Origin of the sequence: Pseudomonas sp. IT-P260 (assembly GCF_949768395.1) — a bacterium.
Taxonomy (GTDB): Bacteria; Pseudomonadota; Gammaproteobacteria; order Pseudomonadales; family Pseudomonadaceae; genus Aquipseudomonas; species Aquipseudomonas parakoreensis.
On record NZ_CATKPO010000001.1, the window covers coordinates 1 to 115343 of the forward strand.

Annotated in this window: 92 protein-coding genes, 1 other RNA gene and 2 pseudogenes (1 of these 95 running past the window's edge); 40 read left to right on the plus strand and 55 right to left on the minus strand. The window is 60.9% G+C overall.

The features are described from left to right. Window positions 1-1310, minus strand: a pseudogene (locus ACM6HV_RS00005) (type IV secretion protein Rhs); the annotation flags it as partial. Window positions 1311-1556: 246 nt separating this feature from the next. On the opposite strand from ACM6HV_RS00005, the gene ACM6HV_RS00010 reads away from it, so the two are divergent. Next, the gene (locus tag ACM6HV_RS00010; protein ID WP_108182142.1) at window positions 1557-2252 is read left to right on the plus strand and encodes an HAD-IA family hydrolase; all 696 of its coding nucleotides are present in this window, start codon (window positions 1557-1559) and stop codon (window positions 2250-2252) included. Between the two features lie 79 nt (window positions 2253-2331). Here the strand turns inward: ACM6HV_RS00010 and ACM6HV_RS00015 are convergent, their stop codons facing one another. Then, window positions 2332-3078 (minus strand): 3-oxoacyl-ACP reductase family protein, encoded by a 747-nt coding sequence (locus ACM6HV_RS00015; protein WP_047292979.1) that lies wholly within the window; start codon window positions 3076-3078, stop codon window positions 2332-2334. Window positions 3079-3204: 126 nt separating this feature from the next. On the opposite strand from ACM6HV_RS00015, the gene ACM6HV_RS00020 reads away from it, so the two are divergent. Next, window positions 3205-4131, plus strand: coding sequence for a LysR family transcriptional regulator (locus tag ACM6HV_RS00020; protein WP_414902776.1), 927 nt, complete (start codon window positions 3205-3207; stop codon window positions 4129-4131). Window positions 4132-4247: 116 nt separating this feature from the next. Here the strand turns inward: ACM6HV_RS00020 and ACM6HV_RS00025 are convergent, their stop codons facing one another. The 3 genes from ACM6HV_RS00025 to ACM6HV_RS00035 form a co-directional block, all read right to left on the minus strand. Then, window positions 4248-4976 carry an aspartate/glutamate racemase family protein gene (locus ACM6HV_RS00025; protein ID WP_041067608.1) on the minus strand — a complete coding sequence of 243 codons (729 nt, stop codon included), beginning with the start codon at window positions 4974-4976 and terminating at the stop codon, window positions 4248-4250. 54 nt (window positions 4977-5030) lie between these two features. Next, window positions 5031-6569 (minus strand): NCS1 family nucleobase:cation symporter-1, encoded by a 1539-nt coding sequence (locus ACM6HV_RS00030; protein WP_414902778.1) that lies wholly within the window; start codon window positions 6567-6569, stop codon window positions 5031-5033. A 579-nt stretch (window positions 6570-7148) separates the two neighbouring features. After that, window positions 7149-7883: a phosphoadenylyl-sulfate reductase gene (locus ACM6HV_RS00035; RefSeq protein WP_145593249.1), complete on the minus strand. Its 735-nt coding sequence runs from the start codon at window positions 7881-7883 to the stop codon at window positions 7149-7151. A 163-nt stretch (window positions 7884-8046) separates the two neighbouring features. Here ACM6HV_RS00035 and thrH point away from each other — a divergent pair, with 163 nt between their 5' ends. Further along, on the plus strand, window positions 8047-8664 hold the full coding sequence (thrH, locus tag ACM6HV_RS00040; protein ID WP_145593250.1) for a bifunctional phosphoserine phosphatase/homoserine phosphotransferase ThrH: 618 nt from the start codon (window positions 8047-8049) through the stop codon (window positions 8662-8664). 94 nt (window positions 8665-8758) lie between these two features. Here the strand turns inward: thrH and pabB are convergent, their stop codons facing one another. From pabB to ACM6HV_RS00060, 4 genes are all read right to left on the minus strand, one after another. Next, window positions 8759-10102, minus strand: a complete 1344-nt coding sequence (pabB, locus tag ACM6HV_RS00045; RefSeq protein ID WP_414902779.1) for an aminodeoxychorismate synthase component I — start codon at window positions 10100-10102, stop codon at window positions 8759-8761. Between the two features lie 213 nt (window positions 10103-10315). Continuing rightward, window positions 10316-11302: an alpha-L-glutamate ligase-like protein gene (locus ACM6HV_RS00050; protein WP_414902781.1), complete on the minus strand. Its 987-nt coding sequence runs from the start codon at window positions 11300-11302 to the stop codon at window positions 10316-10318. Then, on the minus strand, window positions 11302-12837 hold the full coding sequence (locus tag ACM6HV_RS00055; RefSeq protein ID WP_041067624.1) for an inactive transglutaminase family protein: 1536 nt from the start codon (window positions 12835-12837) through the stop codon (window positions 11302-11304). The genes ACM6HV_RS00050 and ACM6HV_RS00055 overlap by 1 nt, the downstream gene beginning before the upstream one ends. A 5-nt stretch (window positions 12838-12842) precedes the next feature. Next, the gene (locus tag ACM6HV_RS00060; protein ID WP_025110318.1) at window positions 12843-13379 is read right to left on the minus strand and encodes an ATP-dependent zinc protease; all 537 of its coding nucleotides are present in this window, start codon (window positions 13377-13379) and stop codon (window positions 12843-12845) included. A 357-nt stretch (window positions 13380-13736) separates the two neighbouring features. On the opposite strand from ACM6HV_RS00060, the gene ACM6HV_RS00065 reads away from it, so the two are divergent. The 6 genes and pseudogenes from ACM6HV_RS00065 to prpD all read left to right on the plus strand — a co-directional run bounded on the left by ACM6HV_RS00065 (window position 13737) and on the right by prpD (window position 22336). After that, the gene (locus ACM6HV_RS00065; RefSeq protein ID WP_414903034.1) at window positions 13737-14459 is read left to right on the plus strand and encodes a GntR family transcriptional regulator; all 723 of its coding nucleotides are present in this window, start codon (window positions 13737-13739) and stop codon (window positions 14457-14459) included. Beyond that, window positions 14456-15346 (plus strand): methylisocitrate lyase, encoded by an 891-nt coding sequence (gene prpB / locus ACM6HV_RS00070; RefSeq protein WP_041067638.1) that lies wholly within the window; start codon window positions 14456-14458, stop codon window positions 15344-15346. Before ACM6HV_RS00065 ends, prpB begins: the two co-directional genes overlap by 4 nt. Before the next feature lie 146 nt (window positions 15347-15492). Then, window positions 15493-16620, plus strand: coding sequence for a 2-methylcitrate synthase (gene prpC / locus ACM6HV_RS00075; protein WP_198760313.1), 1128 nt, complete (start codon window positions 15493-15495; stop codon window positions 16618-16620). A gap of 198 nt (window positions 16621-16818) precedes the next feature. Then, the gene (acnD, locus tag ACM6HV_RS00080; RefSeq protein WP_414902783.1) at window positions 16819-19413 is read left to right on the plus strand and encodes a Fe/S-dependent 2-methylisocitrate dehydratase AcnD; all 2595 of its coding nucleotides are present in this window, start codon (window positions 16819-16821) and stop codon (window positions 19411-19413) included. A gap of 54 nt (window positions 19414-19467) precedes the next feature. After that, window positions 19468-20670, plus strand: a complete 1203-nt coding sequence (gene prpF, locus ACM6HV_RS00085) for a 2-methylaconitate cis-trans isomerase PrpF (protein WP_414902785.1) — start codon at window positions 19468-19470, stop codon at window positions 20668-20670. Window positions 20671-20852: 182 nt separating this feature from the next. Next, a pseudogene (gene prpD / locus ACM6HV_RS00090) lies at window positions 20853-22336 on the plus strand (2-methylcitrate dehydratase). A 104-nt stretch (window positions 22337-22440) separates the two neighbouring features. Here the strand turns inward: prpD and ACM6HV_RS00095 are convergent. Beyond that, complete coding sequence (locus ACM6HV_RS00095) at window positions 22441-23259, minus strand: pyruvate, water dikinase regulatory protein (protein WP_007960912.1); 819 nt, start codon at window positions 23257-23259, stop codon at window positions 22441-22443. Window positions 23260-23433: 174 nt separating this feature from the next. Between ACM6HV_RS00095 and ppsA the strand changes: the two genes are divergently transcribed. The 8 genes from ppsA to ACM6HV_RS00135 all read left to right on the plus strand — a co-directional run bounded on the left by ppsA (window position 23434) and on the right by ACM6HV_RS00135 (window position 31720). Then, window positions 23434-25809 carry a phosphoenolpyruvate synthase gene (ppsA, locus tag ACM6HV_RS00100; protein ID WP_041067660.1) on the plus strand — a complete coding sequence of 792 codons (2376 nt, stop codon included), beginning with the start codon at window positions 23434-23436 and terminating at the stop codon, window positions 25807-25809. A gap of 211 nt (window positions 25810-26020) precedes the next feature. After that, a complete protein-coding gene (locus ACM6HV_RS00105; RefSeq protein ID WP_414902788.1) occupies window positions 26021-27010 on the plus strand; it encodes an alpha/beta fold hydrolase in 990 nt (329 codons plus the stop codon). Window positions 27011-27236: 226 nt separating this feature from the next. After that, window positions 27237-27728 (plus strand): ribonuclease E activity regulator RraA, encoded by a 492-nt coding sequence (gene rraA / locus ACM6HV_RS00110; RefSeq protein WP_041067666.1) that lies wholly within the window; start codon window positions 27237-27239, stop codon window positions 27726-27728. A gap of 22 nt (window positions 27729-27750) precedes the next feature. Beyond that, on the plus strand, window positions 27751-28746 hold the full coding sequence (locus tag ACM6HV_RS00115) for a zinc transporter ZntB (protein WP_121184492.1): 996 nt from the start codon (window positions 27751-27753) through the stop codon (window positions 28744-28746). Between the two features lie 63 nt (window positions 28747-28809). Next, entirely contained in the window at window positions 28810-29058 is a 249-nt protein-coding gene (locus ACM6HV_RS00120; protein WP_003223293.1) for a hypothetical protein, read from the plus strand. A 2-nt stretch (window positions 29059-29060) separates the two neighbouring features. After that, window positions 29061-29885 carry a mechanosensitive ion channel family protein gene (locus tag ACM6HV_RS00125; RefSeq protein ID WP_007916401.1) on the plus strand — a complete coding sequence of 275 codons (825 nt, stop codon included), beginning with the start codon at window positions 29061-29063 and terminating at the stop codon, window positions 29883-29885. An 87-nt stretch (window positions 29886-29972) separates the two neighbouring features. Beyond that, window positions 29973-30563, plus strand: a complete 591-nt coding sequence (gene sigX / locus ACM6HV_RS00130) for an RNA polymerase sigma factor SigX (RefSeq protein WP_011333251.1) — start codon at window positions 29973-29975, stop codon at window positions 30561-30563. A gap of 107 nt (window positions 30564-30670) precedes the next feature. Next, window positions 30671-31720: an OmpA family protein gene (locus tag ACM6HV_RS00135; RefSeq protein ID WP_027613290.1), complete on the plus strand. Its 1050-nt coding sequence runs from the start codon at window positions 30671-30673 to the stop codon at window positions 31718-31720. 96 nt (window positions 31721-31816) lie between these two features. On the opposite strand, the gene cobA is transcribed toward ACM6HV_RS00135, so the two are convergent. The 8 genes from cobA to ACM6HV_RS00175 form a co-directional block, all read right to left on the minus strand. Next, complete coding sequence (gene cobA / locus ACM6HV_RS00140; RefSeq protein ID WP_414902792.1) at window positions 31817-32584, minus strand: uroporphyrinogen-III C-methyltransferase; 768 nt, start codon at window positions 32582-32584, stop codon at window positions 31817-31819. Between the two features lie 11 nt (window positions 32585-32595). Next, window positions 32596-35310 (minus strand): molybdopterin-dependent oxidoreductase, encoded by a 2715-nt coding sequence (locus tag ACM6HV_RS00145; protein WP_414902794.1) that lies wholly within the window; start codon window positions 35308-35310, stop codon window positions 32596-32598. Next, window positions 35310-35627: a nitrite reductase small subunit NirD gene (gene nirD / locus ACM6HV_RS00150; RefSeq protein WP_414902795.1), complete on the minus strand. Its 318-nt coding sequence runs from the start codon at window positions 35625-35627 to the stop codon at window positions 35310-35312. Before nirD ends, ACM6HV_RS00145 begins: the two co-directional genes overlap by 1 nt. Then, a complete protein-coding gene (nirB, locus tag ACM6HV_RS00155) occupies window positions 35624-38077 on the minus strand; it encodes a nitrite reductase large subunit NirB (RefSeq protein ID WP_239779017.1) in 2454 nt (817 codons plus the stop codon). Before nirB ends, nirD begins: the two co-directional genes overlap by 4 nt. Window positions 38078-38496: 419 nt before the next feature. After that, on the minus strand, window positions 38497-40167 hold the full coding sequence (locus ACM6HV_RS00160) for a protein kinase domain-containing protein (protein WP_414902797.1): 1671 nt from the start codon (window positions 40165-40167) through the stop codon (window positions 38497-38499). 7 nt (window positions 40168-40174) lie between these two features. Further along, entirely contained in the window at window positions 40175-41386 is a 1212-nt protein-coding gene (locus ACM6HV_RS00165; protein ID WP_414902799.1) for a nitrate/nitrite transporter, read from the minus strand. Between the two features lie 234 nt (window positions 41387-41620). Then, window positions 41621-42196 carry an ANTAR domain-containing response regulator gene (locus tag ACM6HV_RS00170; RefSeq protein WP_047293011.1) on the minus strand — a complete coding sequence of 192 codons (576 nt, stop codon included), beginning with the start codon at window positions 42194-42196 and terminating at the stop codon, window positions 41621-41623. 15 nt (window positions 42197-42211) lie between these two features. Continuing rightward, the gene (locus tag ACM6HV_RS00175) at window positions 42212-43423 is read right to left on the minus strand and encodes a CmpA/NrtA family ABC transporter substrate-binding protein (RefSeq protein WP_414902802.1); all 1212 of its coding nucleotides are present in this window, start codon (window positions 43421-43423) and stop codon (window positions 42212-42214) included. A gap of 223 nt (window positions 43424-43646) precedes the next feature. Here ACM6HV_RS00175 and ACM6HV_RS00180 point away from each other — a divergent pair, with 223 nt between their 5' ends. Next, entirely contained in the window at window positions 43647-44669 is a 1023-nt protein-coding gene (locus ACM6HV_RS00180; RefSeq protein ID WP_414902804.1) for a quinone-dependent dihydroorotate dehydrogenase, read from the plus strand. 248 nt (window positions 44670-44917) lie between these two features. Here the strand turns inward: ACM6HV_RS00180 and rmf are convergent, their stop codons facing one another. Further along, the gene (rmf, locus tag ACM6HV_RS00185) at window positions 44918-45133 is read right to left on the minus strand and encodes a ribosome modulation factor (RefSeq protein WP_003223300.1); all 216 of its coding nucleotides are present in this window, start codon (window positions 45131-45133) and stop codon (window positions 44918-44920) included. A 531-nt stretch (window positions 45134-45664) separates the two neighbouring features. On the opposite strand from rmf, the gene rlmKL reads away from it, so the two are divergent. Both rlmKL and ACM6HV_RS00195 read left to right on the plus strand, forming a co-directional pair. Next, window positions 45665-47935: a bifunctional 23S rRNA (guanine(2069)-N(7))-methyltransferase RlmK/23S rRNA (guanine(2445)-N(2))-methyltransferase RlmL gene (gene rlmKL, locus ACM6HV_RS00190; RefSeq protein WP_145593264.1), complete on the plus strand. Its 2271-nt coding sequence runs from the start codon at window positions 45665-45667 to the stop codon at window positions 47933-47935. Between the two features lie 147 nt (window positions 47936-48082). After that, window positions 48083-50470: a diguanylate cyclase gene (locus tag ACM6HV_RS00195; RefSeq protein WP_414902807.1), complete on the plus strand. Its 2388-nt coding sequence runs from the start codon at window positions 48083-48085 to the stop codon at window positions 50468-50470. 158 nt (window positions 50471-50628) lie between these two features. Here the strand turns inward: ACM6HV_RS00195 and dacB are convergent, their stop codons facing one another. Beyond that, window positions 50629-52089 (minus strand): D-alanyl-D-alanine carboxypeptidase/D-alanyl-D-alanine-endopeptidase, encoded by a 1461-nt coding sequence (dacB, locus tag ACM6HV_RS00200; RefSeq protein WP_414902809.1) that lies wholly within the window; start codon window positions 52087-52089, stop codon window positions 50629-50631. Window positions 52090-52324: 235 nt separating this feature from the next. Between dacB and ACM6HV_RS00205 the strand changes: the two genes are divergently transcribed. Then, window positions 52325-52669 (plus strand): YggL family protein, encoded by a 345-nt coding sequence (locus tag ACM6HV_RS00205; protein ID WP_003223308.1) that lies wholly within the window; start codon window positions 52325-52327, stop codon window positions 52667-52669. Window positions 52670-52800: 131 nt separating this feature from the next. On the opposite strand, the gene ACM6HV_RS00210 is transcribed toward ACM6HV_RS00205, so the two are convergent. Continuing rightward, entirely contained in the window at window positions 52801-53991 is a 1191-nt protein-coding gene (locus ACM6HV_RS00210; protein WP_414902812.1) for a benzoate/H(+) symporter BenE family transporter, read from the minus strand. Between the two features lie 357 nt (window positions 53992-54348). Here ACM6HV_RS00210 and ACM6HV_RS00215 point away from each other — a divergent pair, with 357 nt between their 5' ends. Next, window positions 54349-55113: a GntR family transcriptional regulator gene (locus ACM6HV_RS00215; protein ID WP_007961054.1), complete on the plus strand. Its 765-nt coding sequence runs from the start codon at window positions 54349-54351 to the stop codon at window positions 55111-55113. A gap of 147 nt (window positions 55114-55260) precedes the next feature. Here the strand turns inward: ACM6HV_RS00215 and guaD are convergent, their stop codons facing one another. The 4 genes from guaD to xdhA form a co-directional block, all read right to left on the minus strand. Continuing rightward, the gene (gene guaD, locus ACM6HV_RS00220; protein WP_131670046.1) at window positions 55261-56565 is read right to left on the minus strand and encodes a guanine deaminase; all 1305 of its coding nucleotides are present in this window, start codon (window positions 56563-56565) and stop codon (window positions 55261-55263) included. Between the two features lie 13 nt (window positions 56566-56578). After that, window positions 56579-57436 carry a xanthine dehydrogenase accessory protein XdhC gene (xdhC, locus tag ACM6HV_RS00225; RefSeq protein ID WP_414902814.1) on the minus strand — a complete coding sequence of 286 codons (858 nt, stop codon included), beginning with the start codon at window positions 57434-57436 and terminating at the stop codon, window positions 56579-56581. 117 nt (window positions 57437-57553) lie between these two features. After that, on the minus strand, window positions 57554-59953 hold the full coding sequence (xdhB, locus tag ACM6HV_RS00230; protein ID WP_414902816.1) for a xanthine dehydrogenase molybdopterin binding subunit: 2400 nt from the start codon (window positions 59951-59953) through the stop codon (window positions 57554-57556). Beyond that, entirely contained in the window at window positions 59946-61400 is a 1455-nt protein-coding gene (gene xdhA / locus ACM6HV_RS00235) for a xanthine dehydrogenase small subunit (protein WP_414902818.1), read from the minus strand. The genes xdhB and xdhA overlap by 8 nt, the downstream gene beginning before the upstream one ends. A 267-nt stretch (window positions 61401-61667) precedes the next feature. Between xdhA and ACM6HV_RS00240 the strand changes: the two genes are divergently transcribed. From ACM6HV_RS00240 to ACM6HV_RS00270, 7 genes are all read left to right on the plus strand, one after another. Beyond that, window positions 61668-62327: a GntR family transcriptional regulator gene (locus tag ACM6HV_RS00240; RefSeq protein WP_041067784.1), complete on the plus strand. Its 660-nt coding sequence runs from the start codon at window positions 61668-61670 to the stop codon at window positions 62325-62327. Window positions 62328-62329: 2 nt separating this feature from the next. Next, window positions 62330-65818, plus strand: a complete 3489-nt coding sequence (smc, locus tag ACM6HV_RS00245; RefSeq protein WP_414902821.1) for a chromosome segregation protein SMC — start codon at window positions 62330-62332, stop codon at window positions 65816-65818. Window positions 65819-66077: 259 nt separating this feature from the next. Beyond that, a complete protein-coding gene (gene zipA / locus ACM6HV_RS00250) occupies window positions 66078-66941 on the plus strand; it encodes a cell division protein ZipA (RefSeq protein WP_414902823.1) in 864 nt (287 codons plus the stop codon). 147 nt (window positions 66942-67088) lie between these two features. Next, entirely contained in the window at window positions 67089-69446 is a 2358-nt protein-coding gene (gene ligA, locus ACM6HV_RS00255) for an NAD-dependent DNA ligase LigA (protein ID WP_414902825.1), read from the plus strand. 171 nt (window positions 69447-69617) lie between these two features. Beyond that, the gene (locus ACM6HV_RS00260; RefSeq protein ID WP_414902827.1) at window positions 69618-70781 is read left to right on the plus strand and encodes a putative zinc-binding metallopeptidase; all 1164 of its coding nucleotides are present in this window, start codon (window positions 69618-69620) and stop codon (window positions 70779-70781) included. Window positions 70782-70928: 147 nt separating this feature from the next. After that, window positions 70929-71025, plus strand: an RNA gene (gene ffs / locus ACM6HV_RS00265) — signal recognition particle sRNA small type. Window positions 71026-71255: 230 nt separating this feature from the next. Further along, on the plus strand, window positions 71256-73205 hold the full coding sequence (locus tag ACM6HV_RS00270) for a hypothetical protein (RefSeq protein WP_414902829.1): 1950 nt from the start codon (window positions 71256-71258) through the stop codon (window positions 73203-73205). A 38-nt stretch (window positions 73206-73243) separates the two neighbouring features. Here the strand turns inward: ACM6HV_RS00270 and ACM6HV_RS00275 are convergent, their stop codons facing one another. Continuing rightward, window positions 73244-73993 (minus strand): substrate-binding periplasmic protein, encoded by a 750-nt coding sequence (locus ACM6HV_RS00275; RefSeq protein WP_108182173.1) that lies wholly within the window; start codon window positions 73991-73993, stop codon window positions 73244-73246. A 143-nt stretch (window positions 73994-74136) separates the two neighbouring features. Here ACM6HV_RS00275 and dnaX point away from each other — a divergent pair, with 143 nt between their 5' ends. The 5 genes from dnaX to ACM6HV_RS00300 all read left to right on the plus strand — a co-directional run bounded on the left by dnaX (window position 74137) and on the right by ACM6HV_RS00300 (window position 79918). Next, window positions 74137-76203: a DNA polymerase III subunit gamma/tau gene (gene dnaX / locus ACM6HV_RS00280; protein WP_414902831.1), complete on the plus strand. Its 2067-nt coding sequence runs from the start codon at window positions 74137-74139 to the stop codon at window positions 76201-76203. Between the two features lie 67 nt (window positions 76204-76270). Continuing rightward, window positions 76271-76609 (plus strand): YbaB/EbfC family nucleoid-associated protein, encoded by a 339-nt coding sequence (locus ACM6HV_RS00285; protein WP_003223337.1) that lies wholly within the window; start codon window positions 76271-76273, stop codon window positions 76607-76609. Window positions 76610-76872: 263 nt separating this feature from the next. After that, window positions 76873-77907 carry an NADP-dependent oxidoreductase gene (locus ACM6HV_RS00290; protein ID WP_086794902.1) on the plus strand — a complete coding sequence of 345 codons (1035 nt, stop codon included), beginning with the start codon at window positions 76873-76875 and terminating at the stop codon, window positions 77905-77907. A 66-nt stretch (window positions 77908-77973) separates the two neighbouring features. After that, window positions 77974-78576 (plus strand): recombination mediator RecR, encoded by a 603-nt coding sequence (recR, locus tag ACM6HV_RS00295; protein ID WP_007965550.1) that lies wholly within the window; start codon window positions 77974-77976, stop codon window positions 78574-78576. 193 nt (window positions 78577-78769) lie between these two features. Continuing rightward, entirely contained in the window at window positions 78770-79918 is a 1149-nt protein-coding gene (locus ACM6HV_RS00300) for an acyl-CoA dehydrogenase family protein (protein WP_414902834.1), read from the plus strand. 109 nt (window positions 79919-80027) lie between these two features. On the opposite strand, the gene ACM6HV_RS00305 is transcribed toward ACM6HV_RS00300, so the two are convergent. The 11 genes from ACM6HV_RS00305 to ACM6HV_RS00355 form a co-directional block, all read right to left on the minus strand. After that, window positions 80028-80576, minus strand: a complete 549-nt coding sequence (locus ACM6HV_RS00305; RefSeq protein WP_003223345.1) for an adenine phosphoribosyltransferase — start codon at window positions 80574-80576, stop codon at window positions 80028-80030. Between the two features lie 78 nt (window positions 80577-80654). Then, a complete protein-coding gene (gene fnr, locus ACM6HV_RS00310; RefSeq protein WP_025110355.1) occupies window positions 80655-81389 on the minus strand; it encodes a fumarate/nitrate reduction transcriptional regulator Fnr in 735 nt (244 codons plus the stop codon). 159 nt (window positions 81390-81548) lie between these two features. Next, window positions 81549-82931: an oxygen-independent coproporphyrinogen III oxidase gene (gene hemN, locus ACM6HV_RS00315; protein ID WP_041067816.1), complete on the minus strand. Its 1383-nt coding sequence runs from the start codon at window positions 82929-82931 to the stop codon at window positions 81549-81551. Window positions 82932-83126: 195 nt separating this feature from the next. Next, a complete protein-coding gene (locus tag ACM6HV_RS00320) occupies window positions 83127-83810 on the minus strand; it encodes a sulfite exporter TauE/SafE family protein (protein WP_414902837.1) in 684 nt (227 codons plus the stop codon). Further along, on the minus strand, window positions 83803-84015 hold the full coding sequence (ccoS, locus tag ACM6HV_RS00325) for a cbb3-type cytochrome oxidase assembly protein CcoS (RefSeq protein WP_007965536.1): 213 nt from the start codon (window positions 84013-84015) through the stop codon (window positions 83803-83805). Before ccoS ends, ACM6HV_RS00320 begins: the two co-directional genes overlap by 8 nt. Window positions 84016-84037: 22 nt before the next feature. Continuing rightward, a complete protein-coding gene (locus ACM6HV_RS00330; RefSeq protein ID WP_414902840.1) occupies window positions 84038-86488 on the minus strand; it encodes a heavy metal translocating P-type ATPase in 2451 nt (816 codons plus the stop codon). Between the two features lie 136 nt (window positions 86489-86624). After that, window positions 86625-87164 (minus strand): FixH family protein, encoded by a 540-nt coding sequence (locus ACM6HV_RS00335; protein ID WP_414902842.1) that lies wholly within the window; start codon window positions 87162-87164, stop codon window positions 86625-86627. A gap of 11 nt (window positions 87165-87175) precedes the next feature. Further along, window positions 87176-88591 carry a cytochrome c oxidase accessory protein CcoG gene (gene ccoG / locus ACM6HV_RS00340; RefSeq protein ID WP_108182178.1) on the minus strand — a complete coding sequence of 472 codons (1416 nt, stop codon included), beginning with the start codon at window positions 88589-88591 and terminating at the stop codon, window positions 87176-87178. 222 nt (window positions 88592-88813) lie between these two features. Next, window positions 88814-89224: a type II toxin-antitoxin system VapC family toxin gene (locus ACM6HV_RS00345; RefSeq protein ID WP_414902844.1), complete on the minus strand. Its 411-nt coding sequence runs from the start codon at window positions 89222-89224 to the stop codon at window positions 88814-88816. Beyond that, window positions 89224-89478, minus strand: coding sequence for a type II toxin-antitoxin system Phd/YefM family antitoxin (locus ACM6HV_RS00350; RefSeq protein ID WP_047599120.1), 255 nt, complete (start codon window positions 89476-89478; stop codon window positions 89224-89226). Before ACM6HV_RS00350 ends, ACM6HV_RS00345 begins: the two co-directional genes overlap by 1 nt. 174 nt (window positions 89479-89652) lie before the next feature. Beyond that, a complete protein-coding gene (locus ACM6HV_RS00355) occupies window positions 89653-89853 on the minus strand; it encodes a hypothetical protein (RefSeq protein ID WP_414902846.1) in 201 nt (66 codons plus the stop codon). A gap of 252 nt (window positions 89854-90105) precedes the next feature. Between ACM6HV_RS00355 and ACM6HV_RS00360 the strand changes: the two genes are divergently transcribed. Further along, window positions 90106-91110 (plus strand): metallophosphoesterase family protein, encoded by a 1005-nt coding sequence (locus tag ACM6HV_RS00360; RefSeq protein WP_414902848.1) that lies wholly within the window; start codon window positions 90106-90108, stop codon window positions 91108-91110. A gap of 54 nt (window positions 91111-91164) precedes the next feature. Here ACM6HV_RS00360 and ccoP (ACM6HV_RS00365) read toward each other — a convergent pair whose 3' ends face one another. The 8 genes from ccoP (ACM6HV_RS00365) to ccoN (ACM6HV_RS00400) form a co-directional block, all read right to left on the minus strand. Further along, window positions 91165-92148: a cytochrome-c oxidase, cbb3-type subunit III gene (ccoP, locus tag ACM6HV_RS00365; protein ID WP_041067842.1), complete on the minus strand. Its 984-nt coding sequence runs from the start codon at window positions 92146-92148 to the stop codon at window positions 91165-91167. Then, the gene (locus tag ACM6HV_RS00370; RefSeq protein ID WP_003175465.1) at window positions 92145-92330 is read right to left on the minus strand and encodes a CcoQ/FixQ family Cbb3-type cytochrome c oxidase assembly chaperone; all 186 of its coding nucleotides are present in this window, start codon (window positions 92328-92330) and stop codon (window positions 92145-92147) included. The genes ccoP (ACM6HV_RS00365) and ACM6HV_RS00370 overlap by 4 nt, the downstream gene beginning before the upstream one ends. Before the next feature lie 6 nt (window positions 92331-92336). After that, on the minus strand, window positions 92337-92945 hold the full coding sequence (ccoO, locus tag ACM6HV_RS00375; protein ID WP_041067866.1) for a cytochrome-c oxidase, cbb3-type subunit II: 609 nt from the start codon (window positions 92943-92945) through the stop codon (window positions 92337-92339). Then, window positions 92945-94387 (minus strand): cytochrome-c oxidase, cbb3-type subunit I, encoded by a 1443-nt coding sequence (gene ccoN, locus ACM6HV_RS00380; protein ID WP_047293093.1) that lies wholly within the window; start codon window positions 94385-94387, stop codon window positions 92945-92947. The genes ccoO (ACM6HV_RS00375) and ccoN (ACM6HV_RS00380) overlap by 1 nt, the downstream gene beginning before the upstream one ends. A gap of 482 nt (window positions 94388-94869) precedes the next feature. Continuing rightward, window positions 94870-95823, minus strand: a complete 954-nt coding sequence (ccoP, locus tag ACM6HV_RS00385; RefSeq protein WP_414902852.1) for a cytochrome-c oxidase, cbb3-type subunit III — start codon at window positions 95821-95823, stop codon at window positions 94870-94872. Next, window positions 95820-96017 (minus strand): cbb3-type cytochrome oxidase subunit 3, encoded by a 198-nt coding sequence (locus tag ACM6HV_RS00390; RefSeq protein WP_041067875.1) that lies wholly within the window; start codon window positions 96015-96017, stop codon window positions 95820-95822. The genes ccoP (ACM6HV_RS00385) and ACM6HV_RS00390 overlap by 4 nt, the downstream gene beginning before the upstream one ends. A gap of 3 nt (window positions 96018-96020) precedes the next feature. Then, the gene (gene ccoO / locus ACM6HV_RS00395) at window positions 96021-96629 is read right to left on the minus strand and encodes a cytochrome-c oxidase, cbb3-type subunit II (RefSeq protein WP_003223389.1); all 609 of its coding nucleotides are present in this window, start codon (window positions 96627-96629) and stop codon (window positions 96021-96023) included. Window positions 96630-96639: 10 nt separating this feature from the next. Continuing rightward, complete coding sequence (ccoN, locus tag ACM6HV_RS00400; RefSeq protein WP_041067879.1) at window positions 96640-98064, minus strand: cytochrome-c oxidase, cbb3-type subunit I; 1425 nt, start codon at window positions 98062-98064, stop codon at window positions 96640-96642. A 94-nt stretch (window positions 98065-98158) separates the two neighbouring features. Between ccoN (ACM6HV_RS00400) and ACM6HV_RS00405 the strand changes: the two genes are divergently transcribed. Then, window positions 98159-98836, plus strand: coding sequence for an alpha/beta family hydrolase (locus ACM6HV_RS00405; protein WP_414902855.1), 678 nt, complete (start codon window positions 98159-98161; stop codon window positions 98834-98836). A 655-nt stretch (window positions 98837-99491) separates the two neighbouring features. On the opposite strand, the gene ACM6HV_RS00410 is transcribed toward ACM6HV_RS00405, so the two are convergent. Next, window positions 99492-100004, minus strand: coding sequence for a hypothetical protein (locus ACM6HV_RS00410; RefSeq protein ID WP_414902857.1), 513 nt, complete (start codon window positions 100002-100004; stop codon window positions 99492-99494). A 295-nt stretch (window positions 100005-100299) separates the two neighbouring features. Here ACM6HV_RS00410 and ACM6HV_RS00415 point away from each other — a divergent pair, with 295 nt between their 5' ends. Beyond that, window positions 100300-100533: a DUF6124 family protein gene (locus ACM6HV_RS00415; protein ID WP_414903036.1), complete on the plus strand. Its 234-nt coding sequence runs from the start codon at window positions 100300-100302 to the stop codon at window positions 100531-100533. A gap of 769 nt (window positions 100534-101302) precedes the next feature. Here the strand turns inward: ACM6HV_RS00415 and ACM6HV_RS00420 are convergent. The 3 genes from ACM6HV_RS00420 to inhA all read right to left on the minus strand — a co-directional run bounded on the left by ACM6HV_RS00420 (window position 101303) and on the right by inhA (window position 104655). After that, window positions 101303-102868 carry a methyl-accepting chemotaxis protein gene (locus ACM6HV_RS00420; protein WP_003223402.1) on the minus strand — a complete coding sequence of 522 codons (1566 nt, stop codon included), beginning with the start codon at window positions 102866-102868 and terminating at the stop codon, window positions 101303-101305. Window positions 102869-102970: 102 nt separating this feature from the next. Continuing rightward, window positions 102971-103762 carry a type II CAAX prenyl endopeptidase Rce1 family protein gene (locus ACM6HV_RS00425; RefSeq protein ID WP_414902859.1) on the minus strand — a complete coding sequence of 264 codons (792 nt, stop codon included), beginning with the start codon at window positions 103760-103762 and terminating at the stop codon, window positions 102971-102973. Between the two features lie 206 nt (window positions 103763-103968). Next, window positions 103969-104655 carry an isonitrile hydratase gene (gene inhA / locus ACM6HV_RS00430; protein ID WP_414902861.1) on the minus strand — a complete coding sequence of 229 codons (687 nt, stop codon included), beginning with the start codon at window positions 104653-104655 and terminating at the stop codon, window positions 103969-103971. Between the two features lie 88 nt (window positions 104656-104743). Between inhA and ACM6HV_RS00435 the strand changes: the two genes are divergently transcribed. Then, a complete protein-coding gene (locus ACM6HV_RS00435; RefSeq protein ID WP_414902863.1) occupies window positions 104744-105727 on the plus strand; it encodes a GlxA family transcriptional regulator in 984 nt (327 codons plus the stop codon). On the opposite strand, the gene ACM6HV_RS00440 is transcribed toward ACM6HV_RS00435, so the two are convergent. The 5 genes from ACM6HV_RS00440 to ACM6HV_RS00460 all read right to left on the minus strand — a co-directional run bounded on the left by ACM6HV_RS00440 (window position 105696) and on the right by ACM6HV_RS00460 (window position 111796). Next, a complete protein-coding gene (locus tag ACM6HV_RS00440) occupies window positions 105696-106589 on the minus strand; it encodes an alpha/beta fold hydrolase (RefSeq protein ID WP_414902865.1) in 894 nt (297 codons plus the stop codon). The genes ACM6HV_RS00435 and ACM6HV_RS00440 overlap by 32 nt on opposite strands. 171 nt (window positions 106590-106760) lie before the next feature. After that, window positions 106761-107150: a hypothetical protein gene (locus ACM6HV_RS00445; RefSeq protein ID WP_145596352.1), complete on the minus strand. Its 390-nt coding sequence runs from the start codon at window positions 107148-107150 to the stop codon at window positions 106761-106763. Between the two features lie 391 nt (window positions 107151-107541). Beyond that, the gene (locus ACM6HV_RS00450; RefSeq protein WP_414902868.1) at window positions 107542-109368 is read right to left on the minus strand and encodes a glycoside hydrolase family 15 protein; all 1827 of its coding nucleotides are present in this window, start codon (window positions 109366-109368) and stop codon (window positions 107542-107544) included. Continuing rightward, on the minus strand, window positions 109361-110161 hold the full coding sequence (locus ACM6HV_RS00455; protein ID WP_145596355.1) for a glucose 1-dehydrogenase: 801 nt from the start codon (window positions 110159-110161) through the stop codon (window positions 109361-109363). The genes ACM6HV_RS00450 and ACM6HV_RS00455 overlap by 8 nt, the downstream gene beginning before the upstream one ends. 87 nt (window positions 110162-110248) lie before the next feature. Beyond that, complete coding sequence (locus tag ACM6HV_RS00460; protein ID WP_414902870.1) at window positions 110249-111796, minus strand: family 2 encapsulin nanocompartment cargo protein terpene cyclase; 1548 nt, start codon at window positions 111794-111796, stop codon at window positions 110249-110251. 335 nt (window positions 111797-112131) lie between these two features. Here ACM6HV_RS00460 and ACM6HV_RS00465 point away from each other — a divergent pair, with 335 nt between their 5' ends. Then, window positions 112132-113331, plus strand: a complete 1200-nt coding sequence (locus ACM6HV_RS00465) for an MFS transporter (protein WP_414902872.1) — start codon at window positions 112132-112134, stop codon at window positions 113329-113331. Between the two features lie 156 nt (window positions 113332-113487). Here ACM6HV_RS00465 and ACM6HV_RS00470 read toward each other — a convergent pair whose 3' ends face one another. After that, window positions 113488-114621: a cupin-like domain-containing protein gene (locus ACM6HV_RS00470; RefSeq protein ID WP_414902874.1), complete on the minus strand. Its 1134-nt coding sequence runs from the start codon at window positions 114619-114621 to the stop codon at window positions 113488-113490. A gap of 132 nt (window positions 114622-114753) precedes the next feature. Here ACM6HV_RS00470 and ACM6HV_RS00475 point away from each other — a divergent pair, with 132 nt between their 5' ends. Further along, on the plus strand, window positions 114754-115343 hold the 5' portion of the coding sequence (locus ACM6HV_RS00475; protein ID WP_414902876.1) for a thioesterase II family protein. 145 nt of this gene lie beyond the right edge of the window; the window shows 590 of its 735 coding nt (coding positions 1-590); the start codon lies at window positions 114754-114756; the stop codon falls past the right edge of the window.

A 115343-nucleotide genomic window follows, 5' to 3' on the forward strand; every position in this document is an offset into this window, starting at 1 on the left:
GCGCTGTCGCCGTTGGGGTTTTTCGCTTGATCGGGATTGTCGTCGTGGGGTTCGTGACGCTCCATCCGGGTGGTGTTCCGCGACTTTTCCCGCGCCATCGGCGCCGGATTCGGCACACTCAGCACGACCGAGTCGGCCTTGCGAATGTTCAGAGGGATCGCTGGTGTCGGCTTCAAAGACACATTGCGTGCATTGACCATCAATGGCTTCAACGCGCCCGCATGCTTGTTCAGATCCGCAAGGGAAGTCAGTTCGCTCAGGCGCAAGGCCGATGCGGCCAGCCATTGCCGCGCCCGGGGCGACTTGATCTTGCTCAGCACCTTGCTGCTCAGTCGCACGGGCACGCCAACGCCGCCGCAAACGCGCATCAGCAAAAAGCTGATCAACAACTCGAACCGGACTTCTGCCACCACTTCCGCCAGGTACTGCGGCGGCAGCATCTTCAACCAACTGCTAAACGCGGCCAGATGGATAAACAGCAACGGCTCGTCACTGAGGATCAGCAAGCCATTGGCGATGGCCTCGCCGGAGGCGTCGAGCAGCGCTTGCAACTCGACATCGCTCAAGTACTGCAGCAGTTTTTCGCTGTTGGCCTGCAGGTCGGCGAGCAGGCCAAACAGTTGTTTAACGTCACCCCAAATGTCGTGCAGGGTTTTCTCGAAACTGCGCCAGTCAGTCTGTTGCAACTGCTGGTAACGATCAGCGAAACCGGCGCCGGAAAACTCCGTCCACAGCGGCTGAAACCCGTGCCACTCCTGACGAAGCCAGACCACCAACCCATCCAGAATCTCTTCATAGGAGGCGTACAGCGCTTGGATATGGTCGGTGGAAACATCAGGAAAGAAGGTGATGCGATAACGCTGGCCCCGGTCGCAGTCGCTGACTTCCAGAATGCCGCTCGGGCCGATGGTATGGCGCAGTGGTTCACCGAAACTCAATACCCCGTCGACCTCGCCGATTATTGGCTCGAGCATCACCGGCGTATCGCCGATCGGTACGAAGCGCGCCGCCTCGAACAGGTGCACCAGGGTCAACGGGCCGCTCGCGGGGCACATGACCACCGAGGTCTGGATCGGCTGGCGGGATTTGACTGGAGCGCTGAGGTGCACGTCGTCGCCGACCTTGAACACCTGCTCGACGTCCAGCGCCGTCCCGGTCCAGAACTGCTCGGCCCAGGCCTCGTAGTTGTTCAGGCACAGGCGGAACTCGCGGATCAGCGTTTCGAAGTCCGGGTGTTGCGGGTTCAGGGCGGCAACCACCAGCAGGCCGATGCTGTTGTTCAGGGCCAGGAGCCGATCGGTTTGGAACATTCGCAAGCACTCGCGCACGTGAAAGAGGTGCGCGGACTTTGCGGGGGATCAAAGTGGAAAGAAGTCGGGAAAGTAGGCGTTATCTGTAGGGCTTTTCGCTAAACATCAGCGAGTCATTCCACGGCCGGTAAACATTGCCCGTTGCTCAATGTCCGCTGGCCTCGCTATGCTGCTGAACCCATTAATCAGATCCAAGCAGCGGCGCCAGCTGGGCCGCCCGGGATGTTTTTGATAACGGATCCGATGATGAATGCACCGATGAAGACGTTTGGCCCGATCAAGGCCGTGATTTTCGACATGGACGGTTTGCTGCTGGACACCGAAGGCATCTACACCGAGGTCACCTCGCTCATTGCCGAGCGCTATGGGCGGACCTTCGACTGGAGCGTTAAACAGAACATCATCGGTCGCGGCGCCAATGACTTGGCGAACTACGTGGTGCAGGCGTTGGATCTGCCGATCAGCGCTGAAGAGTTTCTGGTGATCCGCGAGCCGCTGATGCGTGAACGCTTTCCCAGGGCCCAGGCGATGCCGGGCGCGGAGGAGCTGATTCGCCACCTCAAGGCACACAACATTCCGATCGCCGTGGGCACCAGTTCGTCGCGGCAGTCGTTCGGCCAGAAAACCACCTTGCACCGCGACTGGTTTGCGCTGTTCGACTTCATTGTCACGGCGGACGACCCGGAAGTCGGCGCAGCCAAGCCGGCGCCGGACATCTTCCTCACTGCGGCCCGGCGTCTGGGTGTCGCGCCTGAGGATTGCCTGGTGTTCGAGGATTCGCCGTTTGGCGTGACCGCGGCGAAAGCGGCGGGGATGACGGCCATCGCGATTCCCGACGCGGCCATGGCTGATGAAAAATACGCTCACGCCGACGGGATTCTGCGCACGCTTAAGGCGTTCACCCCGAGTGCCTGCGGTTTGCCAGCGCTGGAGTGGGCTTGATCTGTCAGTAAAGCGCTCATAAAAAACGCCGTTCTCTGTAAAGAGGTGCGGCGTTTTTTGTACCCGGGATTCAGCGCAATCAGGCGCCGAAACCACCGTCGATGGTCAGGCTGGCACCGGTGATGTAACCGGCTTCCGGGCCCACCAGATAGGCGACGAAACCGGCGATTTCATCGGCAGTGCCGTAACGGCCCACCGCCATCAGCGGGATCAGGCTTTCAGCGAAATCACCGTGCGCGGGGTTCATGTCGGTGTCGACCGGGCCGGGTTGCACGTTGTTGATGGTGATGCCGCGCGGGCCGAGGTCGCGGGCCAGGCCTTTGGTCAGACCGACCAATGCTGATTTGCTCATCGCGTACACACCGCCACCGCCGAAGGGCATGCGGTCGGCGTTGGTACTGCCGATGTTGACGATGCGCGAGCCTTCGCCCATGTGCTTGGCGGCTTCCTGAGACGCGATGAACACGCTGCGTACGTTGATCGCCAGCGTCTGGTCGAAGTCTTCCAGTTTGAAGTCTTCCAGCGGCGCGATGGCCAGGACGCCGGCGTTGTTCACCAGAATATCCAGGCGGCCAAAGGCGTCGACGGTGGCGCTGACGGCGTTGCGGATAGCGCCTTCGTCGGCGCTGTCGGCCTTGATCGCCAACGCTTTGCCGCCGTTGGCGGTGATGCTGTTTTGCAATTCTTCGGCCTTGGCGGTGGAGCTGACGTAGGTGAATGCGACAGCGGCGCCTTCGGCGGCCAGACGTTTGACGATGGCGGCGCCGATACCACGGGAACCGCCTTGAATCAGAGCGACTTTGCCGCTGAGGTGTTGAGTGGTCATGTTCGATCTCCAGAAAATTCAAGGCGGGGTGCCTTGTTGTTGGAGCCGAGTATCGGCCTCGCATCGACAACCGTGTAGACCATGATTGCTATAGTCTGTGTAAACCAGAAGTTTATAGTGGCGATCATGGAAACTTTCAGCAGTATCGAATGCTTCGTGCGCAGCGCCGAAGTCGGCAGCTTTGCCGAGGCCGCCCGGCGCTTGAGCCTGACCCCGGCCGCCGTCGGCAAGAGTGTGGCGAAGCTCGAGGTGCGGCTCGGTGTACGGCTGTTCCAGCGTAGTACACGCAGCCTGACCCTGACCGAGGCCGGCAAGCTGTTTTTGAGTCAGGTCAGTGGCAGTCTGACGACGATTCAGAATGCGGTGGCCAATCTGTCGAGTGTGGAAGGACTGCCGGCGGGGACGTTGAAAGTCAGCATGGGCACGGTATTCGGGCGTTTGTACATCGTGCCGTTGCTGCAAGAGTTTTTACGTCGGTTTCCGGCGATCAACCCGGACTGGCATTTTGATAACCGTCAGGTCGACTTGATTGGGCAGGGATTCGATGCGGCGATTGGTGGCGGATTTGAATTGCCCCAAGGCGTGGTCGCGCGCAAGTTGACACCCGCACATCGCGTGTTGGTGGCGTCTGCTGACTATCTGCAAAAGCACGAAGCTGTTGCAGAGCCGGATGATCTGCAGCGTCACGATGGCATCCTGATCCGTTCGCCGCAAACCGGTCGGGTGCGCTCCTGGCAGTTGATCAGCAGCGGCAGTCAGCTCTGTCAGCCCTTGACCCTGAAGACGCGAATGACCATGAGCGACTCCGAAGCCGCCTGCGCCACGGCAGCGCAGGGGCTGGGGATCGCGCTGGTCAGCATGCCGTTTGCCGTGAGGTATCTGGAGGCTGGCACATTGCAGCGCGTGCTGCCGGACTGGTACATCGATGACGGCAACATTTCGATCTACTACGCCGAGCACAAATTGTTGCCAGGCAAGACTCGGGCGTTTGTCGATTTTGTGATTGAGCAGTTTGCTCAGAAGGGGTTGGCGCAGCGGTTCAGTGCTGTTTGAGGACGGGTTGGGACCGAGTTGACCTTTTCGCGAGCAGGCTCGCTCCCACAGGGGATTTTTGAACGCCACAGATCCAATGTGGGAGCGAGCCTGCTCGCGAAGAACGATAACGCGGTCTAACGGGCAAACCGCTCCGCCCAGCCAATGATCTGCTTCGGCCGCGGCGTCGCATAAGTCCGCACTTTGGACGTCGACAACCCCAGCCGCACCAGCGATTCAGCAATGGTCACCGCCGCCGTCACGCCATCCACCACCGGTACCCCGGTACGGCGGCGGATCTGTTCATCCAGCCCGGCCATGCCGCCGCAACCCAGGCAAATCACTTCGGCCTTGTCCTGGGTGACTGCCAGTTCCGCCTGTTGCACGATGGCTTCCAGCGCCCGTTGTGGCTCGTGCTCCAGTTCCAGAACCGCCAGACCGCTGGCCCGCACCGAGGCACAGCGATCCCACAAGCCGGACAGTTTCAGCCGATCCTCGATCAGCGGCACAGTGCGATCCAGCGTCGTGACCACCGAATAGGCGTGGCCGAGAAACATCGCGGTACTGGCAGCGGCGTCGGTGATGTCCACCACCGGCACGTTGAGCAGTTCCTGCAAACCTTCGCGACCGTGTTCGCCGTAACCCGCCTGAATGACCGCGTCGAAAGGCTGGTCGTAGGACATCACCCGATCCATCACGGCGATGGCCGCCAGATAACTTTCGAAATTGCCTTCCACCGAGTCGGCGCCGAAGAACGGCGTCAAGCCGACGATTTCCGTGCCGGGAGACGCGACCGTCTGCGCCGAGCGGGCGATGGCCTGGGTGATGGATTCGGTGGTGTTGACGTTGACCACAAGAATACGCATGAGAAGTCCTTATTGCGGGCAGTTCAGCGGCCCGAAGTCCGGGCCGCGAGGAAATTAATGGCTGACGTTATCGACGGCGATGGATTCGCCGCTGACGTCGGCGTAGTGCGGCTGACGCTTGGCGATGATCAGGTAGAGCAGGGCGGCGATGCCGGCACCCACCAGCCAGGAGAACGGCGAAATGCTGTGGAAACCCGGGACCAGCGCCAGGACGATGGCAATCAGCGCCGCAGGAATGAACGCCGCCACCGCGCGTAAATTCACCCCGCGGCTGTAGTAATAGGCACCGTCGGGATCTTCGCTGTACAACTGCGGGACGTGGATCCGGCCTTTGCGGATCAGCCAGTAGTCGACCATGATCACGCCGTACAACGGGCCGAGCAGGGCGCCGAGGCCTGAGAGGAAATACACGATTACCAGTGGGCTGTTGTAGAGGTTCCACGGCAGGATCAGCACGGCGATGGTCGCGCTGATCAGCCCGGCGCGGCGGAAAGTCAGGTATTTCGGCGCCAGGTTGCTCAGTACGAAGGCGGGGGCGACGAAGTTGGCCATGATGTTCACCGCCACGGTGACGATCAGGAACGCCAGGCAACCGAGGACCAGAAAGAACGTGTTGGGGATCGAGGCGATGATTTCGGTCGGGCTTTCGATGACCCGCCCGTTGATCTGAAATTGCGCACCGCAGAGCAGGACGGTGATGGCAGCGAACACCAGAATATTGACCGGCAGGCCCCAGAAATTGCCGACCTTGATGGTCTTGCGGCATGGCGAGGAGCGGGCGAAGTCGCAGAAATTGAGGATCAGCGTGCCGTAGATCGCCAGCCACAGGGCGCCACCGGCAAAGATATTGCGCCACATCTCGCCACCGGTCAGCGGGTCGCGGATCGACCAGGCAATGGTCGCGTTGGCCTGGGTGTACATCCACGCAGCGAGCGCGGCAACGGTCAGCAGAATCACCGGCCCGGCAAAGGCTTCGTAACGGCGGACCATTTCCATGCCATAGGCGAGGATCGCCAGTTGCACGAACCAGATCACCACGAAGCACACCCAGCCCAGCGTTGACAGACCGAGGATCGAGTTGTGGTCGTAGTCGGCGAAACCGGGGTGAATCGCCGTCAGCAGCACGCGAAATACCACCGACGCCAGATACGTCTGAATACCGAACCAGGCGATGGCGATCACCGCGCGAATCAACGCCGGAATCTGCGCGCCGTGAATGCCGAAACTGATCCGGCTGATCACCGGAAACGGCACCCCGGTTTTCTGCCCCATGTAGCCGGACAGGTTCATGAAGAAGTACACCAGCGCCGCACCGATCCCCAGTGACAGCAGAATCTGCCAGCCGCCCAGGCCCAACGCATACAGGCCGATGGCGAACGAGTAGTTGGCGATGTTGTGCACATCGTTGGTCCACAGGGCGAAGATGCTGTACTTGCCCCAGCGCCGCCCTTCGGCCCGGGTCGGTGCGAGGTCGCTGTTGTGCAGGCGTGGGCTCAGTTGTAGCGGGGCGGCCAGACCCGCGTCGGGCGATGGTTGGTCGAGTGCAGAGGCAGGCAGATTCAACGCGATGTTGTTGGAGAGACTTGTACGCATTCCGGCAGGCTCCTGATGGGCGGGGCCGCGATGACTGTGCATGAGCTCAGGGCTCGACAAATCTTCGTCGCGGCCAGCAGACATCACTGGTTACGGGGCATCTGCAGCCTGTACGGGATAGGGCGCTTCAGGCTTGCGGATCGAAAGTGTGGATAGATGTTTTGCAGTTTTGTATACAAAACATGTATGCACTAAAGCCAGATCTGTGCCAGTCAGCGATCTATGGAGCGCTGCGGTCATTTCGAAAAGTTATCGATGAGCGCTAAGTGGTTGAAAATATTTGGTTATAAATTGACCGATTGAACAGTTATTTATTTTTTGCGGGGGATTTTGCGGAGGTGGCAAGACAAAGGCGCTTTGCCAAGGGATGTAACTTTTCAGGGCGTGAAAACAAAAAGTGCACACATAAATGGCACCGATGGTGACATTCGTGTGTACACATTTCTCAGGTCGCGCAGGTGCAAAATGTGGGAGCGAGCCTGCTCGCGAATGCGTTGGATCAGTCAACGAGGATATCGACTGAGACTACGTATTCGCGAGCAGGCTCGCTCCCACAGGGAATGTCACTGGATTTGGAGATCAGGCCTTGCTGATGATATTCCCCGCATGCAGCCCGCACTCTTTCTGCGTGGCTTCTTCCCACCACCAGCGGCCTTCGCGTTCGTGCTGGTTCGGCAGGACCGGTCGGGTGCAGGGTTCGCAGCCGATGCTGATGAAGCCGCGCTCATGCAGGCTGTTGTAGGGCAGCTCGAGCATGCGGATGTAGCCCCAGATCTCTTCGCTGGTCATTTGCGCCAGCGGGTTGAATTTGTACAGGGTGCGTTCCGGGGTGGAGAACGCGGTGTCGATTTCCAGCACCGCCACGGCGCTGCGGGTGCCCGGGCTCTGGTCGCGGCGCTGGCCGGTGGCCCAGGCTTTGACGCCAGACAGTTTGCGGCGCAGCGGCTCGATCTTGCGAATGCCGCAGCATTCGCCATGACCGTCCTTGTAGAAACTGAACAGGCCTTTTTCCTTCACGAACGGTTCGAGTTTCGTGTAGTCCGGTGAGATCAGTTCGATGTCGATCTTGTAGTGCTCGCGCACCTGATCGATGAAGCGATAGGTTTCCGGATGCAGGCGGCCGGTGTCGAGGCTGAACACCTTGACGTTCTTGTTCAGCTTCCAGGCCATGTCCACCAGCACCACATCCTCGGCGCCACTGAAAGAGATCCACAGTTCATCACCGAACTCGGCGAACGCGAGTTTCAGGATGTCCTGGGCGGATTTGTTGGCATAGGTCGTGGCGAGTTCCACGACATCGAACGTTGGGCTCATCAGGGCGGCTTCCTACAGGTCGGTGGCGCTGGGCGCTCTATATGGCGGCGATGGTAACAAAAAGCGGCGGAGTAAGGGGCGCCCGCTGCGTTGCGCGGTCGCGGGGGAGTCGCTAGAGTTCGGGCTCGCTCGACTCAATAATCACTACAAACGGGAGTGTCTTGTGGAAATTGCTTGCCTGGATCTTGAAGGGGTACTGGTACCGGAAATCTGGATCGCCTTCGCCGAAAAAACCGGAATCGAATCCCTCAAGGCCACGACCCGGGACATTCCCGATTACGACGTGCTGATGAAGCAGCGTCTGCGCATCCTCGACGAGCACGGCCTGAAACTCTCGGACATTCAGGAAGTGATCGCCACCCTCAAGCCGCTGGATGGCGCGGTGGAGTTCGTTGACTGGCTGCGCGAGCGCTTCCAGGTGGTGATTCTCTCGGACACCTTTTACGAATTCTCCCAGCCGCTGATGCGCCAACTGGGCTTCCCGACCTTGCTCTGCCACCGTCTGATCACTGACGACAGTGGGCGGGTGACCAGCTATCAACTGCGTCAGAAAGACCCCAAGCGTCAGTCGGTGCTGGCATTCAAGAGCCTGTACTACCGAGTGATTGCGGCGGGCGATTCGTATAACGACACGAGCATGCTCGGCGAGGCGGACGCGGGGATTCTGTTCCATGCGCCGGACAACGTGATTCGCGAGTTCCCGCAGTTCCCGGCGGTGCATACGTTTGCCGAGTTGAAGCAGGAATTCCTCAAGGCTTCTAACAGAGCGTTGAGTTTGTAGTCGTCTGGAAGGGCGCCTTCGCGAGCAGGCTCGCTCCCACAGGGAAATGCATTCCTAATGTGGGAGCGAGCCTGCTCGCGAAGCTTTTAAGCTTTTAAAGGTTCTGCAGGGTTTCGAGGAGGATTCGGACCTTGGTAATCGACTCCTGATACTCCGCCTGCCAATCCGAATCCGCCACGATCCCGCCGCCCCCCCAGCAACATACCTGCCCATCCTTGACCAACAGACTGCGAATCGCGATGGAGCTGTCCATCTCGCCGCGTACGTCCAGGTACAGCAGCGAGCCGCAATACAGCCCGCGTCGCGTCGGTTCCAGTTCGTCGATGATCTGCATCGCGCGGATCTTCGGCGCGCCGGTGATCGAGCCGCCGGGGAAACTGCCGGCGATCAGGTCGAGTGCGTCGCGGTCATCCGCCAGTTCCCCGGTCACGCTGCTGACCAGGTGATGCACGTTCGGATAGCTTTCCAGGCTGAACAGCTCCGGTACCCGCACCGAGCCGATGCGGCAGGTGCGGCCGAGGTCGTTGCGCAGCAGGTCGACGATCATCAGGTTTTCCGCGCGATCCTTGGGGCTGGCCAGCAGTTCGGCGGCGTTGGCCGCGTCTTCGGCAGGCGTCAGGCCGCGCGGGCGAGTGCCTTTGATCGGGCGGGTTTCCACCTGGCGTTGGCTGACTTTGACGAAGCGCTCTGGCGACAGGCTCAACACCGCGTCGCCGTCGGGCAGGCTCTGGAAACCGGAAAACGGTGTCGGGCAAGCCTCGCGCAACGCGCAGTAGGCCAGCCATGGATCGCCTTGACAGGTTGCGCGGAAACGCTGGGCGAAGTTGACCTGATAGCAGTCGCCGGCCTGGATGTATTGATGAATGCGCTCCAGCGCCCGGCGATAATCGTCCGGCGAAAGATCGGCAGTCATCGGCGTGTGCAGCTTGAACGGCGTGAGCGGCGCTGAGGTCGGTTGGCTGAATAGCGCAATCAGCCGTTGCCGCTCGCTGTCGGCCAGTGACGGGTGAAACACCAATTGACTGGTGGCGGTCTGGTGATCGCTGATCAGCGCCCAGTCGTACAGGCCAAACCGCGCGTCGGGCAGTTGCAGATCGTCCTGGGCCAGACTCGGCAGATTCTCCAGATGTCGGCCGAAGTCGTAGCTCAGATAGCCGATCAGGCCGCCGGCGAAAGGCAGGTCATATTCGGCAGGCAGTTGCGCTTCGCCCAGGCGAGTCAGATTATCCCGCAGGCGTTGCAGGAATACGTCGCCGCTTTCATCGGGCAACACCGCCAGTTGTGCCAGCGGCCAGGCGCTGAGCAGGTCATAACGGCCACGGTCGGCACTCGGCCGGCCGCTGTCGAGCAGCACCGCACCGGGCGCATGGCGGATGGCCGCGAAATAGTCGGCGGGGTTGGCACGGTAGGGCAGCGGGTGTACGGAACAGGTCAACATGGGCGGGGCAGATCGGCCATCGAGGCGGGGTGGGGATTGTAGTCCTCTGCGGGAATTGCTCCTAGAGGGGATGTCGGGGATTGGCAGGTTGGGGGCCGCGTTGAAACCTGCGGTGACCGGCAGTCTGCCTTCGCGAGCAGGCTCGCTCCCACATTGGAACGCATTTTCCTGTGGGAGCGAGCCTGCTCGCGAAGGCGGCGACTCGGTACTGGATCAGCCCTCGACCGCCGGACTATGCCCAAACATTTTCTGAGTAAACGCCACCCGCTCTTCAACCGATTCGGTCACGCCACGCGCCTTCAGCTCCTCCAGATGCGCCTCGACCGCATGCGTACGCTGGGTCAGCCCGCAATCGTTGGCTATCTGGATATTCAGCCCCGGCCGCGCATTCAGCTCCAGAATCAGCGGGCCTTTTTCCTGGTCCAGCACCATGTCCACACCGATGTAGCCCAGGCCGCAGAGTTCATAACAGCCGGCGGCGAGTTTCATGAAACCGTCCCAGTAGGGCAGTTGCACACCATCCACCGCGTTGGTGGTGTCGGGGTGTTTGTTGATGATGTTGTTCAGCCAGGTGCCGCGCAGGGTCAGGCCGGTGGCGAGATCGACACCGACGCCGATGGCGCCCTGGTGCAGGTTGGCCTTGCCGCCGGACTGACGGGTTGGCAGGCGCAGCATGGCCATCACCGGGTAGCCCATCAACACGATGATGCGGATGTCCGGCACGCCTTCGTAGCTGATGCTCTTGAAGATCTGATCCGGGGTCACCCGGTATTCGATCAGTGCACGGTCGCGGTGACCGCCCAGCGAATACAGGCCGGTGAGAATGCTCGAGATGTGGTGCTCGAGCTCTTCGTGGGCAAGGATCTTGCCCGAGACCGTGCGATAGCGGCCTTCGAAGCGGTCGGCGATGACGATGATGCCGTCACCGCCCGCACCTTGAGCCGGCTTGATCACGAAATCGTTGCGCCCGCCGATGATCGCGTCGAGCTTGTCGATTTCCTTCTCCGTGGAGATCACGCCATACAGCTCCGGCACATGAATGCCGGCCTCGATCGCGCGCTCCTTGGTGATGATCTTGTCATCGACGATCGGGTACAGGCTGCGCTTGTTGTATTTGAGCACGTAGTCGGCGTTACGCCGATTGATGCCCATGATGCCCCGCGCCTCCAGAGCCTTCCAGGTCTTCCAGAAACCGAACATCAGGCGTCAGCCTTCTTCAGGAAAGCCTTGAAGCGCACCAGTTCGGTCAGGCGGTAACCGCGATAGCGACCCATCGCCAGCATGAAACCGACCAGAATCAGCAGGATCGCCGGGAAGGTAAACACGAAGTACACCAGCTCCGGCACAGTCATGATCAAGTGCGCCAGGGACGCCGCGAACAGGGTGCCGATCGCTACTTTCATGGCATGGCTGGCGCCGCGTTCTTCCCAGGTGATCGACAGGCGTTCGATGGTCATGGTCAGAATCACCATCGGGAACAGCGCCACCGACAAGCCACGCTCCAGCCCCAGCTTGTGGCTGAACAGGCTGATGGCGGCAATCAGCACCACCACGAAGGTCAACACCACCGACAGACGCGGCAGCATCTGCAGCTTCAGGTGTTCCAGGTACGACCGTAAGGACAGGCCCAGCGCAGTAATAACGGTAAACAACAGGATGCCGAAGCCCAGTTGCGTTTCGCGGAAGGCCAGGGCGATCAGCACCGGGGTAAAGGTGCCGAGGGTCTGCAGGCCGATCAGGTTGCGCAGGATCAGGATCACCAGCACGCCGATCGGGATCATCACCATGATCATGAACGTCTGCTGGGTCTGCAGCGGCAGGCCGTACAACGAGTATTCGAGAAAGTTGGCGTCGGTGTTTTCGTCGGTCAGCTTGGCCAGACGAATCGCGTTCATCTCGCTGTTGTTCAGGCTGAAGGTCACGTTGGCTTTCTTCGCGCCGTCGACGGTGATCAGGTTTTCATCACCGGTCCACCACAGCAGACGGTCGGTCGGCAGGCCTTGCTCGCCGGTTTCCGGGTTGAAGTACAGCCAGTCGTTGCCATTGAAGCTGCGCAGCCACAGTTCCGGGGTTTGCGGCTGGTCGGCGACGAGGCGGATGGTGTGGACTTTCTCCACCGGCACGTGGGCGATCGACAGCAGCAGTTCGACGATCTTCGCCTTGTGCGGCGTTGACGGGTCGCCGGCCAGCAGCAGTTTGACGTTGTCGTCGTTGACGTTGTTGACGCGTTTGATCGCTTCGCCGATGAAGGTTTCGACGTCAGCCGAGTGCTGGCGGATCGGCGCGAGCAGGGCTTCGGCGGCGATTTTTTCCGGGCCTTCGATGGCGATGCTGTCGCGGAAGGTCGGGCCTTTGATCTTGGATTTTTCTGCGGTGTAACGCTTGGTCAGCACCAGCCGGTAATACAGGGTCTGATTGCCCTTGGCCCGGCGTGCCGACCAGGTGACCTTGCGGTTGCCGTCGACGCGGTTGACCGCTACGCCGTAATTATTGGAGATAAAGCTTTCGTTGAGGCTGACGTAATCGCGGCTCAGCGGCGGCACGAACATCTGGACTTTCACCGGATCCTTGGTGCTGGCGACGAACTCGACTTTGGCGTCGATGTTCCACAGGTCGTCGGTAGCATCTTCGGTCACCGGGATGCCGAGCACGAAAATCTGATAGGCCGTAACCGAAACGCCCAGGAGCACCAGAATGGTGATCAGGATTTTCAGGTGGAAGGTTAGAGAACGCATGGAAATTACTCGGCGGTATGAGCGGCGATGGTGCAGGCGGGTTTGCCGGCAGCGTATTTAAGACTGGGGTCGACCAGCGCGTCGAAGCGTTTCAGCGCTTCGGAGCCGATCAAAAGCGGGTATTGGAACGCACTACGGTCGGTCAGGTTCACTTCGATGCTGCGCAGCGCCGTGCCCATGCAGATATCCAGCTCGATCACCGGACGCGCGGTGTACTTCTTGCCTTCTTCCGGGTCGTAGTCGCCGGCGCGGCGCTTGATCTTGCTGACCCGGGCCAGCGGCCGTTCGATCGGGTGCGAATGCGCAGCGTCGATCGCCAGGTAGAAACGCACCCAGGACTCGCCGTTGCGTTTGAAGCGTTTGATGTCGCGGGCACTCAGCGAGGCAGTTTTGGCGCCGGTGTCGAGTTTGGCCGCGACTTGCAGATTGATGCCGTCAAGCGATGCATATTCGTTGAGGCCGTACACGGTTTTTTCCCCCGCCGCGGCGAGGCCGGGCAGGCAAAACAGCGCAAAAAATGTGGGGAAGGGCTTGAGTCTCATAAATCCTGGTGCGCAGCGTTCCGTTTTCGGTTCAGGTTCCTGGCAAAACTTGCGCAAGCGCCTGCGTGTGCCTATCAGCTTTTTATGACAAGCCGTACAAATGGCCAGCAAATGCGGGCGGCATTCTAGCACGGTGGTTTTATGGCGCCAGCGCTGGGGCCGGTCTATAAAAGATCAAAAGATCGCAGCCTGCGGCAGCTCCTACAAAGGATTCGCGTACATCCTGTAGGAGCTGCCGAAGGCTGCGATCTTTTCGGTTTATTAGACGATTGTCGACAATGTGGATTTATCCTTTGACTGGCGCCGGCTAATTGGCTAGTTTTTGCCGCATTGGATTTGAGGGTGTCGACAATCATGCTGGATCAACTCGATCCCCCGGTCATCAGCGGCGACGATTCCGAGACGCTCTCGGAAAACGTCTTCCGGCGCATCCAGGCGGCCATCGTCAAAGGTGAGATCGCCCCCGGCAGCAAGATCTCCGAGCCGGAGCTGGCGCGCACCTACGGCATCAGTCGCGGGCCGCTGCGCGAGGCCATTCATCGGCTCGAAGGCCAACGCCTGCTGGTGCGCGTACCGCATGTCGGCGCGCGAGTGGTGTCGCTCAGCCATGCCGAATTGCTCGAACTCTACGAAATCCGCGAATCCCTTGAAGGCATGGCCTGTCGGCTGGCGGCCGAGCGCATGAGCGTCGAAGACATCAACGAACTGCGCCGGGTGCTGGAAACCCACGAGCGCGACGCGGCGTTTCAGGCCGGCGTCGGCTATTACCAGCAGGAAGGCGATTTCGACTTTCACTATCGAATCATTCAGGGCAGCGGCAATCGCACCCTGACCCAGATGCTCTGCGGCGAGTTGTATCAACTGGTGCGCATGTATCGCATCCAGTTTTCCACCACGCCCAACCGGCCACGTCAGGCCTTTGCCGAACACCACCGGATTCTCGATGCCATCGCCGACCGTGACGGCGAGCTCGCGGAATTGTTGATGCGCCGCCACATCGGCGCCTCGAAACGCAACATCGCCCGTCATTACCAGGACGGCGCCGACAATAAGACAGCCACTGAACGAGGTGAGTCATGAGTTCCAAGCAGAACACTCCAGGCCAGCGCTTCCGCGATGCGGTCGCCAGCGAGCATCCATTGCAGGTGGTCGGCGCGATCAACGCCAACCACGCGCTGCTGGCCAAGCGTGCCGGTTTCAAGGCGATCTACCTGTCCGGTGGCGGGGTGGCCGCAGGCTCGCTTGGCGTGCCGGACCTGGGCATCACCGGCCTGGATGACGTGCTGACTGACGTGCGGCGCATCACCGACGTCTGCGACCTGCCACTGCTGGTGGACGTCGACACCGGTTTCGGCGCCTCGGCGTTCAACGTGGCGCGCACCGTGAAGTCGATGATCAAGTTCGGCGCGGCGGCGATTCACATCGAAGACCAGGTCGGCGCCAAGCGCTGCGGCCACCGTCCGAACAAGGAAATCGTCACCCAGCAGGAAATGGTCGACCGCATCAAGGCCGCCGTCGATGCCCGTACCGACGACAGCTTTGTGATCATGGCGCGCACTGACGCGCTGGCGGTTGAAGGTCTGGAGTCGGCACTGGATCGCGCCGCCGCGTGCATCGAGGCCGGCGCCGACATGATCTTCCCGGAAGCCATCACCGAACTCGAGATGTACAAGCTGTTCGCCAACCGCGTGAAGGCACCGATCCTCGCCAACATCACCGAGTTCGGCTCGACGCCGCTGTACACCACCGAGCAACTGGCTGGCGCCGATGTGTCGCTGGTGCTGTACCCGCTGTCGGCGTTCCGCGCGATGAACAAGGCCGCGGAAAACGTCTACACCGCGATCCGCCGCGACGGCACCCAGCAGAATGTCATCGACACCATGCAGACGCGCATGGAACTGTACGATCGCATCGACTACCACACCTTCGAGCAGAAGCTCGATGCGTTGTTTGCCGCTAAAAAATAAAGGCGAAGATCAAAAGATCGCAGCCTCGTTTCACTCGACAGCTCCTACAGGAACGCGGTCGATGTAGGAGCTGCCGAAGGCTGCGATCTTTTGCCAACAACACCGTAATTGCAGATTCCCTAACAAATTCAAGATTGGAGACAGCAATGGCCGAAGCAAAAGTACTCAGTGGCGCCGGGCTCCGGGGCCAGGTTGCCGGGCAAACCGCACTGTCCACCGTGGGCCAGGCCGGTGCCGGGCTGACCTATCGCGGCTACGACGTGCGCGAACTGGCAGCCGACGCGCAGTTCGAAGAGGTGGCGTACCTGCTGCTGTACGGCGAACTGCCGACCCAGGCGCAACTCGACGCTTACCAGCAAAAGCTGAGCAAGCTGCGCGATCTGCCGCAGGCACTGAAAGAAGTGCTCGAACGCATCCCTGCCGATGCTCACCCGATGGACGTCATGCGCACCGGTTGCTCGTTCCTCGGCAACCTCGAACCGGAGAAAGACTTCTCCGAGCAGCGCGACAAGACCGACCGCCTGCTCGCCGCGTTCCCGGCGATCATGTGCTACTGGTATCGCTTCAGCCACGACGGCAAACGCATCAACTGCGTCAGTGATGAGCCATCGATTGGCGGCCACTTCTTGCACCTGTTGCACGACAAGAAGCCGAGCGAACTGCACGTCAAAGTGATGAACGTGTCGCTGATCCTTTACGCCGAACACGAATTCAACGCCTCGACGTTTACCGCTCGCGTTTGCGCATCAACCCTGTCCGACCTGTATTCCTGCGTCACCGCGGCCATCGGTTCGTTGCGCGGCCCGCTGCACGGCGGCGCCAACGAAGCGGCGATGGAAATGATCGAGCGCTTCTCGTCGCCGGAAGAGGCGATCAAGGGCACCCTCGGCATGCTGGAGCGCAAGGACAAGATCATGGGCTTCGGCCACGCGATCTATAAGGACAGCGATCCGCGCAACGAGGTGATCAAGGGCTGGTCGAAAAAACTCGCTGACGAAGTCGGGGACAAGGTGTTGTTCGCGGTTTCCGAAGCCATCGACAAGACCATGTGGGAGCAGAAGAAATTGTTCCCCAATGCCGACTTCTACCATGCCTCGGCGTACCACTTCATGGGCATCCCGACCAAGCTGTTCACGCCGATTTTCGTCTGCTCGCGCCTGACCGGCTGGGCCGCGCACGTGTTCGAACAGCGTGCCAACAACCGCATCATCCGTCCGAGCGCCGAGTACGTCGGCGTTGAACAGCGCAAGTTCGTGCCAATCGAACGTCGCTGAATGGTGAGCTGACCCGGAACCAGAGAACACCGCTAGACCCTGTGGGAGCGAGCCTGCTCGCGAAGACGGACTGACATCCAACATCGATGTCGACTGATCTACCGCTTTCGCGAGCAGGCTCGCTCCCACAGTGGATGGTGTGCAACTCGAGTTGTGTCAGCCACCTTTTGAAACCACCGTGACCCGAGTCCTGACCCGATGAACACAGCATTCCGCAAAAACCTGCCCGGCAGTTCCCTGGATTATTTCGACGTCCGTGCGGCGGTCGAGGCGATTCAGCCCGGCAGTTACGACACCCTGCCGTACACCTCCCGCGTGCTGGCGGAGAACCTGGTGCGTCGCTGCGACCCGGCCACGCTCACTGATTCCCTCAAGCAACTGATCGAACGCAAACGCGACCTCGATTTCCCGTGGTTTCCGGCGCGCGTGGTCTGCCACGACATTCTCGGCCAGACCGCGCTCGTGGACCTCGCCGGCCTGCGTGACGCGATTGCCCAGCAGGGCGGCGATCCGGCGCAGGTCAACCCGGTGGTGCCGACGCAACTGATCGTCGACCACTCGCTGGCGGTGGAAGCGGGCGGTTTCGACAAGCAGGCGTTCGAGAAGAACCGCGCCATCGAAGACCGGCGCAACGAAGACCGTTTTCACTTCATCAACTGGACCAAAAAGGCCTTCAAGAACGTCGACGTGATCCCGCCGGGCAACGGCATCATGCACCAGATCAACCTGGAGAAAATGTCTCCGGTGATCCAGGTGCGCGACGGCGTGGCGTTCCCCGACACCTGCGTCGGCACCGACAGCCACACCCCGCACGTCGATGCGCTGGGCGTGATCGCCATCGGCGTTGGTGGCCTCGAAGCCGAGAGCGTGATGCTCGGCCGCGCCTCGTGGATGCGCCTGCCGGAAAGCGTCGGCGTCGAACTGACCGGCAAGCTGCAACCGGGCATCACTGCCACCGACATGGTGCTGGCGCTGACCGAATACCTGCGCAAACAGAAAGTCGTCGGTGCCTGGCTGGAGTTCTTCGGCGAAGGGGCGTCGGCACTGACCCTCGGCGATCGCGCAACCATCTCCAACATGGCCCCGGAGTACGGCGCCACCGCCGCGATGTTCTACATCGACCAGCAGACCATCGACTACCTGAAACTCACCGGTCGCGAAGACCAGCAAGTGCAACTGGTCGAGCAATACGCCAAACTCAACGGCTTGTGGGCTGACAGCCTGAAAGGCGCGCAATACGAGCGTGGCCTGAGTTTCGATCTGTCTTCGGTGGTGCGCAACATGGCCGGCCCGAGCAACCCGCACGCCCGTGTGGCGGTAGCGGATCTGGCGGCCAAAGGCATTTCCGGGCAGTGGGATGACGTGCCGGGGCAAATGCCCGATGGCGCGGTGATCATCGCGGCCATCACCAGCTGCACCAACACCAGCAACCCGCGCAACGTGATCGCCGCCGGCCTGCTGGCGCGCAACGCCAACAAGCTGGGGCTGACGCGCAAGCCGTGGGTCAAATCCTCGCTGGCGCCGGGTTCGAAAACCGTCGCGCTGTATCTCGATGAAGCGGGGCTGACCACGGAACTGGAACAACTCGGTTTCGGCGTCGTCGCGTTTGCCTGCACCACCTGCAACGGCATGTCCGGCGCCCTCGATCCGGTGATCCAGCAAGAGATCATCGACCGCGATCTGTATGCGACGGCCGTGCTCTCCGGCAACCGTAACTTCGACGGCCGCATTCACCCGTACGCCAAGCAGGCATTCCTCGCTTCGCCGCCGCTGGTGGTCGCTTACGCCATCGCCGGGACCATCCGTTTCGACATCGAGAAAGATGTACTCGGCGTGGTCGACGGCAAGGAAATCCGCCTGAAAGACATCTGGCCGAGCGACGAAGAAATCGACGCAGTGGTGAAGTCGTCGGTGAAGCCGGAGCAGTTCCGTCAGGTCTACATCCCGATGTTCGCCATCCACGAAGACACCGGCCCGAAAGTCACGCCGCTGTATGACTGGCGCGAGATGAGCACCTACATCCGCCGTCCGCCGTACTGGGAAGGCGCGCTGGCCGGGGCGCGTCCGCTGAAGGGCATGCGCCCGCTGGCGGTGCTGCCGGACAACATCACCACCGATCACCTGTCGCCCTCGAACGCGATCATGCTCGACAGTGCCGCCGGCGAATACCTGGCGAAAATGGGCCTGCCGGAAGAGGATTTCAACTCGTACGCCACGCACCGCGGCGACCACCTGACCGCGCAGCGTGCAACCTTCGCCAACCCGAAACTGTTCAACGAAATGGTCCAGGAAAACGGCAAGGTCAAGCAGGGTTCGCTGGCGCGGGTCGAGCCGGAAGGCAAGGTGATGCGCATGTGGGAAGCCATCGAAACCTACATGGAGCGCAAGCAGCCGCTGATCATCATTGCCGGCGCTGACTACGGCCAGGGCTCGTCCCGCGACTGGGCGGCGAAAGGCGTGCGTCTGGCAGGCGTGGAAGCGATCGTCGCCGAAGGCTTCGAGCGTATCCACCGCACCAACCTGGTGGGTATGGGTGTGTTGCCGCTGGAGTTCAAACCGGGCACCGACCGTCACACGCTGGCCATCGACGGCAGCGAAACCTACGACGTGATCGGCGACCGCACCCCGCGTGCCGACCTGACGCTGGTAATCCACCGCAAGAATGGCGAGCGCGTTGAAGTGCCGGTGACCTGCCGCCTCGACACCGCAGAAGAAGTGTCGATCTACGAGGCCGGCGGCGTGTTGCAACGCTTCGCCCAGGACTTCCTCGAAGAGTCGGCGGTTGCCGTTTAAATCACGTAGTGCGAGCGCGGGTCGGTTGACCCGCGTTTGCGGATAAGGAGCACCATGGCTCACGCAGCTAAGTTCGCACCGCAGATCAAAATACCCGCCACCTACATGCGCGGCGGCACCAGCAAAGGCGTGTTTTTCAGCCTCAAGGATCTTCCCGAAGCCGCGCAGATTCCCGGCCCGGCCCGCGATGCCTTGCTGCTGCGGGTGATCGGCAGTCCCGACCCGTACGACAAGCAGATCGATGGCATGGGCGGCGCCACCTCAAGCACCAGCAAAACCGTGATTCTGTCGAAAAGCATCAAGGCTGATCACGACGTCGATTACCTGTTCGGTCAGGTCTCCATCGACAAACCGTTCGTGGACTGGAGTGGCAACTGCGGCAACCTCTCGGCAGCGGTCGGTTCGTTCGCCATCAGCAACGGTTTGGTGGACGCCAGCCGCATTCCGCACAACGGCGTCGCGGTGGTGCGCGTGTGGCAGGCCAACATCGGCAAGACCATCATCGCCCATGTGCCGATCACCAACGGCGAAGTGCAGGAGACCGGTGATTTCGAACTCGACGGCGTGACCTTTCCGGCGGCCGAAGTGCAGGTCGAATTCATGGACCCGGCGGCGGAAGAAGAGGGCGGCGGCGGTTCGATGTTCCCCACCGGCAACCTGATCGATCAGCTGGAGGTGCCGGGAGTCGGCACGTTCCAGGCAACCATGATCAACGCCGGGATCCCGACGATTTTCGTCAACGCCGCAGACATCGGCTACACCGGCACCGAGCTGCAAGGCGCGATCAACAGCGACCCGAAAGCGCTGCAGATGTTCGAGACCATCCGCGCCTACGGTGCGTTGCGCATGGGCCTGATTTCGAGTCTGGATGAAGCGGCCAAGCGGCAGCACACGCCGAAAGTCGCGTTTGTCGCCAAGCCTGCGGATTACGTCGCGTCCAGCGGCAAATCGATTGCTGCCGCTGATGTCGATCTGCTGGTGCGTGCATTGTCGATGGGCAAACTGCACCACGCGATGATGGGCACGGCAGCGGTGGCGATCGGCACGGCGGCGGCGATTTCCGGGACGCTGGTGAATCTTGCGGCGGGCGGTATCGAACGCAATGCCGTGCGCTTCGGCCATCCTTCCGGCACCCTGCGCGTGGGTGCCGAGGCCAGCCTGGAAAACGGTGAGTGGGTGGTAAAAAAAGCCATCATGAGCCGCAGTGCGCGGGTGCTGATGGAAGGCTTCGTCCGCATCCCCGGCGACTCCTTCTGAATCCAACACCGAACAGAACTGTAGGAGCTGCCGCAGGCTGCGATCTTTTGATTTTGCTTTTCAGGATCAAGATCAAAAGATCGCAGCCTGCGGCAGCTCCTACAGAGATTGCATTTCAAAAAGAAAAATCCATCGCCTGAACCGAGGTCCCATCAACGAACCACTGCCAGAGTGAATCGAACATGAGTGCCAACGTCGACCTGAACAACCGCCCCGACTACGACCGTGTCCTGCAGGACATCGCCGATTACGTCCTCACCTTCAACATCGAATCTGCCGAAGCCCTCGACACCGCCCGCAACTGCCTGATGGACACGTTGGGCTGTGGCCTGCTGGCGCTGCGGTTCCCCGATTGCACCAAACACCTCGGCCCCATTGTCGAGGGCACCGTCGTGCCATTCGGGGCGCGCGTGCCTGGCACTCCCTATCGCCTGGACCCGGTGAAAGCCGCGTGGGACATCGGTTGCATCGTGCGCTGGCTCGACTACAACGACACCTGGCTCGCGGCTGAATGGGGCATCCGTCGGACAACCTCGGCGGGATTCTCGCGGTGGCTGATCACCTGTCGCAGAAACGTATCGCCAACGGCGAAGCGCCACTGACCGTGCGCGACGTGCTCGAAGCGATAATCATGGCCCACGAGATTCAAGGCGTGATCGCTCTGGAAAACTCGTTCAACCGCGTCGGCCTCGACCACGTTCTACTGGTGAAAGTCGCTTCGACCGCCGTCACCGCCAAACTGATGGGTGCCCATCGCGAGCAACTGCTGTCGGCGTTGTCCCATGCGTTCGCCGATGGTCAGGCGCTGCGCACCTATCGCCATGCGCCGAACGCCGGTTCGCGCAAGTCATGGGCGGCGGGTGATGCGACCAGCCGCGGCGTGCGTCTGGCCGACATTGCCCTGCGTGGCGAGATGGGTATTCCCGGGGTGTTGACGGCCAGGCAGTGGGGCTTCTACGACGTATCGTTCAGCCATACCAATAACGATCTGGCGCTCAAGCAGGAAGGCAAACGCACCTTCAGTTTCTCGCGGCCCTACGGCAGTTACGTGATGGAAAACGTGCTGTTCAAGATCAGCTTTCCCGCCGAATTCCACGCGCAAACGGCCTGCGAAGCGGCGGTGACCTTGCATCCGTTGGTGCGCAACCGCTTGCATGAGATCGACCGCATCGTCATCACCACCCATGAGTCGGCGATTCGCATCATCTCCAAGGTCGGGCCGCTGGCCAACGCCGCCGACCGCGATCACTGCCTGCAGTACATGACCGCCGTGCCGCTGGCATTCGGCAATCTGCTGGCCGAACAGTACGAGGACGACTTCCACGCCGCGCACCCGATCATCGATGTACTGCGCGAGAAGATGGTTATCGTCGAAGACCCGCGTTTCACCCGCGAATACCTGGAGGCTGACAAGCGCTCGATTGCCAACGCGGTGCAGGTGTTTTTCAAGGACGGGACGAGTACCGAGAACGTGTTGGTCGAATACCCGATCGGCCATCGTCGGCGCCGGGTCGAAGGTATTCCATTGCTGGAGGACAAGTTCAAGGCGAATCTGCTGACACGATTCACTGCGCAGCGCAGCGGCGAGATCTTCGCATTGTGCAAGAATCAGGCGCAGCTTGAAGCGACCCCCGTGAATCGTTTCATCGACCTGTTCGTCATTTGAAGCCAAACACTGTAGGAGCTGCCGCAGGCTGCGATCTTTTGATTTTTTGAGATCAACATCAAAAGATCGCCGCCTGCGGCAGCTCCTACAGGAGGCGAGTGGTGTTACTTGAAACGCCGCTCGACGCCTTTCTCCACCAGAATCTTCGCCGAAATCTCTTCCACCGAAAAATGCGTGGAGTTGATGTGCGGGATGTTCTCGCGGCGGAACAGGTTTTCCACTTCGCGCACTTCGAATTCGCACTGGGCGTAGCTCGAATAGCGGCTGTTGGGCTTGCGTTCGTTGCGAATCGCGGTGAGGCGGTCCGGGTCGATGGTCAGGCCGAACAGTTTGTGCTGATGGGCGCGCAGGGCGGTTGGCAGGGTCAGACGCTCCATGTCGTCTTCGGTCAACGGGTAGTTGGCCGCGCGGATGCCGAATTGCATCGCCATGTACAGGCACGTCGGCGTCTTACCACATCGCGACACGCCCACTAGTATCAGGTCGGCCTTGTCGTAATAGTGGGTGCGTGCGCCGTCATCGTTGTCGAGGGCGAAGTTCACCGCTTCGATGCGCTCCATGTAATTGGAGTTGTGGCCGATCGAATGCGACTTGCCGACGGTGTAGGAGGAATGCTCGGTCAGCTCCTGTTCGAGCGGGGCGAGGAAGGTCGAGAAGATGTCGATCATGAAACCATTGGACGTTGCGAGAATCTCACGGATGTCCTGATTGACGATGGTGTCGAAGATGATCGGGCGGAAGCCGTCGGTTTCAGCGGCTTTGTTGATTTGTTGTACCATGGCCCGCGCTTTGTCCGCGTTGTCGATATACGGCCGCGTGAGCTTGGTGAAGGTAATGTTTTCGAACTGCGCCAGAAGGCTTTGACCCAGGGTTTCGGCGGTAATGCCGGTGCCATCGGAGATAAAGAAAGCAGATCGTTTCATTTGCACCTTGGGCCTTAAGCTAATGAGCATTCTTGGATATGATAGGCGCGATTTGCCGGCCGCCATTGGCCCGCATTCTCACTTATTTTCCAGGTCCAGGCCATACAGCCGGCCAACGCTCCCCCGAGCTGCCGGTTTCTGAGCTTTTCCAACACAGTTAGTGGAGAGATCACCTTGGTAGAGTACGTAGTTTCCCTCGATAAGCTCGGCAAACACGATGTTGAGCATGTGGGGGGCAAGAACGCATCCCTGGGCGAGATGATCAGCAACCTGGCAGGTGCCGGTGTGTCGGTCCCCGGCGGCTTTGCCACCACCGCGCAGGCCTATCGCGACTTTCTCGAACTGAGCGGCCTCAACGACCAGATCCACAAGGCTCTCGACGCCCTGGACGTCGATGACGTCAACGCGCTGGCCAAGACCGGTGCACAGATCCGTCAATGGATCATGGAAGCCGAATTCCCCGAAAAACTGAATACCGAGATCCGCACCGCGTTCGCTGCGCTGTCGGCCGGTAACCCTGACGTGGCCGTGGCCGTGCGCTCTTCCGCCACCGCCGAAGACTTGCCGGACGCCTCGTTCGCCGGTCAGCAGGAAACCTTCCTGAACATCCGTGGCGTGGAAAACGTTATCCGCGCCGCCAAAGAGGTGTTCGCTTCGCTGTTCAACGACCGCGCCATCTCCTACCGCGTGCACCAGGGCTTCGACCACAAACTGGTCGCCCTGTCGGCTGGCGTGCAGCGCATGGTGCGTTCGGAAACCGGCACCGCCGGCGTGATGTTCACCCTCGATACCGAATCCGGTTTCCGTGACGTGGTGTTTATCACCGGCGCCTACGGTCTGGGCGAAACCGTCGTACAAGGCGCGGTGAACCCGGATGAGTTCTACGTGCACAAAGGCACGCTGGAGGCGGGTCGCCCGGCGATCCTGCGTCGCAACCTGGGCAGCAAAGCCATCAAAATGATCTACGGCGACGAGGCCAAGGCCGGTCGTTCGGTGAAGACCGTCGATGTCGACAAGGCTGAACGCGCACGTTTCTGCCTGACCGACGCTGAAGTCAGCGAGCTGGCCAAGCAGGCGATGATTATCGAGAAGCACTACGGCTGCCCGATGGACATCGAGTGGGCCAAGGACGGTGATGATGGCAAGCTGTACATCGTGCAGGCCCGCCCGGAAACCGTGAAAAGCCGCACCCAGGCCAACGTCATGGAACGTTACCTGCTGAAAGAAACCGGCACCGTGCTGGTGGAAGGTCGTGCCATTGGCCAGCGCATCGGCGCCGGTAAAGTGCGGATCATCAAGGACGTCTCGGAAATGGACAAAGTCCAGGCCGGTGACGTGCTGGTCTCCGACATGACCGACCCGGACTGGGAACCGGTGATGAAGCGCGCCAGCGCCATCGTCACCAACCGTGGCGGGCGTACCTGTCACGCGGCGATCATCGCCCGTGAACTGGGGATTCCAGCGGTGGTGGGCTGCGGCAACGCCACCCAGCTGCTGAAGGATGGCCAGGGCGTGACCGTGTCCTGCGCCGAAGGCGACACCGGTTACATCTTCGAAGGCGAGCTGGGCTTCGACGTCAAGAAGAACTCCGTCGACGCGATGCCGGAGCTGCCGTTCAAAATCATGATGAACGTCGGCAACCCGGACCGCGCCTTCGATTTCGCGCAGTTGCCGAACGCCGGTGTCGGTCTGGCGCGTCTGGAGTTCATCATCAACCGCATGATCGGCGTCCACCCGAAAGCGCTGTTGAACTACGACGGCCTGCCGCAGGAAATCAAGGACAGCGTCGACAAGCGCATCGCTGGTTACCACGATCCGGTCGGTTTCTACGTCGAAAAACTGGTGGAAGGCATCAGCACCCTCGCGGCCGCGTTCTGGCCGAAGAAGGTTATCGTGCGTCTGTCGGACTTCAAGTCCAACGAGTACGCCAACCTGATCGGCGGCAAGCTGTACGAGCCGGAAGAAGAAAACCCGATGCTCGGCTTCCGTGGTGCTTCGCGTTACATCAGCGAATCGTTCCGCGATTGTTTCGAGCTTGAGTGCCGCGCGCTGAAACGCGTGCGCAACGAGATGGGCCTGACCAACGTCGAAATCATGGTGCCGTTCGTCCGTACCCTGGGCGAAGCCAGCCAGGTGGTCGATCTGCTCGCCGAAAACGGCTTGGCCCGTGGCGACAACGGCCTGCGCGTGATCATGATGTGCGAACTGCCATCCAACGCGATTCTCGCTGAAGAATTCCTCGAATTCTTTGACGGTTTCTCCATCGGTTCCAACGACCTGACCCAGTTGACCCTGGGCCTGGACCGTGACTCCGGGATCATCGCGCACCTGTTCGACGAGCGTAATCCGGCGGTGAAGAAGCTGCTGGCCAACGCGATTGCCGCGTGCAACAAGGCCGGCAAGTACATCGGCATTTGCGGTCAGGGCCCTTCGGATCACCCGGACCTGGCCAAATGGCTGATGGAGCAGGGCATCGAAAGCGTGTCGCTGAACCCGGACTCCGTGCTGGAAACCTGGTTCTTCCTCGCTGAAGGCCAAGCGCAGGCGTAATCAGGTGTGAACGGCCCGTTCCCCTTGTGGGAGCGAGCCTGCTCCGGGCGGCGTTCCGACGAAGACAGAGCAGCATTCATCAGTGATGTTGGCTGACACTCCGCTTTCGTCGGAACGCCGCCCGGAGCGGGCTCGCTCCCACGGGAGGCGGGTTTGAGATTTGAGTAGGGCGGGCTCCTGTAGATGCCGCCCTTTTTTGTGCAAGAGCATTATGCAAAGCAGCAGCAACCTGTTTCCTGTCGCCCTGATCAGCGCCGAACGTCGCGGTGATCTGAGCGAAGATGTCTATCGACTCAAACCCGGCAACAGTCCCGACTGGTCCGTGGAAATCGCCGTGACCCGCTTGGGCATGGCGGACGACGCGGCGCCGCGCGGCGTGCCGGTGATTTTGCTGCATGGCAGTTTTTCCAACCGGCGCTTCTGGTTTTCCCCCAAAGGCCTGGGCCTGGGCGCTTACCTGACGCGTCTGGGCTTCGACGTGTGGATCCCGGAGATGCGCGGCCACGGCCTGTCGCAGCGCAACGAGGACTACCGGCGCAACCGCGTGGCTGACTACGCCCGTTACGATCTGCCGGCGATTGCCGCGTTCGTCCGTGAGCAAAGCGGGCAGGTTCCGCACTGGATCGGTCATTCGCTGGGCGGCATTACCCTGGCGGCGGCGCTCGGTGGCGAATACCTCGGCGAGCCGGCGGTGGCCTCGGCGGCGTTTTTCGGCACGCAGGTCAGCCGCACTTACTGGCCGTTGAAGATTCCGCCGGTGGAGTGGAGCGGGCGCTTCATTCTCAAGCGTTTCGCGCAATTGTCCGGCTCGCGCCTCAAGCGTGGCCCGGAAGACGAACCCATCGGCCTGGCGCTGGAAAGCATGCGCTGGTACGGCCTGTTCGGGCGGTTTGGCGACAAGGACAAGGATTGGTGGGCAGGGCTTGCCGAGGTGCAGGTGCCGGTGCTGGCCGTGACGGCAGCGGGGGATCACCAGGATCCGGCGTGGGCCTGTCGCAAACTGTTCGAGCAGATCGGCTCCGAGCACAAACAGTTCGTCAATCTGGGGCGCGGGCAGGGCTTCAGCGACAACTTCGGGCATGTCGAGATGCTGGTGAGCAAAGCGGCGCAGGCCGAGGTCTGGCCACTGGTGGCGCGTTGGTTGAGCGATCAGCAGACGCCGTTGCTCGGCGACAAGCCGGATCTTGCTGCTGCGGTCTGAGCCGGGTGCTCTGAAAAGGGCATTTCGTTCAGGTCGGCTTGCGGCTAAGATATGACGCATTGTGCGGTTCTGGTCATATTTGGTGGCTGTTTAGCTATTACGTTTCAGCGTTTGTTCAGGTTCGTTCAGCGACCATTGCATGAACTAAGGTAAACAGCGACCGCCGGGACTCGTTTCAACAGAGTGCGACATCCTAGATCGTCTTCCTTTTTACAGGAGTTTTTCGATGAACCATTACCTCACGCCTGACCTGTGCGACGCCTATCCGGAGCTGGTGCAGGTGCTGGAACCGATGTTCAGCAATTTCGGCGGCCGTGATTCCTTTGGCGGCGAAATCGTGACCATCAAATGTTTCGAAGACAACTCGCTGGTCAAGGAGCAAGCCGAACTCAAGGGCAACGGCAAGGTGCTGGTGGTCGATGGCGGCGGTTCGCTGCGTCGCGCATTGCTGGGCGACATGATCGCCGAGAAAGCTGCGAAAAACGGCTGGGAAGGGATGGTCATCTACGGTTGCATCCGTGATGTCGACGTTATTGCCCAGACCGATCTCGGCGTTCAGGCGTTGGCCAGCCATCCGATGAAGACCGAAAAACGTGGCATCGGTGATCTCAATGTAGCGGTGACTTTCGCTGGCGTGACGTTCCATCCGGGCCATTACATCTATGCGGACAACAACGGCGTGATCGTTTCGCCAAGTCCGCTGCAGATGCCCGAATAAGTTTTTCGACAAAGGGATGCGGATGTTCGAGGAAGAAAACGCGCAGTGGGGGCTGGTGCATGCCCTGGTGCTGGACGGTAAAGGCGGTGCGCGTTCGATTGCCCGGACTGAACTCGACGATCTGCAGCTGCAGGCCCATGAGAGCCTGTGGCTGCATTGGGATCGCAGTCATCCGCAAACCCAGACCTGGCTGCGCAAATCCAGCGGCCTGAATGAATTTGCCTGCGACCTCCTGCTGGAGGAAAACACTCGGCCGCGCCTGCTGCCGTTGCCGGATGCCGAGTTGCTGCTGTTTCTGCGCGGGGTCAACCTCAACCCGGGGGCCGAGCCGGAAGACATGGTCTCGGTGCGGATTTTCGCCTCCGCCCAGCGCGTCATCTCACTACGTCTGCGCCCGTTGCGCGCCACCGATGAACTGCTGGCGCTGCTGAGCGAAGGCAAAGGCCCGAAAACCTCCTCTGAGCTCATCCTGTATCTGGCGCAATTCCTCACCCACAAGGTGCAGGATCTGGTCACGTGCCTGTCGGAACTGGTCGATGAAGAGGAAGAAAAGCTGGATGCCGACGAACGGTATACCCCCGAACATGGCTCGATTTTGCACATCCGTCGCAGGGCGGCCGGACTGAAGCGTTTTCTGGCGCCGCAGCGGGATATTTTCGGACAACTGACGCGGATAAAACTGCCGTGGTTTGTCGATGATGATGCTGACTACTGGAACGAATTGAACAACAGCCTGACCCGCTATCTCGAAGAGCTGGAACTGACCCGAGAGCGCATGGGGCTTGTGCTGGAGGCCGAAGACCGGCGTTTGAACGTGCGCATGAATCGCACGATGTACCGCTTCGGCATCATCACCTGCATCTTTTTGCCGATGAGTTTTCTCACCGGTCTATTGGGTATCAACGTGGGTGGCATTCCGTTCTCGAGCAGCCCTTATGGTTTCCTGATTGCCTGTCTGACAGTGCTGGCGATGGCCTTCGGTCAATGGTGGTTATTCCGCCGTTTGCGCTGGGTGTGAATATGCAACATGTGACCCGACCAAATTTGCCCGCGTCTTTCACAGACATCACGAGAGGTGCGTATGCACGATCCGTTTGAACAGTCTTTGCGCGACATGCTCAACGCTTCGCCGTCCAGCCGCGACGACGATGCCTGCCTGGGTCGCGTACTCAAAACCGCCAACCGCCAGGTGGGCGCCGGTGATCTGTTCAGCCTGCTGGGCCGCTGGTTGCCCGCGCTGATGATCGCCCTGAATAACGGATCGGCCCACGTTTCGCCGGTTTCCCGTCTTCGTAAAACTACTGCACGCACTGCTGATAAGGCTGATTGAATATGGAACTTGATCTCTGGACTCAGAGCCTCGTCACTGCAATGACTGCGTTGTGGACCAAAGTCGCCAATTTCATCCCGAACCTGTTCGGCGCACTGGTCGTGCTGCTGTTGGGCTTCGTGGTGGCCAAGTTGCTCGATACCTTGCTGTCCAAGCTGCTGGCCAAGCTGGGCCTTGATCGCCTGATGGGCGGCACCGGTCTGACCAAATTGATGTCGCGAGCCGGCCTGCAAGTGCCGATCTCGACCTTGATCGGCAAGATCGTTTACTGGTTCGTTCTGCTGATTTTTCTGGTTTCTGCAGCAGAGTCCCTTGGACTTGAGCGAGTTTCAGCTACGCTGGACATGCTGGCGTTGTATTTGCCGAAAGTTTTCGGCGCCGCGCTGGTGTTGCTGGTGGGTGTTTTGCTCGCGCAATTGGCCAACGGCCTCGTGCGCGGGGCGGCAGAAGGCGTAGGGCTGGACTACGCTTCGGGTTTGGGCCGCATTGCCCAGGGGCTGGTGATCATCATCAGCATCTCGGTCGCGATCAGTCAGCTTGAGGTCAAGACCGACCTGCTGAACCATGTGATCGTCATCGTATTGATTACCGTTGGTCTGGCCGTAGCGCTGGCCATGGGGTTGGGAAGCCGGGAAATTGCCGGTCAGATTCTTGCGGGAATCTATGTGCGTGAGTTGTACCAGGTTGGGCAACAAGTGCGTGTTGGTGAGGTCGAAGGCCAGATCGAAGAGATCGGCACGGTTAAAACCACATTGCTGACCGATGAGGGTGAGCTAGTCTCACTTTCCAATCGGATCCTGCTGGAACAGCATGTGAGTAGCCGCTAACCCGGCAAACCCTGCTAATGTATGCCGCCGCAAAATGCCCTGAGAGGGGTGCGGCGGACATTGACCTGACTGTCGGCACGACTTGTTTTGAATAAAGCCCAAACGCTATCCACGCGCTATGACCCCCGTGAGCTCTCTGATGAGGAGCTGGTCGCGCGCTCGCATACCGAGCTGTTTCACGTGACGCGCGCCTATGAAGAGCTGATGCGGCGTTACCAGAGAACATTATTTAACGTTTGTGCGAGATATCTTGGGAACGATCGCGACGCAGACGATGTCTGTCAGGAAGTGATGCTTAAGGTGCTGTATGGCCTGAAGAACTTCGAGGGGAAATCGAAGTTCAAAACCTGGCTCTACAGCATCACGTATAACGAATGCATCACGCAGTATCGGAAGGAACGGCGAAAGCGTCGCTTGATGGACGCCTTGAGTCTGGACCCGCTGGAAGAAGCGTCGGAAGAAAAGGCGCCGAAACCCGAGGAGAAGGGCGGACTCGATCGCTGGCTGGTGTATGTGAACCCGATTGACCGTGAAATTCTGGTGCTACGATTTGTCGCAGAGCTGGAGTTTCAGGAGATCGCAGACATCATGCACATGGGTTTGAGTGCGACAAAAATGCGGTACAAACGTGCTCTAGACAAATTGCGTGAGAAATTTGCAGGCATTGCTGAAACTTAGTTCAGCGCAAATATCTCTTACGTGTAGGCAAGTTCTGATAGACTTGCCGCCGAGTTGTCCCCCGGTTTGCGGGACTGCTTCACAATCACCAGATGGGGATTTAACGGATGAAACTGAAAAACACCTTGGGCTTGGCCATTGGTTCTCTTATTGCCGCTACTTCGTTCGGCGCACTGGCACAAGGCCAAGGCGCAGTTGAAGGCGAGATCAACTACAAGAAGCAGTACAACGACAGCATTGATCATGTCGAAGACGGCTTCAACCCAGGCGCCAAAATCGGTTACTTCCTGACCGATGACGTCTCGATCAACTTCGGCTGGGATCGTAACAACCACACCCGTTCGAACGACGGTACCGGCAGCCAGAAACTGCGTGGTGACAACTTCGGTCTGACCGCTCAATACCACTTCAACAACGCTGGCGACGCTCTGCGTCCATACGTTGAAGGTGGCGTTAAGCACGGCAACCTGACCAACGTAGCTGCTGACGGCCACACCGGTCGCGACCAGTCGACTTTCCTGACTGCTGGCGCTGGCGTTAAGTACTACTTCGCCGAAAACTTCTTCGCCCGTGCTGGCGTAGAAGCTGACTACAAACTGGACAACGGCCGTTGGGACTACGCTCCATCGGTTGGTCTGGGTGTGAACTTCGGTGGCGGCGGCAAGCCAGCTGCTGCTCCAGTTCCAGCTCCGGCTGAAGTCTGCTCCGACAGCGACAACGACGGCGTTTGCGACAACGTTGACAAGTGCCCGGACACCCCAGCCAACGTAACTGTTGACGCTGATGGCTGCCCAGCAGTTGCTGAAGTTGTTCGTGTAGAGCTGGACGTGAAGTTCGACTTCGACAAGTCGGTCGTCAAGCCAAACAGCTACGCTGACATCAAGAACCTGGCTGACTTCATGAAGCAGTACCCAGCCACTCACACCACTGTTGAAGGTCACACTGACTCCGTCGGTCCTGACGCTTACAACCAGAAACTGTCCGAGCGTCGTGCAAACGCCGTTAAGCAAGTTCTGACCCAGCAGTACGGTGTTGAGTCGTCCCGCGTTCAGTCGATCGGCTACGGCGAATCCCGCCCAGTTGCTGACAACAAAACTGAAGCTGGCCGTGCTGTTAACCGTCGCGTAGAAGCGCAGGTTGAAGCTCAAGCTAAGTAATTAGCTGCCGCTACGAGAAAAGCCCGGCTCAGGCCGGGCTTTTCTTTGCCTGTGATTTGGCTTTGAAGCTCTAAAGATCGCAGCCTGCGGCAGCTCCTACACGGTATCCGCACACATCCTGTAGGAGCTGCCGAAGGCTGCGATCCTTTGATTTTCAACAACTGCGGCCACCGCGCCAATGACCAGAATGGCCGGGCTCTTCAGTCCAAACCTGCAAGCGTCGTCACTCATGCTCATCAGATCACTGCGGCACTCGCGCTGTTCTGGCAGAGAGGCATTCTCGATCATCGCCACTGGCATATCCGCCGCCATCCCGCCCGCCAACAGCTGATCGCGGATCTCGTCCAGTTTGGCCACCCCCATGTAGATCACCAGTGTCGTACCGCCTTGCGCCAGTGCCTGCCAGTTCAATTGGCTATCGTCCTGGGTATGCGCGGTGACCAGCGTCACCCCGCGCGCCACACCGCGCAACGTCAGCGGAATATCACACTGTGTCGCGCCAGCAAGGCCGGCGGTAATGCCGTTGACCAGCTCAACCTCCACCCCACGTTCGCGCAACCACTGCGCCTCCTCACCACCACGGCCGAAAATGCACGGGTCACCGCCCTTGAGCCGCACCACGCATTGGCCTTGGCGGGCATAACGCAGCATCAGCCGATGGATGAAGGCCTGCGGCGTCGAGCGACAGCCACCGCGCTTGCCCACGGCAATGATTCGCGCCGTAGGGCAATGCTCCAGCACGGCGTCATTGACCAGATCGTCAATCAACACCACCTTTGCTTCGCGCAACGCGCGTACCGCTTTGAGCGTCAGCAACTCGGGATCACCGGGGCCTGCGCCCACCAGCCAGACTTTTGCATTCATGGTGTTTTCCTTCAGATGACCGATACCGGCTGCAGATCAGCGGCCAGCAAACGCTTGATTTCAGGGATACACGAGCCGCATTGCGTGCCGCACCCCAGTTGTTGTTTGAGACCTTGCAGATCCAGGCCTTGGCGAATTCCGGCACACACCGCGCTGTGGCTGACGTTTTTGCAGTTGCACAGGGTTTTGCCCGAATTGGCCTGAACGCCGGCATTGCCGGGTGGTGCACTCATCGGCGCCAGAAGCCAGCGGCGCAGTTGTTCATCGGCGCGACCCTCCAGCCACAAGCCTTGCAGCCAGTGCTGAGCCAGGGTTTCGCCCGCGAGGCGGATTGCGGTGATTCGGCCGTTTTCGATGCGTACCCGTTTGCCAATGGCGCGGCGCGGGTCGTCGTAGGCCAGCACTGGACCGTCGAGCAGCGCCAGGCACTGGTCAATATCGCGCAGCCGTTGCGGCTCTGGCGGCGTGACGCTGGCAGCGCGTATCAGCAGCGCGGGCCGCTCACGTCCGACAAGGCTGAGGCTCACGTAGGAAAACGCCTCGCAGAGAGGTCGTAGCGTCTCGAAATGCCGTTGAACATCGCCCTCGATCAGGGCGAACAAGTGCCATGGCAGATTTACCGCTTCCAGACGCACACCGCTGTGTTTGAGTTCGGGCTGCTTCGACAGAGGATCGAAGGCCGGCAAGGTCAGACTGTTGACCCCGCCCTTGAGAAACCGGTCGCCCCAATGCATCGGCAGAAACGCCTGACCGGGGCGCACGCCGTCATCGCTGCCGACCGCGACGATAACGGCACCGCGCCGACTCTTCAGGTTGACCAGATCCCCCGGCTGCAAGCGCTGCCGGCGTAACTCGTCCGGGTGCAGGCTTAACACGGCTTCGCTGACATGCCCGAACAATTGCGCTGCCGTGCCGGTGCGGCTCATGCCGTGCCATTGATCGCGCAGGCGGCCGGTGATCAGCGTCAGTGGGAACCGTGCATCGCGTTGTTCTTTGGCGGTGCGATAGGGATCGGCGACGAACTGCGCACGACCGTTAGCCGTGGGAAAAATCCCGTCGCCATACAAGCGTGCCGTGCCTTGCCGGGCGCCGGCCGGAAAGGGCCATTGCTGCGGTCCCAGTTCATCGATCAATTGATGGCTGAGGCCCGACAAGTCCAGATCCCGTCCACGGGTCAGTTGTTTGTATTCGTCGAACAACTGCGCCGGCTGCTCGAAAGCAAACAGGCTCGGCTGAAGTGGGCGCAGACGTTTCTCCAGCCGCTGTGCGAAATCCACGGTGATCGCCCAGTCCGGCCGTGCTTCGCCCGGTGGGAGAATGGCCTGCCGTACGTGGGAAATGCGCCGTTCGGAGTTGGTCACCGAGCCTTGCTTCTCGCCCCAACTGGCAGCCGGTAACAACAGGTCGGCGAAGGCGGCTGTTTCGGTGGTGCGGAAGGCTTCTTGCAACACCACGAACGGGCAGGCCTGCAGCGCCTCGCGAACCGCGTGTTGATCGGGCATGGACTGTGCGGGATTGGTGCAGGCAATCCACAGCGCCTTGATCTGGCCGCTGCGCATCCGCTCGAACAGCTCGATGGCGCTGAGGCCGCTGGTTTGTGGCAGTTGATCGACACCCCAACAGGCTGCCACTTCGTCGCGATGCTTAGGATTGGCCGCTTCACGATGACCGGGCAGCAAATTCGACAGGCTGCCGGTTTCCCGCCCGCCCATGGCATTTGGCTGACCGGTCAAAGAGAAAGGTCCTGCACCCGGACGGCCGATTTGCCCGGTGGCCAGGTGCAGATTGATCAGCGCGCTGTTTTTTGCGCTGCCAGCGGTGGACTGATTCAGGCCCATGCACCAGAGCGACAGGAAGCTTGGCGCGGTGCCCACCCATTCCGCACACTGCTGCAATTGCTCGACACTGATCCCGCACAGTTGCGCAACCATTTGCGGGGTGTAATCGCGCACCAGATTTTTCAGCTCAGGCAAACCGTCGGTGTGCGCCTGGATGAAGTCGCGGTCGATCCAGTCTTCCCACAGCAGCAGATGCAAAATCCCATGGAACAGTGCGACATCGGTGCCGGGCAGAATCGCCAGATGCAAGTCGGCCAACTCACAGGTGTCGGTGCGCCGGGGATCGATGACGATGACCTTCATCTGCGGCCGGCGCGATTTTGCCTCTTCCAGGCGTCGGAAAAGGACTGGATGGGCGTAGGCCATGTTACTGCCGGCGATCATCACGCAATCGCTCAGCTCCAGATCTTCATAGCTGCACGGCGGCGCATCGGCGCCGAGGCTGCGCTTGTAACCGACCACCGCCGACGACATGCACAGCCGGGAATTGCTGTCGATGTTGTTGGTGCCGACCAGTGCTCGTGCCAATTTGTTGAAGGCGTAATAGTCTTCGGTCAGTAACTGCCCGGAAATGTAAAACGCCACGCTGTCCGGGCCGTGTTCGGCGATGGTTTGGGCAAAGACCTGGGTCGCGTGATCCAGCGCCGTGTCCCAGTCACAACGGCTGCGCGCCAGGCCTTTGCCCAGACGCAGCTCCGGATACAGCGCCCGGGCGGCCGGATCGCCGGTCAAGTGCAGGGTCGAGCCTTTGCTGCACAGTTTGCCGAAGTTGGCCGGATGTGCCGGATCGCCGCTGACGCCGAGAATGCGCTCGCCGTCATGCTCGATCAGCACGCCGCAGCCGACGCCGCAGTAGCAGCAGGTCGAGGCGGTCGTCTGGCGGTTCATCAAACCGCTTCCCGCAGTGCCAATTGTACGCGGCCGTTTTCGACCCGGGCCGGATGATGGTGCGCGCAGCCGATGTCCGGCGCCTGGGCCTCGCCGGTTTGCAGGTCGATTTGCCAGTTGTGCAGCGGGCAGGCCACGCGTCTGCCGTAGATCAAACCTTGTGACAGCGGCCCGCCCTTGTGCGGGCAGCGGTCGTCGAGGGCGAAAACTTCGTCATCGCTCGTCCGAAAAATCGCGATGTCGCCTTTCGGCCCGGCAATGATCCGCGAACCGAGGGCATTGATCTCTTCCAGGGCACAGATATCGAGCCAGTTCATGCCGGTACCTCCAGGTTTTTCACAGGGATCACGTCGAATTCTTTCTTCAGTTGCGGCTGCGCGAGGCGCTCTTTCCACGGGTCTTGTTCGAACGACAGGGAGAATTGCAGGCGCTCATTCAGGGCCTTGCGGCGCTCGGGGTCTTCCAGCACGGCTTTCTTGATGTGCTCCATGCCGACCCGTTGCAGGTAGTGCACGGTGCGTTCGAGGTAGAAGGCTTCTTCGCGGTACAGCTGCAGAAACGCGCCGTTGTACTCGCGGACTTCCTCGGCGGTTTTCAGCTTGACGAAGAACTCGGCGACTTCGGTCTTGATCCCGCCGTTGCCGCCGATGTACATCTCCCAACCGGAGTCGACACCGATGATTCCTACGTCCTTGATCCCCGCTTCCGAGCAGTTGCGTGGGCATCCGGAGACCGCGAGTTTCACTTTGTGCGGTGACCACATGTTGAACAGGTCGTGCTCAAGCTCAATGCCCAACTGCGTCGAATTCTGCGTGCCGAAACGGCAGAACTCGCTGCCGACACAGGTTTTCACGGTGCGGATGGATTTGCCGTAGGCGTGGCCGGAGGGCATGTCGAGGTCTTTCCAGACGCCCGGCAAGTCCTGTTTCTTGATCCCCAGCAGGTCAATGCGCTGACCGCCGGTGACCTTGACCATGGGTACGTTGTACTTGTCGGCCACGTCGGCGATGCGCCGCAATTCCGAGGGGTTGGTCACGCCGCCCCACATCCGTGGCACCACGGAATAGGTGCCGTCCTTCTGAATGTTGGCGTGGGCACGTTCGTTGATCAGGCGCGATTGCGGATCGTCCTTGGCTTCGCCGGGCCAGGTGGAAATCAGGTAGTAGTTCAGCGCCGGACGGCAGGTGGCGCAGCCATTCGGGGTGCGCCAGTTGAGGTAGCTCATGGTGCCGGCGATGGTCAGCAGATGCTGTTCGCGGATCGCCTGGCGGATCTGCCCGTGGTTGAGGTCGCTGCAACCGCAGATGGCTTTTTCGCTTTTCGGTTTGACGTCCGCCGCGCCACCGACGGTGTTGATCAGGATTTGCTCGACCAGCCCGGCGCAGGAGCCGCACGAGCTTGCAGCTTTGGTGTGCTTCTTGACTTCATCGACGCTGAACAGGCCGTGTTCCTGAATCGCCTTGACGATGGTGCCCTTGCACACGCCGTTGCAGCCGCAGACTTCGGCGGTGTCGGCCATGGCCATGGCTTTGTCCTGGCCCTGATGTCCTACGTCGCCGATAGAATTTTCACCGAACATCAGGTGATCGCGGATCTCGCCGATGGCGTGATTCTCACGAATCTGTCGGAAATACCAACCGCCATCTGCCGTATCGCCGTACAGACAGGCGCCGACCAGCACGTCATCCTTGATCACCAGTTTTTTGTACACGCCGCCGATCGGGTCGGAGAGGGTGATGGTTTCGGTGCCTTCGCCGCCCATGAAATCGCCGGCGGAAAACAGGTCGATGCCGGTGACTTTCAATTTGGTCGAGGTGACCGAACCCTGATACCGGGCGAAACCCAGTTGCGCGAGGTGGTTGGCGCACACCTTGGCCTGTTCGAACAGCGGCGCCACCAGGCCATACGCGATGCCGCGATGGCTGGCGCACTCGCCAATGGCATAGATGCGCGGATCGTAGGTTTGCAGGGTGTCGTTGACCAGAATCCCGCGATTGCACGGGATGCCGGCGCGCTCCGCCAGTTCGGTGTTGGGCCGGATGCCGGCAGCCATCACCACCAGATCGGCAGGGATGATCTCGCCGTTCTTGAACTGCACCGAGCCGACCCGGCCATTGCCCGCGTCGTGCAGGGCCTGGGTCTGCTCGCACAGACGAAAGTGCAGGCCACGGGCTTCGAGGGCGCTTTGCAGCAGTTGCCCGCTGGTCTTGTCCAGTTGCCGCTCCAGCAGCCATTCGCCGATGTGCACCACGGTGACGTGCATGCCGCGCAGCATCAGGCCATTGGCGGCTTCGAGGCCGAGCAGGCCGCCGCCGATGACCACCGCGTGCTTGTGGGTTCTGGCGGTGTCGATCATCGCCTGGGTGTCGGCGATGTCGCGGTAACCGATCACACCCTGCAAGTCATTGCCGGGGATCGGCAGGATGAACGGTGTCGAACCAGTGGCGATCAGCAGGCGATCATATTCGGCCTCGGTGCCGTCTTCGGCAATCACCCGGCGTTTGACCCGGTCGATCTGCACCACCTTGCGGTTGAGCAGCAACTTGATGTGGTTTTCCAGGTACCAGTCGAGGTCGTTGAGGACGATCTCTTCGAAGGTCTGCTCACCGGCCAGCACCGGCGACAGCAGGATGCGGTTGTAGTTGGTGTGCGGTTCGGCACCGAAGACCGTGATGTCGTACAGCTCGTTGCTCAGCTTGAGCAGTTCTTCCAGGGTGCGAACCCCGGCCATGCCATTGCCGATCATCACCAGTTTGAGTTTTTTCATCAGGTTCTCCGGGGAGCGGTGGCTGGCCTCTTGTGGGCAGTCAGGCCGTGCTCGACAAAAGTTGCGCAAACAAAAAAGGCGTCCCGCTAGTTGCCTAGCGAGGACGCCTTTGTCCTGGTCCCGTTCTCTCGGGAAGCGCAACCTTCGTCGTTGAAGGTTGGGCTTTATGTATGGTGAAACGGGTAATGCAGTGGTTGTGCCAAGTGGCAGGATGGCGTGTTTATTAGGCGGAAGCGGTTATAGACGGGGATTTTTTGCACCGAATCGACGCGGGTTGCTCGTTTGCGGGGCATTCAGGCAGACAGAATTGTTGTGATTGGGCTGGCCTCTTCGCGAACAGGCTCGCTCCCACAGTGGATCGGTGTCGTTCACAAAACCCCTGTGGGAGCGAGCCTGCTCGCGAATGACGCGACGCGGTATCAGCGGTGAAACAACACCACCAGCAACACCAGATTTCCCAACAGCGCCAACAACGCCACCGTCCGCCAGACCTTCAACGGCTCGCGCTCCAATAAAGGTCTGGGCCGCACACTCAAACTGCGTCGCTCGCCTTGTTCCAGCACCAGCAACCATTCTTCAGCCGTTTCAAAGCGCTGTTGCGGATCGACAGCCACGCCTCGCTCCAGACTCTGCGCAAGCCATTCCGGCACGTCCGGGCGGTAGCGACCGGCACTCACCGGCACACCGAAGCGCGGCCGTTGAAAGGCTTCGATCTCGCCATAGGGAAAATGCCCCGTGAGCAGGAAATACAAGGTCACGCCCACCGCGTACAGATCCTGTTGCGCACTCGGTGGCTCGCCGCGAAACGCTTCCGGGGCGATATAACTCGGGGTTCCCGGCAGCGTTGACGGTGCGTCTTCGGACAGGCCGGGGCAATACGCCAGACCGAAATCCAGCAGGCGCAACTCGCCATCGTCGCCCAGGTGCAGATTCTCCGGTTTGATGTCGCGGTGCAGAATCTGCCGCCGATGCAGCAGACCCACCGCTCGCAGCAGACGCTCGGCAATGTCCTGCCACTGCACCAACGGTAACGGGCTGCTGTGTTGAAACAGCCGCGCCAGGGTCATCCCGGAATATTCGCGCATCACATAGTACAAATGCTGACGCTGAGTACCGCTGTGGACTTCAGGGAAATGCCGCCCGGCGACACGCCTGAGGAACCATTCTTCCGACAACAAGGCCTGCCCGGCCTGAGGATCATCGGCCAGCCGTGGCGGCAGGGTTTTCAACAACCAGCTCCGACCTTGCCCGTCCAGCACGCGATACAGCAGCGATTGCTGGCTCTGAGCGACAACGCCTTGCACCTGCCAGCTTTCGAACATCTGCGCGGTTTTCAACGCTGGCGGCAGTGGCCATTGCTGTAGGTGAATCAGCGCATCACCGATGCTCGCCTCACCGAGCGCATCGACCCGCACCAGCAGTGCACTGGCGTTGTCCTGGCTGCCGGCCAGATGCGCGGCGTTGACCAGCGTGTGTGCGGCGCTGTCGAGATCCGGTTGATCGCGCAGGATCGCTGCAATGGCGGTATCGCCCACAGTCGACCACACGCCGTCGCTGAGCAGCACGAAACATTCACCCTCGCGCAACTCGCCGTCGAGAAAATCCAGCACCAGATGCTGATCCAGCCCCAGCGCACGCTTGAGTACGTGCTGCATGCCCGGCTGCTCCCAGACATGGTCCTGCGAAATCCGCTGCAAAGCGTCGGCGTGCCAGCGATAGACCCGGCAATCGCCGACGTGGGCCAGGGTGAAACGCTGGCCGCGCAGGATGAGCGCACTGACGGTGGTGAGCAGTGGCTGTCCGCCGCCGTTGGCCTGTAACCAGCGGTTTTGTGCGAGCAGCAGGCGATCCAGTGCCTGTGCCACGCTCCAGGTTTGCGGCGTGGCGTAGTAGTCCAGCGCCAGTGCTTGCAGGGTCGAGCGTGCGGCCAGGCCGCCGTCGGCGCACTGGCTGACCCCATCGGCAATGGCGACCAGATAGCCTTTGCTCGCGGCCAGCGCCGGGGCGGGTGTCACCAGGCGCAGGGCGTCCTGGTTTTCCGCGCGCGGGCCGGTGGCGCTGGCCTGGGCAAAGCTCAGTTGCAGGGGCATTGCCGCCTCACACGCGTGCAGCAGTGACCGCCGCCGAACCCCAGGTGGTTCTCCAGCGCCGCTTGACCCCGTGCAGGCCGAACCACGCCAGCACGCCGAGGCTGGCGAACAACCACAGCGCCAGTTGATAGCTGCCGGTGCTTTGCTTGATCGCGCCCATGCCGGCCGCCAGGGCAAAGCCGCCAATGCCACCGGCCATGCCGATCAGTCCGGTCATCACGCCGATCTCCAGACGGAAGCGTTGCGGCACCAACTGGAACACCGCGCCATTGCCGGCGCCGAGCCCGAGCATGGTGCAGACGAACAGCGCCAGGGCGGCGTAGGAACTGGGCAGGTTGAAACCGACGGCGGCGATGCAGATCGCCGCCACGGTGTACATCGCCAGCAAGGTGCGGATGCCGCCGAAACGATCCGCCAGCGCACCACCCAGCGGGCGCATCAGGCTGCCACCGAATACACAGGCAGCGGTGTAGTAACCGGCGGTTACCGGGCTCAGACCGTACTGATCGTTAAAGTAGCCGGGCAGGGCGCTGGCCAGGCCGATGAAGCCGCCGAAGGTCACGCTGTAGAAAAACATGAACCACCAACTGTCGCGGTCGCCGAGGGCCTTGAAGTAGTCGGCCATGGCTTTGGCCTTGGGCCGCTGCGGCGCGTTTTTGGCCAGCCAGGCGAACAGCACCAGCGTCAGGATCAACGGAATCAGGGCGAAACCGAACACGTTGCTCCAGCCGAACGACGCGGCCAGCACCGGGGCGATCAGCGCGGCGAACACGGTGCCGGAGTTACCGGCGCCAGCGATGCCCATCGCCTTGCCTTGATGTTGTGGCGGATACCATTGCGAGGCCAGCGGCAGGGCCACAGCAAACGAGGCGCCGGCCATGCCGAGGAACAGCCCCAGCAGCAGCGCCTGTTCATAACTGTGGATACCGAGTTTCCACGCACCGAACAGCGCGCAGATCACGATCACCTGGCCGATCAGCCCGGCGGTCTTCGGCGACAGACGATCGGCCAGCATGCCCATCACAAAGCGCAGCACCGCACCCGCCAGAATCGGCGTCGCCACCACCAGACCACGTTGTTGCGTAGTCAGGTGCAGGTCGGCGGCGATCTGCACCGCCAACGGGCCGAGCAGGTACCAGACCATGAAACTCAGGTCGAAATACAGAAAGGCTGCGAACAGGGTCGGGGTGTGGCCGGATTTCCAGAAGCTTGAATTCATCGCGCACCTCAGCTGAAAAGAGTCTCGAAAGGAGTCACAGCAGGTGGAGCGCCGCCACGGCCGCACCACCGGCCCCGAGCTGTGGGGCCAAAACGCAAAAACGCCGCTACCTGATACGCCGGTGGGGCGAACGGGTGAGCGACGTCTTTGTCGTGGGTGGGCAACCGCCGTTGGTTACCTGTGCTGAATGCTTAGCCAGATTTGTGCCAAGGATCAAAAGATCGCAGCCTTCAATCAGCCGAGCAACTCACTCATGGCAATGATCTGCTCCGCCACCTGAATCAGCTTCTGCTGGCGACTCATGGCCTGGCGGCGCATCAGGGTGTAAGCCTCTTCTTCGTTGCAGTCCTTCATTTTCATCAGCAGCCCTTTGGCCAGCTCGATGCGTTTGCGCTCGGCCAGTTGCTGGTCGCGGGCCAGCAGTTGCGCGCGCAAGGCCTGATCGCTTTCGAAGCGGGCCATGGCCACATCGAGAATCGGCTGCAGGCGCTGGGCGTGGATGCCTTCGACGATGTAGGCGCTGACCCCGGACTTGATCGCCTGACGCATCACCCCCGGGTCGTGTTCGTCGGTGAACATCACGATCGGCCGGGGCTGGTCGCGGCTGACCAGCACCACTTGCTCCATCACATCGCGGCCCGGTGACTCGGTATCGATCAGGATCACGTCCGGGCGCACCGTTTCGACGCGGGCCGGCAGGTCGATGGTCAGGCCGGACTCATCGATGACCTCGAAACCCGCCTCGGTCAGCGCGGCTTTCAGGCGCCCGACTTTTTTCGCGGTGTCGTTGATCAGCAGAATGCGCAGCATGTTGGCGGTCTCCTGTCAGCGGCGGGCGAGCAGAGGAGCGGCGTCGCTCAGGGCGTGCAGCTTGAAACTGCGGGCGTAAGCGGCCGGATCGCTGCCGTCCCAGACTTTGCCATCGAGCAACTGGCTGCTGCGCATTTCCTTGCCCCACGCGGCGACACCGACGGCGGTGGCGGCTTCGCGGTAGATGTCCAGTTGCTGAACCTGACGCGCAACGGCGAGGTAGTCGGGATCCTCGCGCAACAGGCCCCAGCGACGGAATTGGGTCATGAACCACATGCCGTCGGACAGGTACGGCAGATTCACCTCGCCGTTGCTGTGAAAACGCAAGGCGTGCGGGTCCTGCCAGCGATTGCCGAGGCCATCGGCGTAATCACCGAGAAAACGCGGTTCGATGCAGGACAGCGGGGCGTCGAGATATTCCGGGGCGCTCAGCAATTGCGCGGTGCTGCGGCGGTTTTCCGCGCTTTGTTCAATGAAGCGGCTGGCCTCGAGAATTGCCATTACCAGCGCCCGGGCGCTGTTGGGGTATTGCTCGACGAACGCGCGGGTGCAGCCGAGGACTTTCTCCGGATGATCGGGCCAGATGCTCTGGCTGGTCGCCAGGGTGAACCCCAGATCCTGCTGCACGGCGGCCGCCGCCCACGGCTCACCGACGCAGAAACCATCGATGCGCCCGGCTTGCAGGTGTGCGACCATTTGCGGCGGCGGCACCACCACGCTGTCGACGTCCTGCAACGGATGAATGCCCTGACTCGCCAGCCAGTAATACAGCCACATCGCATGGGTGCCGGTGGGGAAGGTCTGGGCGAAGGTCAGTTTTGCGCGGGTTTGGTGCGCCTGCCGATCCAGCGCTTCAGGACTGGTCACGCCCAGTTGCTGCAAACCGTGGGACAGGTTGAGGCTCTGGCCATTCTGGTTCAGCCCCATCAGCACCGCCATGTCACTCGGCGCCACGCCGCCGATGCCCAGGTGCACCGCGTAAATCAGCCCGTACAGGCTGTGGGTGACATCCAGTTCACCGCTGACCAGTTTGTCGCGCAACGTCGCCCAGGACGCCTGACGCTTGAGGTTGATCGTCAGGCCGTAGGGCTGGGCAAAGCCTTGCGTGGCGGCCACGACCACCGAGGCGCAGTCGCTCAAGGCCATGAAACCGAGATTGATCACGCTTTTTTCCGGGGCATCACTGCCGTTGACCCAGGCCAGTGGCCCGACGGACGAATCACTCATATAAAGCCACCCTCAAAAAAAACGCCGTCCCAGGTTTTGCTCAGGCAAAACCTGCGAACGACGCCATTGTCCGTGCCCGCACGCCGTCATTGGCCTGGGGGCTGATAACCCTGAAAGTGCAAGGCATATGCCAGTCAGGCTGATTTGCCTGTGCGCCTCGCGCCGGGGAGCGATGCCCGGCTATAATCGCCGCCTCTTTTCGCCGCCCGAGTCATCGCCGCCCATGTACACCCTGGCCCGTCAGCTGTTGTTCAAACTATCCCCGGAAACCTCCCACGATCTGTCGCTGGATCTGATCGGCGCGGGTGGGCGTTTGGGCCTCAACGGCTTGCTGTGCAAGAAGCCGGCGAACCTGCCGGTGACGGTCATGGGCCTGGATTTCCCGAACCCGGTGGGTCTGGCGGCCGGTCTGGACAAGAACGGCGCGGCTATCGACGGTTTATCGCAACTGGGTTTCGGTTTTGTCGAAATCGGCACCGTGACCCCGCGTCCGCAGCCGGGCAACCCGAAACCACGGATCTTCCGCCTGCCGGAGGCCGAGGCGATCATCAATCGCATGGGCTTCAACAACCTCGGTGTGGATAACCTGCTGGCGCGGGTCGCTGCAGCCAAATACAAGGGCGTGCTGGGGATCAACATCGGCAAGAACTTCGACACCCCGGTCGAGCGCGCCGTGGATGACTACCTGATTTGCCTGGACAAGGTGTATGCCCACGCCAGCTATGTCACGGTCAACGTCAGCTCGCCGAACACCCCGGGCCTGCGCAGCCTGCAGTTCGGTGATTCGCTCAAGCAGTTGCTGGCGGACCTGGCCACGCGCCGCGCCGAACTGGCCCTGCGTCACGGCAAACATGTACCGCTGGCGATCAAGATCGCTCCGGACATGACCGACGAAGAGACCGCGCAAGTGGCTCAGGCATTGATCGAAACCGGGATGGACGCAGTGATCGCCACCAACACCACCCTGAGTCGCGTCGGCGTCGAAGGCATGGAGCACGGTGACGAAGCGGGCGGTCTGTCCGGCGCCCCGGTGCGTGACAAGAGCACCCATACCGTGAAGGTGTTGGCTGAGGAGCTGGGTGGTCGGTTGCCGATCATTGCAGCGGGTGGCATCACTGAAGGCAAGCATGCGGCCGAGAAAATCATGGCGGGTGCGAGTCTGGTGCAGATTTACTCGGGTTTCATCTACAAAGGCCCGGCCTTGATTCGTGAATCGGTCGACGCGATTGCCGCGCTGCGCAAATAACCCAGGCTGACCCGGTCAATGTAGGAGATGCCGAAGGCTGCGATCTTTTGATGTTGTTTTTTAATATCAAAAGCAAGATCAAAAGATCGCAGCCTGCGGCAGCTCCTACATGAGATGTGTGTCATTTCAGGCAAGCATAAAAAAGGGCTCCTCGAAGGAGCCCCTGGGCCGTAGCCCGCCGTCCGGGAAGGACGTGCATGGTAAGTCGCTAGAAATTCAGATTGTCGTGTTGCAATAAGTGCCCTGTGTCAGCCGACGGCGTGAAGTTCGTTGAGTCTGTGGATCCCCGCAGTGCCGGTCATACCGTCCCAGTTGTCGCCGCGTCCTTCTCGCCAGCCGTTGATCCAGGCTTGACGTACCGACGGTAGAGTAAATGGGCAAAGCTCGCGGGATTTGCCACCAACGCCATATTGATATCCGCGCAAAAATGCTCTTTCCAACGGATCACGCTTAAGTCTTCTCATAGGGTGTTTCCCTCACTTGTTGACTGTTTTCGTCGCGTTGACCTCAATCGAGGTCTGGCAGAAAAACTCTGCCGTTGGGCGGCTCGCTGCCGGCGTGGCGAGCCAAGGTGTTGACGCCGTTGCGACGTCAACCTGTGGTCAGTTCTAACCAATGAGTCACAGCGAGGGAATGATCGTTTTGTCATAAGGACGTAACGAAAGTAGTGCTACAGCCATAAGTAACGACGGGTTTCATGAAGGTTTCTGCAGCAAACCCCGGTATGATCGGCCCCGCGCTGGATGATGGGGTTAATCCTTTAGTGAGAATGACCCACGTTTGCGCTTGGGTAATATGCGACGAAGGGTCGCTTTAAGACTTTTTGTTTCATCAACTTTTTTATCTGTCCCGGCATCTAAGCTCTTTTAACCCGAGCAGCGGGGATGGAACGGCACACCTTCGTGCCACGCGGGCGTTCTTGTGGAAAAGCGCCTGATTGAAAACCGGACCGGCAATGCGTTGCCGGTTCACTAGCCAAAGGCTCTGGAAATACCATGTCCGATCGTTTCGAACTCTTCCTCACTTGCCCCAAAGGCCTTGAAGGCCTGCTCATCGAGGAGGCCGTCGGGCTTGGCCTTGAAGAGGCCCGCGAGCACACCTCCGCCGTGCGTGGCATGGCGACCATGGAAACCGCCTATCGCCTGTGCCTGTGGTCGCGTCTGGCCAACCGGGTACTTTTGGTGCTCAAGCGCTTCCCGATGAAAGACGCTGAAGACCTGTACCACGGCGTGCTTGACGTCGAGTGGCAGGATCACATGCTCGCCGACGGCACTCTGGCCGTCGAATTCAGCGGCCACGGCTCGGGCATCGACAACACCCACTTCGGCGCGCTGAAAGTCAAAGACGCCATCGTCGACAAACTGCGTACCCCGCAAGGCGACCGTCCGTCGATCGACAAGCTCAACCCGGACCTGCGCATTCACCTGCGTCTGGATCGCGGCGAAGCTATTTTGTCCCTCGACCTGTCCGGTCACAGCCTGCACCAGCGTGGCTACCGCCTGCAGCAGGGCGCGGCGCCGCTGAAGGAAAACCTCGCGGCAGCGATCCTGATCCGTTCCGGCTGGCCGCGCATTGCGGCCGAAGGCGGCGCGCTGGCTGACCCGATGTGCGGTGTCGGTACGTTCCTCGTCGAAGCGGGGATGATCGCCGCCGACATGGCGCCGAACCTGCGTCGCGAGCAGTGGGGCTTCACCGCCTGGCTGGGGCACGTTCCGGCGCTGTGGAAAAAACTCCATGAAGAAGCCGTCGAGCGTGCCGCTGCCGGTCTGGCCAAGCCGCCGCTGTGGATTCGCGGTTACGAAGCCGACCCGCGCCTGATTCAACCGGGTCGCAACAACGTCGAGCGTGCCGGTCTGAGCGAGTGGATCAAGATCTATCAGGGCGAAGTCGCGACCTTCGAGCCGCGTCCGGACCAGAACCAGAAAGGTCTGGTGATCTGCAACCCGCCGTACGGCGAGCGTCTGGGCGACGAAGCCAGCCTGCTTTACCTCTATCAGAACCTTGGCGAGCGCCTGCGTCAGGCCTGCCTGAACTGGGAAGCGGCGGTGTTCACCGGCGCGCCGGATCTGGGCAAGCGCATGGGCATTCGCAGCCACAAACAGTATTCGTTCTGGAACGGCGCGTTGCCGTGCAAACTGCTGTTGATCAAAGTGCTGCCGGATCAGTTCGTCACCGGCGAGCGGCGGACCCCGGAACAGCGTCAGGCCGAGCGTGAGCAAGCTGCTTACGATCAAACCCCGAACGAGCCGCAAGAGCGCAAGTTCAACAAGAACGGCAACCCGATCAAACCGACGCCAGCCCCGGCGCCGGTGGTCGAGCAGCCGCGCCTGAGCGAAGGCGGGCAGATGTTTGCCAACCGCCTGCAGAAAAACCTCAAGGCGATGAGCAAGTGGGTCAAGCGCGAAGGCATCGACTGCTACCGCGTCTACGATGCCGACATGCCGGAATACGCCATGGCCATCGACCTGTATCACGACTGGGTGCACGTGCAGGAATACGCCGCGCCGAAGTCGATCGATCCGGAAAAGGCCTCGGCACGCATGTTCGACGCCCTGGCCGCGATCCCGCAGGCGCTGAACGTCGACAAGAGCCGCGTGGTGGTCAAACGCCGCGAGCGCCAGAGCGGCACCAAGCAATACGAGCGTCAGGCGGCGCAAGGCAAGTTCAATGAGGTCAGCGAAGGCGGCGTCAAGCTGCTGGTGAACCTCACTGACTACCTCGACACCGGGCTGTTCCTCGATCACCGGCCAATGCGCATGCGCATTCAGAAAGAGGCGGCCGGCAAGCGCTTCCTCAATCTGTTCTGCTACACCGCGACCGCCAGTGTGCACGCGGCCAAGGGCGGTGCGCGCAGCACCACCAGCGTCGACTTGTCGAAGACGTATCTGGACTGGGCGCGGCGCAACCTGTCGCTGAACGGCTTCTCCGACAAGAACCGTCTGGAGCAGGGCGACGTGATGGCGTGGCTGGAGAGTTGCCGGGACGAATACGACCTGATCTTCATCGACCCGCCGACCTTCTCCAACTCCAAGCGCATGGAAGGCATCTTTGACGTGCAGCGTGACCAGGTGCAGTTGATCGACCTGGCCATGGCGCGCCTGGCCCCGGGTGGCGTGCTGTACTTCTCCAACAACTTCCGAAAGTTCCAGTTGGAGGAGAACCTCGCCGAGCGTTACGCGGTCGAGGAAATCAGCGCGCAGACCATTGATCCGGATTTCGCCCGCAATACCAAGATTCACCGCGCCTGGAAAATCACGGCGCGTTGACATTTGCCGTGGTTGGATCCACAGAGCCTTGATTTTTAAAGGCTCTTGGATCCGATCAGCGCTAGCCAAATTAATGGCTAATAGCTATAACTCAACGCATGGCCAATGGGGTTTTCCCCCGAAACAATGGCGTCGTGAGTTGCCCCTATGTCGTTGCACCCCGTGCGCCCAAAGATTCTGGGTTTTATCAGTGAAGACGTCTCGGCCTGGCTGGTCGCGATACTGGTATTGCTCGCCGGCGGGATTCTCACGGGGCTGCTCGCCTGGGCCTCCCTCAATCAGTTTCACCATCAACTGCGCCAACGCTTCCAATTGCTGGCCAATGAGCGTTACAGCCGCATCGAAGAACGTTTCCAGGATCAGGAACAGCGTCTCGATGGTCTGCGCCGTTTCTTCGCCAACTCCGATTCGGTGTCGCGCAGCGAATTCGACGGCTATGCCAAACCGCTTCTATTACGCACCCAGGCCTATTCCTATGCGCCGCGGGTCAGCCGTGCCGAGCGTCCGGCGATCGAACAAGCGGTGCGTAGCGAAGGGTTCAGCACCTTCACCTTTCGCGAGCTGAATGCTGACGGCCAGTTGCAGACCGCCGGTGATCGTCCCGAATACGTTCCGGTGATCTACACCCAGAGCCAGAGCCGCTTGCCCACCCCGCTGGGCTATGACCTGCTGGCGCAACCGCTGCGCCGGGCGACGCTGGAGCGCGCCGACCGCACCGGGCACATGGTGGTGTCGCAGCCGTTGCATCTGGTGGGGATTGATCCGGCCTATGCCCGGGGCGTCTTGCTGCTGGCGCCGGTCACTGAGGAGGGCGCGGCGAAAGGTTCTGCGCAAGGGTACGTGATGGCGGTGATCAGCATGCAGCAGTTGCTGGCCGACGGACTGCCGGAGGAAACCCAGGATTTCCTCACGGTGCGTATTCTCGACCTGTCCACCGACGATCAGCATGAAGTGCTCTACGAGTCCGCCAATAAGGCCGGGGCCAGCGACCTGTCCGCCACACGTTTGGTTCGCATGGCCGACCATGATTATCAAGTGGACATTCAGCCCAGCGAGGCATTTTTACAGGCCAACCATTCTTCCATCAGCAGCCTGGTGGTGCTGGGCGCGCTGCTGAGCCTGTTGCTCAGCGCGTTGCTGTATGTGCTGGTCAGTCAACGCCAGCGCGCCTTGCGCATGGTCGAACTGCGCACCCAGGAACTGCACGCCCGCGAGCAGGAGTTGCGCGGCACCCACGGTCAGTTGCGTGGCGTGCTGAATGCCGCAACCCAGGTGGCAATCATCGCCACCGACCTGCGCGGGGTGATCAACACCTTCAACCCTGGCGCCGAACAGATGCTCGGCTACAGCAGCGCTGATGTGGTCGGCCACATGACCCTGGAAAACCTGCATCTGCCGCGAGAACTGACCGCGCGTTCGGCGGAGTTGAGTGTGCGTTACGGCAAGAGCATTCCGACCTGCCATGCGATGTTGGTCGAGGGCGGTGAAGTGGGCGGTCACGAGGCGCGCGAATGGACGCTGGTGCGCAGCGACGGCAGTCATCTGCCGGTGAACATGCTCGCCACCCCGGTACTGGATGAGCAGGGTTTGTGGGTCGGGCATCTGGCGATCTGCATCGACATCACCGAGCGCAAGCGCGTGCACGAAGCACTGGCGGCGCGCGATGTATTGCTGAAGAAACTCAGCGCCCATGTGCCCGGCGGCATCTACCAGTTCAAGATGGAATTCGACGGGCGCTTCAGCGTGATTTATGCCAGCGACGGCATCCGCGAGATCTACGAGCTGGAGCCCGACGTGCTGCTGCTCAATGCCGAGGCGATTTTCACCCGCATCCATCCACAAGACGTCTCGCGAGTGCGCAGCTCGATCCGCGCTTCGGCGGACAGCCTCAGCCCATGGCGCGAGGAATACCGCGTGCAGTTGCCCGAGCGTGGCCTGCGCTGGGTGCGCGGCGAGGCGACGCCGGAGGAACTGCCGGGCGGCGGCGTGCTGTGGCACGGCTACATCTCGGACATTTCCGACTTGAAACGGGTGGAGGAGGAACTGCGGGCGCTGTCGGTCACCGACTCGCTGACCGGCATCCACAACCGCCGCTACTTCCAGGAACGCTTGACCACCGAAATGGCCCGGGTCGAGCGCGGCGGCGGTGAGCTGTCGGTGATCATGCTCGACATCGACCACTTCAAACGCATCAACGACCAGTACGGCCATGCCGTCGGCGATCGGGTGCTGCAGGCGGTGTGCGAGCGCATCGGCCATCGCTTGCGGCGGACCGATGTGTTCTGTCGTCTCGGTGGCGAGGAATTCATGGTGCTGTGCCCGGACATCGACGGCGAGCACGCGTACATGCTGGCGGTGGAGTTGTGGCAAGGCCTGCGCAGCGCGCCGGTGGATGTGGTCGGGGTGGTGACGGCCAGTTTCGGCATCGCCAGCTGGCGCCCGGGGGAGGGCGCGGATGCGCTGTTGCTGCGCGCGGATTCGGGGGTGTATGCGGCGAAGCAGGGCGGGCGCGATCGGGTCGAGCAGATGAGCTGAGCCGTTACACCAATCCCCTGTGGAACCCTGTTTTGTGGCGAGGGAGCTTGCTCCCGCTTGAGTGCGTAGCGCTCACAAAATCATTGGGGCCGCTGCGCAGCCCAGCGGGAGCAAGCTCCCTCGCCACAGAGAGTTGCTTCCACAGGTTCGACGGTGGTTTACAGCGCCGAAGCGGTCTGCGGCAAACGTGGCTGCTTGTACAGATCCAGCAGCACCTGATCCAGCACCGACGACGCGCCGAACGGGGCTTTGTCGTTGAGGATCGCTACCACCGCCCAGGTGTTGCCGTTGACGTCGCGGCTGAAGCCGGCGATGGCGCGCACGGTGTTCAGGGTGCCGGTCTTGACGTGGGCCTCGCCGCGCATCGCGGTGGTCTTCAGGCGTTTGCGCATGGTGCCGTCGGTGCCGGCAATCGGCAGCGAGCTGATGTACTCGGCAGCGTATGGGCTGTGCCAAGCGGCTTGCAGCATGTTGGCCATCTCGCGGGCGCTGACGCGTTCGGCGCGCGACAGCCCGGAGCCGTTTTCCATCACCAGGTGCGGCGCGGTGATGCCTTTCTTCGCCAGCCACTGGCGGACTACGCGTTGTGCGGCCTTGGCGTCGTCACCGTCGGCTTCGTTGCGGTACTTCTGACCGAGGCTCAGAAACAGCTGCTGGGCCATGGTGTTGTTACTGTATTTGTTGATGTCGCGGATGATTTCCGCCAGATCCGGCGAGTAGGCGCGGGCCAGCAGCTTGGCGCTGCTCGGGGTCGCGGCGAGGCGATCCTTGCCCTGGATGCTGCCGCCCAGTTCTTTCCAGATCGCGCGCACGGCGCCAGCGGTGTAGGTCGCATGGTCGAGCAGTGACAGATAAGTCTGCGAGCTGCAGCCATCGCCCAACTGACCGGCGACAGTCACGGTCACGCTGCCATCAGGCTGGGTCACCGGGTTGTAGCGCACGCCACCGGTGCACTGCTTGGAGTTGAGCGCCTTGACCGTGTTTTCGATGCGCACGCTGGCAATCGGCGGCTCCACCGAGATCAGCACCCGGCCACCGTCATTGCGCGCGACGAAGCGCAGGGCCTTGAGGTTGACCAGCAGCGAGTCCGGTTTGACCAGGAACGGCTTGTTCTCGTCGTTGCCGTCGTCGTTGAATTCCGGCAGTTGCGGTTGGATGAAGAAGCCGCGGTCGAGGATCAGGTCGCCGGTGACCTGAGTCACGCCGTTGGCGCGCAGATCGCGCATCAGCAGCCAGAGTTTTTCCATGTTCAGTTTCGGATCGCCGCCACCCTTGAGGTAGAGGTTGCCATTGAGAATGCCACCGCTCAGATCGCCGTCGGTGTAGAACTCGGTTTTCCACTGATGGTTGGGGCCGAGCATTTCCAGCGCGGCGTAGGTGGTGACCAGTTTCATGGTCGAGGCCGGGTTGACCGAGACGTCGGCGTTGTACACGGTCGGATTGCCCGGGCCGTCGAGCGGAATCATCACCAGCGACAGCGCAGTCGGCTGCAGCTTGCTGGCCTTGAGGGCTTTTTCGACGTTGGGGGTGAGGGCGGTATTGATAGTGGCAGCGGCAACCGGCAGGGCCAGGGGCAGAAGAAGGCCGGCAAGAAAGAGAGGACGCAACGATTTGATCATATGAAATAAAACCCTGCAAAAGAGGGGAAAAATAACGAGGGCATGGATGAAAAAGCCCTCAGTGGTCATGAAAGTGTCGGCATTATGCCCCAAGGTGTAACAGCTTGTGCCTTGCCCGGGGCGGCCATTTCGTTATTTTTTTTACAGGCGGTCGGCCATAGCGCCCAGAGAGTCGGGCAATTGACCGCTTAAACTGGTAAAGTGCCGGCCGTTATTACTTAAGAGGATTGTTCCAATGGCGACTAACCGTTCCCAGCGTCTGCGCAAAAAACTGTGCGTTGATGAATTTCAAGAGCTGGGTTTCGAACTGAACCTGGACTTCAAAGAAGACTTGTCCGAAGAAGCCATTGACGCTTTCCTCGAAGCATTCATCAAAGAAGCCATGGAAGCCAACGGTCTGGGTTATGTCGGCGGCGATGACTTCGGTCTGGTGTGCCTGCAGAAGCGTGGCTCGGTCAACGAAGAGCAGCGCGCTGCCGTTGAAGCCTGGCTGAAAAACCGTAGCGAACTGACCGGCATGACCGTCAGCCCGCTGCTGGACGTCTGGTATCCGGAAAAGCCGATCAACGCGGCCAAGTGATACTGAAAAAAACGGCGACCTGAGGGTCGCCGTTTTTTTTGGGGAAGATCAAAAGATCGCAGCCTTCGGCAGCTCCTACACGGGAATATGCGTTTCCCTGTAGGAGCTGCCGAAGGCTGCGATCTTTTGCTTTAAGCTTTACGCCAATTCAAAATCAGTAACGTCAAAACCCCCGCGGCAATCCCCCAGAACGCCGAACCAATGGAAAACAGTGTCAACCCCGACGCCGTGACCATAAAGGTAATTAACGCCGCCTCACGCTCTTTCACCTCGGTCATGGCAATGCTCAGGCCATTGATGATCGAGCCGAACAGCGCCAGCGCGGCAATCGACAGCACCAGTTCTTTCGGCAGCGCGGCAAACAGCGCCGCCAACGTAGCGCCGAATACGCCGGCAATCCCGTAGAAAATCCCGCACCAGACCGCGGCGGTGTAGCGTTTGTTGCGGTCTTCATGGGCGTGCGGCCCGGTGCAGATGGCTGCGCTGATCGCAGCGAGGTTGATGCCATGGGAACCGAACGGCGCCAGCAACAGCGAGGCGATGCCAGTGGTGGTGATCAGTGGCGAGGCCGGGACGTTGTAGCCGTCGGCGCGCAGCACGGCGATGCCGGGCATGTTCTGCGAGGTCATCGCCACCACGAACAGCGGAATGCCGATGCTGATGGTCGCGGCCAGCGAGAAGTGCGGCGTGGTCCAGACTGGCGTCGCCACTTCCAGATGAAAGCCGCTGAAATCCAGCAGCCCCATGAAGCCCGACAGCGCGGTGCCGATCAGCAATGCAGCGAGCACCGCGTAACGCGGCGACAGGCGCTTGACCAGCAGATAGGTGAAAAACATCCCCAGCACCAGCCCGGTACGGTGTTGTGCGGCGACGAAGATTTCGCTGCCGATCTTGAACAGAATCCCCGCCAGCAACGCCGCCGCCAGCGATGCCGGGATTTTTTTCACCAAGCGTTCGAAGCTGCCGGTCAGGCCGCAAATGGTCACCAGCACCGCGCAAGTGATGTAGGCGCCGATGGCCTCACCGTAGCTGACGCCGCCCAGGCTGGTGATCAGCAGGGCTGCACCGGGGGTCGACCAGGCGATGGTGATCGGTGTGCGATAGCGCAGCGACAAGCCGATCGAACACACCGCCATGCCGATCGAGATCGCCCAGATCCACGAGGAAATCTGTCCGCTGCTCAGGCCCGCCGCTTGCCCGGCCTGGAACATCAGCACCAGCGAACTGGTGTAGCCGGTCATCATTGCAATGAACCCGGCAACGATCGCTGAGGGCGAAGTGTCGGCGAGGGGGCGCAGGCGGGTGTAGGTGGCGTCGTTCATGACGGCGGTGTTCCTTATACAGATGGAGATGTCCGCAATTACGCTGAACCTTGTGTAGGAGCTGCCGAAGGCTGCGATCTTTTGATTTTGATGTTTGGAAGCAAGATCAAAAGATCGCAGCCTTCGGCAGCTCCTACATAAGAGCAGGTGTGCGCAAAGGCGGATTCTGCGATCAAGCCTAAACTCAATCGTAACGGATCGTTGCAATACAGCCGTGGTCACAAACAGCCATACAGTCGTGTTGCCACCATCCATTGTGTACAATCGCGCTGTTTTTTACGCGATACTTGCCAGCGACCTACTGTGCCGTATTACAGTCACGGTCTATTCGCCGCAGTTCTCCCGACTCGAGTGCCCATGAACGAACAGTTGCAACCCCTCAAGAAACAACCGCGAGCAGGCAAAGCCGGCCGCAGCGGAACCCAGGACGATATTGTCTACGCGCATATCTTCGAGGCCATTCTCGAACAGCGTCTGGCGCCCGGTACAAAATTGAGCGAAGAAGCGCTGGGGGAAATCTTCGGGGTCAGCCGCACCATCATTCGCCGCGCGCTGTCGCGTCTGGCCCATGAAGGCGTGGTGCTGTTGCGGCCGAACCGTGGCGCCGTGGTCGCCAGCCCGAGCGTTGAAGAAGCGCGGCAGGTGTTCATGGCCCGCCGTCTGGTGGAGCGCGCGATCACCGAACTGGCCGTGCAGCACGCCACCGCCGAGCAGATCGCCGAACTGCGCCAGATGGTCAACGACGAGCGCGACAGCTTCTCCCGTGGCGATCGTGGTGCCGGTATCCGTCTGTCCGGCGAATTCCACCTGAAACTGGCCGAAGCGGCGAAGAACGCCCCACTGATCAGCTTCCAGCGCAGCCTGGTCTCGCAGACCTCGCTGATCATCGCCCAGTACGAAAGCGGCAACCGCTCGCATTGCTCCTACGACGAGCACACTCAGTTGATCGATGCCATCGAAGCGCGCAACGGTGAGCTGGCGGTGGACTTGATGATGCACCACATGGATCACATCGACAGCAAGCTCAACCTCGATGAGGAAAGTGCGTCGGATGACCTGCATGCGGTGTTCTCGCATTTGTTGCAGACCAAGAAGCCTGGGCGCCCTGCGGCCAAGCTTTAAAAGATCGCAGCCTTCGGCAGCTCCTACAGGAGCGTGCGATCCAATGTAGGAGCTGCCGCAGGCTGCGATCTTTTGATCTTCCTGGCAGGCAACAAAAAATCCCCCGGGGTGAATACCACCGGGGGATTTTTTATGCCTGGAGAAAACTCAGCGCTGATGCACCAAAGCCCCCGCCGCATACGTCTGCTGCACCGTGCGGTCATCGCCCAGTGTCATCAGCACAAACAACGTTTCGGCAATGTTGTTCGCCTGTTTCAGGCGATAGCTCAGTAGCGGCGTGGCGTTGTAGTCGAGCACCAGGAAGTCCGCATCAGAACCCGGCTGCAGGTTGCCGATCTTGTCTTCCAGGCGCAGTGCCCGCGCACCGCCGAGGGTCGCCAGGTACAGCGACTTGAACGGACTCAGGCGTGCACCCTGCAACTGCATGACTTTGTAAGCTTCGTTCAGGGTTTGCAGCAGCGAGAAACTGGTACCGCCGCCGACGTCAGTGCCCAGACCGACATTCAGCTTGTGCTTCTCGGCCATCGGCAAGTTGAACAGGCCGCTGCCGAGGAAGAAGTTTGAGGTCGGGCAAAACGAGATCGCCGAGCCGGTTTCCGCCAGCCGCGCGCATTCGTCGTCGCACAGGTGCACGCCGTGGGCGAATACCGAGCGCTCGCCGAGCAGTTGGTAGTGATCGTAGACGTCCAGATAGCCCTTGCGCTCCGGGAACAGTTCCTTGACCCACTCGATTTCCTTGAGGTTCTCGCTGATGTGGGTCTGCATGTACAGATCCGGGTATTCGGTCAGCAGTTGGCCGGCGAGGGTCAGTTGTTCCGGGGTGCTGGTCGGCGCAAAGCGCGGGGTGACCGCGTAGTGCAGGCGGCCCTTGCCGTGCCAGCGTTCGATCAGCGCCTTGCTCTCAACGTAGCTCGATTCGGCGGTGTCGGTCAGATAGTCCGGCGCGTTGCGGTCCATCATCACCTTGCCGGCGATCATCCGCAGGTCGAGCTTCTCGGCCGCTTCGAAGAACGAGTTCACCGACTGCGGGTGCACGCTGCCGAACACCAGTGCGGTGGTGGTGCCGTTGCGCAGCAGTTCCTTGATGAAAATGTCCGCGACTTCATCCGCGTGGGTCTTGTCACCGAACTGGCTTTCGCACGGGAAGGTGTAGGTGTTGAGCCAGTCCAGCAGTTGCTCGCCGTAGGCCCCGACCATGCCGGTCTGCGGCAGGTGGATGTGGGTGTCGATGAAGCCCGGGGTGATCAGCGCATCCTGATAATGGGTGATCTCGATGTCCGCCGGCAGGGTCGGCAGCAATTCGCTGGCGTGGCCGAGGGCGCTGATCTTGCCGCCATCGACCACCAGCAGGCCATCTTCGAAATATTCGTAGGAGGCTTCGATCCCGACCTCGGCGGGGTCGGCGATGCTGTGCAAGATGGCGGCGCGGTAGGCTTTGCGAGTCAGAGGCATGAGGGTTCTCTAATCAGTTTGAGGCTTTGAGTGTGGCGGCCTGACTGCGCCGGGAAACCGGCAGCAGTTTGGCAATCGGTTCGGCGCTGGCGCTGTGCTGGCCGAAATTGGCGTTATAGGTGGCGATGATTTCGCCGGCGATGGAGATGGCGATTTCCACAGGCAGTTTGCCTTTGACTTCGCCGATGCCCATCGGGCAGCGCATGCGTTGCACGACGCTGCTGTCGAAACCGCGATCACGCAGGCGATGTTCGAATTTGACGCGTTTGGTCTTCGAACCGATCAGGCCGAAGTAGGCGAAATCGTTGCGCTTGAGGAGCGCGGCCGTCAGTTCCAGGTCGAGCTGATGGTTGTGGGTCATGACGATGCAGTAGCTGCCGGCGGGCAGGTCATCGATTTCATCCACAGGCTCTTCGGTGACGATTTTACGCACGCCGTGGGGGATCTGTTCGGGGAATTCCTCTTCCCGCGAATCGATCCAGCGTACCCGGCACGGCAGGCTGGCGAGCAGCGGCACCAGCGCGCGGCCGACATGCCCGGCGCCGAACACTGCGATCTGCGCCTGCACCTGGCCCATCGGTTCGAACAGCAGCACGGTGGCGCCGCCGCAGCACTGGCCGAGGCTGGCACCAAGGCTGAAACGCTCCAGATGGGTCTCCTGCTTGCCGCTGGCGAGCATCTCGCGGGCGATCTGCATGGCTTTGTATTCCAGATGCCCGCCACCGATGGTGTCGAAGGTCTGTTTCGCGCTGACGACCATTTTCGAGCCGGCATTGCGCGGGGTCGAGCCGAGTTCTTCGATGATCGTCACCAGAACACAGGGTTCGCCCTGGTTCTGCAGGTCGGCGAGGGCGTCGATCCAGTTGTACATGTTCACCTCGACATCTGTCGTTGTCTGTTCGGGCCTCTTCGCGAGCAGGCTCGCTCCCACAAGGGAATGCATTCCAAATGTGGGAGCGAGCCTGCTCGCGAAAGCCGCGCCTCGGTCCTAGAGCGGAGCCAACTCGGCTTCTGCAGCAACCGCTTTCACCGTCTTGAGCTGACGCATCTGCTCACACCCCCACAACACCCGCTCCGGGGTCGCCGGCGCATCGATCTGCGGTTGATGCTTGTAGTCACCAAGGCTCGCTACCGCGTCCTTGATCGCGCACCACGCGGCAATCCCGAGCATGAACGGCGGCTCACCCACGGCCTTGGAATGGAACACCGTGTCTTCCGGGTTCTTGCGGTTTTCCACCAGTTTCACCCGCAGGTCCAGCGGCATGTCCGCCACGGCCGGGATCTTGTAGCTGGCCGGGCCGTTGGTCATCAACTTGCCCTTGTTGTTCCAGACCAGTTCTTCCATGGTCAGCCAGCCCATGCCCTGGATGAAACCGCCCTCGACCTGACCGATGTCGATGGCCGGGTTCAGCGAGGCGCCGACGTCGTGGAGGATGTCGGTACGCAGCATCTTGTACTCGCCGGTCAGGGTGTCGACGATCACTTCGCAGCACGCTGCGCCGAAGGCGAAGTAGTAGAACGGCCGGCCCCGGGCCTGGCTACGGTCGTAGTAGATTTTCGGGGTCTTGTAGAAGCCGGTGCTCGACAGCGAGACCTGATTGAAATACGCCAGTTGGATCAGCGCCTCGAAGGTCATGATGTGGTCACGCACGCGCACATGGCCGTTGTGGAATTCCACGTCTTCTTCGCTGACCTTGTAGTGCCGCGCGGCGAACTCCACCAGACGTTGCTTGATGATCTCGGCGGCATTCTGCGCGGCCTTGCCGTTGAGGTCTGCGCCGCTGGAGGCAGCGGTCGGCGAGGTGTTTGGCACTTTGTCGGTGTTGGTCGCGGTGATCTGCACCCGATCCATTTCCACCTGGAACACTTCGGCCACTACCTGCGCGACTTTGGTGTTGAGGCCCTGGCCCATTTCCGTGCCACCGTGGTTGAGGTGGATGCTGCCGTCGGTGTAGACGTGGATCAGCGCGCCGGCCTGGTTGAGGAAACTGGCGGTGAAGGAAATGCCGAATTTCACCGGGGTCAGCGCCAGGCCTTTTTTCAGGATCGGGCTGTTGGCGTTGTAGCGGCGGATTGCTTCGCGGCGCTCGGCGTACTGGCTGCTTTCTTCCAGTTCGGCGGTCATCTCTTCGAGCATGTTGTGCTCGACGGTCTGGTAGTAGTGAGTGACGTTGCGCTCGGTCTTGCCATAGTAGTTGGCCTTGCGCACGGCCAGTGGATCGAGGTTGAGGTGGCGGGCAATCGCGTCCATCACTTCTTCGATGGCGACCATCCCTTGCGGGCCGCCGAAACCACGGTAAGCAGTGTTCGACGCGGTGTTGGTCTTGCAGCGGTGACCGTTGATGGTCGCGTCACCGAGGTAATAAGAGTTGTCCGAGTGGAACATCGCCCGGTCGACAATCGAAGCGGAAAGGTCCGGCGAACAGCCGCAGTTGCCGGCCAGGTCCATGGCGATCCCGTGCAGGCGCCCGGTGCTGTCGAAGCCGACGTCGTACTCGACATAGAACGGGTGGCGCTTGCCGGTCATCAGCATGTCTTCGACCCGTGGCAGGCGCATCTTGGTCGGCTGGCCGGTGAGGTGCGCGATCACCGCGCACAGGCACGCCGGGCTGGCGGCCTGGGTTTCCTTGCCGCCGAAACCACCGCCCATGCGGCGCATGTCGACGACGATCTTGTTCATCGACACGTCGAGCACTTCGGCCACCAGCTTCTGCACTTCGGTGGGGTTCTGCGTCGAGCAGTAGACGATCATGCCGCCGTCTTCGGTGGGCATCACCGAGGAGATCTGGGTTTCCAGATAAAAGTGTTCCTGGCCGCCGATGTGCAGCGTGCCTTGAATGCGGTGTTCAGCCGTCGCCAGCGCCGAGGCCGAATCGCCACGCTGGTGGGTGTGGCTGTCGAGCACGAAGTGGCGTTTGCGCAAGGCTTCGACCACGTCCAGCACCGGCTCGAGATCTTCGTATTCGATGATCGCCGCCATCGCCGCTTTGCGTGCGGTTTCCAGATCTTTCGCGGCCACGGCCAGCACCGGTTGACCAACGAACTGCACGTCGTCAATCGCCAGCAGTGGATCGCCCGGCAGCAACGGGCCGATGTCTTTCAGGCCCGGCACGTCTTCGTGGGTGATCGCAATGCGCACGCCTTCGAAGGCGTAGCAGGGCTTGGTGTCGATGCTGATGATTTTCGCGTGGGCGCGGTCCGACAGCCGTGCGTAAACGTGCAGCTGATTGGGGAATTCCAGGCGATCATCGATGTACTGCGCTTCACCGGACACATGCTTGGCGGCGCTGTCGTGCTTGACGCTGCGGCCGACGCCGGTGGTCAGGTCCCTGGCGAACAGTTCCGCCAGTTCGGCTTGAGTCTTCTCTACGGCGTGATGGTTAGACATAAGCGGTCACCCGAGTTTCGATGTGCGGTGTTTGCAGTTCGATGAAGTATTTGCGCAGCAGGTTCTGAGCGCTGAGCAGGCGATATTCCTTGCTGGCGCGGAAGTCCGAGAGCGGCGTGAAATCTTCGGCCAGTGCGGCGCAGGCGCGTTCGATCACAGCGTTGCTGAACGGCTGGCTGAGCAGTACGGCTTCGCAATGCGCGGCGCGTTTGGGGATCGCGGCCATGCCACCGAACGCTACGCGTGCGTCAGTGATCACGCCGTTCTCGACGCGCAGATTGAAGGCGGCGCAGACGGCGGAAATGTCATCGTCCAGACGTTTGGAGACCTTGTAGGCGCGGAAACGCTGCTCGGTCGTGGCGCGCGGGACGATGATCTTCTCGATGAACTCGCTTTCCTGACGGGCGGTGACCTTGTAGTCGATAAAGTAATCTTCCAGGTTCAGGGTGCGCCGGGTTTCACCTTTGCACAGCACCACCTGCGCGCCGAGGGCAATCAGCAGCGGTGGCGAATCACCAATCGGCGAGGCGTTGCCGATGTTGCCGCCGAGGGTGCCCTGGTTGCGGATCTGCAGCGAGGCGAAGCGGTGCAGCAGTTCGCCGAAGTCCGGGTATTCGGCAGTCAGCGCTTCGTAGCAGTCGGAGAGGGCGGTGGCGGCGCCGATTTCGATCCGGTCGTCGAAGGTTTCGATGCGCTTCATTTCGGCGACGTTGCCGACGTAGATCATCACCGGCAGGGTGCGATGGAACTGGGTGACTTCCAGCGCCAGATCGGTGCCGCCGGCCAGCAGTCGCGCTTGTGGGTAAGCGTCGTACAGATCAGCCAGGTCGGCGACGGTCAGCGGCACCAGGCAACGCTTGTCGCCACTGTTGAGTTCACCGATATCGGTCGGGGCGATGGCTTTGAGGCGGGCGATGGTCTCGGCTTCGCGGGCATCGAACTGGTCCGGCTGTTTGCCGCAGCAGGATTGCTCGGCGGCGGCGAGAATCGGCCGGTAGCCGGTGCAGCGGCAGAGATTGCCGGCCAGCGCTTCGTGCGCCTTGGCCTGATCCGGTGCATCGCTGTTCTTTTGCAGGGCGAACAGCGACATGACGAAACCGGGGGTGCAGAAGCCGCACTGCGAGCCGTGGCACTCGACCATGGCTTGCTGCACGCTGTGCAATTCGCCCTGGTGCTTGAGGTCTTCGACGCTGATCAGTTGTTTGCCGTGCAGCGACGACACAAAGGTCAGACACGAGTTGAGGCTGCGATAGCGAATGTGTTCGCGGCCGGCGTCATCGGTTTGCAACTCGCCGACTACTACGGTGCAGGCGCCACAATCGCCGCTGGCGCAGCCTTCTTTGGTGCCGGATTTACCTACATGCTCACGCAGGTAATTGAGCACGGTCAGATTCGGGTCCAGGGCGTGCTCGCTACGGAGTTCCTGGTTAAGTAAAAACTGGATCACGGAAGGCCTCGCAGACTCATTATTGTTGTTAACCGACGTGAGCCGAATTTAGCAGGTCTGACTTTTCGGTCAATTGTTTTCTGACTTAAAGGTCAGGAAAAGCGGTTTTGTCGATTAACGCGTGCTCTATTGAGTATTGACCCTGAGCGGAACCCCTGCTTTTTTGCTTGAATCGTGCCAAAAAGCGCCGTGCGGGCACTCCGCCATGCACGTGCATTTGCGCTACACTGCGCCGCTTGTGCAGATCGAAGAGTTTGAAGGACAACCATGACGTTCAAGGCGCCGGACAGCCTCGCCGAGCAAATCGCTCACCACCTCGCCGAACGCATCATTCGCGGCGAAATGAAGCCGGGAGAGCGCATTCAGGAACAGAAGGTCACGCTGGCCCTCAATGTCAGCCGCGGCTCGGTCCGCGAAGCCTTGCTGATCCTCGAACGCCGCCACCTGATCGCGATCCTGCCGCGACGTGGCGCCCATGTCACCGAACTCACCGCGCACAAGGTGCAGAGCCTGTGCACGCTGATGAGCGAGCTGTACATCCTGCTCGGCAATGCGGTTGCCAACGGCTGGCAGACCCAGGCCGACATGGCGCCGTTCGTGCAGATTCAGCAGCGCCTCACCGCCAGCTACGAGCGTCAGGACATCCGCACCTTTGTCGACGACAGTTTCGCCGTGATGCGTGCGGCGTACCCGTTTGCCAACAATCCGTACCTGCAAGAGACCGTCGAGAACCTGCAGCCGGCGATGAGCCGTGCGTATTTCCTCGCCCTCGAACAGCGCAAGGCCGAAATGAGCGAGTTTCTCGAACTGTTTGAACGCCTGCTGGCCGCTGTGCTCGCCCGTGATTTGCCGCAGATTCGCATCGTGCTGACGGCTTATGCCCAGCGCAGCAGCGATCTGGTGGTCTCCGCCCTGACGGTTGCCTGAGCGTGCGGCTAAAGTGCATCAAACTGGCGGGGTTCAAGTCCTTCGTCGACCCGACCACGGTGAACTTCCCCAGTAACATGGCGGCAGTCGTCGGGCCGAACGGTTGCGGCAAGTCGAACATCATCGACGCCGTTCGCTGGGTGATGGGCGAGAGTTCGGCGAAGAACCTGCGTGGCGAGTCGATGACTGACGTCATCTTCAACGGCTCGACCAGCCGCAAACCGGTGAGTCAGGCGAGCATCGAACTGGTGTTCGACAACTCCGACGGCACGCTGGTCGGCGAATACGCGGCGTATGCCGAGATTTCCATTCGCCGCAAAGTCACCCGCGACAGCCAGAACAGCTATTTCCTCAACGGCGCCAAGTGCCGCCGTCGCGACATCACCGACATCTTCCTCGGCACCGGCCTCGGCCCGCGCAGCTACTCGATCATCGAGCAGGGGATGATCTCCAAGCTGATCGAAGCCAAGCCGGAAGACCTGCGTAACTTCATCGAAGAAGCGGCGGGCATCTCCAAGTACAAGGAGCGTCGGCGCGAAACCGAAAACCGCATCCGCCGCACCCACGAAAACCTGGCGCGTCTGACCGACCTGCGTGAAGAGCTGGAGCGCCAGCTCGAACGCCTGCACCGGCAGGCCGAGTCCGCCAAGAAGTATCAGGAATACAAAGCCGAAGAGCGCCAGCTCAAGGCGCAACTGTCGGCCCTGCGCTGGCAGGACCTGAACGATCAGGTCGGCCAGCGCGAATCGATCATCGGCAACCAGGAAGTCAGTTTCGAAGCGCTGGTCGCCGAGCAGCGCAATGCCGATGCCGCCATTGAGCGCCTGCGCGACGGGCACCATGAACTGTCCGAACGCTTCAACCTGGTGCAGGGACGCTTCTATTCGGTCGGCGGCGACATCGCCCGGGTCGAGCAGAGCATCCAGCACGGCCAGCAGCGCTTGCGTCAGTTGCAGGACGACCTTAAGGAAGCCGAGCGCGCGCGTCTGGAAACCGAATCGCACCTGGGCCACGATCGCACGTTGCTGCTGACCCTCGGCGAAGAGCTGGACATGCTCATCCCCGAGCAGGAAGTCACCAGCGCCGCCGCCGAAGAGGCCGCCGCCGCGCTTGAAGATTCCGAAAGCGTCATGCACGGCTGGCAGGAGCAGTGGGACACCTTCAACCTGACCGCCGCCGAACCCCGGCGCCAGGCCGAAGTGCAACAGTCGCGGATCCAGCAACTGGAAACCAGCATGGAACGGCTGGCCGATCGGCAAAAGCGTCTCGCCGAGGAGCGAGACTTGCTCTCCGCCGACCCGGAAGACGCGGCGATCATGGCACTCAACGAGCAGCTCGCCGAATCCGAAGCGACCCTCGAAGATTTGCAGACCAGCGAAGAAGCGCAGGTCGAAAAACTGGAACAACTGCGTCAGGAGTTGCAGCAGGCACTGACCGCGCAGCAGCAGGCGCAGGGCGATTTGCAACGGCTCAACGGGCGACTGGCGTCGTTGGAAGCCTTGCAGCAAGCTGCGCTCGATCCGGGCACCGGTACTGCCGAATGGTTGAAAGAACACAACCTCGCCGAACGGCCGCGTCTGGCCGAAGGGCTGAAGGTTGAAGCAGGTTGGGAGCTGGCGGTGGAAACCGTGCTCGGCGCCGATTTGCAAGCGGTGCTGGTGGATGACTTCAGCGGCTTCGATCTGTCCGGTTTCACCCAAGGGGATTTGCGCCTGCTCAGCCCCGCCAGTGATGGCGTGCGCGTCGCGGGCAGTTTGCTGGATAAAGTCGAGGCGCAGATCGATCTGTCGCCATGGCTCGGCCAGGTCAAACCGGTCGACAGCCTCGAACAGGCGCTGGCCCTGCGCGGGCAGTTGAGTGGCGGGCAGAGTCTGATCAGTCGCGACGGTTACTGGGTTGGTCGACACTTTCTGCGCGTACGTCGCGCCAGTGAAGCTGAGAGCGGCATGCTCGCCCGGGGCCAGGAAATCGAGACGTTGCAGGCCGAGCGCGAAGAGCGCGAAGCCACGGTCGAAGCCATGGAAACCCGCTTGCAGACCTTGCGTGCGCAACAGCGTCAGCAGGAAAACGGCCGCGAACATTTGCGTCGCCTGCTGCAGGATGAAGCCCGCTCACAAGGTGAATTGAAAGCCCAGTTGTCTGCCGGTAAAGCCAAGGCTGAACAATTGATGCTGCGCCGCACGCGGCTTGACGAAGAGCTGATCGAGCTCGCCGAGCAGCGCGAGCTGGAGCACGAGCAGGTCGGCGAAGCGCGCATGCAATTGCAGGAAGCGCTCGACGCCATGGCGCTAGACACCGAGCAGCGCGAATTGCTGCTGGCTCAGCGTGACAGCCTGCGCGAACGCCTTGATCGCGTGCGCCAGGAAGCCCGTCAGCACAAGGATCACGCCCATCAACTGGCGGTGCGTCTCGGCTCGTTGCGCGCGCAGCACGATTCCACGCGCCAGGCGTTGGAACGTCTGGAGATGCAGGCCGAGCGCCTGAGCGAAAAACGCGAACAGTTGAGTCTGAATCTGGAGGAGGGCGAGGCACCGCTGGAAGAGTTGCGCCTGAAACTCGAAGAGCTGCTCGACAAGCGCATGACCGTCGACGAAGAACTGAAGACCGCACAGATTGCTCTGGAAGACGCCGACCGCGAATTGCGCGAGGCGGAAAAGCGCCGGACCCAGGCCGAGCAGCAATCGCAATTGATCCGTGGCCAGCTCGAACAGCAGCGCATGGAATGGCAGGCGCTGACCGTGCGGCGCAAGGCGTTGCAGGATCAATTGCTCGAAGACGGCTACGATCTCAATGGCGTGCTCGCGACCTTGACGCCTGAGGCCAGTGAACGCGCCGCCGAAGAAGAACTCGAACGGATCAATGCGCGGATTCAGCGCCTGGGCGCGATCAACCTCGCGGCCATCGACGAATACACGCAACAATCCGAGCGTAAACGTTATCTGGATGCGCAGGACGCCGATCTGGTCGAAGCATTGGAGACTCTGGAAAACGTCATTCGCAAGATCGACAAAGAGACCCGTAACCGCTTCAAAGATACCTTTGATCAGATCAATGGCGGATTACAGGCGCTTTTCCCGAAAGTTTTCGGTGGCGGCAGCGCGTATTTGGAACTGACGGGCGAAGATCTACTCGATACAGGGGTGACGATCATGGCGCGGCCGCCAGGAAAGAAGAACAGCACTATCCATTTGCTCTCCGGCGGGGAAAAAGCCCTGACCGCGCTGGCACTGGTTTTTGCGATCTTCAAATTGAATCCGGCGCCGTTCTGCATGCTCGATGAAGTTGACGCGCCACTGGATGACGCTAACGTTGGACGCTACGCACGATTGGTTAAAGAGATGTCGCAGACCGTGCAGTTCATCTATATCACCCACAACAAGATCGCCATGGAAATGGCCGATCAACTGATGGGCGTGACGATGCACGAGCCGGGTTGTTCGCGACTGGTTGCAGTGGATGTCGAGGAGGCAATGGCGATGGTGGACGCCTGAGTCAGCGTGGTGCCGGAAGGGTATAAGTAGTCTGTAGGACTTTTTTACCGACTTCGACTTGCTGGCTAATCGACATATTCGCGCAAGCCAACGTGACAGACGGTGTAAAGTTGTCTTTGGTCGTGCTAGTTTAATGTCAATTTTTCGTATACGTGGGCAAAACGCCTGTCAGAACATAGAGTTGGCGCCACGTTTTAAAGCGGTTTGCACAATGTAAACCCCTTATTTTTCAGCATTTTTTATAGAGGCACGGGATTACATGGAAATCGGTCTGCGCGAGTGGCTGATCGTCATCGGCATCATTGTGATAGCCGGTATTCTTTTCGATGGCTGGCGCCGTATGCGCGGCGGCAAGGGAAAACTGAAATTCCGTCTTGACCGAAGTCTGTCCAACCTGCCGGACGAGGACACCAGCGCTGAGCTGTTGGGCCCGGCCCGCGTGCTGGATACGCATAAAGAGCCGCAACTGGACGAACACGACCTGCCGTCGGTGAGCATGCCGGCCCGCGAAGCACGCGAGCCTCGCGAATCCGGCTCCAAGCGTGGCAAGCGCGGCAGCAATGGTCCGGCCCAGGGCGACCTGAACCTCGACCTGGATCTGGACGGCGGCCCGAGCTTCAGCAGCCGTGATGATGACTTCGTCGACGACAGCAAGCCTGCGCCAGCGGTGACCGAGAAGGATCAGCCGCAAGCCGAAGAAGTCCTGGTGATCAGCGTGATCTGCCGCGACGCCGCCGGCTTCAAAGGCCCGGCCCTGCTGCAGAATATTCTCGAAAGCGGTCTGCGTTTTGGCGAGATGGATATTTTCCACCGCCACGAAAGCATGGCCGGCAACGGTGAAGTGCTGTTCTCCATGGCCAACGCGGTCAAGCCGGGGATCTTTGATCTGGACGATATCGACCATTTCAGCACCCCGGCGGTGAGCTTCTTCCTCGGTCTGCCAGGCCCGCGTCATCCGAAGCAGGCCTTCGACGTGATGGTGGCGGCAGCGCGCAAGCTGTCCCAGGAGCTGAACGGCGAGCTGAAAGACGACCAGCGCAGCGTGCTGACCGCGCAGACTATCGAGCACTACCGTCAGCGCATCGTCGAATTCGAACGCCGCGCCCTGACCCAGAAGCGCTAAGGCCGAGATCAAAAGATCGCAGCCTTCGGCAGCTCCTACAGAGGAACGCGATCCCTGTAGGAGCTGTCGAGTGCAACGAGGCTGCGATCTTTGAATGATGAAACTGGAGCAGCCTCGGCTGCTCTTTTGCTTTATGAGAGAACACCCATGACCGCCGCCAAAAACCGCATTCTAGAGCTGCGCGCTGAACTCGATCAGCACAACTACCGGTACCACGTCCTCGACGAGCCGAGCATTCCGGATGCCGAGTACGACCGGTTGTTCCACGAGCTCAAGGCGCTGGAGGCGGCCAATCCCGAACTGATCACCAGCGACTCGCCGACCCAGCGTGTCGGCAGCGTGGCGTTGACTGCCTTCACCCAGGTGCGTCACGAAGTGCCGATGCTCAGCCTCGGCAACGCCTTCGAAGAAACCGACATGCGCGAATTCGACCGCCGGGTGACCGAAGGTCTGGATCTGCCGGCCGGTGATCTGTTCGGTGGCGGTGCGGCGGTGGAATACAGCTGCGAGCCGAAGCTCGATGGCCTGGCGGTCAGCCTGCTGTATCAGGACGGTGTGCTGGTACGCGGCGCCACCCGTGGCGACGGCACCACCGGTGAAGACATCAGCGTCAACGTGCGCACGGTGCGCAACATTCCGTTGAAGCTGCATGGCGAAGGCTGGCCGGCGACCCTCGAAGTGCGTGGTGAAGTATTTATGTCCAAGGCCGGTTTCGAGCGCCTCAACGCCTCGCAACTGGAAGTCGGCGGCAAGACCTTCGCCAACCCGCGCAACGCCGCGGCCGGCAGCTTGCGCCAGCTGGATTCGAAAATCACCGCCAACCGCCCGCTGGAATTCTGCTGCTACGGCATCGGTCAGGTCTCCCACGATATTTCCGACACCCACATCGGCAACCTCAAGCAGTTGCAGAAATGGGGCCTGCCGATCAGCCATGAGCTGAAACTGGCCAAAGGCATCGGCGAGTGCCTGGATTATTACCGCGACATCGGCGAACGGCGTAACGCGCTGGCCTACGAAATCGACGGTGTGGTGTTCAAGGTCAACAGCATCGCCGATCAGCGCGAGCTGGGCTTCCGTGCCCGCGAACCGCGTTGGGCGATTGCGCACAAGTTCCCGGCCATGGAAGAACTCACCGAGCTGCTCGACGTGGAATTTCAGGTCGGCCGTACCGGCGCGGTCACCCCGGTGGCACGGCTGAAACCGGTCAAGGTGGCGGGCGTCACCGTGGCCAACGCCACCTTGCACAACATGGACGAAGTGGCGCGCCTGGGCCTGATGATCGGCGACACCGTGATCATCCGCCGCGCCGGAGACGTTATCCCGCAGGTGGTGCAAGTAGTCACCGAGCGTCGTCCTGACGATGCACGTCCCGTGCACATTCCGCAAAACTGCCCGGTCTGCGGTTCCCATGTCGAACGCACACAACTGGTCAAGCGCAGCAAAGGCAAGGAAACCATCAGCGAAGGCGCGGTGTACCGCTGCGTTGGCCGTCTGGCCTGTGGTGCGCAACTGAAGCAGGCGATCATTCACTTTGTCTCGCGTCGGGCGATGGACATCGAAGGCCTTGGCGACAAGAGCGTCGAGCAACTGGTCGACGAAGGTCTGGTCAGTTCGCCGGCCGATCTGTATGCGCTGAAGTTCGACGACATTGTTGATCTGGAAGGCTTTGCCGAAGTCTCCAGCAACAAGCTGCTGGCGGCGATTGAAGACAGCAAGCAGCCGGGGCTGGCGCGGTTCATTTATGCGCTGGGCATTCCCGATGTCGGTGAGGAAACGGCCAAGGTATTGGCGCGCTCGCTCGGTTCGCTGGAGCGCGTGCAGCAGGCGCTGCCACAAGTGCTGACCTACCTGCCGGACATCGGTCTGGAAGTGGCGCACGAGATTCACAGCTTCTTTGAAGATGCGCACAACCAGCAGGTGATCAGCGAGTTGCTGGGGCATGGCCTGCAGATTCAGGATCAGGGCGATCTGGGCGCCGAATTTGCCGCCAGCACCACCCTCGGCGGTCTGCTCGACAAACTGCACATTCCCTTTGTCGGCCCGGGCGGCGCGCAGAAACTGGCAGACAAGTTCGGTTCGCTGGACGCGGTGATGAATGCCGACTGGCTGGACATGCGCCAGGCGCTGCCGGAGAAGCAGGCCAATTCGGTGCGCGAGTTTTTTGCTGTGCCCGAGCATCGGCAGATCGCCGAGTCCGCCGAGAAGCAACTGCGGGATTTCGGCATGCACTGGCTGAGCGAGAAGAAAGTCGTTGAGGGCCTGCCGCTGTCCGGCGAAACCTGGGTGCTGACCGGCAAGGTCGAGCTGATGAGCCGTGATGTGGCCAAGGAACATCTGGAAAGCCTTGGCGCCAAGGTCGCCGGTTCGGTATCGGCCAAGACCCACTGCGTAGTGGCGGGGCCCGGTGCCGGTTCGAAACTGACCAGGGCCAATGAGCTGGGCGTGAAGGTGATGGACGAAGAGGCGTTTATCGCGTTCCTGAAGGGACACGGCCTGTCCGTTTAAGAACAAAAGATCGCAGCCTGCGGCAGCTCCTACAGAATTAGTGTCTTGCCACATTGATCCCCTGTAGGAGCTGCCGAAGGCTGCGATCTTTTGCTTTTCCCCACACAAAGCGTGGGAACGATCAGCGCACGAGGATGATCTAGTCTTGGCAAGCCCCAGGGAGAGATCGCCATGTACCGCTTTTTCGAGCAGCTCAGTTCTCGCATCGTCGCGCCGTTCATGGGCGAGCCTTCACGCAACAGTAAAATCTGGCCGTGCCGCTGCGGCCAGTCGCTGTTCTTTCGCAACAGCCAGTGCCTGGCTTGCAGCGCCATGCTCGGCTATCAGCCTGAAGCAAGTCGCCTGACCTCGCTGCAGCCCGGGCCGCAGGACGGTAGCTGGACACTCGATGCCGATCCCGACGCCGGACTGTTTCGCCGCTGCGCCAATCTCGATACCCCCGCCGCCTGCAATTGGCTGCTGCCGGATAACGGCCGCGACAGCCTGTGCATCGCCTGCAGCCTCAATCGCACCATCCCCGACCTCTCGGTGCCGGAAAACCCTGAGCGCTGGCGCAAAGTCGAAATCGCCAAACGCCGGCTGGTGGCGCAACTGATCACCCTCGGGCTGCCGGTCATCCCGAAAACCGTGGATGAAGAGCGCGGCCTGGCCTTTGATTTCATCGGCGTCGACCTCGAAGGCAACGCGCCAATGACCGGCCACGCCAACGGCCTGATCACCCTCGACATCAAAGAAGCCGACGACGCCCATCGCGAGCAGGTGCGGGCGGCAATGCATGAACCCTATCGCACGCTGCTCGGGCATTTCCGGCATGAGGTCGGGCATTATTACTGGGATCGTCTGATCGCCAACGGCCTGTGGCTCGAAGCCTTCCGCAACCTGTTCGGCGACGAGCGCGCCAGTTACGCCGAAGCGCTCGACCGTCATTATCAACAAGGCGCGCCGCTGGACTGGCCGCAACATTACGTCAGCGCCTACGCGACCATGCACCCATGGGAAGACTGGGCGGAAACCTGGGCGCATTACCTGCACATGATGGACGCGGTGGACACTGCACTGGGTTTCGGCATGAGTGCACGGGAGATGGACTTCGACTATCAGCCGTTTCCACCGAGCACGCTGTATGACCCGGAGCATCCCGGCGGCGCGGCGTTCCTGTCGTTCGTCAACGCCTGGATCGAACTGGCGGGCATGCTCAACGAACTGTCGCGCAGCATGGGGCAGCCGGATTTCTACCCGTTCGTGCTGCCGGCGGCGGCGATTGCCAAGCTGCACTTCATTCATCTGGTGATCCAGCAGGCAGGCGGCAAAGCGGACGAGGTGCTGACCCTGTAGGAGCTGCCGCAGGCTGCGATCTTTTCAGGCTCAGCGCATGTCCTTGAACCCGTTCATATTTTTTATCTGAAACCAACGGTTGTAACTTCATCTCAGATAGGTACAATGGCGCGGCTCGCCGACAGGTGAGTGTCGTTATGGTGACCCCATCGGTCCCCCCGCAACGATTACCCGTGAACCTGGTCAGATCCGGAAGGAAGCAGCCACAGCGGGAACATTGTGTGCCGGGGTGTGGCTGGTGGGGTTACCACCTTAACGAACAAAGAACGCTTCAACAGAACTGCATGGGTTTCGCCCACTGCGGTTTTTTTATGCCTGCGATTTGAGCTTTCACGCCGGCTCCCTGTGGGAGCGAGCCTGCTCGCGAAGGCAGCCGCCCCGATGCCTGTTCAGCCACCAAGGTTGAACAGTGGCATACTCCACCGTCTTGCTGCGCGCGTCGTTGACAAGTTCGCGCCCTGGCTACGAGGTTGTATGCACCCGGAACATCACGATTTATCCACCGCCGTTTACTTGCCCGTGACGGACGAGACCTGCGCGAGCCTGTTGCAGCCCGATGGCGTGACAATCCTCGACACGCTGACAGATGCGCAGCTCGCCGCCGTGCTGGTCATCCAGAATCTGGCCCAGGCCGCCGAGAAGGATCTCACTGCCGCTGCGGCGGAGAAGGTGCTGGCGCGGCTGATTGCGTGGGCGGTCGATGGCCGGACAGGGCTGCTGTCCGAGGCGCAACGCCTGTTCGATCCGCGTCAGCTGTATTTCGGCCTGAACGCCATCAGGGGGTTGAATCTGCGTTTGCTGTTGGCTGACGAGGTGTCGGCGCAGGATTATCTGCTGCCGGATGGCAAGTGGGATGACGAGTTCAAGACGCGCCACCACGCGGCCAACAATCCGTTCAGCCAGCAGATGATCAGCCCGGCACACCGCGAGCGCTGGCTCAGCGCCGCGCAAGACAAACTGGTCAGAACCTTCCGCGCCAACCTCGATGAAGACCTGCACGTCCAAGGCTACGCCGGGATCGGCAAGAGTCATCTGATCGGCGCCTTGACCGAATGTCTGGATCCCGGGAAAACCCTGCTGCTGGCACGTACCCCGGAAAAACTCGCGACCCTGTGTCAGCGCATGGGTGTTGCCAGTGAGCGCAAGCCCGGCATCACCTTTGAGGCGTTCGCCCGTGGGCTGATCTACGGACGCAAACCGCAGCCGCCAGGCGCCGCCGGCCGGGTCGCGAGCAAACAGAGTCTGGCGCAGGCGCTGAACATCCTGGGCTTTCGCGAGCACGATGCGCAACGCACCCTGAGCGTCTGTCTGGAAACCCTCGAGCGCTATTGCCATTCCCGGGACTACAGCCTGTCGGCGCATCATCTGCCGCATTTCAAGCTGTCCTTGTCCAGCCTTGAGTCCAAGGTGTTGCTGGAGTATTCGAGCCGCGTCTGGACTTATCTCGAGGCCAACCCGGCGTGGGGCCGGCAGAGCGGCTTCGAAGCCTTGTTACTGATCAAGCGGGCAAGCCTCGCGGGCTGCGTGGTGCCGCCGCGGTATACCCACGTGCTGATCGACGAGAGCCAGGACATTCCTGCGTCGCTGCTGCAGATTATCGAGCGCGGCCGGCAGGTGCTGATCACGCTGGGCGATGAGTACCAGCATGCCGAGCGTGATCTGGTGAAAAGAAAGCGTGAAGTGCGCCAGAGCGATATCACTTATTCAGTGCGTTCGGGGCGCAACGTCGAGCGTCTGGTCAATCCGCTGATTTCCCGGCACTCGGAAAAGAGCAAGATACCCTTCGAAGGCGCGCGTGAGGCGGACGTCGGCATCGAGTTTTATCCACAGGGCTTTGTCCCGCCGCAAGGTTGTGTGGTGCTGACGGCGTCACCCTGGGACACCATGAAGTGGGCGATGCAGCTGCACGATGCCAATTGCCCGTTCAGCTTTGCCGACATGAAAGCGCAGCGCGACCTCGAACACTTCATGATCACCGCCATCGAACTGTTCAGGGTCGACTTCTACAGTGCCGAACACAGCGAGAAGGGCCCGCATCGCTATTTCAGCGATGTGCCGAAGTGGCAGCAGGTGCGCGAGGCCAACCAGTACGACGAGGCGTTTCTGTGGGTCGAGGCCGAGCTGGAGAAGGGCTTCAAGGTGGCTGACCTGACCCGGCTCAACCGGATGATCGGCAGCCCCGGCAAAAGCTGCTTGTTGATGCAGGCCCAGGAGGCGGGCGGCATGGAGTTCGACCGCGTTCTGCTGACGCCCGAGCTGCTGACCAACGTGCAGTTCAAGGACGCCTACGCGTTCGATCAGCGGATCTGCGCCGTGTACATCGCCATCTCCCGCGCCCGCCAGCAGCTTTACCTGCCGTACGATGTGGTCGAGTGGATCGAGTTTCACGACTACCAGAAATTCCGTGAGTCGCACGGTTACTGAATATTCTCCGTGGGAAATGTCCCCCCCAAAAAAAGGGGTTATGGGGTGGTTTCCGAGGATCCGGTATACAACCGGATGATGTCATCAATCTCCCCCGACATTTTCATCCGCAGCAACGTGCGCAGGATCCGCTGCACCGGCACCTGCGGGTCATTCCTCACATAGCAGCCGACATGCTGTTCCTGCAGCACCGCCACCCCCTGCAGTTGCTGCGTGGGCAGCAGGCGCTGATTGAACCAGTCCAGCGTCCATTGATTGCTCACCGCATAGCGATAACGCCCGGCCAGGAGTTTTTCCAGCACTTGTTCCTGATTGCGCGCGTCGTCGCGTTGCAGGTGGTCGGCGTCGAACAGCGGCTGCAGAGTCGGGTAGGTGTAGCCGAGCACGGTGCCGATCGATTGGCGGGGCAGGCGGGCGGGATCGACGTGGAGCGGTTGATCGTCGCGGCTGATCAGCAGATCGCGCTGGAACAGCAGCGGAAGGCTCCAGATGTAGTCTCCGGACTGATTCGGCAACCATGATTGTGCGGCATAGCAGCGCACGTCGACCTCACCGTGTTCCATGGCGTTCTGCACCCGTGCGCGCGGCAGCACATGGAATTCGGCCGGCACGCCGACCTGCGTTGCCAGGCTGAGCATGATGTCGTGGAGAATGCCCTGGGTGGGGCGGCCGTGCTCGATTTGCACCATGGGCATCGCCCAGCTGTCGGCCACGACGAAGCGCAGCGGCGGTTCGGCGGCGTTCACGCTCAGACTGATCCCCAACAAAGCTCCCAAGGCCCAACGCATAAATGCTCCGATGAGTCCCGACCACGAGCGAAATTTCCTCGCCAACAGCAGCTTAGCCAGATTAGACGAGCACACCGGATGCAATTTTGCCCTTGCTCCGCTAGCATTAGCCGCTTCAGCTTCCTTCGTTGCGACGGTTTTCGATGAGTTATCAGGTTCTTGCACGTAAATGGCGTCCGCGCTCGTTCCGCGAAATGGTCGGCCAGACCCATGTGCTCAAGGCTCTGATCAATGCCTTGGACAGCCAGCGGCTGCACCACGCGTACCTGTTCACCGGTACCCGCGGGGTCGGCAAGACCACCATTGCGCGGATCATTGCCAAATGCCTGAACTGTGAGACAGGTATCACTTCCAGCCCCTGCGGCGAGTGTTCGGTGTGCCGCGAGATCGATGAAGGGCGCTTCGTCGACCTGATCGAGATCGACGCCGCGAGCCGGACCAAGGTCGAGGACACCCGCGAGCTGCTCGATAATGTGCAGTACGCGCCGAGCCGTGGGCGCTTCAAGGTCTACCTGATCGACGAAGTGCACATGCTCTCCAGCCATTCCTTCAATGCGCTGCTGAAAACCCTTGAAGAGCCGCCGCCGTACGTCAAGTTCATCCTGGCGACGACGGATCCGCAGAAACTTCCGGCAACGATTTTGTCGCGTTGCCTGCAGTTCTCGCTGAAGAACATGACGCCCGAGCGAGTGGTCGAGCATCTGACCCATGTGCTTGGCGCCGAAAACGTGCCGTTCGAAGACGACGCGCTGTGGCTGCTGGGCCGCGCCGCTGACGGCTCGATGCGTGACGCCATGAGCCTGACCGACCAGGCCATCGCCTTCGGTGAAGGCAAGGTATTGGCCGCTGATGTGCGGGCGATGCTCGGCACGCTGGATCACGGCCAGGTCTTCGACGTGCTGCATGCACTGATCGAAGGCGACGCCAAAGCGTTGCTCGAAGCCGTGCGCCACCTGGCCGAGCAAGGCCCGGACTGGAATGGCGTGCTCTCGGAAATTCTTAATGTGTTACACCGCGTCGCCATCGCCCAGGCCTTGCCTGAAGGTGTCGATAACGGCCATGGCGACCGTGACCGCGTATTGGCTTTGGCTCAGGCGCTGCCGGCCGAAGACGTGCAGTTCTATTACCAGATGGGCCTGATCGGCCGCCGCGACTTGCCGCTGGCGCCGGACCCGCGTGGCGGTTTCGAGATGGTGCTGCTGCGGATGCTGGCCTTCCGGCCCGCAGACACCGCGGACGCCCCGAGGCAACCGCTAAAGCCAGTGGGGATCAGCCAGGCCACAGTTGATTCCGCAAACTCCGTGGCTGCCGCGCCCAAGCCTGCGCCGGTAGTCGCTGCGGCCGTTGCGCCAACGCCAGCGGCGGTTGCTGCGCCGGCACCGGAGGCAGCGCCTGTGGTGACCGCCGCGCCGGAACCAGAGCCAGTCGCCGAAGCGGTGGTCGACCTGCCGTGGAACGATCCGGTCGAACCTGAGCCGGAACCCGCACCTGTGCAGCAACCGGCCGTCGAGCCGGTACTGGAAACCGCCAGCGAGCAGCCCGAATTGCCGCCGATGCCGCTGCCGACCCCGGACAGCGTGGTGCCGGATGCGCCGGAATGGGCCGCTGCGCCGATTCCCGAACCGTCGGTCGCCGACGTCGATGCCGCCACGCCGGGCATGGACCTCGACGACGAGCCGCCGCTGGACGAAGACTACATTGAGCCGGACATGGATTCGGCTTACAGCTACCTCGACGACCTGGCCAGCGAACACACCGCCGAACCGGCCCCGGAACCCGAGCCAGAGCCTGCCGCCGCGCCGGCCACCGGTCTGGCGTTGCAATGGCTGGAGCTGTTCCCGCAACTGCCGATCTCCGGCATGACCGGCAGTATCGCCGCCAACTGCACGTTGATCGCGGTCGATGGCGACCATTGGCTGATGCACCTTGACCCGGCGCACAGCGCACTCTTCAACGCCACGCAACAGCGGCGCCTGAACGATGCGTTGAACCAGTTCCACGGTCGCACGCTGAGCCTGACCATCGAGCTGATCAAGCCCGAGCAGGAAACCCCGGCGCAGGCTGCTTCGCGGCGTCGGGCCAACCGTCAGCGTGAGGCGGAGGAATCGATCCACGGCGATCCGTTCATCCAGCAGATGGTCCAGCAGTTCGGTGCGGTCGTGCGACACGATACTATTGAACCTGTCGATGCCTTGGTCGCCCAAGGCTAATAACTGAGGGCGTTCGGCGTTAAGCGCCGGGCGCTGTTTTGATCCAAGTACTTTTGAGGTGATTCCCATGATGAAAGGTGGCATGGCCGGCCTGATGAAGCAGGCGCAGCAGATGCAGGAAAAAATGGCCAAGATGCAGGAAGAACTGGCCAACGCCGAAGTCACTGGCAAGGCCGGTGGCGATATGGTCACCGTGGTCATGACTGGTCGTCACGACGTGAAAAGTGTCAGCATCGACCCAAGCCTGGTTGAAGGCCTGAGCGAAGACGACAAGGAAATGCTCGAAGCCGTGGTCGCCGCCGCCGTCAACGACGCCGTGCGCAAGATCGAAGCCAACAGTCAGGAAAAAATGGGCAGCATGACCGCCGGCATGAACCTGCCAGCGGGTATGAAACTGCCATTCTGATTCGCCATCGCGATTTGGATGAGCTACACAAAATGCCAGGCATCGCGCCTGGCATTTTTGTTTCTGCCTCCTGGAGGGGTGGTGTCTCTGAGGCCGCCTTCGCGAGCAGGCTCGCTCCCACCTTTAGAATGCGGTTCCCTGTGGGAGCGAGCCTGCTCGCGAATGAACTCACCTTGGTACAACTGAATAAACATCGAACGCCCCAATGCCACAACGGTCTGCTCCCTATACCCCCGAATTCATCATTCACAGGAGACGCTGACATGTCCGACCCTCTGACCCTCAATCAACGCTTTGTCCTCGCTTCGCGCCCGGTCGGTGCGCCAACCCCGGAAAACTTCCGTCTGGAGCGCGAAGCGTTGCCGGATCTCGAAGACGGCCAGGTGCTGCTGAAAACCCTGTACCTGTCGCTGGACCCCTATATGCGCGGACGCATGAGTGACGCACCGTCCTACGCCGCGCCGGTACAAATCGGCGAAGTGATGACCGGTGGTGCTGTCAGCCGAGTCGAGGATTCGCGTCATCCGAAATTCCACCAAGGTGATCTGGTGGTCGGCCTCACCGGCTGGCAGAGCCACAGCATCAGCGATGGGCGCAACATCATGCCGATCCCGTCCGGCCTGCCGAGTCCGTCGATGGCGCTTGGCGTGTTGGGCATGCCGGGTATGACTGCGTACATGGGGCTGATCGACATCGGTCAGCCGAAAGAAGGTGAAACGCTTGTCGTCGCAGCTGCGTCCGGCGCCGTCGGCTCGGTGGTGGGTCAAGTGGCAAAGATCAAAGGCCTGCGCGCCGTGGGTGTGGCCGGTGGTGCCGACAAATGCAAATACGTGGTCGAGGAGCTGGGTTTCGATGCCTGCATCGATCACAAGGCGCCGGACTTTGCCGAGCAACTGGCCAAAGCCTGCCCGAACGGCATCGATATCTATTATGAAAACGTGGGCGGGCATGTGTTCGATGCGGTGGTGCCGCTGCTCAATCCCAAGGCGCGCATTCCACTGTGCGGGCTGATTGCCGGTTACAACGCCACTGAAGCGCCGCAGGGCCCGGATCGTCTGCCGATGCTGCAGCGTACGTTGCTGACCAAGCGTGTGCGGATTCAGGGCTTCATCGTGTTTGACGACTACGGCGACCGTCAGCCGGAGTTCATCAGCCACATGGTGCCGTGGGTGCGCGACGGCAAGGTGAAATTCCGCGAAGACGTGGTGGAAGGTCTGGAGCAGGCACCCGAGGCGTTTATCGGTCTGCTGGAGGGGCGCAACTTCGGCAAACTGGTAGTGAAGGTCGCCCAGGACTGAGCATTTGACGCTGGCCGGAGGCGCGGGTATAAACCGCGTCTCGTTGTTTTGTCGGACTTTTTACCCATGAGCTTCAGCCCTTTGATTCGCCAACTGATCGACGCCCTGCGCACCTTGCCCGGCGTGGGTCAGAAAACCGCCCAGCGCATGGCGTTGCAGTTGCTCGAACGTGACCGCAGCGGCGGCACGCGCCTGGCCCAGGCTTTGAGCCAGGCCATGGAAGGGGTGGGTCACTGCCGTCAGTGCCGCACGCTGACCGAAGACGATCTGTGCCCGCAATGCGCCGACACGCGCCGCGACGACACGCTGCTGTGCGTGGTGGAAGGGCCGATGGACGTGTATGCGGTGGAGCAGACCGGTTTCCGTGGACGCTACTTCGTGCTCAAGGGCCACCTGTCGCCGCTCGACGGTCTGGGGCCGGAAGCCATCGGTATTCCGCAGTTGATGGCGCGCATTGAAGAGGCCGGCACCTTTACCGAAGTCATCCTCGCCACCAACCCGACGGTGGAAGGTGAGGCGACCGCGCATTACATCGCCCAGCTTCTGGCCAACAAAGGCCTGATCGCCTCGCGGATTGCCCACGGTGTGCCACTGGGTGGTGAGCTGGAATTGGTGGATGGCGGGACGCTGGCGCATTCGTTTGCCGGGCGTAAACCCATCTCTCTTTAAGTGATGCAGCGTCTGATTTGACGCCTTCGCGAGCAGGCTCGCTCCCACATTGGCTTTGTGCCATTCACAAATCCCCTGTGGGAGCGAGCCTGCTCGCGAATGGCGCACCTCGGTCTGACTGATTCACACAAATTTATTGAAAACCAAGCAAGCGCTCGGTTAACGTCGGCCAACCCTTCGATGGAGTTCGCCGATGCCTGCCTTCCAGGAATACTTCGACCCCAGCCACCAAATGGTTCGCGACAGCGTCAGACGTTTCGTCGAGCGCGAGATCCTGCCGGACATCGACGCGTGGGAAGAAGCCGAAAGTTTTCCCCGTGAGCTGTACCAGAAGGCCGGGGCTGCGGGGATTCTTGGCATCGGTTATCCCGAAGCGCTGGGGGGCAGCCACGAAGGTGATCTGTTCGCCAAGGTTGCCGCCAGCGAAGAACTGATGCGCTGCGGTTCCGGTGGTCTGGTCGCGGGCCTCGGTTCGCTGGATATCGGCCTGCCACCGATCGTCAAATGGGCCCGGCCCGAGGTGCGCGAGCGCGTCGTGCCGCAAGTGCTCAGCGGCAAGAAAATCAGTGCGTTGGCGATTACCGAACCCGGCGGTGGTTCCGACGTCGCCAACCTGCAAACCCGCGCCGTGCGTGACGGCGACGTCTACCGGGTCAGCGGCAGCAAGACCTTCATTACCAGTGGCGTACGCGCCGACTTCTATACCGTCGCCGTGCGCACCGGAGCGCCGGGTTTCGGCGGCATCAGCCTGCTGTTGATCGAGAAGGGCACCCCCGGCTTCACCGTAGGTCGCCAACTGAAGAAGATGGGCTGGTGGGCCTCGGACACCGCTGAGCTGTTCTTCGACGATTGCAGGGTGCCCGTGGGCAATCTGATCGGCGCCGAGAACATGGGTTTTGCCTGCATCATGGGCAATTTCCAGAGTGAACGGCTGGCGCTGGCGCTGATGGCCAACATGACCTCGCAGCTCGCGCTCGAAGAGGCGCTGAAGTGGGCGCGCGAGCGTGAGGCATTCGGCAAGCCGATCGGCAAGTTTCAAGTGATCAAACATCGGTTGGCCGAAATGGCCACGGCGCTGGAAGTATCGCGCGAGTTCACCTATCGGCAAGCGGCGAAAATGGCGGCGGGGCAGAGCGTGATCAAGGAGATTTCCATGGCCAAGAACGTCGCCACGGACACCTCGGACCGGATCACCCGCGAAGCGGTGCAGATCCTCGGTGGCCTGGGTTACATGCGCGAGAGCCTGGTGGAGCGGCTGTATCGAGATAACCGCATTCTGTCGATCGGCGGCGGGACGCGAGAAGTGATGAACGAAATCATCAGCAAGCAGATGGGGCTTTAGATTTTGCGTTGAGCGGCCGACGCCTTCGCGAGCAGGCTCGCTCCCACAGGAGAATGCAATCCAAATGTGGGAGCGAGCCTGCTCGCGAAAGCGGTGTGACAGGCGCTACTTACTTATCGGTGAGGGCAAACTGCGTCAGACAGAAAGTCGGGATGCCCATATCTTCCAGACGCTGCGAACCCCCCAGCTCCGGCAGATCGATAATCGCCGCTGCCTCGTGCACCCGCGCGCCCATGCGGCGGATCAGGTTGGCCGCTGCGATCAGCGTGCCACCGGTGGCAATCAAGTCATCGAACATCACCACCGAATCACCTTCGCACAGGCTGTCGGCGTGGACTTCCAGGAACGCTTCGCCGTATTCGGTCGCGTAACCTTCGGCCAACACGTCCGCCGGCAGTTTGCCCTGCTTGCGGAACAGCACCAGCGGCTTGTTCAACTGATAGGCCAGCACCGAACCGATCAGGAAGCCGCGCGCATCCATCGCGCCGATGTGGGTGAAGTCGGCTTCCACATAGCGGTGGGCGAAGCTGTCCATCACCAGGCGCAGGGCCTTGGGCGACTGGAACAGCGGGGTGATGTCGCGAAAGATCACGCCCGGTTTCGGGAAGTCGATCACGGGGCGGATCAGGGATTTGATGTCGAAGGAGTCGAAGACCATCGTCGAGGTGTCCTGGCAGGGCTGCAAACGGCGCAGTATACCCGCGGCTGAAACGCTTCGCTCAACCGCGGATCGAGATCAGCCTTCGAGCGAGCCGCCGGCCAGGGCGCAGAGCTGGATCGGGTCGAGGATGTGGATCTCCTTGCCCTCGGCGGCGATCAGTTCGTTCTGCTGGAAGCGCGTGAACACCCGCGACACGGTTTCCACCGCCAGGCCCAGGTAATTGCCGATTTCGTTGCGCGACATGCTCAGGCGGAACTGGTTGGCCGAGAAACCGCGAGCGCGGAAGCGGGCCGACAGGTTGACCAGGAACGTGGCGATGCGCTCGTCGGCGGTTTTCTTCGACAGCAACAGCATCATTTGCTGGTCGTCACGGATCTCGCGGCTCATCACCCGCATCAGTTGCCGGCGCAGCTGCGGCAGTTGCAGGGCCAGTTCGTCGAGGCGTTCGAAAGGGATTTCACAGACCGAGGTGGTTTCCAGGGCCTGGGCCGACACCGGATGTTTCTCGGTGTCCATGCCGGACAGGCCGACCAGTTCGCTCGGCAGGTGGAAACCGGTGAGCTGTTCTTCGCCGGTGTCGCTCAGGCTGAAGGTCTTCAGGGCGCCGGAGCGTACTGCATAAACGGAATCGAAGGTGTCACCCTGGCGGAACAGGAACTCACCCTTTTTCAACGGGCGACCACGTTTAACGATTTCGTCCAGCGCATCCATGTCTTCCAGATTCAGAGAAAGTGGCAGGCAGAGAGGGGCCAGGCTGCAATCCTTGCAATGGGCCTGGTTGTGAGCGCGCAGTTTGACTGGCTCGGACATTTCTTAAATCCTTGTGGGAAAACACACATAAGCCGTAAGGGTAACCCACGGGAGGACATTCAGGCCAGTCTGGGGCGAGATTGCCCTGCGGGCATAAGGCCGCAGGGCAAACAAAGACACGGGGCGTTCGCGATACATCGGTTTCATGAGCAGGACGTTTCAGATCACCCGCGAGAAGCGCTGGCGGTTCTGTTGTTCCAGGTACGCGTCGAACACCATGCACACCGAGCGCACCAGCAGGCGTCCGGCCGGCAACACTTCGATGCGCTCGCGTTCCAGTTTGATCAGCCCGTCGTTGGCCATGCCCTGCAGTTGCGGCCACAGCGCGCCGAAATACCCCTGAAAATCAATGTTGAACGCTTGCTCGATTTCGGCAAATTCCAGGCTGAAATTGCAGATCAGTTGCTGGATCACCGCGCGGCGCAGGCGATCGTCGGCATTGCACACCAGACCCCGGCTGGTCGCCAGTTGCGCGGCGGCGAGGGTGTTCTGGTACTGGTTCAGATCGCTGTTGTTCTGGCAGTAGAGATCGCCGATCTGGCTGATCGCCGACACCCCCAGACCAATCAGGTCGCAATGGCCGTGAGTGGTGTAGCCCTGGAAGTTGCGCTGCAGGGTCTGTTCTTCCTGGGCAATCGCCAACTCATCGTCGGGCAGGGCGAAGTGATCCATGCCGATGTAGCGATAACCGGCGGCGGTCAGTTGTTCGATGGTGCGCTGGAGCATTTGCAGTTTTTGCGCAGGGCTTGGCAGCTCGTGGCTGTTGATCCGCCGCTGTGGCATGAAGCGCTCCGGCAGGTGCGCATAGTTGAATACCGAGAGCCGGTCCGGTTGCAGGCTGATGACTTCCTCGACGGTCCGCGCGAAATTCTCCGGAGTTTGCTTCGGCAGGCCGTAAATCAGGTCGATGTTGATCGAGCGAAATTGCAGGGTGCGCGCCGCGTCGATCACTGCGCGGGTTTCTTCCAGGCTCTGCAGGCGATTCACCGCCCGTTGCACCGCCGGGTCGAGATCTTGCAGGCCGATGCTGACCCGGTTGAAGCCGAGTTCGCGCAGCAGGCCCATGGTCGACCAGTCGGCCTCGCGCGGATCGATCTCGATGCCGTAGTCGCCGGAGTCATCATCCAGCAGATTGAAGTGTTTGCGCAGGTGCGCCATCAACTGCCGCAGCTCGTCATGGCTGAGGAAGGTCGGGGTGCCGCCGCCGAAGTGCAGTTGCTCGACTTTCTGCGCCGGTTCCAGGTGGCAGGCAATCAACTGGATTTCCTGTTCCAGGCGTTGCAGATACGGCTGTGCCCGCCCGCGATCCTTGGTGATGACCTTGTTGCAGGCGCAGTAGTAGCAAATATTCGCGCAGAACGGCACATGCACGTACAGCGACAATGGGCGCAGCGCCTTGCGACTTTCGCGCAAGGCGTGGAACAGGTCGAAGGTGCCGACCTGACTGTTGAATTGCACGGCCGTCGGGTACGAGGTGTAACGCGGCCCCGCCAGGTCGTAGCGGCGGATCAGATCAGTGTCCCAACGAATGGCGTCGAGCATGCGGGCATTCCCCCGGATAGGCTGGCAGTGTGGCGAGTCTAGGGGAGGGCGCGGCGGGGCATCTTGATTTGTATCAACGGGGAGGATTCGTATAAGTCACGCGGCCCCATCGCGAGCAGGCTCGCTCCCACAGGAGATTTGTGGCGTACACAAAACCTGTGGGAGCGAGCCTGCTCGCGAAGGCCGCGCCGCCGGTCAGTGGCCCATCAGCCAGTGCTGGTGCGGCCCCGGCAGGGTCCAGATGCCGAACAGGATCACCAGCAGACCGCCGGCCACGCGCACGCTGCGTTTACGCAGCAACGCCGTCACCCGCTCGGCCGCCAGCCCTGCGGCCAGCAGCACCGGCCATGTGCCCAGCCCGAACGCCAGCATCAACAACGCACTGTCCAGCGCATTGCCCTGGCTCGCCGACCACAGCAGCGTGCTGTAAACCAGTCCGCACGGCAGCCAGCCCCACAGTGCGCCGAGCAGCAGGGCGCGGGGCAAACTCGACACCGGCAGCAAGCGGTTGGCCACCGGCTGAATGTAACGCCACAAGCCACGGCCAAGGCCTTCGATACGGGTCAGGCCGCTCCACCAGCCGGCCAGATACAGGCCCATGGCAATCAGCAGCAACCCGGCGAGAATACGCATGAACATCGCCGCCGGACTGTTCGCCACCGCCCAGCCAGCCAGCCCGATCAGCAAACCGGCCGTCGCGTAACTGAGGATCCGTCCGAGGTTGTACGCCAGCAGCAGACGAAAGCGCCGGCTGCGCTGTTCCTTGGGAATCGCCAGGGTCAGCGCGCCCATCAGGCCGCCGCACATGCCCAGGCAATGCCCGCCACCGAGCAGGCCGAGGATCAGCGCGGAAACCAGGAGAGGCGCCAGCTCAAGCATGGGGTGGCGCCTTGTCCTGCGGTTTGTCGGCTTTGGCTTCGTCGACGGCGGCGGTGTGGTTCGGGTCCTGATCATCGAACAGGATGCTGTGGGCCGGGCCATCAAGGTCGTCGTACTGACCGCTGTCCACCGCCCAGAAGAAGATGTAAACAGCGATGGCCACGATCAGCAGGGCGGCGGGGATCATCACGTAAAGAGCTGGCATCGGTACTCCAGGCCCGCGCGGCTCAAGCCGGCAACGGGCGGGTTTCTGAACGGGTGCCGGCAACCGGCGCGCTCGGCAGGCGAGTCAGGCGCAGGGCGTTGAGCACCACGGTCAACGAACTGATCGACATGCCGACGGCGGCCCACACCGGGGTGATCCAGCCGAGGGCGGCAAACGGCAACATGAGGCCATTGTACAGCGCCGCCCACAGCAGGTTCTCGATGATTACCCGACGGGTTCTGCGCGCTAACGTGAAGGCGTGTACCAGCGCGTCGAGGCGGTTGGACAGCAGCACCGCGTCGGCACTGGTTTTCGCCAGATCAGTGGCCGAACCCATGGCCACGCTGATGTCGGCAGCGGCCAGCACCGGCACGTCGTTGACCCCGTCACCGAGCATCAACACCTTGCGTCCTTGTTGATGCAGTTGTTGCAGCACGTGCAGTTTGTCGTCCGGGCGCAGACCGCCACGGGCTTCGTCGATGCCCAGTTCGGCGGCGACACTGGCGACCATCGGCGAGCTGTCGCCGGACAGCAGCAATGTGCGCCAGCCACGGGCCTTGCAGGCGGTGAGCAGGGCGGGCGCATCGTCGCGCAGGCGATCGTCGAGGACGAACCACGCCAGCGCTGCCGAGTCATCGCCGAGCAGCAGCCACTGACCCGGCTCATCCGGCATCGCCGGCAGTGGCGAACCGCTGAGGGCGCAGACAAACTCCGCCTGACCAATGCGCAAGCGCTGTGTGCCTACCCGTCCTTCGAGACCGAGTCCCGGCGTGCTGTGCACATCTTCAGCGGCCAGTGGCGCACGACCGAAGGCGCGTGCAATAGGGTGTTCCGAACGGTTTTCCAGGGCGGCGGCAAGGCTCAGGCACTGGTCGCTGCTGAGTGTGCCCAGCGGGCGAATCGAGCGCAGGACCAGGCGGCCTTCGGTGAGTGTGCCGGTCTTGTCGAAAATCACCGTGTCGATCTGGTTCAGGCCTTCCAGCACATGCCCGCGCGTCAGCAACAGGCCGAGTTTGTGCAGGGTGCCGGTGGCGGCGGTCAACGCCGTCGGGGTTGCCAGCGACAGCGCGCAAGGGCAGGTCGCGACCAGCATCGCCAGGACGATCCAGAACGCCCGCGACGCATCCAGTTCCCACCACAACAGTCCGATGGCCGCCGCCGCAATCAGCGACAACAGCAGGAACCACTGCGCCGCGCGGTCGGCGATTTCCGCCAGGCGTGGTTTTTCCGCCTGGGCGCGATCGAGCAGGCGGACGATGGCCGACAGGCGCGTGTCCTGACCCAGCGCCAGTACCTCGACGGTGAGCGCGCCTTCGACATTCAGCGTGCCCGCGGTGACCGCATCGCCCAGCGTGCGCGCTTGCGGCAGGTATTCGCCGGTCAGCAGCGATTCGTCGATGCTTGACTGGCCATCGAGAATCTTGCCATCCGCTGGCAGGATCGAACCCGGTTGCACCAGCACCCGGTCACCCAGGCGCAGTTCGCTGAGCAGGATGCGTTCGCTCTGGCCGTCGGTGTCGAGACGCAGACACGAGGCCGGCAGCAGGTTTACAAGCTGCGCGGTGGCAGCGGCGGTGCGTTCGCGGGCACGGCGTTCCAGATAACGCCCGGCGAGCAGGAACAGCGCAAACATCCCGACCGCATCGAAATACAGTTCGCCGACTCCGGTGATCGAGGTCCAGATCCCGGCGATGTAGGCGCTGCCGATGGCCAGCGATACCGAGACGTCCATGGTCAGGTGGCGGGTGCGCAGATCGCGCATCGCGCCCTTGAAGAACGGCGCGCAGCTGTAGAACACGATCGGTGTTGTGAGAAACAGCGCGACCCAGCGCAGGATCGTGTGCAATTCGGGGCTAAGGTCGATGTTGAATTCCGGCCAGGTGGCCATGGTCGCCATCATTGCCTGAAACCACAGCAATCCGGCGACGCCGAGCTGGCGCAGGGCCAGGCGATTTTCGCTGGCCAGTTGTTCGCTGGCGCGGTCGGCCTGATACGGGTGGGCGACGTACCCGATGTGGCGCAGCTCGGCGAGGATCTGGCTCAGCGGCAATTGCGCGTCGGCCCATTGCACATGCAGGCGATGGTTGGACAGATTCAGTCGTGCCTCAGCCACTGCCGGCAGGGTGCGCAGGTGTTTCTCGATCAGCCAGCCGCAGGCGGCGCAACTGATGCCTTCCATCAACAGCGTGGTTTCGGCAAGTTCGCCTGCGTGACGGACGAAGGGTTTTTGCACGTCGGCGCGGTCGTACAGCGCCAGTTCATCGGTCAATTGCACCGGCAAGGCTTCGGGGTTGGCCGAGGCTTCGCTGCGATGCTGGTAATAGCTTTCCAGACCACCGGCGACGATGGCTTCGGCCACGGCCTGACAGCCGGGACAGCAGAACTCGCGGGACTCCCCGAGCACAACGGCGGTGAAGCGACTGCCCGACGGAACGGGCAGGGCGCAGTGGTAGCAGGGGAGTGGGGTGGTCATCGAATATTCGCTAATACTGCTGAATCAACACCATCCTTGTAGGAGCTGCCGCAGGCTGCGATCTTTTGATCTTGCTTCTAAAAAAACAAAGTCAAAAGATCGCAGCCTTCGGGAGCCCCTACACAGGATTATCGGTTTACTTCTTCTGGTCTTCAGCGCCCTGCAGCGGTTCGTCACCCAGCAGCAGATCCTTGTCATGGCTGACCTGTTCTTCTTCGAACATGCGCCACACGTGGTCGTCCTGAGTGCCCAGCAATTCGACAAAACGCCGACCTTCGACCTTGTCGCCCAACTGGCCGATGTAACGGCCGGCTTCGGTTTTGCTGCGGGTCAGCACAATCTTGCGATCCTTCTCCGGCTGGGTCGGCGAGATCAGGTTCAGTTCCAGGGTTTTCGGCTGGCTGTCACCGCTCAGGCGCAGGTCGACTTCGCCGGTGAGTTCATCCAGATGGACGTTGGCGCGCATCTTCAACTCCTGCGCCAACAGTTCACGGTCCAGCGAGCGGTTGATGCCTTTGCCGGCCTCGTAGTAGTTGTCGTTGACCAGGTTGTCCGGGTTGTTCACCGCAATGGTCACCATTGACAGGGTCAAGGTCACCGAGCAGGCCAGGATCCCGATGATGATCCATGGCCAGAGGTGCTTGTACCAAGGGCTTGCGGCGTTTGCGGCGGGCATGTTCAGTTCTCTCAACGGGTTTGTGGGCCGATGAATCGGCTCTTGGCTTCAACGTGGACGCTGTCGTCGTCGGCGTCCTTGAGGATGAATTTCACCTCGTTGGTGCTCGACGGCAATTGTTCCGGTGCGCTCGACAACTCCACCGGCATGCTGAAGATTTCGCCGGCCGGGACCTTGATCTCGCGTTTGCCTTGCAGGCGCAGATCCGGCAGGCCGGCGGCCTCCAGCACGTAGGTGTGGTCGCGCTGATCCTTGTTCATGATCTTCAGGCTGTAGACGTTTTCGATCCGGCCTTCGGCGTTCTCGCGGTACAGCACGCGGTCCTTGCTGACGTCGAAACCGACCAGCGAACGCATGAAAAATGCGGTCACCAGCAGGCTGATCATCGCCAGCAGCACCACCGCATAGCCGATCAGGCGCGGCCGCAGTTTATGGGTTTTCTGGCCCGAGAGGTTGTGTTCGGTGGTGTAGCTGATGAGGCCGCGCGGGTAGTCCATCTTGTCCATGATCGCGTCGCAAGCATCGATGCACGCGGCGCAACCGATGCACTCGATCTGCAGGCCGTCGCGGATGTCGATACCGGTCGGGCACACCTGGACGCACATGGTGCAGTCAATGCAATCGCCCAGGCCCATGGCCTTGTAATCGACACCTTTCTTGCGCGGGCCACGGCTTTCGCCGCGACGCGGGTCGTAGGACACGATCAGGGTGTCCTTGTCGAACATCACGCTCTGGAAGCGCGCATACGGGCACATGTAGATGCACACCTGTTCGCGCAGCCAGCCGGCGTTGCCGTAGGTGGCGAGGGTGAAGAAACCGACCCAGAAATAAGACCAGCCATCGGCCTGGCCAGTGAAGAAATCGAACACCAGTTCGCGGATCGGCGAGAAGTAGCCAACGAAGGTCATGCCAGTGACGAAACCGATCAGTAGCCACAGCGAATGTTTGGCGAGCTTGCGCAGAAACTTGTTGCCGCTCATTGGCGCTTTATCGAGCTTGATACGCTGGTTGCGATCGCCTTCGGTGACCTTCTCGCACCACATGAAAATCCACGTCCACACGCTTTGCGGGCAGGTGTAGCCGCACCAGACGCGGCCGGCGTAAACGGTGATGAAGAACAGGCCGAACGCGGCAATGATCAGCAGGCCAGACAGCAGGATGAAGTCCTGCGGCCAGAACGTGGCGCCGAAGATGAAGAACTTGCGTTCCGGCAGGTTCCACCACACCGCCTGATGCCCGCCCCAGTTCAGCCACACCGTACCGAAATACAACAGGAACAGCGCAGCGCCGCCCATCATCCGCAGATTGCGGAACAGGCCAGTGAAAGCACGGGTGTAGATTTTTTCTCGAGAGGCGTAAAGGTCGACGCTGTTATTCGCGTTTTTGCTCGGCGGTGTGACGTCGTGTACCGGAATCTGGTTGCTCATCATTGCATCCCACGGCAGTGGACAAATGCCTCGGTCGATACGTGCCGACCGCGGTCAGAAAGGGGTGTTGCAGTGGCGCAATGATACGCCTGTCGCTCTAATCCAAGGGTGCGACCTTTGGTCGCGTTGGGAAAAAAGCATTATTGGTGTAGCGAATGCAGCAAAGCCTGATGCAGATCAATTGACTTGTTGAGTATGGACGGTTTTGCAGTGGCAGCTAATTCATTGCTCCCATGGGTTGATCAGGGCGACGCCGCTCGAGCGGAAATCATCGACATTGCGCGTGACCACCGTGAGTCCATGCACCAGGGCCGTGGCAGCGATCAACGCGTCGCTTTCATTGGCCTGGTCGGGTACATGCAGGCTGGCACAACGCAGCGCTACTGCAGCATCAACCGGCAGGATTCGGGCTTCGAATGCCGGAATGACGTGACGCGTCAGCCAACTGCGCAACAGCTTTCCTTGAGCAGGATCACGCCGTTCCATTCGCAGTACTCCGGTTTCCAGTTCTTTCAAAGTAATGGCGGAAATGTACAGGCGCGGGGCGATGACGCCTTTGGCCCAACTGACCACATTGGCATCGGCTTGCGGCTTGCGAAGTTCGGAAATCACATTGGTGTCGAGTAAATACATCAGGACAGGTCCACGGGACGATGAATGATGACTGCGCGCTCGGTTTCGAAATCGATGTCGGCAGCCTCCGGCATGACCAACAAATCGACAATGCTCGTGTTTGCGCCGCTCAGTTTCTGATATTCCTCAATGCTCAACAGAACATGAGAGGCCTTGCCACGGTCGGTGATGATCACTGGACCCAGACGCGCAGCCTTTTTGGCGCTGCTGGTGTCCTGATTGAATTCACGGCTGGAGATGGTGGTGATTGCCATCATGGTTGACCTCTCGCAATACAGATGTAGCAACGTTACTACTTCGCCTTGGGGGCGGCAATCGAGGAAGACAGGACTCAGCCGTCCGTTGGTCGGTCCATGGCTGGTGTTAGTCGAGCCAGCCCCGCACAAGGCGCAGGCCGGCTCAGGTTGATTCAGACGTGGCTTCAAGACTCAGGGCAGCCTGCCGCCGCCCAGGCTGTCGAGACTGCCGGTATTTCGATGGCGTTTTGTGGTGCTTTTGGAATCGGGTTGTGACGGACTGTCGAATGTCGCGGTAATGGTTTCCACGGTTTTTACCGATGATTCGGTTGGATGATCAGATTCAGTAAGCGGCTGATCAACCAGGAGACAGGTTTTGTCGTCATTCAACATAGCGGCTTCATCCTTGAAGTGGCTCCGATGCGGGTCACCGGGCCTTTGGCAGACCCTACAGAGCAAGCTGAAACGAGTCCATCAGGCATGTGTCTCAAAGTATTAATTTCAACGGCTATGTCCATGCCGTAGAAATATCATTAGTTAATTGAAGGCTTTTAATTTTTTATTGATTTCGAATAGCTTGGTGTCTGTTCTGCAGCGTGCTAGTTGCATGTCGTGTTTTAAAAGTTAACGGAATAATGGAGTGTTATGAAAATCAAGGAAGTTAAAAAGCTTTTCGCTTGTCTGTGCCTGTTATCGCTGAGTTCTTTCGCTAGTGCCAATGAAGGTGTTCCGCTGCACATGGTATTTGCCTCGGACCCGCAATACCCGTGGACGGAAAAATCGGACAGTGGTGAAGATGAGTCGAGCGCGGACTTTGAAAAACGCTCGAAATGGCTGGTCGAGAGCCAGTTTGCGAGTATTGCGCAGTTTCGCAACGAAATGGGCGGCCAGGCCGCCGTGCCGTTGATGATCAACGGCGACATCACTGCGTTCGGCCATGGCTGGCAGCGCTCCTTCATGAAGACGATGCTGAACAAACATTTTGGCGATCAATTTCTCTATGGGTTGGGTAATCATGATTACCAGAACAACGTGAATGACTGTTTCAGTGAGAGTTGCGCGGCGGGCAGTATTGTCGATTATCGTGATCATCACGTGGATAAGGTCGATCAGTTCGATCTTGAAGTGAGTGGCAGCTTTTTGAATAAGCACTATCTCGGCAGTCTGGCGTATTCAAAGAATATCGGTGAAGTACATCTGGTGCAGTTGAACAATGAGCCGACTTACCAGGTGAAGATTTCCCATGCGCTGAATCCGACCTCGTTCGATATCAAACAGTCGCTGGATTGGCTGGAAAGTGATTTGCGAATAGCGCGAGCGCAGGGCTACGCGATCATTATCAATATGCACAAACCCTATGACTGGGCAGGCAGTTGGGAGCAACAGAAGCGCTTTCGCGAAATGCTTGAAAAGTATCAGGTGACGGCGATGTTTGCTGGCCATTACCACGGCGAGGGTGGCAGCCAGACCTACATGGGCAGTGTGCCGATGTTCCTCAGCGGTGCGGCCTCTCAACAGACGTACCTGACGGCCAGCTTTTCCAAAGACCGCAAACAACTTGAGGTGAGTCTGGTCGAGGGTAATCAGTGGCGCCATCGTCAACCGGTGGCCACTGTGCCGGTGAAATCGATCTGGGCCAGTCGCCCATGAAAAAGCCCCCGCCAGAACACTGGCGGGGGCTTTATTTTGCGTCAGGCGTTGGCCTTATTGAGCCTCGGCTTCTGCGGGTTTGTCACCGTGGGACAGGCTGTAAACATACGCTGCCAGCAAGTGCACCTTATCGTTGCCTTGCAGTTGTTCCTGCGCAGGCATCTGGCCCTGACGGCCGTAACGGATGGTCTGTTGCAGTTGGGCGAAGCTCGAACCGTAGATGAACGCGGCCGGGTGGGTCAGGTTGGGCGCGCCCATCGCCGGGGTGCCTTTGCCTTCCGGACCGTGGCAGGCCACGCAGTTGGCAGCGAACAGTTTCTGGCCGTTGGCCGGGTCAGCCTTGGTGCCTTCCGGCAATTTGCGGCCATCAAGTTGAGTGACCACGAAGGCGGCGACGTCGGCGACGCCTTGCTCGCCAATGACGTCGGCCCAGGCCGGCATCACCGCGTGACGACCGCCCATGATGGTGGTCTTGATGGTTTCCGGCTCGCCGCCCCAGCGCCAGTCGGCGTCGGTCAGGTTCGGGAAGCCATAGGCGCCTTTGGCGTCGGAACCGTGGCACACCGAGCAGTTGGAGGCGAACAGACGGCCGCCCATCTTCAGTGCCTGTGGATCCTTGGCGACTTCCTCGATCGGCATCGCCGCGAACTTGGCGAAGATCGGACCGAACTTGGCGTCCGAGCGGGCCATTTCCTTTTCCCACTCGTGCACGCCGGTCCAGCCGGTCTGGCCGTTGGCGAACGCGGTCTGCTTGTCGTTATCAAGGTAGTTGTAGCCCGGCAACAGGCCTTTCCAGTTGCCCAGACCCGGGTACAGCACCAGATAACCGAGGGCGAATACGATGGTGCCCACAAACAGCATGAACCACCATTTCGGCAGTGGGTTGTCGTACTCCTCGATCCCGTCGAAGGAGTGGCCCACGGTCTCTTCCGTCTGCTCGCTGCGCTGGCCCTTGCGGGTCGACAGCAGCAGCCAGGTCAGGGAAAAGATCGTACCGAGACTGAGGACTGTGACGTACAGACTCCAGAATGTAGTCATTCTTTGTTACTCCTAGAAGCTTGCTCGACGTGCTTGATGGCTTCGGGATCATCCGCAAAAGGCAGCAAGGTTGCGTCTTCAAACTCCGACTTGCGCTTGGGGCTGAATACCCACAACGCCAAACCGATGAAGGCCACCATCACAACGACGGTGCCCAGGCCGCGAATCATCCCGATATCCATGAAGAATCACCGTTTGCTTTTGATGATGGTGCCCAGGCCCTGAAGGTAGGCCACCAGCGCGTCCATTTCGGTTTTGCCCTTTACAGCCTCTTTTGCACCGGCGATGTCTTCGTCGGTGTAAGGGACGCCGAGCGTGCGCAACACTTCCATTTTCCTGGCCGTGTCTTTGCCGTCGAGCTTGTTTTCCACGAGGAACGGGTAAGCCGGCATTTTCGACTCAGGCACCACGTTGCGCGGGTTGTACAGGTGCGCACGCTGCCAGTCATCGGAGTAACGACCGCCCACGCGAGCCAGATCCGGACCGGTACGTTTGGAACCCCACAGGAACGGGTGATCCCAGACGCTTTCACCGGCGACCGAGTAGTGGCCGTAGCGTTCGGTTTCGGCGCGGAACGGACGGATCATCTGCGAGTGGCAGCCGACACAACCGTTGGCGATATAGACGTCGCGGCCTTCCAGTTCCAGTGCCGAGCGCGGCTTCATGCCTTCGACCGGCTTGTTGGTGACGTCCTGGAAGAACAGCGGAACGATCTGGGTCAGGCCGCCAATGCTGACGGCGATAACCATGAAGAAGGCCAGCAGGCCAATATTCTTCTCGACAGCTTCATGCTTCATCAGTGAGCTCCAACGACAGCGATCTGGGCGGCGGCTTCGGCTTCAACCGGGTTCGAGGCGCGCACGGTGCGCCAGACGTTGTAAGCCATCAGGAACATGCCGCTGGCGAAGAATGCACCGCCCAGGGCACGGACGATGTAGCCCGGGTGGCTGGCCTGCAGCGCCTCGACGAACGAGTAGGTGAGGGTGCCGTCATCGTTGATTGCACGCCACATCAGACCCTGAGTGATGCCGTTGACCCACATCGAGGCGATGTAGAGCACGGTACCGATGGTCGCGAGCCAGAAGTGTGCGTTGATCAGGCCGACGCTGTGCATCTGCGCGCGGCCGAACAGTTTCGGGATCATGTGGTAGATCGCGCCGATCGAAATCATCGCCACCCAGCCCAGAGCGCCGGCGTGTACGTGGCCGATGGTCCAGTCGGTGTAGTGCGAGAGCGAGTTGACGGTCTTGATCGCCATCATCGGACCTTCGAAGGTCGACATGCCGTAGAACGCCAGCGACACCACAAGGAAGCGCAGGATCGGGTCGGTGCGCAGTTTATGCCAGGCACCCGACAGGGTCATCATGCCGTTGATCATGCCGCCCCAGCTTGGCGCCAGCAGAATGATCGACATCGCCATGCCCAGCGATTGTGCCCAGTCCGGCAGTGCGGTGTAGTGCAGGTGGTGCGGGCCGGCCCAGATATACAGGGTGATCAGCGCCCAGAAGTGCACGATCGACAGGCGATAGGAGTAGATCGGACGTTCGGCCTGTTTCGGCACGAAGTAGTACATCATCCCGAGGAAGCCGGTGGTCAGGAAGAAACCCACGGCGTTGTGACCGTACCACCACTGGATCATCGCGTCGGTCGCGCCCGAGTAGGCGGAGTAGGACTTGAAGAAGCTGACCGGCAGGGAGGCGTGGTTGACGATGTGCAGCATCGCGGTCACGACGATGAACGCGCCGTAGAACCAGTTACCGACATAGATGTGCTTGGTCTTGCGCTTGGTGATGGTGCCGAAGAACACCAGCCCGTAGGAGACCCAGACAATGGCCAGCAGAATGGCGAGCGGCCATTCCAGTTCGGCGTATTCCTTGGTGGTGGTGTAACCCAGCGGCAAGGTAATGATTGCGCCGACGATAACCGCCTGCCAGCCCCAGAAGGTGAAGGCTGCGAGGCTGTCGGAGATCAGTCGCGTCTGGCAGGTTCGCTGCACGACATAGTAGGAAGTGGCAAACAGTGCACAACCACCGAAGGCGAAAATCACCAGGTTTGTGTGCAACGGGCGCAGGCGTCCAAAGCTCGTCCACGGCAGACCGAAGTTCAACTCCGGCCAGACCAGTTGCGAGGCGATGAAGACACCAAGCCCCATGCCAAGGATCCCCCAGACCACCGTCATGATGGCGAACTGGCGGACTACCTTATAGTTATAAGCAGTCGGACTGATTGCTGTGCTCATTCTAAGGTTCCACGGTTTGGGTGTTTTATTAGGATTAAAATCGGCCGCAAGTATGCAGAGAGCAGGGGGTCATTGCAACGCGCCATGACCTGGGTCAATGCTTTCCAACGCTGATTCTGCGGCCTTTCCATACGCCGCGTAAGGACAAAATCGGCCTCGGACAAAATGTCGCAGCGGACGAAAAAAACGAGGGGTTCAGGTCAGATGTAACGAGGTGTGTTCGAACGCAGTGATCGGGTGACGGACGGTCATCGACGCGACAGCCGGTATCTACCGGGCTTTGCGCCCTTGTCAGTCAGGCGATTTGTCGAACACATCGCTCAAGGTCGACCTGGAACCGGCACGGGCCAGTCCGCATCGAGCAAGCGTAGACCCGTTTCGGAGGATTCGAAAGGAGAGGGTGTGACGGGGTGCGACAATGCGTCGCAAAGGGGCGGGATGCTGCCGCATCGAGAACGATGCGGCAGATGTGTACGCAATACTTACTGCTTGTTGTCTTCAGTAATCAGTTTTTCTGTATTCAATCCGTGCGACAGGCTGTATACATAGGCGGCCAGCAGTTGCACTTTATCGTTGCCCAGCAGTTCATTCTGCGCCGGCATGTGGCCTTGGCGACCATGGCGGATGGTCTGCTCAAGCTGCGTCAGGCTGGTGCCGTAGATAAATCCGGCCGGGTGCGTCAGGTTCGGCGCACCCATGGCTTCAGTGCCTTGGCCGGTTGCCCCATGACAGGCTACGCAGGTGGTGCTGAACGCTTGCTGTCCGGCCTGCAGGTCAGCCTTGCTGTCGGCCGGCAGCGGCAGGCCGGCCAGTTCGTGACGCACATACGCCGCGACGTTCTTTACACCCGTCTCGCCGAGCATTTCGCCCCAGGCCGGCATCGCCGCCATCCGCCCACCCATGATGGTGGTCTTGATGGTCTCGGCACTGCCGCCCCAGCGCCAGTCCTTGTCCGCCAGGTTGGGGAAACCGAACGCGCCCTTGGCGTCGGAACCGTGGCACACCGAGCAGTTGGAGGCGAACAGTCGGCCACCCATTTTCAGCGCCTGCGGATCCTTCGCCACTTCTTCCACCGGCATGGCGGCGAACTTGGCGAAGATCGGCCCGAATTTGGCGTCGGCCTTGCTCATTTCCTTTTCCCACTCGTGGACACCGGTCCAGCCGTCCTCGTAGCCGGGCAGAATGCCTTTCCAGTTGCCCAGGCCCGGATACAGGATCAGATAGCCCACGGAAAACACCAGCGTGCCGGCGAACAGCATGAACCACCACTGCGGCAACGGGTTGTCGTACTCCTCGATGCCGTCGAAGCTGTGGCCCATGGTCTGGTCGACGCTGCCCTTGGTTTCGCCCCGGCGGGTGCCGATCAGCAGCCACGTCAGGCCGATCAGGCTGCCGATGGTCAGTACGCAGATCCACGTACTCCAGAAGGTGGTCATGGCCGGGTACTCCTTGTTTCAGATGCGGGGGTAGTGTCGGGTTGCGGCTCGTCGGCGAACGGCAGCAGACGTGCTTCGGCAAACTCCGGGGTGCGCTTGCGATTGAATACCCACAAGGTCAGACCGACGAAGGCGACGAACACCACGACCGTGCCGAGGCCACGTATGAGGCCTGTGCTCATTTCAATGACCATGGCTCACCTCTTGCTCTTGATCGCAGTGCCAAGCACTTGCAGGTAGGAGACGAGGGCGTCCATCTCGGTCTTGCCCTTGAGGCTGGCGACCGCGCCGCTGATGTCATCGTCGGTGTACGGCACGCCGAGGGTGCGCATGGTCTTGAGCTTGGTTTCGGTGTGGCTGCTGTCGACCGCTTGCGTGACCAGCCACGGGTAAGCCGGCATTTTCGACTCGGGTACCACGTTGCGCGGGTTGTACAAGTGCGCGCGGTGCCAGTCATCCGAATAACGCGCGCCGACGCGGGCCAGGTCCGGCCCGGTACGTTTCGAACCCCACAGGAACGGGTGATCCCACACGCTTTCGCCGGCCACCGAGTAGTGCCCGTAGCGTTCGGTTTCGGCGCGGAACGGGCGGATCATCTGCGAGTGGCAACCGACGCAGCCTTCGCGGATGTAGATGTCGCGGCCTTCCAGTTGCAGCGCGGTGTAGGGCTTCATGCCTTCCACCGGTTTGTTGGTGACGTCCTGGAAGAACAGCGGGACGATCTGGGTCAGGCCGCCGATGCTCACGGCAAACACCATCAGCAGCATCAGCAGGCCGACGTTCTTTTCAATCGTTTCGTGTTTCATGGCGGACTCCTCAGGCCATCTGCGCGGCAGCAACGACGTCAGCAGGCTGCGAGGCCCGCACGGTGCGCCAGGTGTTGTAAGCCATCAGGAACATGCCGCTGAGGAAGATCGCCCCACCCACCAGACGCACGATGAAGCCTGGGTGGCTGGCCACCAGGGTTTCGACGAAGGAGTAGGTCAGCGTGCCGTCCTCGTTGACCGCGCGCCACATCAGGCCCTGGGCGATACCGTTGACCCACATCGAGGCGATGTAGAGCACGGTGCCGATGGTTGCGAGCCAGAAGTGCGCGTTGATCAGGCCGATGCTGTGCATCTGCTCTTTGCCGAAGACTTTCGGGATCATGTGGTACAGCGCGCCGATGGAGATCATCGCCACCCAGCCGAGCGCGCCGGCGTGAACGTGGCCGATGGTCCAGTCGGTGTAGTGGGAGAGGGCGTTTACAGTCTTGATCGCCATCATCGGACCTTCGAAGGTCGACATGCCGTAGAACGCCAGCGACACCACGAGGAAGCGCAGGATCGGGTCGCTGCGCAACTTATGCCACGCGCCCGAGAGGGTCATCATGCCGTTGATCATGCCGCCCCAGCTCGGCGCCAGCAGAATCAGCGACATCACCATGCCCAGCGACTGCGCCCAGTCCGGCAGCGCGGTGTAGTGCAGGTGGTGCGGGCCGGCCCAGATGTACAGGGTGATCAGCGCCCAGAAGTGCACGATCGACAGGCGATACGAATACACCGGACGTTCGGCCTGTTTCGGCACGAAGTAGTACATCATCCCGAGGAAACCGGCGGTGAGGAAAAAGCCTACGGCGTTGTGGCCGTACCACCATTGCACCATCGCGTCGGTCGCACCGGCGTACACCGAGTAGGACTTGGTGAAGCTCACCGGCAACTCGAGGTTGTTGACGATGTGCAGGATCGCCACGGTGATGATGAACGCGCCGAAGAACCAGTTGCCCACATAAATGTGCTTGGTCTTGCGCTGCATGATCGTGCCGAAGAACACGATGGCGTAGGCGACCCAGACGATGGTGATCAGGATGTCGATCGGCCATTCCAGCTCGGCGTATTCCTTGGAACTGGTGTAACCCAGCGGCAGGCTGATCGCCGCCAGCAGGATCACCAGTTGCCAGCCCCAGAAGCAGAACGCGGCGATTTTCGGCGCGAACAATTGCGTCTGGCAGGTGCGCTGCACCGAATAGAACGAACTGGCGAACAGCGCACAACCACCGAAGGCGAAGATCACCGCGTTGGTGTGCAGCGGGCGCAGACGGCCGAAACTGGTCCAGGGCAAATTGAAGTTGAGTTCAGGCCAGACCAATTGGGCCGCGAGAAAAACCCCGAGCCCCATGCCGACGATGCCCCACACCACCGTCATAATGGCGAATTGGCGGACCACCTTGTAGTTGTAGGCGGTACTGATAGAAGTGTTCATGGTTCCCCATCCACGGTTCAGCCGAAGTGAGCGCGCGCGAGAACGCCGCGAATCCTTCGTCTGGAGTTATAGGCAGACTAAAAGCGAGGCAAGCATGGACAAACAGCACAAGGCCAGTATTGACGGGGATCAATGGGCGCAGTGCGTGCGGGATCATGGGTGGCTTTGGGATGCTGCGTCGGGCGAGGCTTCGGCGACGTTGATCCTGGCCCATGGGGCGGGTGCGCCGATGGACAGTGACTGGATGACGGATATGGCTGGGCGCCTTGCTGGATTGGGCGTGAACGTGTTGCGGTTTGAGTTTCCGTATATGGCGCAGCGGCGGGTTGATGGCAGTAAACGCCCGCCGAATCCGGCGCCGAAACTGCTTGAGTGCTGGCGCGAAGTGTTCGCTGAAGTGCGACGTCATGTCGCTGGGGTTTTGGCGGTTGGCGGGAAGTCCATGGGGGGGCGGATGGCCAGTCTTTTGGCCGATGAGTTGGGGGCTGATGCGCTTGTCTGTCTTGGATATCCGTTTTATGCGGTTGGGAAACCGGAGAAACCTCGGGTTGAGCATTTGGCTGCTTTGCGGACTCGGACGTTGATTGTTCAGGGGGAGCGGGATGCTCTTGGCAATCGGGACGCTGTCGAGGCTTACGATCTATCGCCGAGTATTGAGGTGTTTTGGTTGGCCTCTGGGGATCATGATTTGAAGCCGCTCAGGGTTTCCGGGTTTACGCATTCGGACCATTTGGCTTCGGCGGTGGAGAAGGTCGCCGGGTTTCTTCGTTGAGGTTTGGTTGGGGGTGTATATCCGTTGCTGCGGTAACGGCGGCTTAGGGTTCCGCCCTTACGGCGGGTCACCTTTTCCAAACGCCGAAAAGGTAACCCAAAAGGCTTGCTCCTGCGTTCGGCCCGCTCGCTGGGGCTCGGGGTTCCTTCGCTGCGGGATCGATCCGGGGGGCAGCGCCTACGGTTTGCTTCGCTGCACCTCCTCTCGCTGTGTTTGGCTGCGCCAAACGGTCGCTGCGCTCCCACCCCGGATCAATCCCTCCGCTCAGCCTTCCGATGTCGCCCGTGGATCAAGATCAAAAGCGGTACTTGAGCTAACGCTCATCGTGTTGAGTGGTGAGGAGCAAGAGCGGTGCGGGTTCTGCTTTTGCTCTTGTGTGGGAGCGAGCTTGCTCGCGAAGGCGGCCTGCCAGCCGACCAATTTCTAACTGATGAGACCTGATCCCACTGTGGGAGCTGGCTTGCCAGCGATGGCGGCCTGACAGCCGACCAATTTCTAACTGATGAGACCTGATCTCACTGTGGGAGCATACTTGCTCGCGAAAGCGGTCTGCCAGGCACCATGAGTTTCAGGCTGGCAATAAAAAGCCCGGACGCTTTCGCCGTCCGGGCTTTGAGCCAAAAAGATCGCAGCCTGCGGCAGCGCTTGCACGAAGTCATTCTTTCAATGGACGTTGAGGTGGGCTTGCCCGGAGTTGCAGTGAGCCAGCTTCAGTCGGTCTCACCCGGGTCATGGTGAAAGTCCCCTTGGGCTTCAGACGATAGCCATGACTTTTGAACAAGGCCTCGAATGATCCCGTAGCGATGTCCGTTTCAGGGTCATATTTGATGCTGAGGGTCGCCGAGTCGGCGTCTACCGTAGCCATTCCGATGAATCCCGGTGGCGCAGGGATCCAATGGCTGTGTACACATGTCAGCCCTTGGACGAGGTGATAAACACCTGTGAGAGTCTCATCGGATTGGTAGGGCAGAGTCATGGAGAAAGCAAAATAGTTTTCATCGTCGAAATTCCCTGTTCCACCGCTTATGGCCCAATACAACTCCCCAAAAAACTCGCCTTGATAGAAGGAGCTGAATTCCGCTGTTTTCTGTTTGTCGCCCAATCTCCATTGAAACTGGTCATCGCGCACCGGTGGCGTTTTCGGAAGAAAAATAGCGTGAGTGGTCATTGTTAAACCTGCCTTTTCGAGTAAGGGGAGGTGTTACAACCGACTGCAATTACGGTTTCTCTTGATACCCGCTCGAACAGGTGGGCGTCTACTGTCAGATCTCACAGCTAGGCAGCCAGCCTTATATGTGCTGGTCAGCTAATAACGTTGCCGAGACTGGGGTGAATATCCGCTGCTGCGGTAACGGCCACTTAAGGTTTCGCCCTTACGACGACTCACTTTTTTGACAAACGCCTCAAAAAAGTAAGCACAAAAACGCTTGCTCCTGCGTTCGCCCCGCTCGCTGGGGCTCGGGGTGCCTTCGCTCCGGGATCGATCCGGGGGGCAGCGCCCACGGTATGCTTCGCTGCACCTCCTCTCAATCGTCGAGGCTTGCAAATCGCTGTCGTCGGCCAAAGCCATGGCTGGCAATATCGCCAACGCAATCGGCGGCCCGGAGGGCAATCCGCTGCTGGCGCTGCAACAGCTGATCATGTTGAACGAGCTGTTGGTTAATCGATTGCTGGACAAACTGCGGTTGCCTCAATAATTCCGCTGGCCGTTATGGCCTCTTCGCGAGCAAGCTCGCTCCCACATTGGTTCTGCGTACACAGGACTAAATGTGGGAGCGAGCTTGCTCGCGAATGCGGTCTGCCAGACACTACCAGTTTCAGACTGGCAACAAAAAGCCCGGACGCTTTAGCTGTCCGGGCTTCCAGGTCAAAGATCGCAGCCTTCGGCAGCTCATACAGGTGATCGGTGTAGGAGCTGCCGAAAGCTGCGATCTTTTGATTTACTTTGTGGTGGATAGCCTGCCAGTGATCACATATTTATCGAACACTTTCTGCCCATCACGCGCGGCTTGCCGAACATCCAGGAATGTCAGTTCATCACGAACTTTCTGTTTGTGGGGTTTTCGCGTGGGGTATGGATTCATGCTGGCCGATCTGCGTGATTGAGTAGCGACCGGCAAACGATAGAACTTGGCTGCACCGAGCACCAGTCGGCGCATTCTGGCGCAGTTGTAGGCAGTGTCTGCGTTGCTTGAGTGAGATCGTCGTTGGTAGAGAAGGCCTCTTCGCGAGCAGGCTCGCTCCCACAGGGGATTGTCGTCGTACGCAAAACTGTGACCCAACGCAGTTCCAATGTGGGAGCGAGCCTGCTCGCGAAAGCAAACTGGCAAGCGCCATCAATTTCAAATAGGCAATAAAAAACCGGAAGCTTTCGCTAGCCGGTTTTTCAAGATCAAAAGATCGCAGCCTTCGGCAGCTCCTACAAAAAACGGTGTAGGAGCTGCCGCAGGCTGCGATCTTTTGCTTCTAGCGGTTAAACCGCTCCACCAACGAATACTGCGTGTTGGCAGTCTTGGTCAGCTCTTCACTCAACAACGCCGAGTTATGCGCCTGTTCCGAGGTCTGGTCCGCCAACTCCGAAATGTTGCTGATGTTGCGGCTGATCTCCTCAGCCACGGCACTTTGCTCCTCGGTCGCCGCGGCGATCTGGGTGGTCATGTCGGTGATGTTGGCCACTGCTTCGCTGATGCCGACCAGGGCCTGATCCGCTTCCAGTACCCGCGCCACACCTTCTTCGGCCTGGCGATGCCCGGCTTCCATGGTTTGTACGGCGCTGGAGGCGGTCTGTTGCAGCTTGGCGATCAGGGCGTGGATCTGGCCGGTGGATTCGCTGGTGCGTTGTGCCAGTTGGCGGACTTCGTCGGCGACCACGGCAAAACCACGGCCCATCTCGCCGGCACGTGCGGCTTCAATCGCAGCGTTGAGCGCGAGCAGGTTGGTCTGGTCGGCGATGCCTTTGATCACGTCGACCACGCCGCCGATTTCGTCGCTGTCCTTGGCCAGTTGCGTGACGGTCAGGCCGGTTTCCCCGACGACGACCGACAGGCGCTGGATGGCTTCGCGGGTTTCCCCGGCGATGTCACGGCCACGACCGGTCAGGCGATTGGCTTCCTGGGTGGCGTCAGCGGTGCGCTGTACGTGGCTGGCCACTTCCTGGGTGGTGGCGGCCATCTGGTTGACGGCGGTGGCGACCTGTTCGGTTTCCACGCGCTGACGTTCCAGACCGCTGGAGCTGTTGTGCGCCAGGGCGTCGGACTGTTTGGCCTGATCGGTCAGGTGCTCGGCGGTGTCCTGCAGACGGGTCAGGCAGGTTTTCAGGCGCGCTTCCTGGCTGAGGATCGACATTTCCAGACGTGCCTGGGCGCCACGGCTGTCGGTGTACATCTGCGCGATCAGCGGGTCGGAGGTGGTCTGCTCGGCCAGGCGCAGCAGGCGCTTGAGCCCGCGTTGCTGCCATTGCAGGCCCATCAGGCCCAGTGGTACCGACAGACCGGCCGCGAGAGCGAAGCCCCAGTGCGAGTTCAGCGTCGCGCCGATCACGAAGCTCAGCTGGCTGACCAGAATGAACGGCAACCAGTCCTGCAGCACCGGCAGCCATTTGTCGCTGGAAGGGATTGCCGACTTGCCCTGGTTGATGCGTTGGTAGAGCGCTTCGGCACGGCGGATCTGTTCGGCGGTGGGTTTGATCCGCACCGACTCGTAACCGACCACCTGATTACCGTCGAACACCGGTGTCACGTAGGCGTTCACCCAGTAATGGTCACCGGATTTGCAGCGATTCTTGACAATGCCCATCCATGGCAAGCCTTGTTTCAGTGTGCCCCACATGTGCGAAAACACCGCGGCCGGCACGTCAGGATGACGGACCAGGTTGTGCGGCGCACGGATCAGTTCTTCACGCGAAAACCCGCTGATTTCGACGAAAGCGTCGTTGCAGTAGGTGATCACGCCCTTGGCGTCGGTTGTGGAAATCAACCGCTGCTGAGCCGGGAAAGTCCGTTCGCGTTGTGTAATGGGCTGGTTGTTACGCATGGTTTTTCAATCCGCAAGGCTTTGAAAGGTTGTCGGCGCTGTCAGGAAATTATTGAAGTTTTTTTTCAGATATCAGCACGGCGTCGCAAAACCGCGCTTGCTTCAACCGGCGAGCATCGGATAGGTGAACAGCGAAAAATGCAGCAGGTTCAGCCCGAAGTGCGTGGCGATCGCCGCCGCAAGCCCACCAAAGCGGTAGGCCAGACCATAGCCGACACCCGCCAGACCCGCCAGCAGCACCCAGTGCCAGCCGGCACCCACATGCGCCAGGGCAAAGAACAGCGACGCCAGCAGCAGAGCGAGGTTGTCGCCATGGGGCAGGTGCTTGAACAGTCGGCTCAAACCGCCCTGTATATAGCCACGAAACAGTGCTTCCTCGACCAGCGTCACCAACAGCAGATTGTTCAGCAGCCACAGCCACGCCTGATCAGGCCACTTCGGCGCCCAGGCAATCATGCCGAATAACAGTGCGCCACCCAGGGCCAGGGTTGCGCTCAACATCAGGCCGAGGACGCTGGCGTATACCGTCAGACGCAGCGAGCGGGCGGCGACGATCCACGGGCAGGCCAAAAGCAGCCAGAAGCCGATCAGCGGTTTGTCCAGATTCAGGTACATCGCGAACGGCACGGCGTCATCGGTGAAACGCATCTTCGCGATGGCCCGGCCATTATCGAACCCCGGCAACCAGTGCAGCGCCAGCGACAGGGCGAGGAAAACAAACACAGCGTGGCCGAGCAACCGCGCCACCGGCACCACCTGTTGGCGCACGGCGAAACCGGCCACCAGCAACAGTCCGAAGGAGATCAGCGCAAGCCAGCCGAGTTGGCCGAAGCTCAACGCCAGTCCATAACCGAGGCTGAGAAGTGCCAGATAGGGCCATGGCAACGCCTTCATCGAAAGTCCTTGTGCAGAATGGGGGGGAAGGGCTTTCTACACGGGTGAGGGCGTGGGGACAAGTAAAGGTGTGGCGGGAAACGGTGACACGCCGCAATCCTACCTGTAGGAGCTGCCGCAGGCTGCGATCTTTTGACTTTGCTTTTCAAGATCAAAAGATCGCAGCCTTCGGCAGCTCCTACACGGTTCTGTGTGTGGCTGGTGGATCAGCGCAAGTTGAGTTTCGCCGCCGCCCGCTCGGTGATTTCCGTACGCAGTTTCAACGACGGCGTTGCACGCAGGCGAGCCTCATCGATGATCGTGCTCGGTGCCGTATCAGGGCTGCCAGAATTGAACGGCGGCGCCGGCGCATATTCCAGTTGCAACTGAATCAACTGCGCCGCCTCGGCCCCTACCAGTTCAGCCGCCAGCACCAACGCAAAGTCGATGCCTGCGGTAATCCCGCCACCGGTAAACAGATTGCCGTCGCGCACCACCCGGTCCTGCACCGCAATCGCGCCGAGTTTCGGCAGCAGTTCGTGATAGGCCCAGTGGGTGGTTGCGCGTTTGCCTTGCAGCAGACCCGCCGCGCCCAGCACCAGCGAGCCGGTGCACACCGACGTCACATACCTGGCCTGCGCCGCCTGACGCTTGATGAACCCCAGCGTCTGCTCATCTTCCATCAGCGGCCCGACCCCGGCACCGCCGGGCACGCAGATCACATCCAGATCCGGGCAGTCGTCGAAGGTGGTGGTCGGTTTCAACAGCAGGCCGGTGCTGGCGGTGACCGGCACCAGATCCTTCCAGATCAGATGCACCTGCGCGTCCGGCAAAGAGGCCAGCACGTCATAGGGACCGGTCAGGTCGAGTTGCTGCACCTGCGGAAACAACAGAAAACCGATCTGCAACGTCATGATTCATCTCCGTGAAAAGGGCTGGACGGCTTCACTGTAGGCGCGTAGGTTTTGGCGCATGCGCCAATCAGCCCACGGTTTACGCCAAATGTCGAAAACCATCCACGTTCTCGCGTTCGCCAATGTGCAATTGCTCGATGTCACGGGCCCGTTGCAAGTATTCGCCTCGGCCAACGATATCGCCCGCCAGCAGGGTTTGCCTGCGCCGTACGCGCCAACAGTCATCGCCATCGGCGGCGGCGCGGTGAACGCTTCCGCCGGGTTGGCGATGCTGGCCGAGCCGCTGCCGAAGCAGCCCAGCGATACCCTGATCATCGCCGGTGGCTGGGGTGTTTACGCGGCTGCCGAAGACGCTGAATTGGTGAGCTGGGTGCGTGAACATGCCGGTGGATGCCGGCGGGTTGCCTCGGTCTGCACCGGCGCGTTTCTGCTGGCGGCCAGCGGCTGGCTCGACGGTCGCCGGGTCGTCACCCACTGGACCCGCTGCGAACAACTGGCGCGGCAGCACCCGCAATTGCAGGTCGAGCCCAATCCGATCTTCATCAACGACGGCCCGGTCTGGACCTCGGCGGGCGTCACCGCCGGCATCGACCTCGCGCTGGCCATGGTCGAAGACGACCTCGGTCGCGACATGGCCCTGGACGTCGCCCGACAATTGGTGGTGTTCCTCAAGCGCCCGGGCGGGCAGTCGCAATTCAGCGTGACGTTGTCACTGCAAAAACAAGGCAACCGTTTCGATGATTTGCACGCCTGGATCGCCGAAAACCTCACCTGCGACCTCGGCGTCCCGACCCTGGCCGAACAGGCCGGGATGAGCGAACGCAGTTTCATCCGCCACTACCGCGCCGACACCGGCCAGACCCCGGCCCGCGCCATCGAACTCATCCGCGTCGAAACCGCGCGCCGTCTGCTCAGCGACACCGGGCTGCCGGTGAAACGCATCGCCGCCAACTGCGGGTTTGGCAGTGAAGAAACCTTGCGCCGCAGTTTTCTGCGGACCATGGGCGTGACGCCGCAGGCGTATCGGGAGCGGTTTTCGGTCAGTGCTGGAGCAGATCCAGTAATGCCTTGAGGGTTTGCTGGGGCGCCTCTTCGGGAATGTTGTGGCCGACGCCGTGCAGCACGTGCCTTTCATACGGGCCGGTGAAGTGTGCCATGTCTTGATCTTCTGCCGGTGCCGGGCCGACCCCGTCATCGGCACCGCACAGGGAGATTGTCGGCACGCTGATCGGCGGTTGTTTGATCAGCGCGTCTTCCATCCATTGCAGGGCCGGATCGCCTGCGGCGTACATGAAGCGATGACGGTAGGAATGAATCACCACGTCCACGAAGTCGGGGTTGTCGAAGGCCGGAGCGCTTAGAGGATAACGTTCGACGCTGCGTGCCCAGGTCGGTGACCACAATCTCCAGAGCAGTTCACAGAGCGCCCGCCGATTTTGCGTCAGGCCCGCAACGCCCCGAGGGGTGTGGAAATAGTACTGGTACCAATAGCGATGCTCGGACTCGGGATCCAGCGGCCGGGTCGAATTGGCGATGTCCTGCACGTTATAACCATCCCCCGTCACCAACCCGAGTACCCGCTCGGGAAACAGCGCCGCAACGATGCACGCTGCACGACCGCCCCAGTCGTAACCGCAAAGCGTTGCACGTTCGATACCCAGTGCGTTCATCAACTCCAGCAAATCCTGGGCGAGGGCTGCTTGTTGGCCGGAGCGCAGTGTTTCGGTGTGGTTGAAGCGAGTCGGCCCGTAACCGCGCAGATACGGGACGATCACCCGATAACCGTGGGCGGCGAGGGCGGGGGCGATTTCATCGTACGCCCGAGGCGAGTAGGGGAAGCCATGCAGCAATACGACCGCGTCGCCGTTGGACGGGCCGTGCTGTTCAAAGGCAACGGTCAGGCTCGGTGTCAATACGCATTGAATGTCAGACACGGCAGACTCCACAGCAATGGGCGTCAGGCAACACTAGACCATTCCGTTGTGGCGAGGGAGCTTGCTCCCGCCGGGTTGCGAAGCGACCCCATACTTAAATGCACTGCTGCGCAGGCCTGCGGGAGCAAGCTCCCTCGCCACAGGGGAAGCGTCACTTGTCGGCGTTGTTTCCTAAACCTCGGCTTCCGCCACCTGATTGAAATACTTCGTCCGATCCGGCGTAAACGTTACCCGCATCTTCGTTCGCGAACAGGTCATCGAGCGTTCTTCACTCAGATCAATATCCAGGTCTTCGCCACGCAATCCTTGCCACTGCGCCAGGTATTTCAGCGAACCGTATTTCTCGTTTTTCTTCAGGCTGCGGCTGACGCCCCCTTTCCAGCCGAGGACCGGCAGTTCACCGGCGAGGCATTGTTGCGCGAGGTCGGGGAAGCGGCTGGCGCGCTGGCGGCCGATTTCCCAGCATTTGATCAGGCCTTTGTCGGCGGCTTCCCACAGTTGGGTGCGGGTCAGGCCGGTGCGCAGGGGCGTGGCGATGGGACGGTGGACGTGCTGGGTCATTCTGGTTCCTTGAATTCGGGTTTTATTGGACAGCTCCGCTGTGCCCGTTGCGGTGGATGGTAGGGGTGGATGTAACAGCTGGCAACAGGGTATTTCAGGGTGTAAGTGCAGGTTGCGGGGGAGGGATTTGCCTGGGTGTTGTTTACAAGAAGCAGGAACAAACTACCCAAACTGTGGCGAGGGGATTTATCCCCGATCGACTGCGCAGCAGTCGCAAAGCCATGCAATGCGGCACTGTTGAACAAATAAGCAGGCAAAGAGCGGGGCTGCTGCGCAGTCCATCGGGGATAAATCCCCTCACCACAGGAGATCTGATTCTGTTTATTTCTGTGTAGGGGTTAGCCCAGCGTAGCGTGCTGATGCGGCATATTTCCTACAGATACTGGCGAAATTACGGCTGCCACTCACCCTTTTCCCCACTCAAACGCCGATCGAGAAAACTCGCCGCACTGATCAACGCCAGATGCGTCAGCGCCTGCGGGGTGTTGCCCAGATGCCGGCCATGGCTGTCGAACTCTTCGGCATATAACCCCAGCGGGTTCGCATAGCGCAGCAGTTGTTCGAATTCCAGATGGGCCTTTTCCACCTGACCGGCCCGGGCCAGGCATTCGACGTACCAGAACGAGCAGGCGGCAAAGGCGCCTTCGGTGCCAGTCAAACCGTCGATGTTGGCGTCATCGTTGCGGTAGCGGTAGACCATGCCGTCGCGCACCAGCGTCTTTTCGATCGCTTCAAGGGTCGACAGCCAGCGCGGGTCCTTGGCGCTGACGAAGCGCACCAGCGGCATCAGCAGCATCGAACCGTCGAGCGCGGTGCCGCCCTTGTACTGGACGAAATGCCCACGCTCCTCGTTCCAGAAGTTGTCCCAGATGTCGGCGTAGATCGCCTGGCGGGTCTGGTCCCACTGGGCGAACGGTGCCGGCAGCGAGCGTTTCGAAGCGAGTCGTATCGCCCGGTCCAGGGCCACCCAGCACATCAGTCGCGAGTGCAAGAAGTGATGCTGCTCACCGCGCATTTCCCAAATGCCTACATCCGTGGTCTGCCAGGTCTCACACACCTGATCGACCACTTGGCGCACATGGTTCCAGCCTTGGTGGGAAATCGCGTCGCCGTACTTGTTGACCAGATAAACCGCATCCATCAACTCGCCGAAGATGTCGAGTTGAATCTGGTCATACGCGCCATTGCCGATGCGCACCGGTTGCGCGCCGCCATGGCCGCAGAGATGCGAGAGTTCGGTTTCCGGCAGTTGCTGACGACCGTCGATGGCATAGAGGATGTTGAGTTTGGTTGAATGCCCTTGGCAATCGCTGACCCGCCCGCGCAGCCAGCCCATGTAGGCGTTGGCCTCATCGACAAAGCCCAGACGCATGAACGCGTAGACGGTGAACGAGGCGTCGCGGATCCAGGTGTAGCGATAGTCCCAATTGCGCTCGCCGCCGGGGGTTTCCGGCAGGCCGAACGTGGCGGCGGCGAGAATCGCGCCGTGCTTGCGCGAGGTCAGCAGCTTCAGCGCCAGGGCCGAACGATTGACCATCTCCCGCCAGCGCCCACGGTAGTTGGACTGGCCGATCCAGTCACGCCAGAACTTCAGCGTGCGCTCCAGGCACATTTTCGCGCCGTCATCCTTGAAGCGCGGATCGTCGGCGCCACCGAGGACGAATTCGGCGTTTTGATCCTGCTTCAAACTGAAGGAAGCAACGGCCGACTCGCCATCGATGTGCAACGCCTGATCCGCCACCAGCCGCAACGAAGGCTGACCCTCGGCGCTGAAAATCACCGATTGTTGATCCATCTGCGCGCGGGTGTTGGCGCGCGCGTAGTCATGGCGCACCGCGCAGCGCATGTGAAACGTCGCTTCACCGCTGACCACCCGCACCCGGCGCATCAGCAGCGGCAGGTCATCGACACTGTCGCCGATCGGCAGCAGGTCGGTGATTTCCACCACGGCCTGTTTGCTGAGCCAGCGGGTCTGCAGAACGTTGGTGTCCGGCAGATAGATTTGCTCGCGTCGGGCATCGGGCAAGTCCGGCGCGAGCTGGAAAATCCCCGCCTCAGGCGTGTCGAGCAGCGAACAGAAGATCGACGGGCTGTCGAATTCCGGCCAGCAGAAAAAATCCACGCTGCCCCTGTCGTTGACCAGCGCGGCACTGCGCAGGTCACCGATGATGCCGTGGGCGTCGATCGGGCTTTGTCGTTCAGGATGATGCTCAGCCATTGCCGCGAAACTCCGGATAAAGACTCATGCCGCCGTCGATGAACAGGGTGGTGCCGACGATGTAGTCGGCGGCGTCGGAAGCGAGAAACACCACCGCGTTGGCGATGTCCTCGACATCGCCGATGCGCCCGTACGGAATCAGCTCCAGCAGTTTTTCACCAGCAGCGCCTTCGGTGGCGTCCTGGTTGATCGCCGTGCGAATCGCACCCGGCGCGATGCCGTTGATGCGAATGCGCTGCGGGCTGACTTCCTGGGCGAGGGTTTGCATCAACTGATCGACGCCGCCCTTGGACGCCGCATAGTTGACGTGCCCGGCCCACGGGATGCGCTGATGCACCGAACTCATGTGAATGATCTTGCCGGCGGCGCGGGACACGCCTTCACGCACGCCCTGACGGTTGAAGATCCGCAACGCGGCGCGGGCGCAGAGAAACTGGCCGGTGAGGTTGACGCCGATCACCGTGTTCCAGTCTTCCAGAGTCATGTCCACCGCCGCGGCATCCTTTTGCAGACCGGAATTGGCCACCAGAATGTCCAGCGCACCAAAGGCTTCGAGGGTCTCGGCGAACAGCCGTTCGACTTGGTCTTCCTTGGAAATATCGGCGCCGATGGCCAGTGCCTGACCGCCGTCGGCGATGATTTGCTGCGCCAGCGCTTCAGCAGGTTCGGCCTGACGGTGGTAATTGATGACGACGGCGGCGCCGGCAGCGGCCAGCGCTTTGGCGGCGGCATGGCCGATGCCGGAGCTGGCGCCGGTGACCAGTGCTACTTGGCGGGCGAGGGAAATCTGCATGCTCGAAATGTCTGGGTTAAGGGCTCAGTCAGCTGACCCATGGCGAGCTGCGAGAGTTCATCCACATGCATGAAAAGATCGACACGTTCAGACGTGATAGCGGCCACTGTGCCGGTGCCATTCAAGACTGCCGGAGACCCAGCTTTTTATGCCGGTCAGAAAACGCTGCAGCAGCGGCGATGCATCCGGCAGCACGGCTTGTTCCGCCGCTTCATACAGGTGCACGATTTCGTCATGAACGTGCGCGCACTTGATCATCGCTTGTCGGGGCGTGCAATTGTGTTCGCGAGCCAGTAACAGCGGCAGATTGAAATCGCCGATTGCGGCCTGATTTTCCTTGTGTGCGGAATACAGATCGTTGGCGACGATCGTGGCGCTGGCGGCCAGCGTGGTCACGCGCCGCACGGCAGGGGCGCTGTAGATGTGTGCTGGCAGTTCGTATCCGCCGATCACGTCGATCAATGACATGCAGGGTAAAAAGCTGTTGGTCTGGCGTTGAGCGAGGTATTCCCAGATGGGTGGAGTCAATCCTTCCAGGCGCCATGCCGCTTCGGCAGTCATGGTGACAAACATGGCGATGATTTCGTGGCGTACCCTGGCCACTTGTACGGAAGATGCGAATGCCTGAACGCGGTCCATATAGGCGCGAAGCGCAACCAGTACCGGGTCACTGTTCAGTGCCTGATCAAGACCGCAACGAAAGCGAGAGGGCAGGTGCGCCGGCTCCAGTGCGGCCAGCGCCAGCGAAAGTCGGGGGCCTACCAGACGCGGTTCGGAGCCGGTTCGCTCGTCATCGCAGTAGTAATCATCCACGGCAAACAGGGCGGCGATGCACTGTGCCGAAAGCAGCAGGCGATCGGGATCGTGAGTGTCGGTATGGCAAAGCATGGCGAAGCGACCGAACCCCATGGCGCGGACCTTTTCGAGTTGTCCGGCAAATATGCCGACTTCCTTGATCCATGGCATAAGCCGATCTTCGACAGCCTCGGCCAGTGCCGTATCAATCCGAAACGGCGCCGGACAATACAACGGCGGGACGGCCCAGTGTGATCTTGCGTTTTTCCCAAAAGCATCAGGCATTGATCGTGCCGCTGACGCATCGCGGGCGGCCTCGAACCATTGCCTTACACCTCCTGTCCCGAACTGCTCGAACATCCGGCGAAACCAGATTGTGAACTGCTCGGGTGCCTGTTCGATCCGTTCGGTGATCTCCTCCAGCGACAGCCACTCCCAACTTTCGACTTCCTCGGGGTTGGCTACCGGATCGAGCTGGCTGAGGCCGGCAAACACGTGGTCAAATTCATGCTCGATCAGTTGATTGGACACTTGCTCGTAATAGAGCATCGAGGCGACTTTCTGCAGTTTGCACGTCGTGCCCATTTCCTCCTGCAGTCGACGCAGGGCTGCGGCGGCCGTGCGTTCGCCAGGGCGAGGATGCCCGCAGCAGGTGTTGGTCCATAATCCGCCAGAATGATATTTGCCCAACGCGCGTTGCTGCATCAGCATCCGACCTTGTGAGTCAAAGAGCAGAATCGAAAATGCGCGATGGCGCAGTCCCTGGTGATGGACTTCCATCTTTGAGGCTACACCGGTCTGGCGATCCTTGGGCGATACCAGAATAAGCTTCTCTTCCATGACAAGGCTCCTTGGCGTGTGCGCTATGGGATAGTGCTCAAGAGCAGTTGCCCGTTCATTCGGGAGCGGTACGCCATTGAGTCAAAGCCTCATGAGAACTGCAATCGCATGAAAAAGCACCTGTAAAACCTGACAGGTGTGCGCGATTTTCGATTATTGGTTATGTGATTCCAGACGTCGGCGGCAATGCCATTGGTCTTGGGGAGAGATCCTCGGAGAGTGCCTGGAATCGCAAGGTGTCGAGTTTCGCGCCTTCACATTCCACCAACAATTCCCCGCTTCCACGTTCATCAACCTTTATGGCAACTTGGCGGCCCTTGATGAGGCTGCAGCCCATGGCAAATCCCTACCGCGAATTATTCACCGCTCCCGGCGCCCGGGCTTTTGTTCTGGCCGGAATGATCGCGCGCATGCCGATTTCCATGACCGGCATCGGCGTGATCACCATGCTTTCGCAGCTCAAGGGCGGGTACGCGCTGGCCGGTGCGGTGGCGGCAACGTTTGCTCTGGCCACGGCGTTTTGCGCGCCGCAGGTGTCGCGGCTGGTGGATCGTTACGGCCAGGGCAACGTGCTGCCGCTGTCGGCGTTGATCGGTGGCGGGGCGCTGTTGATGTTGCTGTTGTGCACGCGTTTGCAGGCGCCGACCTGGACGCTGTTCATCTTCGCCGCGCTGGCCGGGTGCATGCCGAGCATGTCAGCGATGGTGCGCGCGCGCTGGACCGAGATCTATCGCGGCCAGCCGCAATTGCAGACTGCCTATGCGCTGGAATCGGTGCTTGATGAAGTCTGTTTCATCGTCGGCCCGCCGCTGTCGGTGGGTTTGTGCGTGGTGGCGTTTCCCGAGGCCGGGCCGTTGGCCGCGCTGTTGGCGTTGGCGATCGGGGTGACGGCGTTTGTCGCCCAGCGCAGCACCGAGCCGGCGGTGCACCCGCAGGCGTCGCAGCATCAGGGTTCGATCATTCGCTCGACCGACGTGCAATGGCTGCTGGCGCTGATGCTCGCCATGGGCATCATCGTCGGCGTGGTCGATGTGGTCAGCGTCGCCTTCGCCCAGCAGCAGGGTCAGCCCGCGGCGGCGAGCATCGTGTTGTCGGTGTACGCCATCGGCTCGTGTCTGGCCGGTATCGCCTTCGGCGCGATGCGTTCGACACTGCCGTTGCCGAGGCTGTTTCTGTACGGCGGCGTGGCGACGGCGGTGACCACGCTGCCGTTGTTGCTGGCGAGCAATATTGTCAGCTTGTCGCTGGCAGTGTTTGTCGCGGGATTGTTCTTTTCGCCGACGCTGATCGTGGCGATGGCGCTGATCGAGCGCATCGTGCCGCCGGCCAAGCTGACTGAAGGCCTGACCTGGCTGGTGACCGGATTGAGCATCGGCGTGGCGATTGGCGCCGCCGGCTCCGGCGCGCTGGTGGATGCTTTCGGCGCACGCAGCGGATTCTGGCTGGCGATTGCGGCGGGGGCGGTGGTGTTGGCGTCGGCATTGCAGAGTTATCGGCAGCTGAAATCAGCCGGCATTGATGAGCTGTTGGGGTGAGGGAGCTTGCTCCCGCTCGATTGCGCAGCAATCGCAAACCAGTCGGCCCGATTTCAGAAATCATTGAGACTCAGAGCTTGGGACCGCTTCGCAGTCCAGCGGGAGCAAGCTCCCTCGCCACAGTTATCGATACCTTCAGGCGTTTGGTGGTGTCGGTCACCAACCCCGTCCCGAATTCACCCAGAAATTCACCGACAGTGACGTCGACACCGACTCCACCTGATGGAACCAGCCCTCCGGCAAAAACAGCAGATCCCCGGCTTCCAGCGTCACGCGCAGGAACGTCACATCGCGTGCCGCAGGAAAGCGCTGGTAGTCCGGCGCGTCGGGGTTGAAGTCGCAGCCGTCCAGGCCACCCTTTGGCGCTGTCGACCAGGTGCCCAATGCTTCGCGGTGATGCGGGGCGGCGAGGGTGAACTGCTTCTGGCCCCAGACCTGCGCGAACAAATTATCGGTGTCGTCGCGGTGCAGCGGCGTCAGCGTGCCTTTGGGGCCGATCCAGATGCGTGGCGGGATGAACAGCGAGGCATCGAAGTAGGGCGGGTACTTGATCTGCTGCAGTAATTGCGCCGGCAGGATGTTGTTGCCCATGTAGGCCGGTGGTTCGCCGTCGGCGCTTTTGACTGCCGGTTGGTCGAGTGAGGCAATGAACTCGGCCATCGACGTCGAGCGGAAATCACGTTCGGTGGAAAAGGTCTTCTTCACGTAATCGCCGTGGCGGGTGATGCCCTGCAGTTCGGCGAAATGCACCAGCGACTCTTCGCGACTGAGCTTGAACAGCGGCCAGTCCTGCAGAGCATTGCTGATCACCACCGGGATACCATTGGGCAAGTATTGGCTTTTGAATTCGCTGACCGACAACTCACTGCGGGCAAGACGCTCGACGCGGGTCTGGACCGGCAGGCCGGCGGTGAGTTGTTCGCTGAAGCGTGGCGGGGTCGGGTAGCGCTTGTTCATGTCGACCTTTTGCGCCACGGCGCCACCGTGCATCGCGTGCTCGATGATCTGCGGCAGCAGCGTCGCCAGGCCCATGTTGCCGCCGATTTTCAGGCGACCGCTGGCGAACAGTTCTTCGACATTGACCCGGCCGCCCATGATCCCGAGAAAATCAGCCTCGGCGACTTCAATGGTCACGTCGGGGCTGGGGTGGCGTCCGGGCGCGGTGCGACTGCTGGCCTTGACCTCCGACCAGTAGGCCTGCTGCGGGCCAAACACGAATTGGAAAACGCCTTCGATGCCGACGGCACCGGCGTTGGCGAACAACTTGCCCAGGATGCTCTGCAGGTCCACGGTGAATCCTCGTTATTGGTTTTGGCCTGAACAGTTAACGAGCGCCTGTTGGCGCAATTTACCGGCGCGCGACTAATTTGCCGGGGGAGTAATCCGTTTCTCTCTACAGACACATTTTTCGAGGAAAGCCGGGTGAACAAGCTGACCCTGCTGTGCCTGCCGTACTCCGGCGCCAGCGCCATGGTCTATAGCCGCTGGCGGCCTAAACTGCCGCAATGGTTGCAATTGCAACCGGTGGAACTGCCGGGGCGCGGTGCGCGTTTCGACGAGCCGCTGCACACGGATATGCGTGCGCTGGCGATGCAACTGGCCAAGGAATTGCGGCCCAATCTCAAGGTGCCGTATGCGTTGTTCGGCCATAGCCTGGGCGCGCTGCTGGCTTGCGAAATCGCTCATGCGCTGCGCCTGTTGGGCTGTGCGGAACCGGTGGCGCTGTTTGCCTCGGGCACGGCGGCGCCGACGATGCGCGCCGATTACGATCGCGGTTTTGCCGAGCCGAAAACCGACGCCGAGCTGATCGATCAATTGCGCACACTCAACGGCACCAGCGAAGAAGTGCTGGCCAATGCCGAGCTGATGAGCCTGACCCTGCCGATCCTGCGCGCGGACTTCTTGCTCTGCGGCAAATTTGAACCGTTGCAACGGCCGTTGCTCAACTGCCCGGTGCATGTGCTGGGCGGCAAGGCGGATCGCGCGACCACCGAGCAACTGATCGGCTGGAG

Coding starts and splice junctions, on each gene's coding strand:
- ACM6HV_RS00010 (WP_108182142.1), top strand. CDS start 1,557: ATGAATGCACCGATGAAGACGTTTGGCCCGATCAAGGCCGTGATTTTC.
- ACM6HV_RS00015 (WP_047292979.1), bottom strand. CDS start 3,078: ATGACCACTCAACACCTCAGCGGCAAAGTCGCTCTGATTCAAGGCGGT.
- ACM6HV_RS00020 (WP_414902776.1), top strand. CDS start 3,205: ATGGAAACTTTCAGCAGTATCGAATGCTTCGTGCGCAGCGCCGAAGTC.
- ACM6HV_RS00025 (WP_041067608.1), bottom strand. CDS start 4,976: ATGCGTATTCTTGTGGTCAACGTCAACACCACCGAATCCATCACCCAG.
- ACM6HV_RS00030 (WP_414902778.1), bottom strand. CDS start 6,569: ATGCGTACAAGTCTCTCCAACAACATCGCGTTGAATCTGCCTGCCTCT.
- ACM6HV_RS00035 (WP_145593249.1), bottom strand. CDS start 7,883: ATGAGCCCAACGTTCGATGTCGTGGAACTCGCCACGACCTATGCCAAC.
- pabB (WP_414902779.1), bottom strand. CDS start 10,102: ATGTTGACCTGTTCCGTACACCCGCTGCCCTACCGTGCCAACCCCGCC.
- ACM6HV_RS00050 (WP_414902781.1), bottom strand. CDS start 11,302: ATGTTCGGTTTCTGGAAGACCTGGAAGGCTCTGGAGGCGCGGGGCATC.
- ACM6HV_RS00055 (WP_041067624.1), bottom strand. CDS start 12,837: ATGCGTTCTCTAACCTTCCACCTGAAAATCCTGATCACCATTCTGGTG.
- ACM6HV_RS00060 (WP_025110318.1), bottom strand. CDS start 13,379: ATGAGACTCAAGCCCTTCCCCACATTTTTTGCGCTGTTTTGCCTGCCC.
- prpB (WP_041067638.1), top strand. CDS start 14,456: ATGAGTTCCAAGCAGAACACTCCAGGCCAGCGCTTCCGCGATGCGGTC.
- prpC (WP_198760313.1), top strand. CDS start 15,493: ATGGCCGAAGCAAAAGTACTCAGTGGCGCCGGGCTCCGGGGCCAGGTT.
- acnD (WP_414902783.1), top strand. CDS start 16,819: ATGAACACAGCATTCCGCAAAAACCTGCCCGGCAGTTCCCTGGATTAT.
- prpF (WP_414902785.1), top strand. CDS start 19,468: ATGGCTCACGCAGCTAAGTTCGCACCGCAGATCAAAATACCCGCCACC.
- ACM6HV_RS00095 (WP_007960912.1), bottom strand. CDS start 23,259: ATGAAACGATCTGCTTTCTTTATCTCCGATGGCACCGGCATTACCGCC.
- ACM6HV_RS00105 (WP_414902788.1), top strand. CDS start 26,021: ATGCAAAGCAGCAGCAACCTGTTTCCTGTCGCCCTGATCAGCGCCGAA.
- rraA (WP_041067666.1), top strand. CDS start 27,237: ATGAACCATTACCTCACGCCTGACCTGTGCGACGCCTATCCGGAGCTG.
- ACM6HV_RS00115 (WP_121184492.1), top strand. CDS start 27,751: ATGTTCGAGGAAGAAAACGCGCAGTGGGGGCTGGTGCATGCCCTGGTG.
- ACM6HV_RS00120 (WP_003223293.1), top strand. CDS start 28,810: ATGCACGATCCGTTTGAACAGTCTTTGCGCGACATGCTCAACGCTTCG.
- ACM6HV_RS00125 (WP_007916401.1), top strand. CDS start 29,061: ATGGAACTTGATCTCTGGACTCAGAGCCTCGTCACTGCAATGACTGCG.
- ACM6HV_RS00135 (WP_027613290.1), top strand. CDS start 30,671: ATGAAACTGAAAAACACCTTGGGCTTGGCCATTGGTTCTCTTATTGCC.
- cobA (WP_414902792.1), bottom strand. CDS start 32,584: ATGAATGCAAAAGTCTGGCTGGTGGGCGCAGGCCCCGGTGATCCCGAG.
- ACM6HV_RS00145 (WP_414902794.1), bottom strand. CDS start 35,310: ATGAACCGCCAGACGACCGCCTCGACCTGCTGCTACTGCGGCGTCGGC.
- nirD (WP_414902795.1), bottom strand. CDS start 35,627: ATGAACTGGCTCGATATCTGTGCCCTGGAAGAGATCAATGCCCTCGGT.
- nirB (WP_239779017.1), bottom strand. CDS start 38,077: ATGAAAAAACTCAAACTGGTGATGATCGGCAATGGCATGGCCGGGGTT.
- ACM6HV_RS00160 (WP_414902797.1), bottom strand. CDS start 40,167: ATGCCCCTGCAACTGAGCTTTGCCCAGGCCAGCGCCACCGGCCCGCGC.
- ACM6HV_RS00165 (WP_414902799.1), bottom strand. CDS start 41,386: ATGAATTCAAGCTTCTGGAAATCCGGCCACACCCCGACCCTGTTCGCA.
- ACM6HV_RS00170 (WP_047293011.1), bottom strand. CDS start 42,196: ATGCTGCGCATTCTGCTGATCAACGACACCGCGAAAAAAGTCGGGCGC.
- ACM6HV_RS00175 (WP_414902802.1), bottom strand. CDS start 43,423: ATGAGTGATTCGTCCGTCGGGCCACTGGCCTGGGTCAACGGCAGTGAT.
- ACM6HV_RS00180 (WP_414902804.1), top strand. CDS start 43,647: ATGTACACCCTGGCCCGTCAGCTGTTGTTCAAACTATCCCCGGAAACC.
- rmf (WP_003223300.1), bottom strand. CDS start 45,133: ATGAGAAGACTTAAGCGTGATCCGTTGGAAAGAGCATTTTTGCGCGGA.
- rlmKL (WP_145593264.1), top strand. CDS start 45,665: ATGTCCGATCGTTTCGAACTCTTCCTCACTTGCCCCAAAGGCCTTGAA.
- ACM6HV_RS00195 (WP_414902807.1), top strand. CDS start 48,083: ATGTCGTTGCACCCCGTGCGCCCAAAGATTCTGGGTTTTATCAGTGAA.
- dacB (WP_414902809.1), bottom strand. CDS start 52,089: ATGATCAAATCGTTGCGTCCTCTCTTTCTTGCCGGCCTTCTTCTGCCC.
- ACM6HV_RS00205 (WP_003223308.1), top strand. CDS start 52,325: ATGGCGACTAACCGTTCCCAGCGTCTGCGCAAAAAACTGTGCGTTGAT.
- ACM6HV_RS00210 (WP_414902812.1), bottom strand. CDS start 53,991: ATGAACGACGCCACCTACACCCGCCTGCGCCCCCTCGCCGACACTTCG.
- ACM6HV_RS00215 (WP_007961054.1), top strand. CDS start 54,349: ATGAACGAACAGTTGCAACCCCTCAAGAAACAACCGCGAGCAGGCAAA.
- guaD (WP_131670046.1), bottom strand. CDS start 56,565: ATGCCTCTGACTCGCAAAGCCTACCGCGCCGCCATCTTGCACAGCATC.
- xdhC (WP_414902814.1), bottom strand. CDS start 57,436: ATGTACAACTGGATCGACGCCCTCGCCGACCTGCAGAACCAGGGCGAA.
- xdhB (WP_414902816.1), bottom strand. CDS start 59,953: ATGTCTAACCATCACGCCGTAGAGAAGACTCAAGCCGAACTGGCGGAA.
- ACM6HV_RS00240 (WP_041067784.1), top strand. CDS start 61,668: ATGACGTTCAAGGCGCCGGACAGCCTCGCCGAGCAAATCGCTCACCAC.
- zipA (WP_414902823.1), top strand. CDS start 66,078: ATGGAAATCGGTCTGCGCGAGTGGCTGATCGTCATCGGCATCATTGTG.
- ligA (WP_414902825.1), top strand. CDS start 67,089: ATGACCGCCGCCAAAAACCGCATTCTAGAGCTGCGCGCTGAACTCGAT.
- ACM6HV_RS00260 (WP_414902827.1), top strand. CDS start 69,618: ATGTACCGCTTTTTCGAGCAGCTCAGTTCTCGCATCGTCGCGCCGTTC.
- ACM6HV_RS00270 (WP_414902829.1), top strand. CDS start 71,256: ATGCACCCGGAACATCACGATTTATCCACCGCCGTTTACTTGCCCGTG.
- ACM6HV_RS00275 (WP_108182173.1), bottom strand. CDS start 73,993: ATGCGTTGGGCCTTGGGAGCTTTGTTGGGGATCAGTCTGAGCGTGAAC.
- dnaX (WP_414902831.1), top strand. CDS start 74,137: ATGAGTTATCAGGTTCTTGCACGTAAATGGCGTCCGCGCTCGTTCCGC.
- ACM6HV_RS00285 (WP_003223337.1), top strand. CDS start 76,271: ATGATGAAAGGTGGCATGGCCGGCCTGATGAAGCAGGCGCAGCAGATG.
- ACM6HV_RS00290 (WP_086794902.1), top strand. CDS start 76,873: ATGTCCGACCCTCTGACCCTCAATCAACGCTTTGTCCTCGCTTCGCGC.
- recR (WP_007965550.1), top strand. CDS start 77,974: ATGAGCTTCAGCCCTTTGATTCGCCAACTGATCGACGCCCTGCGCACC.
- ACM6HV_RS00300 (WP_414902834.1), top strand. CDS start 78,770: ATGCCTGCCTTCCAGGAATACTTCGACCCCAGCCACCAAATGGTTCGC.
- ACM6HV_RS00305 (WP_003223345.1), bottom strand. CDS start 80,576: ATGGTCTTCGACTCCTTCGACATCAAATCCCTGATCCGCCCCGTGATC.
- fnr (WP_025110355.1), bottom strand. CDS start 81,389: ATGTCCGAGCCAGTCAAACTGCGCGCTCACAACCAGGCCCATTGCAAG.
- hemN (WP_041067816.1), bottom strand. CDS start 82,931: ATGCTCGACGCCATTCGTTGGGACACTGATCTGATCCGCCGCTACGAC.
- ACM6HV_RS00320 (WP_414902837.1), bottom strand. CDS start 83,810: ATGCTTGAGCTGGCGCCTCTCCTGGTTTCCGCGCTGATCCTCGGCCTG.
- ccoS (WP_007965536.1), bottom strand. CDS start 84,015: ATGCCAGCTCTTTACGTGATGATCCCCGCCGCCCTGCTGATCGTGGCC.
- ACM6HV_RS00330 (WP_414902840.1), bottom strand. CDS start 86,488: ATGACCACCCCACTCCCCTGCTACCACTGCGCCCTGCCCGTTCCGTCG.
- ACM6HV_RS00335 (WP_414902842.1), bottom strand. CDS start 87,164: ATGCCCGCCGCAAACGCCGCAAGCCCTTGGTACAAGCACCTCTGGCCA.
- ccoG (WP_108182178.1), bottom strand. CDS start 88,591: ATGAGCAACCAGATTCCGGTACACGACGTCACACCGCCGAGCAAAAAC.
- ACM6HV_RS00345 (WP_414902844.1), bottom strand. CDS start 89,224: ATGTATTTACTCGACACCAATGTGATTTCCGAACTTCGCAAGCCGCAA.
- ACM6HV_RS00350 (WP_047599120.1), bottom strand. CDS start 89,478: ATGGCAATCACCACCATCTCCAGCCGTGAATTCAATCAGGACACCAGC.
- ACM6HV_RS00355 (WP_414902846.1), bottom strand. CDS start 89,853: ATGTTGAATGACGACAAAACCTGTCTCCTGGTTGATCAGCCGCTTACT.
- ACM6HV_RS00360 (WP_414902848.1), top strand. CDS start 90,106: ATGAAAATCAAGGAAGTTAAAAAGCTTTTCGCTTGTCTGTGCCTGTTA.
- ccoP (WP_041067842.1), bottom strand. CDS start 92,148: ATGACTACATTCTGGAGTCTGTACGTCACAGTCCTCAGTCTCGGTACG.
- ACM6HV_RS00370 (WP_003175465.1), bottom strand. CDS start 92,330: ATGGATATCGGGATGATTCGCGGCCTGGGCACCGTCGTTGTGATGGTG.
- ccoO (WP_041067866.1), bottom strand. CDS start 92,945: ATGAAGCATGAAGCTGTCGAGAAGAATATTGGCCTGCTGGCCTTCTTC.
- ccoN (WP_047293093.1), bottom strand. CDS start 94,387: ATGAGCACAGCAATCAGTCCGACTGCTTATAACTATAAGGTAGTCCGC.
- ccoP (WP_414902852.1), bottom strand. CDS start 95,823: ATGACCACCTTCTGGAGTACGTGGATCTGCGTACTGACCATCGGCAGC.
- ACM6HV_RS00390 (WP_041067875.1), bottom strand. CDS start 96,017: ATGGTCATTGAAATGAGCACAGGCCTCATACGTGGCCTCGGCACGGTC.
- ccoO (WP_003223389.1), bottom strand. CDS start 96,629: ATGAAACACGAAACGATTGAAAAGAACGTCGGCCTGCTGATGCTGCTG.
- ccoN (WP_041067879.1), bottom strand. CDS start 98,064: ATGAACACTTCTATCAGTACCGCCTACAACTACAAGGTGGTCCGCCAA.
- ACM6HV_RS00405 (WP_414902855.1), top strand. CDS start 98,159: ATGGACAAACAGCACAAGGCCAGTATTGACGGGGATCAATGGGCGCAG.
- ACM6HV_RS00410 (WP_414902857.1), bottom strand. CDS start 100,004: ATGACCACTCACGCTATTTTTCTTCCGAAAACGCCACCGGTGCGCGAT.
- ACM6HV_RS00420 (WP_003223402.1), bottom strand. CDS start 102,868: ATGCGTAACAACCAGCCCATTACACAACGCGAACGGACTTTCCCGGCT.
- ACM6HV_RS00425 (WP_414902859.1), bottom strand. CDS start 103,762: ATGAAGGCGTTGCCATGGCCCTATCTGGCACTTCTCAGCCTCGGTTAT.
- inhA (WP_414902861.1), bottom strand. CDS start 104,655: ATGACGTTGCAGATCGGTTTTCTGTTGTTTCCGCAGGTGCAGCAACTC.
- ACM6HV_RS00435 (WP_414902863.1), top strand. CDS start 104,744: ATGTCGAAAACCATCCACGTTCTCGCGTTCGCCAATGTGCAATTGCTC.
- ACM6HV_RS00445 (WP_145596352.1), bottom strand. CDS start 107,150: ATGACCCAGCACGTCCACCGTCCCATCGCCACGCCCCTGCGCACCGGC.
- ACM6HV_RS00450 (WP_414902868.1), bottom strand. CDS start 109,368: ATGGCTGAGCATCATCCTGAACGACAAAGCCCGATCGACGCCCACGGC.
- ACM6HV_RS00455 (WP_145596355.1), bottom strand. CDS start 110,161: ATGCAGATTTCCCTCGCCCGCCAAGTAGCACTGGTCACCGGCGCCAGC.
- ACM6HV_RS00460 (WP_414902870.1), bottom strand. CDS start 111,796: ATGGAAGAGAAGCTTATTCTGGTATCGCCCAAGGATCGCCAGACCGGT.
- ACM6HV_RS00465 (WP_414902872.1), top strand. CDS start 112,132: ATGGCAAATCCCTACCGCGAATTATTCACCGCTCCCGGCGCCCGGGCT.